We start from the raw sequence: 115,343 nt of genomic DNA, 5'->3' as shown, positions 1-115,343 counted from the left end.
TCGCTTTTTAGCTACGCATACCACAGACATGATTAAATTAAAACCCTTTTAGTAAACGTTGAATAGAAACTTTAATTTCTGGAAATGCTAACGGAGATATTTCACCTGAAGTCAAGGTTAATTCTTGGGAATAATCACCATTTATTGGCTCTCTAAACACTTTGATTTGTTGATTCTTTAAATCTACTACCCAATATTCAGGAATTGATGCAGCAGAGTATGTTTTGCGTTTTATATCTAAATCTTTACTCAGGGTAGTTTGAGAATATTCGATTAACCAAAATATATTTTCAGGATAAGGATGGTGACTGCGATAAATAGCACGCTGTGCTTCCACTATTGCTAAATCTGGTTCTGGTTCTGAATTACTTTCAGGAATAGTAATAGGTTTTGCATCTCTTACCAATGCTTTTGAACCGAGTAATTCCCGCAAATATTCAGCAGAGTCAGTATTAATTTGTGCGTGTTCTGCTCCTTCCGGTGCCATGTTGATAATTTCTCCATTTAGTAGTTCAACCTTACGACTAACTAAAAGGCCAATTTCAATCATGCGATGATAGTCGTCTAAACTCCATTTAGCAGTAGTAACTGTCATGGTGAGTTTTCCTTGCATCCAGGGTGTAATTTTCATTTTAAGCTGAAAATTCAATACAAAGATGAGATATTCTGACTACTGAATCTTGAATTCTCTTTCTTTGATGAGGAATTTACATCTAATCTTCTCAATCACACCCTCTGCTCGCCACTGTTTGTAATGCCAAAATACTAAGGAAAAATTTTTCTCTGCGTCTTGTTAAGATTAAAAGGTTGAAATGATTACATTCTTTCTAAGACTTTAATTCCTAGTAAATCTAATCCTAGTTTTAATGTTCTTGCTGTTAAATGACAAAGTATTAACCGTGATGTTTTGGTTGGTTCTTCTGATTTTAAAACCGGACAATTTTCATAGAATTTGTTGAATTTATCGCTGAGATTATATAGATAATCACACAAACGATGTGGTAATAATTCCTGTTCCACTTCACTGATGACTTCATCAAGTTGCAATAAATGTTTTGCTAAGGTAAATTCTGTTGGTTCTGTTAATAAGACTTTGGCATTTTCTCCTAAGTTATCAAAGTCTATATTTCCTTCTCTGCTAATACCTTGGGTTCTCACATAAGCATACAACATATAAGGTGCCGTATTTCCTTTCAATGCCAGCATTTGATCATAACTAAAAACATAGTCTTTTGTGCGGTTATGGCTTAAATCTGCATATTTAACCGCACTCAAACCAACTACCTCAGCTACGTTTTTGATAAATTCTTCTGTTTCTTCCCGTTCATCTTTTTCTAATCTGCTTTCTATATCCTTCCGTGCGCGAGAAATGGCTTCATCTAATAAATCTTTTAATCTAACTGTATCCCCAGAACGGGTTTTAAATTTCTTACCGTCTTCACCTAAAACTAAACCAAAGGTAACATGAATTAATTCTACCTCTTCAGGTATCCAATTAGCTTTTTCTGCGGCTTGAAAAAATTGATTAAAGTGGTTAGTTTGTCCTACATCAGTGACATATATAATCCGTTTTGCTTGATCTTCTTGAATGCGGTAACGAACAGATGCTAAATCTGTGGTTGCATAGTTATAACCACCATCTGTTTTTTGCACAATTAATGGTAAAGGATCACCTTCTCTGTTGGTAAAACCTTCCAAGAAAACACATTTTGCTCCTTGGTTTTCTTCTACTAATCCTGCTGTTTCTAAATCTTCTACTACTTTGGGTAAATAAGGGTTATAAAATGATTCTCCTCTTTCTTCTAATTTGATATCAAGTAAATCATAAATTACTTTAAATTCTTTTCTTGATTGTTCACATAATAATTTCCAAGCATGAAGTGTATCTTCTGCTCCTGCTTGTAATTTCACAACTTCTTGACGTGCGGTTTCTTGAAAGTTTTCGTCGTTATCAAATCGTTGTTTTGCTTGACGGTAAAAATTAACTAAATCACCAATATTTAAGGCGTTGGCTGTGGTAAGTGCTTCTGGGGAAACTTCCCGTAAATAAGCAATTAACATCCCAAATTGTGTACCCCAATCACCGACATGATTTAATCTTAATACTTCATGTCCGCGAAATTCTAAAATTCTGGCTATACAATCACCAATAATGGTAGAACGTAAATGTCCTACGTGCATTTCTTTGGCAATGTTAGGACTGGAAAAGTCAACTATTTCTTTTTGGGGGTTTTGGGTTTTGGGAACTCCTAAACGCTCATCTTTAATAATAGCGTTGAGTTGTGTTTCTAAATAGGATGTTTTAATTTTTAAGTTAATAAAACCAGGCCCAGCTATTTCTGGTAGTTCACAAATTTCCGATACATCTAATTTTTCTACTATAGCAGTAGCGATCGCCCTTGGTTGCATTCCCAATTGTTTACTCAGGGATAAAGCTACGTTAGCTTGAAAATCACCAAACTTAGGATTTTTTGCTGGTTCTAAAACCGGATCTACTCCCACATATTCATCACCAAAAGCACCCACTAAAGCCTGTTGTAATTTGAGTTTAAGTTGTTCTTGTGTAGCGTTCATATTCAAATATTACTGATGTCAAAAATTATCTGGGCTGCCTCAAGTTTGAATATTCCCAAATGCTTGATTATTTTAACCTGACAACCGTTAATTAGGAATTACGAATTATTTTAACTGTTTGCAGATTTTAGCACTGTCATTCCTTGGATTCGCCAAATCCCTTGTTGACGAATTAAATCATAACGAACTCGCAGTCGTTCCTGAGAAGTTTTTTTAATTTGACCACTTTCATAAAAATATGTGACTTCCCGAACTGTCGCTTCTACCACTGCATTATCAGCAACATTCGCTTTTTGGTTAACAAATTCTACCTTGACATCATGAGTATATTGACGATGACGATTATCTGCTATATCTTGCTTGACAATTAGCCGCCATTGTGGTGCTGCCGAACTTGTTAAAATTTCATCTAAACGGTCAATTTGATGATCTGGGCCCAAAGCTGCGGATTTAACGGATAACCAAGTATTAATCACGTCTTCTGCGATCGCTGTAGTCAGTTCACCCTTTCCTGGTTCTGGCTGGGTTTCAGGATTAGGAATACTAACTGGTGGTTGGTTCAACTCTATGGCTAGAGGTTCTCCCTGCAACGTAGGCCCTGGGAATAAAAAATTATTGAACCATCCCCAAGCGGTAGAAACCAATACCCAGAAAACTAATAAACCACCTAGAGATAAAAATACTAACCAAACTAAACGAGTTTTGGAATCTAATGTATTAGCCAAGTTGCGTCTGCGACGATGAGAGCTGGGGATATTTTGCCCAACACGCTCCCTCTTATTAAATAAATTTGGCTTGCGTCTTCTCCTGTTTTTAGTGGGAATGGGTTCATCTGCATAAGTGTCTACATTTCTTGAGTTGTAATAACCTGTATCTGCTTCTTCCTGTGTAGAAGACATTTCTGAAGTTTGATAACTGTTATATCTCCGAGAATGCCATTCTGAGGCAGAAGAATAGTTAGGTTCTGGGATTTGTCCACTAGCCGAGTTGTAAAACTCAGAATCATCCCTGTCCCTGTGATTATGATCAACTGCCCCATTACCAACATTGCTATGGTAACGAGAACCAGGAGCATTTATTTGTGGAGAGGAAAAAGGCTGATTGTTAATTCCTGCCCATTCACTAGCCGTCGGCGTATCATTCGATAAAGCTTCTAAATAAGCCTGTACCTGTCTATCTGCAAAATAATCTTTTAAAGAAGCTTGTTTTCTCCCCAAATCTCGAAAGTGAGGAAATACTTCTTGTTGTAACCACTGCTCACAATATAAACAAAGTCCTGGTAACAAATCTGGGGAATCTTGGGATTTTTCCCGAATCATTGCTAATGCTTCATATTCCTGACTCAGTTCTAAAACACGGGTTGCTTCTTCCGTTTGTCCTAGTAACAATGCACATAAAGACTGCTCTAAATGTACATCTTGACGTTTGCCCAAATGAATTAACATTTGTTTGGCTTGGCGAATTAACGCCGGTTGGCGTTGGACAAAGCCCCTAGCAATTAGGGCATAAACAGCTAAATAAGTTGCCACAGCAGATGGACGTTTACTTTCGGCTTCAAACAGTTTATGTTGTTCTGTAACTGTTAGATGATTGCGTAACTGTTGGATAAACCGTAAAAAATCATCTATATTTAAACCTGACTGATCATTACCAGTACCATCAATGCCACCGCGCTCTTCTAAAATATTGTGTAATAATTCCAAACCTTGACGGCGTTCGTTAGTCTTTTCTTGGGGAAGTGCCAATAACTCTAGAATTCTATATGGTCTCAGTTTACAAAGATCAGCTGCTATTTCTGCTTGTACACTAGGAAATAGACCTTCACGCATAAGTAATTCTTCCCCAGTTTCTAAGGATATGGCTGCATTTTCATAGTGACCTTGCTGCCATTGTTCTCTTCCTAGTTCTAAACAGGCTAAAGCCACTGTGAGAATAACATCTGGTAGTTCAGGTGTAGCAGAGTATTCCTCACTGGTAAAATGACTACCTACTCTGACACCTACTGCTTTGTTTCTATTCACTAGGTATGGACGACCTAGTTTCAGAACTTGCTCATATTCTCCCAACTCTTGCAGAAGTAATAAAGCACCAACTAACTCGTCTGAACCAATGTCTATGGTCAAACTTTGAATATTATGACGGCGATTGCTACCGTCGGCGTGGTTTTCTAATAGCGATTTCGCCCCAGACCGATCCGAGTTGTAGGTGTTTGCTAGGTACACCTGATCATAAATACTGCGTTCTTGGGGATTTGATAAAACCACGTAAGCTTCTTCTATGAGTTGTTTTCGAGAGGATATAGCTGTAATGGAATACTCCCGTCTCGGCAATTGAACAATGCGATCACTATATGCTTGTCGCAATTGTTCCTCACTGGCCGCTAACGGTAATCCTAAAATTCGGTAGTAATCAAGCGGAATTCGCACAGCCTACTTCCCCTGCACTGTGTTTAAGTAATATCTCTTAGAGATCAACAGAAATAATTAACCAAGAGCGTTCCAGGCTTGTAAAACCGTGCCATAATCATAGTCTTAATAATACTGTGTATCATATATAAAGACGAGTGTATATCGTAACAAATTTTTTTGTTTGTTTCTAGCACTTAATTGGTATCCCAATCATACAACTTTCAATGTCAATTTAATCCACAAAAGGTATAACACAAAAAATACTACTTTACGCAATAACCCATATAAAATAAGCTTCTTGCTATGATTCTATATGTATATTTGCTGTGATTACGAGTATAATTATGTCACGCCTCAGCAACTACAAACATTATTACCACCGATGAAACTGGTAAAAATGTTATACCCCCAGGATCTAAAAGATTAACTATTTCAGATTTATGTTTTGTTGAGGCTACTTTAACTACAATGGTGAGAACACACCATTAAACAAAATATCTCAATAACTAGTCAATGGATATTAGCACTAAATCTTACTACTATTTATTAAGTTTTGGTTAAAATTATTAATTTTTGTAGATTAAGTTAAGTAAGTCGGCAAGAAAAAACCAAGGTATTTAACAAAATGTAAAATTGCTAAAAACCTCTTCCCTCTTTCCTCTTCCCTCCTGCCTTGTCATAACGACAATTTTTAACGATCACCTACTTACATAACTACCGGAAATTCAATAGTGTCAGGAAAAATCACCAATACCAATGTGCTGGTAATTTGTGTAGTAAGCTGTTGTGTATTCATTTAATCTCTATTTTAGGATTATAAACTTTAGCTGCGTAATAGCTTAAACTTACCGGAAGTAATGGAAATTGTTAATAAATATGCAGAAAAATCACTATTTTGATTGTTAAATTAAGTAAATAGCAGTAAAGTTTTTTTGACACATAGAGGACTAAGTAAAGCAAAAAACTCAGATAATTAGGGTTTAAAGTTTTAGATTTATTCTGCAAACCCTGATGAAAGACTTACTCTTGAACATTACCTGAGTAAGCTTTTCCCCAACCATAAATTAAGATTTGATAGCCACAAGGCTGAATATCAACAACGTTGTCCGATTTCCAGCTAACATTATTAAGACCTGTAAACAGAGTCCGCACCGTCGGACTGAGTAGAAACAGGAAGCCAACTTAAATTTAACACCTTAACATTAACCTGTACGACAGGGACACTTCACAATAATGGTTCAAGAACGCACGTTACCCACATTTGATACTGCCACCGTCCAGATTACTAAAGAAGAAGGGCTGGGATTATATGAAGATATGGTTTTAGGGCGCTTTTTTGAAGATAAATGCGCCGAAATGTACTACCGAGGCAAAATGTTTGGTTTTGTCCATTTGTACAATGGTCAAGAAGCGGTTTCCAGTGGTATTATTCGGGGCGCAATGCGACCTGGTGAAGATTTCGTTTCCAGTACCTACCGTGATCACGTTCATGCTTTGAGTGCGGGAGTACCAGCACGGGAAGTAATGGCGGAACTATTTGGGAAAGCCACAGGTTGCAGTAAAGGTCGCGGTGGTTCAATGCATATGTTTTCTGCTGAACACCGTTTATTGGGTGGCTATGCTTTCGTAGCTGAAGGTATTCCTGTCGCATCTGGGGCAGCTTTTCAAACTAAATACCGTCGGGAAGTCTTGGGAGATAAGAATGCCGATCAAGTAACGGCTTGTTTCTTTGGAGATGGTGCTGCTAACAACGGTCAATTTTTTGAGACATTAAATATGGCAGCACTATGGAAACTGCCAATTATTTTTGTGGTAGAAAACAACAAGTGGGCAATTGGGATGGCTCACGATCGCGCTACATCAGATCCAGCAATTTACAAAAAAGCCAGCGTCTTTAATATGGTTGGTGTAGAAGTAGACGGCATGGATATTTTAGCAGTACGTCAAGTCGCCCAAGAAGCTGTAGCCCGCGCCCGTGCAGGAGAAGGGCCGACTTTAATTGAAGCCCTTACCTATCGCTTCCGTGGTCACTCTTTGGCAGATCCTGACGAACTCCGTAGCAAGGAAGAAAAAGAATTTTGGTTCTCTCGTGATCCAATTAAAAAGTTAGGTACTTATTTGGTAGAAAACAGCCTAGCAACACCAGAAGAACTCAAAGAGATTGAAAAGAAAATTCAGGATGTAATTAATGATGCGGTGAAATTCGCAGAAAGTAGTCCTGAACCTGATTCTAGCGAGTTGTACCGCTTTATATTTGCTGAAGATGAATAACAGGTGACAGGTGATAGGTGACAGGTGACAGTAAGAAGGAAATAGGGAATAGGTAAATTTCTTCTAGAAATCCTGACTCTAATTACCAATCACCAATCACCAATCACCAATCACTAATTACTAATTACTAATCACTAATCACTAATCACTAATTATGATATTTACTATCACAGAAGAACAACGACAATACAAAACCTACGTTCTTTCTGATACTGCTGCTGGTTCTCAACTAGAGGTAGTACCAGAAAAAGGCGGTATTATCACCCGTTGGCGTGTTAAAGGTGAAGAAATTCTCTATTTAGATGTGGAAAGGTTTACTAACCCAGAGTTGAGTGTTCGTGGTGGTGTACCAATTTTGTTTCCTATCTGCGGGAATTTACCAGATAATACTTACACTTATAACGGCAAACAATACACTCTTAAACAACATGGTTTTGGTCGAGATTTACCTTGGCAAGTTGCAGAAAAAGTAACAGAAGGTAAAGCAAGTTTAAGTGTTGTACTTAAAAGTAATGAACTGACAAGGGCTGTTTATCCTTTTGATTTTCAGCTAACTTTTACTTATACGCTGCAAGGTAATTATTTAGTAATTGACCAAGTTTATCAAAATCTTTCTGCTGTGCCTATGCCTTTTTCGGCTGGGTTTCATCCCTATTTTCAATGTGCTGATAAGTCTCAGTTAGAGTTTGATATTCCTTCTGGACAGTATCTAGACCAGAAAACGAAGGAAATGCACCCGTTTAACGGTAATTTCGATTTTGAGCGGGATGAGATGGATTTTGCGTTTGGTCATTTGCGGAGTCAGTCCGCTGCTGTGACGGATCATAGCCGCAAGTTAAAATTGACCCTTGATTATGATGATGTTTATGCTATGCTGGTGTTCTGGACGTTAAAGGGTAAAGATTTTTATTGTCTTGAACCTTGGACGGCTGGTCGCAACTCCCTCAATACTGGCGAAAATCTGACTTTGTTAGAGCCAGGAGCAAGCAAAACTACCTCGGTGAAATTAACTGCGGATTTTTTCTAAATAACAGTTGACAAGCTAGAAAGATTTTGCTATATTAAGAAAGTTGCGAAACGCAAAAGGGTCGCTAACTCAACGGTAGAGTACTCGGCTTTTAACCGATTTGTTCCGAGTTCGAATCTCGGGCGACCCATAAAAAGCTAGGAATAAGTGAGGTGACCAGGACTAATTCAGTTCTGGTTTTTAAATTTATTTATTTTGTGTATGATCATTTTTTGTTTACTTAACAGCAAACTCTAAATGATGAAAAGCGTAGAAATTAATGCTTCGCTGGATACTGTACAGCAAAAAAGAAAAGGGTAAGGTTTTTACCCATTTCCTATTTTAATTATCTAGCTTTCATTGGATGGCTGATTGATTTGATAGATGTAATAGGTTGCCATGGGAATAACAGTGGCAGCAATTAATAAACCTACTACCCAAGCTGTGGAATTATCCTTGTTTTTGCTGGTATCTTCAGCGGTGCTAAATGTACCTTCCACCTGTACAGTTGGCTTTTCTTCTGGTGGACCGGGATCAGGTTGACCGGAAAGAACTGCTACTAGGCGATCGCGGACATCCAAAAATCCCTGATTATATTTATTACCATTGCGTAATGCCGCACCTAGTGTTCCTTCTGTAACACTCTCAGCAATTTCATCTGTTAACAAAGATTTGACTTGATCACCACTCGTAATTGTTGCACCATTGGTAACAGTGTCAATTACTAACAGAACTTGGTTTGCTTGTGCTTCTGGGGTGGGAAACCATTTTTCAAATAGTCCTTTTGCAAAGCTTTCTGGTGTTTCCCCATAGTCCAAACGACGAATGGTGACTATTCTGACTTCATTACCTGTTTTTTCAGCTAAGTCTTGGAAAGAACCGCTAATTTGACCTTCATTAAAACGACTGAGAATATCACCTTCATCTAAAACCCAAGTGTCTGCTGTCAGGTTAGGTATTTGATAAACTCCTGTAGCAAAAGCTGGTGTCGCAAAAATGGAAATAGCCATCATCATTGTCACCATTGCAGGTACAATAAGACGGCTTAGGTATTTGAAACTACTAAATAATTGCTTGAGTAGCTGTTTCATGAAATGAATCCTAAAATACTCTTGCAATCAAAATACTACATAAGCTAGATCAAAAGCATCTGATCTGGGGATAATTGTTAGTAATTTCAGGGAAAATTTACTGAATAACAATGACGATAATTTTAACTAATGATGATGGTATAGACGCACCTGGTATTCAGGCTTTACTGAAAGCTGTGAATGACAAAGATGTAATTATCGCTGCACCAGCAGAACATCAGTCTGGTTGTGGACATCAAGTTACTACAACTGAATCTATTAAATTACAACGTCGTTCTGATTTTGAGTATGCTATTTTTGGGACTCCCGCTGATTGTGTGAGAATTGCGACTACACACATTTGTCAAGATACCAGGTTTGTGTTATCGGGTATTAATGCTGGTGGTAATTTGGGAGTTGATGCGTATATTTCTGGGACTGTTGCAGCTGTAAGAGAAGCAGCGATGCAGGGTATTCCAGGAATTGCTATTTCTCAATATCGCAAAGGTAAACTCAATTATGATTGGGATTTAGCGGCTAAATGGACATCGGCAATATTAGTAGAATTACTGAAACGTCCTTTAGAAACTGGTAGCTTTTGGAATGTGAATTTACCCCATCTACAACCAGGAGAGGCTGAACCTGAAGTGGTTTTTTGTCAACCTTGTACCAAACCGTTACCTGTAAATTATCGGATAGAAGGTGATAATTTTTATTATGTCGGTGAATATGGTAAACGAGGACGCACTCCTGGTAGTGATGTAGATATATGTTTTGCTGGCAATATTGCAATTACGCAGTTAAAGGTTTAAAAATGCTAATTTTAAGTTTTAAATTGTGAATTGTTTATGTTTGTTCATCTACACTTTGCAGCAACAACACGATTTTATCTACAGTTTTGGTCAACTGATTAATTTCTTTTAATGAGTCTTTTTGAGTATCTGCTAAACTTTGCACAGCATCACACAAAGCGAAAATTTGATACCCTTGTTGCTGTACTTGTTGTCCCTGAGATTCTACTTGTTCGCTGAGAGCATCTACTCTTTGAGCTAGACGTTCAATAGTATCAGTAGTCGAGAGTACAGCTTCACCGATTTGCTCAACAATAGATTCTAATCGGTTGATTCTAGTTTCTATTCCTGCTGCAATCATTTCTTGAGCGCCCCAATTTTGAGAAATCATCATAGTAATATTGCTAGTATTCATCCAATAATTTCCTAATCAGCACTAAACTGTGCTAAGTAAGATTTAATAATCAAAAAAATGCTATTTGTAGCAATTTTATTTGATTTGTAAATCCAAAATAGTTAAGAATTCTTCTAGTCTAGTGTTTATGATTACATGATAGTAATCTTAACTGTATGGGTGAGGATTCAGGGTTCAGGATGTGAGAGTTAAAATATTTGATACATTAGTATGCTATCAAATAATAATCTTGAAGTTAACGTCTAACTGCTGATACCTGAATACTTACCTTGATGCTAATAATTTTTAGGGTGTTGAGTAAAATTTTTCTAAGTAAATATTTGCTGCTCACGGTTGTATTTTTTGCAGTCAATGTTTAACTTAAAGATATTTCTGATTGTTCAACTACCCTAAAAATATTCTCTTGCTCCTAGATTACTGCATTACCAAGAAATACGATACCTATTGCACAAAAAGTTAACCCAACCCAGCGAATAGTTCTAGGTAATATTTGGTTAATGGTGTTTTTGCAGATTATTGTACTGATTTGTCTTACAGACATGATAATTACAGCTTGAGTGAGGGTGACACCGATGAGATATGTAATTGTGGTCACCATATCTGCACTGAGGATGGCTTGACTATCAGCATAACCTTGGGATAAACCAGCTAAAATAGCCAGGATAGTACAAGCTAACCAACCTATTTGGGTAGGTAATACAAGAATGACACCAAAGATAATAGTACAGATAGCAATAGTTACTTCTGCACCTGATAGATTTAGTGAAGATAAATGTATTATTTGCCCAATAAATGTAGCTAATACAAATGCTACACTGATCCAAACACCACGTAAATATCTAGCAGAGAGCAAACCTACAGCAATAATAGCTGCTAATCTGTCTAAACTAATAACTGGTTCTGCAATACCCCAAATAAACCCTTCCCAAGAATTGGAAATCGTATGTTCAATGGGTGATCCACCTGAGGATGTCAATAAACTGATCATGACTAAAGCTGCGATCGCTACCATGAGACGATAGTGCTTAGAGGTGGATAATTTCCCGCTAGGATCGGACGCTGAGGATGTAATTTTGAACATAGGAATTATAGATCAAATTATTCTTTTCGGTAATTTATATTACTCTAATCCTTAAAAAAATTAATGTGAGTACATCATATTTATCAGTATGGTGCTTTTAGCTAAATAGACTAACAAGTTATGTACTGGAGAGAATCTATCGGTAGAAGTAAGTAATTGGTTAAAATGAAGGAATAAAATCAATTTGAGTCCTCGACCTCAGTAAAACCTGTATTTTTTGCTACTTCTGTAAACGTTGATTTTCCGTGAGTTAGTCGGAATAAAATTATATGTCCTCCTCTAAATCGAAATCTGACAAACGCGTTGTTTACCAAGAATTTGGTAATGATAACTCAGCAGCGGTTGAGCGTCCAGTACAAGAACTACCTGCAAACCAACAGAATGTGAGAGTACAAGCTACCCGTGCAGGAAAGAAGGGAAAGACTGTCACGGTCATTACTGGTTTTCAATCTAAACCGGAAACTTTAACAGCTTTGCTAAAACAGTTAAAAACCCAATGTGGGACAGGGGGAACTTTAAAAGATAACGTAATTGAAATCCAGGGAGATCATAAACAGAAGATTTTAGAGATTTTAATCAAGCTTGGTTATAAAGCGAAAATCAGCGGTGGTTGATGTAGGGGTTTAGCAATGCTAAACTCTTACTTTCAGTTCGGTTTACCGTATCATTTCGGGAATTAAATTAACTGCTAATGATGTTAATTGTAGAGATGTGGAGAATTGACAGGAGGCTAAAATGGATATTGTCAGAATTTTATGCGCGATTTTTCTGCCACCTCTAGGAGTATTTTTGCAAGTAGGGTTTGGTTGGGATTTTTGGATTAATATTGTCTTGACTTTGTTTGGTTATATTCCTGGGATTATTCATGCAGTTTGGGTAATTGCGAAGAAGTAATTATTTAAGAGAGGTAGTTTGAGTTTTTCTATCTCTCTTTTTATTTCACTAATTTTTATTGACTGGAATTAAGTAGACATTTTCATTTGCAAACGAGGTATTTTTATGAACTACAAAGCGATCACAATAGCAGCAATTTTGGGAATTTCTACGCCTGCAATTGTTAATGTTGCTATGACTCAACCTGTACTAGCAGCAACATATAATTTTCCTACAGGAATGTTTGCGGATAAAGATTGGCGAGTAAGTTTATCATTTAGTAATAATGTCTATTACTATTATGGAGAAAATCGCAATACTAATTCCAATATTAGTCTTTCTGGTGCGGTAGCTTCAGGAAGTAATGACCGTCAAGTTTACACTTGGAATAATAATGGGATGAAATATCGAGTCAGTTGGCGGCCAAGTGATCCTAGTTTTATTCGTGTTCAGGTAATAAATCCTAGTGGTAAGGAGATTTTAAATCGGTTGTTAATGGCTACGGGAGATTAAATAAATAGATTTTTTGGTAATAGGTAATGGGTAATTGGTGGCAACTGATTACCTGTTTTTGATAGATACTAGCATTTGGGATGATGCAAAAGAAGGGATATTATTAACCACAAATAGAGCAATTTGGAAAAGTGCATGGTCAAGCCCTAATTATATCAACTACCATGATATAAATGATGAAACAAAAGAGATTCCGGGATTATCTCAGGTGCGTGACAGTGTTAAGCTATATCTCTTATTACAAGAAATAGGAGAAAAATATACTGAATTTACAATCTAGATTTTGTTAATTTACAAATAACTAATGTGGGCATTTGCCCACTTTTTAATAGCTGTTGATTAGTTTTTGCCAATAATTCAACTTGCTAAGTAAACTTCCAAACTTGCATCATTTGTGTTTCTGTGAGAAAATTCATCAAATAATTGAAAGAATTTATGAAAAGATTCTTTTTCATCATTAGAGGTTGATTTAAAGAATATGCTATAATCTACCTATATAAAATCAACATCACAAAACTATGAAGAAAATAGAAATTGAACTTGATCAAGTAACTTACGACAAAATAGAAAAATTGACACAAACTCATCATTGCCAAGTTTCAGATTTAATCAAAGCTATGATTGAACAACTAACTAAACCAGAAATTATCAATAATTCATTTATTGGTGAATGGTCAAATGATGCTGAGTTAGTAGATCAAATGATTGAAGATATTTTACAACACAGAAGTTCATAAAAAGCAAGAATTGAGTAGTGAGAAAATCTCTAATTGATACAGATATCACATCAGAAATTCGTAAAGGTAGAAATCCTCAAATAAATGCCAATGCTCTTGCTTATAAAGCTATATGGAAAAATTACACAATTTCTGTAATTACCGTTTCTGAAATTATTAAAAGTTGGAGAAAACTAAATCGTAATGATCGCATTCAAGAATTTTTAGCGGATTTATCTGAAATGGAAATTCTACCTTTAGATCAAAAAAGTTCAGAACTTTCAGGATTGATTTCTGCTGATTTAGAAAGCAGTGGACAACCAATAGGATTAGCAGATGTATTAATAGCTTCTATCGCTATCCAAAACAATTTAATTTTAGTTACAGGTAACACTAAGCATTATCAAAAAATCCAAGCATTAGGTTATCCTTTAGTAATAGATAATTGGCGTAAATAAACATTTGTTATTAATGATAAAAGGTAACAGGTAAAAACCCATTACCCATTACCAATTACCTCTTAGCTAAATATTGATACATATCCCATCTTGCATCAACTTCAGCTTGAGCTTGTAACAATAATTGTTTAGCAATTTCCGGTTTACTCTTAATCAACATCTTAAACCGATTCTCCTGATACATGGATTTTTCCACTGACTCAGAAGGTGCTTTCATATCCAATTGCAGAGGATTTTTACCCTGTTCTTGTAATGCCGGATTATAACGATATAACAACCATCTACCGGAGTCAACTAAGGCTTTTTGTTGTTGTAAACCTTTGGTCATATCAATACCATGAGCAATACAATGACTGTAGGCAATAATTAAGGATGGCCCATCATAAGCTTCCGCTTCTAAAAAGGCTTTTAATGTGTGTTCATCCTTCGCACCTAAAGCAATACTAGCCACATAAACATTACCGTAAGTCATGGCCATTAAACCTAAATCTTTCTTCGCTGCGGGTTTACCACTTGCGGCAAATTTAGCGACTGCTGCGGTAGGTGTGGCTTTAGAAGATTGACCACCTGTGTTAGAATAAACTTCTGTATCCATAACCAGGATATTGACATTTTTACCACTGGCTAAAACGTGATCAATACCGTGGAAATCAATGTCATAAGCCCAACCGTCACCACCTACTATCCACACACTTTTCTTGACTAAATAATCAGCTAAAGATTTAAGATTTTGGATTTTGGATTTTTGTAGAGACGTTCCATGGAACGTCTCTACATTGTGCAATATCTCATCAAGTTTTTGTTGGAGAAGTACGACATTTTCCCGTTGTTCCCAAATATCTGCTTCGTCTTTTTGGGTATTTGTGAGGATATTATCTACTAAATTATCCCCAACTTCACTACTTAATTGTTGTAGTAATTCCGCTGCAAATTCCGCTTGTTTGTCAATAGATAAACGATATCCAAAACCAAATTCCGCGTTATCTTCAAATAAACTATTAGACCATGTTGGGCCTCTTCCCTCTGCGTTTTGTGTCCAAGGTGTGGTGGGGAGGTTTCCACCGTAAATGGAAGAACAACCGGTGGCGTTAGCGATGAGTGTGCGATCGCCAAATAATTGTGTTAATAATTTAAGATATGGGGTTTCTCCACATCCCGCACAAGCACCGGAAAATTCAAACAATGGTTCTTGCAGTTGTTGTTGACGAATTTGGTTTAATTTCAACTTCCTGCGGTCAGGATTTGGTAAACTCAAAAAGAAATCCCAGTTTTCCCGTTCCTGTTCTCTAATGGGTAACTGCGGACTCATGTTGATGGCTTTTTTGGTTGGTTCTGCTTTATCTTTTGCAGGACAAATATTCACGCAAATAGTACAACCTGTACAGTCTTCTGGTGCAACTTGAATCGTAAATTTCTGACCAGCAAAACTTTTATCCTTTGCATCTGTTGACTTAAAAGTTGCCGGTGCATTTGCTAATTTATCCGCTTCATAAGCTTTTGCACGAATAGCAGCATGGGGACAAACCATCACACATTTACCGCACTGAACGCAGATATCTTCTTCCCAAACTGGTATTTCTTCGGCAACGTTGCGTTTTTCCCATTTTGCGGTTGCAGTGGGGAAAGTTCCATCTGCGGGTAAAGCGCTTACGGGTAAGTCGTCACCTTCCCAAACCATAATTTTACCCAAAACTTTATCTACAAATTCAGGGATGTTGGGTTGTAGAGATTTAGTTTTTTCTGGGATAGATTTTACTTTTCCTACTTTGACGGGGTACAGATTTTCTAAGGTGTTGTCCACAGCTTTTAAATTCATGTTGACAACATCTGCACCTTTTTTACCATAGGTTTTTTCAATCGCTTGTTTAATTTTAGCGATCGCCTCTGTTTCTGGCAATACTCCCGCTAATTTGAAGAAACACACCTGCATAATAGTGTTAATTCTTCTTCCCATTCCGCTATTTTTAGCCACCTGACCAGCATTAATAGCATAAACTTTCAGATTCTTATCAATAATTTGCTGTTGTACTTTTAGCGGTAAATTTTTCCAAACTTCATCTACGGAATAGGGACTATTTAATAAAAAAGTTCCTCCTGATACAGCATTTTTTAAGATATCAATGTTTTCAATGAAACCCCAATGATGACAACCGATAAAATTAGCCTGGGTGATCAAATAAGTTGAACGAATTTTCTCAGCCCCAAAACGCAAATGAGAGACCGTCATTGAACCAGATTTTTTAGAATCATACACAAAATAACCTTGAGCGTTATTTTCTGTCCCTTCTCCAATAATTTTAATTGAGTTCTTATTTGCACCGACTGTACCATCAGAACCCAAACCATAAAACATTGCTCTGACAACACTATCTGGTTCTGTCGAAAAACTAGGATCAAAATTCAAAGAAGTGAAAGTTACATCATCATTAATCCCAATCGTAAAATGATTTTTGGGTTTAGGTTTAGCAAGATTTTCAAAAACACCTTTTACCATTGCTGGGGTAAATTCTTTAGAAGATAACCCATATCTTCCCCCGACAATTGTCGGGAAAGTAATTTTTTTCCATCCTTCATGGATAGCTGTGACTACATCTAAATATAAAGGTTCTCCGGCACTTCCTGGTTCTTTAGTTCTATCCAAAACCGCAATTGCCTTAACACTATTAGGTAGAGATTCGATAAATCTTCCTACATCAAAAGGTTGAAAAAGCCTAACCTTTAAAACCCCAACTTTTTCCCCTTGTTGAGTTAAATAATCTACGGTTTCATGAACTGTTTCACAACCAGAACCCATAAGAATAATTACCCGTTCTGCTTTGGGATCTCCATGATATTCATATAATTTGTAATATCGTCCTGTTTTCTCCCCAAACTTATCCATAATCCGTTGCACAATTTCTGGACAAGCATTGTAATAAGGGTTTGCACTTTCGCGGGATTGAAAGTAAACATCGGGGTTTTGTGCTGTTCCTCTTAATACTGGTTTATCAGGAGTTAGACAGCGCTGACGGTGAGCGGATACTAATTCTAAAGGTACTAATTCCTGGATAATTTCATCAGGTATAACTTCAATTTTCTGCACTTCATGGGAAGTTCTAAACCCATCAAAAAAGTGCATAAATGGCACTCTTGCTTCTAAAGTTGCAGCATGAGAAATGAGGGCAAAATCATGACTTTCCTGTACAGAAGCAGAACATAAAAATGCAAAACCTGTACTTCTAGCAGCCATTACATCACTATGATCACCAAAAATAGATAAAGCGTGAGTAGCTAAAGAACGTGCGGAAACATGAACTACTGTACTGGTTAATTCTCCCGCAATTTTGAATAAATTGGGAATCATTAATAACAAACCTTGGGAAGCGGTGAAAGTTGTACTTAAAGCACCTGTTTGTAATGCACCATGTACCGCAGCAGCAGCACCACCTTCACTTTGCATTTGGGTAACATGAGGAATTGTACCCCAGATGTTGGGTTTATTTTCCGCCATCCAAGCATCAGCCCATTCTCCCATATTTGATGATGGTGTGATGGGATAAATTGCAATTACTTCGTTGACTTTGTATGCTACTCTTGCTACCGCTTCGTTACCATCAATTGCAGCAAATGATTTAGCCATGATGTTTCTTCCTGTGTCTGTTGTGGTTATTTCAAATTTATGCAGAGAAACCAATAATATAAGACTTGAAAGTTGCTAAACGCAGGAAGTAATTTTGTGATTTTTTCTACTTTTTTATTTTGGTAATGTTTCACGCAAAGACGCTAAGGTGCAAAGGAAGAAAGGAAGAGTTTGGTAAAATATTTAAAATTAAAAATTTATGTACTTGGGATTTACAGATTACGAATTACGAATTATTTTATCAGCTAGTTAAGATTATATCTATTTCTATATTAATGATGTACTCAGAAATGAAAAGCTTTAATTTGTTAAAGTTTGCTGATTTTTTAGGGGTAGAGGTGCAGGATTTTTTTTAGATGATAGTTTACATTATTATGTTTGTTGGCAGTATAATTAGATTTGACTAAAGAAATGATGATGACTATTACTGATGAAGACGTTTAAATAAAAAATCTTATGCTATAATAAGAGACTATCTATTCTAAAAACAAAAGAGGTGAAAAATATATTTAACCTTAGTCTCCCATGACTCCGACTTATCAAGAATCACAGCTTTAAAATTAGAAGATTGGTTATAGAAATTATTAATTACCTTGAGATTATCCAAGTTGCAGGTTTGATGTCAAGCAAAACCTAAAACCTATAAAACCCCCTTGGATTATACATAAAAATATTATAAACACAGAACAACAAAATAATCAATCCCCAAACCCCAGAAATTCGTAAATTATTGACACCATTCTCAATAGTATTCTCAATAACTGCCTAACTATTGCGAAAAATGGATAGAATGAACTTTTTTCCCAAAAATCATATTAGTAAAAATTATCATTGAAAATAAATCTGGTTGTTTGCAACATTTCCAACCGGAGAGGAACAGAAAACTAAATTCAGATAAAATAAAAGCAGAGTCGGATTTAAAAATTTAAACATCCCCATGCTGGAGAATCTACAAACCCAAATTTATCAACTTGAACAATTGGCAAACACCCTAGTTGCTAACCAACTCACACACCTCAGCATCGTCAGTATTGCTATTATCTTCGCCGCTGGTTTACTCACCAGTATGACACCATGTATGCTATCTATGCTGCCAATTACTATTGGTTATATCGGCGGTTATGAAGCGAAAAGTCGTTTACAAGCTGCTGCACAATCAACCTGGTTTGCTTTAGGATTAGCTACTACATTGGCAGGTTTAGGAATAATAGCAGGTTTGGTAGGAAAAGTATATGGTCAAGTAGGAATTGGTCTACCAATTATTGTGAGTATTCTTGCCATTATTATGGGGTTGAATTTATTAGAAGCACTCCCTCTACAATTTCCCTCTTTAGGTGAAACAAAATGGATTTCTAATGATTTACCTGGCGGTGTTCGTTCCTATTCTATCGGTTTAACTTTTGGTTTGGTTGCTTCTCCCTGTAGCACCCCAGTTTTAGCTAGTTTATTAGGTTGGGTTGCTAATACTCAAGATTTGCTTTTAGGTGCGGTTTTACTACTTGCTTATACCGCTGGTTATGTCACACCACTAATTTTAGCAGGTACGTTTACAGCTTCCATTAAAAAAATATTAGAATTACGGCGGTGGTCTGGTTGGATAAATCCTGTTAGCGGTGCTTTATTAGTTGGTTTTGGTGTGTTTTCTTTACTTTCTCGTCTTCCTATTTCTGGTTCATAAAAGGAAATTTCAATCTTATTCCCTGTTCCCTTCCATAAACAATGACTGTAGATAACTCAACATCCCCAAAGGTTAATTTTTTTTCACTTCCTGTTCGCTTCCTGAAACGAGAAGTTTTACCAATTCTCACTAATTTAAGGTTAGCAATTATTCTGTTATTAATTATTGCTTTATTTAGTGTCAGTGGTACGGTAATTGAACAAGGTCAATCCCCTGCTTTTTACCAAGCTAATTATCCTGAACATCCGGCTTTATTTGGTTTCCTAACTTGGAAAGTTATTCAAGTTGTAGGTTTAGATCATGTTTATAGAACTTGGTGGTTTTTAGCTTTGTTGGTTTTGTTTGGTACGAGCTTAACAGCTTGTACTTTTACCAGGCAATTACCGGCTTTAAAAGCTGCTCAGAAATGGCAATATTATGACAAGCCAAGTAAGTTTAAAAAGTTAGCTTTGAGTGCAGAATTAGATCATATTTCTCTCAATTCTATTACTCCAATTTTAACAAAAAATCGCTATAAAATATTTCAAGAACTTGAAAATAATGATATTCTCTATGCCCGTAAAGGAATAGTAGGACGGATTGGACCGATTATTGTTCACATCGGCATTGTCATGATTTTACTAGGGGGAATATGGGGAGCAATGACGGGTTTTATGGCTCAAGAAATGATTGCTTCTGGTGATACTTTCCAGGTTCAAAATATTATTGAATCTGGTGCTTGGACTTCTCAAGATGTTTTAAAAAATTGGGCTGTCAAGGTCAATAGGTTTTGGATTGATTATACTCCCAAAGGGGGAATTGATCAGTTTTATTCTGATTTATCTGTGGTGGATAATGATGGTAAAGAAATAGATCATGAACAGATTTATGTGAATAAACCTCTGCGTTATCATGGTGTGGTTTTTTATCAAACTGATTGGGGTATTTCTGGGGTTAAAGTCAAATTAAATAATAGTCCCATTTTCCAATTACCCATGGCTCTTTTAGATACTAAAGGTCAAGGAAGAATTTGGGGAACTTGGGTTCCAACTAAACCTGATTTAAGTGCAGGTGTTTCTCTGTTAGCTAAAGATTTACAAGGCATGGTATTAATATATGATGCTAAAGGTAAATTAATTAATACTGTGCGTTCGGGAATGTCTATTCCTGTAAATGGGATAAATTTAAAAGTTGTTGATATAGTAGGTAGCACTGGCTTACAAATTAAATATGACCCTGGTATTCCTATTGTTTACACTGGGTTTGCTCTATTGATGTTAGGGGTGGTGATGAGTTATTTTTCCCATTCCCAGATTTGGGTTTTACAAGTAGGGGAAAAACTTTATTTTGGTGGTAAAACTAACCGCGCTCAAGTTACATTTGAAAGAGAGGTTTTGGGAATTTTAGATCAACTGACTCAGCAAGGACAAAAATAATTTTTTCTAGGTGGTGAATAATAGTAATTGAGTGGTGTATTTTATTGATATAATGCCGCTAATAAGGTGCGTATATCCTATGGATAAATCACACATTCAGTCACTAATTACTATTATCCACGAAGAACTGGTTCCATATTTCGTTATTGAAAGCGTCCATCCTCATCACCCAATAGAAGTACGTTCTATCCCCTCTCCTTGGGAATTGCTCGGTACAGGAAACTATGCAGCGGTGGTTTATCATCCTGAATACCCGGATGTGGTGGTGAAGATGTACGCACCTGGCCGTCCTGGGTTTGAGGAGGAATTGGCAGTTTACCAGCGATTGGGTTCTCATCCTGCTTTTTCTGAGTGTTTTTATGCTCACGATGGTTTGTTAGTTTTAAGAAGATTGTTCGGTGTTACTCTTTATGACTGTTTACACCGGGGTTTGCGTATCCCTCCCAAGATCATTAAAGATATTGATCACGCTTTGGACTATGCACGCACTCGCGGACTTTACCCTCATGATGTTCATGGTAAAAATGTGATGATGTTTGAGGGTAAAGGTTTAGTGGTTGATATTTCTGATTTTCTGCAACAGGAAAAATGCTCAAAATGGGATGATCTCAAAAGAGCTTATTATTTGATATATTTGCCGATTTTTTATCGTTTAGGTTTACGAGTACCTTATTCTTTTTTAAATAAAGTTCGTAAAAGTTACCGTTTTATTAGGTCTGTTGCTGATAATTTTTCTCAATTTATGAATAAGTTAATTAAGGGAAATTCTTGAAAACATTAACATGGGAACTTATGATTTTTGAATGAGGACTTTAGTCCTCACTACTGGGGTTTTTAAAAAATAGTTTGTTCTTCTTTTCTATGTTTTACTTCCACCACGGTATGTACGTTTCCACGGGGAGTAAAATCAGTTCTGACTGTCATTTCCAAGGGTTCACAAGCTGCAACTACGTCATCTAAAATCTGATTTGCTGTTTCTTCGTGGGAAATATAGCGATCGCGGTAACTATTAATGTATAGTTTTAAAGCTTTCAATTCCACTACCTTTTGATCAGGTACATAGGAAATATAGATAGTTGCAAAATCAGGATAACCAGAAAACGGACATTTACAGGTAAATTCGGGTAAGGTAATGTCAATATTATACTTTCTACCTATGCGGGGATTGGGAAATGTAATCAGTGTTCCTTCCTCAATTTCTCGCTCTCCATATTTCATTTCTGGGTTTTGAGTCGGTACAGTCTCAGGTAAAGAATTACTCATAGGATGATGTTTGATAAAATGCAGAGATTCCTAAATTTTAACTTTTAACTTAATTAACTGCAATCTCAAAACTCAATACCGCTATTTTCCCAGTCTGGACAACTTTCATCATCCCAACCTTGGGGGTGCATTGCACAAACTAATAAATTACCACCATAAACCTGTCCATGATAATGGCTACAACCCATACAAGCAGGATTTTGTTCCGTTGTTGCTTCTACCTGATACGGAAAACCAGGATCTACATCTGATACTATATCTTCCATATCCCAGTAAATTTCCAGCAATGGTTCAGCTAGTTCTTGTAAATACTGGTCAATGTCCGCAGCAATGTTATTCTGTACCTCAAAGGTAATTTCTTCCGTCAGTTCAAAAAATGAATCTACCATATCATTAATTCCTTGGAAGAAACGCTCTACTTCATCGGCCACGGTTTCGATAATTTCAACTAAGTCTTTTTCCCACGGTTCCATAAGCTTAACTGTCTCACTGGCTATCAACAGGACGCTTATCTTCCCTGGTTATTAGTGCTAAAACAGAGCATTAGCCATACACATTAAACCAGTTTTACACAGAGCGTCATTCCCAAAAACACCAAATTAGCTAATGTTCAGAATGAAGAATTAGCTACTGATCGCGTTTTAGTTTTTTTAATTGTTCTTGTAGTTCTTGTACTTGCTGACGGAGATCAGTTACTTTCTCCTGTGGTGGTTCTTTGACAGCGGTGTCTTCTTCTACCTCTAATATTTCGATGCGACGAGGTTCAGAAGGTGCTGTTTTTTCTGAAGTTTCACCAGATGTTTGGTTCTTTTGGGCTTGTCTCATCATATCTTCTACGAAACGACGAGCTTCTTCAGTGTTCATTTCACCCTTAGCTACCATTTCATCAGCCAGCTTTTGTACTTGCGATCGCAGTTCGGCTAATTTCCCCCCAGCTTTTTCACCAGCGTAAGAAGCCAAGCCTACACCAAGGTAAAAAGCTTTTTGAACAATATCTCCAAAACCAGGCATTGCTGCAAAGCACTCCTAAAAATAGGGCGACCCGGAGACTACGCCTACCGCAAGCATCCCGTGTTGCTGCTACCTTCCGGTCCTGACAAGATTTGGGCGTTGAGATCGCATAGATCCAGGTCTAAAAGTAATCATAACATCAAATTTCTAAAATTGTGCATTATTCGACAACAATTTTCCATTCGTGTAGCTGATAATTGACACAACCGTTGGCTACTAAGGGATCTGCGGCTACTATCGCCTTTGCTTCATCCATTGATGCGGCCTCAAATAACATCATCCCTCCCCCTTTTTCTGCCCAATAACCTGTTTTGGCTTTGTGTCCTTTGTCTATTAACTCTTTTACGTAGGCTGTATGGGCTGGTACGTACTGATCAAAGATGCGTTTATCCACCATACCCGTTTCAATTTTAACAAACCAAGGCATACTAATTAGGTAGTTTAGATTTTTCCTAAAATATCATAAAAGAAATAGGTGACAGGTGACAGTAATTTGATAACTGATAACTCAATTTATGAATCGTTTTTTTATTGCTATTCTTCCACCCCAACATATTCAGGACTACGCTAACGACATTAAACAATATTTTGTTGATAATTATGATAGTCGTGGCGCTCAAAATTCTCCTCCACATATTACCCTCCAACCACCTTTTATAATGGCAGATCGGGAAATCTCAATTTTAGAAACTTTTTTGGAAAATTTCGCCAAAAATCAAAATTATTTACCTATCGAATTGGATGGTTTTGCAGCTTTTCCACCTCGTGTTATATACATGAATGTGATTAAAAATCAAGCACTTTTAACATTACAATCAAACTTAGTTAATGATGTAGAAGGTAAATTAGGAATAGTTAGTAAAGGTAGAAATAATCATTCTTTTCATCCTCATTTAACTGTAGCGCGGAGAGATTTAAAAAAGTCTGATTTTTATACAGCTTGGGATAAATTTAAAGAACGTCAGGTATATTTTGAATTTGTGGCTGAAAATATCACTTTACTGCTGCATGACGGGAAAAAGTGGAATGTGAAATCAGAGTTTTCTTTATTTACTGATTGATGAATTAATTTAATAATGGTAAAATTCTTTGTAATTCTCCACAAGCAGTTTTCAGAGAATGAGGGGCATTTTCGTTTAAATTACCTTGATAACATTGATTGACTAATTGCTCAATGTATGGTTTACAATCTGACTGCTTTTTAAATTTTGGATATTCTGTTTCCTCATCAACATTTTCATCCTGGAGATAATGTATCCAAGTTTCAATATTTCTTTTAGGAACAAAAACTGCTATAGCTTCATCAATTTGACGCTGTGGATGAGAATTTTCTTTGAGTGCATCATTTAACTGCTTGAGTCTCTCTTCTACAGTTTTTTTATCTGCATCAATTAAAACAATTAACATTCCTGCACGCTTATTTTTTTGTCTGCGATATTCTACCACTTCTTTTGCATATTTTTCTCTAACAAACTGCTCACCCGCACCTTTAGGACAAATTTCAGTGCGGATATTCCTATCTATAATAAAACCCCGCTTTTGCAAAAAATGAATTGCAAAAACCTCCTGTTGTTTATCCTCACATAAGATCACAATTTGCACTCTTTTTTGGCTCATTTTAACCATCCTCGTGCAATTAGTTCAGAAATTTTTAATCCTGCATCATCAGCTTCTTCATTACTAATTTTTCTGACTCTCACAGGTGCATTACTCTGACGTTCAAACCAATAACCAATTGGTGAAGCTAACAGGTAATTAATACATTCAGGATGATGGGAAATTAATAAAGATTGTAGTTTTTCCTCATCACAAAAATCATATAGTTGTCTTAACCAAGGTTGAATTTCTGGAAGTGCTAAAAAGTTTTCTGGTTCATCAATGCAAAGGGTATAATCTTCTGATTTAGTGCAATAGATAAGAGTATACAGAGCAATCAAAATTCTTTGTCCATCTGATAATTCACCAAATCCATATTCAATTATGTTTTTTCGATCTGAATCATTGGCGAATCTTAATTTCAGAAATGTATATTTATCTCCAGATTGTTCAAATTTAAAACTCACAAAACCATTTAAGATTTGTTTAAGTACCTGTATTAATTCTGCTACTTTGCCCTGATCTTGTGAAATGTAACGATACCAAGAGACATAATTATCCATAGCAGGATTTAATAATATTTGTTCTTGTTCACTGATTGGAGACATTATAGAGGGAATAATCCTGACGATAATAAATCGCTCCATTCTTTTTTTGAACCATGTTAACTTTGTATTATCATGCCTTGGAAGGAAGAAAGGTAATATAGATTGTGACCAATCAAAAGGATATTTTGGTCCTGCTGTATAATCATCATTAAATGTTTGTACTTCTCCCATTTCAAAATTCAATAATATTTGATTATTAAAGCTTAAATTTTCATGCCTAACATAGCTCTGTTCTTGATTGTGTTCAATTGATAATTCATATTTGTAAGTACCTCCATTACCATCAATTTCTATCTCAAACCTCTGAATTGGTAAAGTCTGCCAACGAGTGCGTGTGAAACCTTGAAAAACTCCCTCTACTTTAGATAAACCAAGGATAAAAAATTGCAACCTCCATAAAACATCAAACACAGTTGACTTACCTGAACCATTACCACCAAGAAATAAATTAATAGAATCAAAATTCAATTCAAAATTTACCAAGCACTGAAAATTATCAATATAAATACGCTTTAACATAAAAATTACCTCCTAATCAATCCCTATCATACAACGCCAATTAATGCTGATATCCCTAAGAAGTCCCATATCTTGTTCACCACAGCCTAATCACAAGGTAAACTGATGGAATTGACTGATCAACATTAGTGACCTTATGACTGCATTTTTATTAGAAGTTGGTACAGAAGAACTACCCGCAAGTTTTCTGAGTAATGCCATATTACAATGGCGATCGCGCATTCCTCAAACTCTGGAAGCTAACAGTTTACAAGCGGAAACCGTAGAAGTTTATGGAACTCCCCGACGGTTAGCGGTTCTCATCACCGGTTTACCATCCCAACAACCAGACAAAGAAGAAGAAATTAAAGGACCACCTGCACAAGCAGCATTTAAAGATGGTCAACCCACAAAAGCAGCAGAAGGTTTCGCTAAAAAACAAGGTGTAGAACTGTCAGCTTTAGAAATTCGTGCTACGGATAAAGGTGATTTTGTCTTTGTTCAGAAAAAGACACCAGGACGGCCAGTTGCAGACATTTTGACAGAACTTGTACCCCAGTGGGTTTGGAGTTTGGAAGGAAAGCGGTTAATGCGGTGGGGAAGCGGTGATGGTAGGTTTTCCCGTCCTATTCGCTGGTTAGTTGCTTTGTTAGATGGGGACGTTTTACCCTTAGAATTAAACAACGGTGAAAAGATAGTTAAGAGTGATAGAATTTCTCAAGCACATCGCGTTTTACATCCCGAATCAATCACTATTTCCCACGCAACCGAATATGTAGATAACCTCCGTTCTGGTTATGTAATTGTGAAACCAGAAGAACGGGAAAAAATTATTACAGACCAAGTTAAAACCACAGTCCAAATATTAGGCGGTTTCACAGAAATTTACCCAGACTTATTAACAGAAACTACTAATTTAGTAGAATATCCTACAGCAGTAGTTGGTAAATTTGAAGAAGAATTTCTCAAATTACCCACCGAAGTTTCGACTACAGTTATGGTGACACATCAGCGTTACTTTCCCGTTTTTAAAACTTCCCAAAATAAAGACCTGTTACCATTTTTTGTCACAGTTTCTAACGGAGATCCCACAAAATCAGATGTCATTGCTGTCGGAAATGCCAGAGTAATTAAAGCGCGGTTAGCAGATGGGAGATTTTTCTATGATGCTGATTTAGCTAAACCCTTAGAAAGCTTTTTACCCCAATTAGAAAAAGTCACATTTCAAGAAGATTTAGGTTCAGTTCGTGCCAAAGTTGAGAGAGTAGTTAATATTGCTAATCTCATCTCTCAACAACTGCAATTAGGAAATAGTGAAAGTCAAAAAATCCAACGTGCAGCTTTATTATGTAAAGCCGATTTAGTCACCCAAATGGTCTATGAATTTCCAGAATTACAAGGAATAATGGGTGAAAAATACGCACTAGCAAGTGGTGAAGATGCAGAAGTAGCAAGAGCGATTTTTGAACATTATTTACCTAGAAATGCTGATGACATTTTTCCCCAAACATTAACAGGACAAATAGTAGGTTTAGCAGATAGACTAGATACATTAATTAGTATCTTTGGTTTAGGTTTAATTCCCACAGGTTCATCAGATCCCTTTGCATTACGTCGCGCTGCTAATGCAATTATTAATATTACCTGGTTTGCGAATTTACAGATTAATTTAGAACAGCTATTAACCCAAATAGCGACAAACTTTGCATCTACATTTAACAAAAATGCCAAATCTTTGATTTCCACATTACAAGAATTTTTCTTACAAAGGATTCGCACCTTATTACAAGAAGAAAAACAGATAGATTATGACTTGGTAAATGCGGTTTTAGGAGAAAATGATCCAGAATACACAGAACGCGCATTACAGGATTTATTAGATGTACGCGATCGCGCAATTTATTTACAACAAATCCGCAACGATGGTACATTAGATAAAATCTACGAAACCGTTAACCGTTCTACCCGTTTAGCTGCACAAGGAGATTTAGACTATCAACAATTAGCACCAAAAACATTAATTAATTCCGAATTATTCCAAAAATCATCTGAATCTGCATTTTACAACGCCTTAGTAGAATTAGTCCCCCAAACCCAAACCGCACAACAAACACGCAACTATCAACTATTAATAGCCGCACTAGAAAAAATTGCCCCTACAGTCAGCAAATTCTTTGATGGTGAAGATAGCGTGTTAGTCATGGATTCCAACCCAGATATTAAGCGAAATCGTTTAAATTTGCTGGGATTATTGCGAAATCATGCCCGTGTTTTAGCCGACTTTGGGGCAATTGTCAAAAATCTGTAGCCAAAAGCAACAAAAACAGGTGTAATTTTTGCCAATAAACGTTAGGATAAAGTAGCTTAACCAGGGATACTACACAGTCTATGCCAGAAGCCTTTGTGATTGGATTGGGAAAGTCCGGTATTGCTGCGGCAAGATTGTTGAAACAGGAAGGTTGGGAGGTAGAAATAAGCGATAGTAGCACCTCCCCAAACCTCCTGGAACAACAACAACAACTTGCACAGGAACAAATTACCGTCAACTTAGGACACACACCAGACCTTGAAAATTCAGATTTACCGAAATTAATAGTTGTCAGTCCTGGTGTACCTTGGGATATTCCCATCTTACGCAAAGCAAGAGATTTAGGAATAGAAACTATCGGGGAAATGGAATTTGCATGGAGACATTTGCAAAACATTCCTTGGGTAGCAATTACAGGTACAAACGGTAAAACCACCACCACAGCTTTAACTGCTGCCATATTCCAATCTGCGGGATTTAATGCCCCTGCCTGTGGTAACATCGGTTACGCTGCTTGTGAAGTAGCTTTAGCAGCAGAAAAACCAGATTGGGTAATTGGTGAACTGAGTAGTTATCAAATAGAATCTTCAGTAACTCTTGCACCGAGAATTGGTATTTGGACAACTTTTACCCCAGATCATTTAGCCCGTCATCAAACATTAGAAAATTACTATAATATTAAAGCTAAACTGTTAAATAATTCCCAGTTGCAAATATTTAATGGTGACGATATTTATTTACACAAAATTGGTTTAAATCATTGGCCAGATGCTTATTGGACAAGTGTGAAAGGGGCAGAATTTTTAATAGGTGAAAAAGGCTTTTACATAGAAAATGGTTGGGTGATAGAAAAACTATCTGCAAATTCACAAACTCAGCAAATTGTCAAAGTTTCCGCTTTAAAAATGGTAGGAGAACATAACCTCCAAAATTTATTAGTATCAGTAGGTGCAGCAAGGTTAGCAGGAATTGAGATTGAAGCTATTTGTCGTGCAGTCAGTGAATTTCCTGGTGTTCCCCATCGCTTAGAACATATTTGTACATGGTCAGGAATTGACTTTATTAATGATAGTAAAGCCACAAATTATGATGCAGCAGAAGTTGGTTTAGCATCGGTACAAAGTCCGGCGATTTTAATAGCTGGTGGAGAAGCAAAAGCCGGAGATGATACAGCTTGGTTAAATAAAATCAAAGATAAAACTGCTGCTGTTTTGCTTATTGGTAATGCTGCAAATGCTTTTGCTCAAAGGTTAGAAGCAGTGGGATATGGTAATTTTGAAATTGTGGAAACAATGGATAAAGCTGTAATTAAGTCCGTAGAATTAGCGAAAAAATATCAAGCTTCGGTGGTGTTATTATCTCCAGCTTGTGCTAGTTTTGATCAGTATCCTAATTTTGAAATTAGGGGTGAGCATTTTCGGGAATTGTGTTTAAAGTTGATGAGGAAGAAAAGGGAGAACTAAACGCAGATACACGCAGATGGACGCAGATAAAAAAGATAAGTTAACTCTGAAGATAGATAAATTATCAATATCATTAGTGATTAAATTTGGTAGAGTCTTTCACTTCTGTAACCAAGGTTTGGTAAAAAAACCAAGCCTTTTTTATTAACGAACCGCAGAGGCGCAGAGAACGCAGAGAAGAGGATATGATTTTATTTAAAGATATTCGTTTACGGACTTTTAGTTTTTTGATTATTACTTTAATTACTGGACTTTTATACAGTAAATATCGTTATTCTGTTTCCTGGTTAAATCAAGAATTAGGAGGTATTTTTTATGTGATATTCTGGTGTTTATTTGCTTTTTTGTTTATTCCTAGTCGTCGCACAGTTTGGCAAATTCCCTTATGGGTTTTGACAATTACTTGTTTATTAGAATTTCTGCAATTATGGAAAACACCATTTTTAGATTATTTACGTTCATTTTGGTGGGGAAAAATGGTATTAGGAAACGTCTTTAATTGGGCAGACTTTCCCTATTATTTTATTGGTAGTGGTTTAGGATGGCTAGGGTTAAAAATGATATGGAATGTAAAAGATAAACATAAAAATAAGCCAGGGAATGAATTCCCTGTCTAAAAGCTAAAGTCGGTTAAAACCGACTCATAAAACATATTTCTTTCTCTGCGTTCTCTGCGTCTCTGCGTGAAAACAATCCAAATTCCTAACCCAAAAACAACTTATAAGCAGGATTTTGACTTTCATCCCAATAACGATAACCCAAAGAATCTAGAAATTCCTGCCATTCTTCCATTTCATCAGGTGGAACTTGCATTCCTACCACAATTCGTCCGTAATCTGCGCCATTATTACGATAATGAAATAAACTAATATTCCAATCAGGAGACATAGAACCGACAAATTTCATCAACGCACCAGGACGTTCAGGAAATTCAAACCGATATAATAATTCATGGTCAGCAAGTTGAGAATGTCCTCCTACCATGTGCCGTAAATGTAATTTTGTTAATTCATCATCGGTTAAATCAATTGTTTTTAAACCGTTAGTTTCAAATTTTTCAACTATTTTTGCAGCATCGGCGCGGTTTTCGATTTGCATACCGACAAAGATATGAGCTTCTTTATTATCAGCAATACGATAATTAAATTCCGTTAAATTCCTGTTACCAATACATTCACAAAATTTACGCAGACTTCCTGGTTTTTCGGGAATATTCACCGCAAAAATGGCTTCCCGACGTTCTCCAAATTCTGCTCTTTCGGCCACGAAACGCAAGCGGTCAAAGTTCATGTTAGCACCGCAAGCTACTGCAACCAGGGTTTCATCTTTGATTTTTTCTCTTTCTGCGTAGACTTTCGCACCAGCTACAGCCAATGCTCCCGCAGGTTCTAAAATAGAACGGGTATCTTCAAATACATCTTTGATGGCTGCACAGGTAGCATCGGTATCCACCAAAATAATCTCATCTACGTATTCTTGACACAAGCGGAAGGTTTCTTCCCCCACTTCTCGCACTGCTACCCCATCTGCAAACAAACCCACCTGGGATAAACGCACTCGTTGACCGGCTTTGAGAGACTGAGACATAGCATCAGAGTCTACAGGTTCAACACCAATAATTTTGATTTCTGGACGTAAGCGTTTGACGTAAGCAGCGATACCGGAAATTAAACCACCCCCACCAATAGCGACAAATATGGCGTGGATGGGTTGTTGATATTGACGGAGAATTTCCATCCCAATAGTTCCCTGTCCAGCGATGACATCCGGGTCATCAAAGGGATGTATAAATGTTAACCCTTTTTCTGCTGCTAATTTACGGGCGTGGGCATAAGCGTCATCATAGGCATTTCCATATAAAATCACTTCTCCCCCTCTGGCTTTGACGGCGTTGATTTTTACCTGGGGTGTAATTACGGGCATAACAATAATGGCTTTTGTTCCCAATCGGCTGGCTGCTAAGGCTACACCTTGGGCATGATTTCCCGCTGAGGAGGCGATGACACCTTGTTTGAGTAAGTCTGGGGGTAGGTTGACCATTTTGTTATATGCACCCCGCAGTTTGAAGGAGAAGACTGACTGCATATCTTCCCGTTTGAGGAGGAGTTTGTTTTTGATGCGGTGGGAGAGGTTGGGGGCGTATTCCAGTGGTGTTTCTTGGGCTACATCATAAACGCGGGCTGTAAGGATTTGTACCAGGTAGTCGCAAAACATGGGCTATAGATGCAATGTTGGGTTGGATTGTTAATTTTACCGTTTGTTGGGTGTTTGGTAGCGATCGCACTGCATCTAATTTTGAGACCATGCTATTATTGAACGGGTCGTTAAAACTATTGACTGTAAAAGTTAAAATCACAGGTTTAATGCACGTCATCAGTCGGAAAAAGCTCAGAAAATATTGTCAACAACACGCAGATAGTTGTGAAGCTCTTGATGACTGGTATTTTACTGCTAGTAAAGCTGAGTGGGCTAATTTAATAGAGGTACAGTCTGTTTATCCCAAAGCTGAAGCTGTTGGTAATTTTACAGTTTTCAATATTAAAGGCAATAAATACCGTTTAATTGCTAGTATTAACTATGAGAGCCAAGTAATCTATATTAAATATGTCTTAACTCATGCAGAATATGACAAAAACTACTGGAAAAATGACCCTCACTTTTGATTCAGAAGTTTATAGTAAATTACTGTCTCAGTATCAACCGCGAGTTATTAAAACTGAGGAAGAAAACGAGCATTTTTTAGCAGTGGTGGAAGATTTACTTTCTCGCTCTGATTTGACACCAGAAGAAAAGACACTTTTAGAATTATTGGTAAGACTAATTGAAGATTTTGAAAATCAACATTATCAGATAAATGCTTCTACTCCTCATTCTAGGATTTTGCATTTATTGGAAGCGCAGGATTTAGAATTAGGTGATTTAGTTCCTATTTTTGGTTCGAGTGAGTTGGTTTCTCAGGTAATTAATGGTGAGATGGAAGTGACAAGAGAACAAGCTGAGATGTTAGGTAAATTTTTTCATGTTGATGCAAGTTTGTTTTTTGCTGGTTAGGGGAATTGCTTTTTAGTGGCTATAAGGAGTTAAAGAGACACTACTCCTAGATATGCCATCTGTTCTTTATACATATTTTGTAATGTACTTATTTTATTCATCTCGGATTGAACTCCTTCAAGTGCTTCTATAAAAGATTGTAAGCCTTGGTTATTAAATTTAGTTTTCACCATATCCATTGAACTAAGCAAATCCTTTTGTTGCTCTTTAAGCGAGTTGTATGCTTGATCAAGTTCTCGCAATTTTATTTGCAAATTTTCTTTTTGTAATCTTGTTTGATATGCTTGAGCAAAGTTTTGGTAAGCTATCAATGACTCAGATTCTAAATTCTGTTCTCTAATTTCTCTAGCTTCCTCAATTACTTCTGGTTGTTCTGTAAGTTCCAAAAACTTCTGAGCATAATCTAAAAATCTATCAGCAGAATACATATAGAATTTCACTCCAGCTTCAGTTAGCATTTCTTGTACTAACTCTGGTCTGGGACTGATAATTTTTCTGTTATTTTTTAGCCACCAATCTTCCTTCTCTTCATCTGTAACAAAAATAATTGGTTTTTTCTCAGATTTTGCATAGTCAATTAATTGCAACCAAAGTATAGCATCACCATAAATATCTGGCACTGATTTATTCTTGTCATCTTTATCTTTATATCCTGGCGGTATTAAGTATTGAAATCTTTCTTCAGCCAACTTATAAATATCTAATGGATTGGGGTATGGATTACCAATTCTACCATCTAAGATTTTATCTAAAAATATATCCTCTTTGAAAAGATCAGGATGCTTATCTCTCAAATCCTTTACATCATCTTTAACAGATTCAATTATTTCTTTTATTGACTCTTTAATTTTAGTTTTAATATCTACTGATATTTTATTTACTTCAATAGTAGAATGTTTTCTATAATTTTGCTCAAAGTTATCAATGTCTTTATTTAAATTACCTATTTTTTCTATTTTTAAATTATCTTCCAAGATTTTGACTATTTTGTCATAAGCACTTGACTGACTAGATATAACAGTTTCGCGGTTTTTATGAAACTCATAACCAACTTGATGGGGTATCCAAATTCTTTCCTGAAGTTTTTTCAGAATATCAAATAATCTCTCTCTGCTTTTAGGGGAGTAACGATAGATATGTAGTAAAACATTCGTATCAAAGGAAAAAATACACTCTTTCCATAGTTCATTAAACTCTTGATCTGTGGGTTGATAATAGCCAGGGAATAAATCACGCATATTCATTTTTTGTTAAATTCCTCAGAGGTGATGAAAGTTTTGTGATAATCCATACAAGGATAACACACAAGATATTTATTTTCCATCCTCCAAATCCTTAAATCCTGGATATCCTGATATACGCCACGCTACGCTATCAGACAAGCATCAAATAAATAATCAATCAATTTATATAAAAAAAGAGAGATAGAACACTCTACCTCTCCCAAGAATAAATTATTTAACCAAATTTAGATATTAGTATCTGCTGGGTTTGTGAACGATGAAGCTTAAAACTTGGCACTGTTTGATGTTGTCAAAACCAACAACACGGATGTAGCAGTTGCTGTACTGAGAACGGCAAGATTGAACTTCACTTAAAACTTCTTGAGTAGACTTAGCACCAAACAAAGGTAGCTTCCACATTGTCCAGAACAACTCAGTAGGTTCAGAAGTTTCATTGAACTCAACTGCTGGAATGTAACCTTGACTCAGAATGTACTGAACTTGTTTAGCGATTTGCGCGTCAGATAAGGGGGGAAGGTAAGAGAGGGTTTCGTAACGACGCTCTTTTGGTAAAGTTTGCATGGCTGTTTAGTAAGTGGTTATTTTTTACTACTTGGTTTCCGGCAGTTACGCCTATCCTAACTAGATAAATTATCTAAATCAGGATCTGAGATAGTCTGCTGTTCAGTGTTTGGGCTGGGACTGGATAAATTTAATTGCGTAATACGTTCAAGATGCTGGCGACGCTGTTCCATATTTGCCTGCTGAATGCCAGTACGCACCATTTCCGGTAAAAATTCTGTCACCTCTACCGCAATATGTTCCCTGACAGTCATAATCCGTAAAGCCAAATCTGACTTGACTAGAAACAGTTCCTCTATATATGCTTCTCCGTCTTGGATTTTTCCAGCAGAAAAGTTTTGCAACCAATGTGCTAAAGGAGGATTCGTTTCGCCTAGCTGTGCTAAAACAGTTATAAGTGCCTGATAAGTCAGATAACTTTGCAAAGTTCTAGCTGTATCTTTCGCAATTTGCTTTATGTTCATGCCCGACCCCAGCCCTCACTAAGTTAAAAGTCAAAAGTTAAAATTAAGAAAATTTATTTCCTTTTATCTTTCAACTTTTAACTTCTAACTCATCATCAGACGGTATCCATTGCTTCAAACTCGAACTTGATTTCTTTCCACAGTTCGCAAGCAACAGCCAACTCAGGAGACCACTTAGCCGCTTCGCGGATAATGTCGTTACCTTCACGAGCCAAGTTGCGGCCTTCGTTACGAGCTTGAACACAAGCTTCTAGAGCTACACGGTTAGCGGTTGCACCAGGAGCGTTACCCCAGGGGTGACCAAGTGTACCACCACCAAACTGTAGTACGGAGTCATCACCAAAGATTTCTAGAAGTGCGGGCATATGCCATACGTGGATACCACCAGAAGCAACTGCCATTACACCAGGCATAGAAGCCCAATCTTGGGTGAAGTAGATACCGCGAGACTTGTCTTGCTCAACGTAGTTTTCACGTAACAAGTCAACGAAGCCCATGGTGATACCGCGTTCACCTTCTAATTTACCTACAACTGTACCAGTGTGAATGTGGTCACCACCAGACATACGGAGGGTTTTAGCTAATACACGGAAGTGAATACCGTGGTTCTTCTGACGGTCAATAACGGCGTGCATAGCACGGTGAATGTGTAGCAAAATACCGTTCTTACGACACCAATGAGCCAAAGTGGTGTTAGCTGTGAAACCTGCGGTCAGGTAGTCGTGCATGATGATGGGCATTTTGAGTTCTTTAGCGTACTCAGCCCTTTCCAGCATTTGTTCACAGGTAGGCGCGGTTACGTTTAAGTAGTGACCTTTGATTTCGCCGGTTTCTGCTTGTGCTTTGTGGATTGCTTCTGCTACGAACAAGAAGCGATCGCGCCATCTTTGGAATGGTGCAGAGTTGATGTTTTCGTCGTCTTTGGTGAAGTCCAAACCACCACGTAAACATTCGTAAACAGCACGTCCGTAGTTTTTAGCAGATAGACCTAATTTGGGCTTAATTGTACAACCCAACAAAGGACGACCATACTTGTTCAATTTGTCGCGCTCAACTTGAATACCGTGAGGAGGTCCTTGGAAGGTTTTCAAGTAAGCTACGGGAATCCGTAAATCTTCTAAACGTAATGCACGTAAAGCTTTGAAACCGAATACGTTACCTACAATAGAGGTCAACATATTGGTTACAGAACCTTCCTCAAACAAGTCCAGAGGATAAGCCACGTAGCAAATATATTGGTTATCTTCACCAGCAACTTGCTCGATGTCATAACAACGACCTTTGTAGCGGTCTAGGTCGGTCAACAAGTCTGTCCATACAGTTGTCCAAGTACCTGTAGAAGACTCAGCAGCTACAGCAGCACCAGCTTCTTCGGGTGGAACTCCAGGCTGAGGAGTCATCCGGAATGCGGCAAGAATATCTGTATCTTTAGGTGTGTAATCAGGTGTGTAATAAGTAAGTCTGTAATCTTTAACCCCAGCTTGATACCCAGATTTGCTCTGAGTCGAAGTTTGCGCGTAAGACATATTTTCCTTCCAAGAAGTCACTCGTTCTACTATCAAATCACGTTATGTGCAACTTCTTACCAACCTTTTTCTTTCTCATTTTCTCATCAAAAGTATAAGAAAAACTTATGTCAAGAGGCGGGCTTAGGTAGAGGTGGCTTTGTCAGTGCATAAGAATTTATGTTGTAGCAATAATTTACTACACCATATTTTTCTATATAAAGGCGCACTGTGAGGCGCGTTTTTTTATTCTCTGTTCCCGAATACAAAGTATTTTCTATCTCTTATGCTGACCCTAGTAAACCTGATTATTTTGAGGTAGACTTCAGAATTTATAAGTATTCTAGAAAGTTAACCCTTAAAATCGGAACAATATGGGCTTTTAGGCTATCTAGCTTATTTCCCCTTACTTAATCTCCCCGATATCTTGCCCCAACTAGAGAAAAATATATGGAAGAATTTTCCTTTACTGCGGTTTAGCTCCAAGGTAAGCGTCGGATAAAAAATCGCACATAACGCAATTTGTAACTTGTCTCACAATATATCAATATTTGGATAAGTTATCCTTTGAAAGTTTTTAACTTTTATATTTGAATTTCTTATTAAAGAAAGATTTTAACTTTTTGTGAAGATAGCTTTACAAACTGTATAAATCATGTATTTAAACTATCTGGGAAAATACTAATACTTATGGGTGAAAGGGAAAGGAAAAAGGGAATCATAAACCTTAACAATCAATTGATATACTAATCTCTTTAGCTACTGCTATAAATGTAAACATTAATCGTGGCAATAAAAAAATACCTACTCAGGGAGCAGCTTTCAGCTAATAGCAGTCAGCAGTCACCAGTAAAACCCTTTTGGTGTCAGGATTTGTGATTGAGATTTATACCTCATTTACCTGCATACAATATGCCGTAATTAATCTCTAGCCATTGTGGTTAAAAGTTCTTAGTTAATGGAAAGGATATAAAACAGTGGTAATATTTCGGACACGCATTCGTTTATTCATCATATCTATTCTACTGGGGTTAATAGCTGTACCCAGTCTGCAAACATCCACATTAGGGCAAAATAGCTCCACTCAAAAATCAACAGCGACTTACCCAGTTGCACCACCTCCTAATAGAGTAGATCCCCTACCAGATGACAGAGATGTATTAGAAAGACAAGCCGAAACCGATTATAGAATTAGTAACTTATTAAAAGACTTCACTGGTAACTTATGGGTAGCATCTTGGCGGGGTTTATCCCGTATTGACCCCAACACAGGTAATATTATTGCCCGTGTCAGTTTACCAAATTTGAAAATAGACGCATTAGCTCAAGATAAAGTTGGTCGTTTATGGGTAGGAAACTATCAAGGTCTAACTAGAGTAGATCCACGGACGAATGAAATTACTGCCCAGAATCTATTACTACCTTCTAAAAGAGTATTATCACTGTTAATAGATAAAAGAGGTTATTTGTGGACAGGTACTGATGCGGGTTTAGTTTTAGTCAGTCCCGATGAAGGATTGATTATGACCACTGTTAAAAATTTACCTGGTGTCAGTGGTAACGCCATGACTTTAGATGCAGATGGTCATTTATGGGTAGGGACTTTAGATGGACTGGTGAGGGTAAATACTGCCAGTGCATTAGTTATAAAGAGGATAGATAATTTACCAGGGGGAACAGTACAGGCTTTAGCTATTAGCCCCGAAGGATTAATATGGGCAGGAATGCCGAATCAATTATTGGTAGTGAACCCGAAAACTGGAATTGTCATGCGTTCTGTAACTCCCTTACGTGGTAAAAATGTCACTTCTGTCAGTTTCGCTGAAGATGGTAGTGTTTGGGTTGGTACTAGCAATGGTTTGTTAAGATTAAATCCCAGCACAGGAGCTTTATTAGATCAAGTTGCAGGTTTACCTTCTAGTCGGGTACTAACTATTGCTCCAGATGTGGGTAATAAATTATGGGTGGGAACTAGCGAAGGTTTAGCTTGGTTAATGCCTACAATGGATCAAGCAAGACCTCATTTTGGTTTTGGTCGCAGTGTAAAGTAGGGAATAGGTGACTGGTGATTGGTGACTGGTGACTGGTGATTGGGAAAATACAAATAATTTCTCCCTGCATCCTCTACCTTCTTGAACTCCTAGAACTCCTAGAACTCCTTCTAAAATTCCTTATGGCAATTACTACCCAGCAATTAATACAATGGAAACAGCAGGGGAAGCCGATTGTGGCTTTGACTGGTTGGGATTATGCGATCGCTCAACTTTTAGATACTGCTGGTGTAGATTTAATTTTAGTTGGTGATTCTTTGGCGGTTGTACTGGGATATGAGACGACTTTACCAATTACTTTAGATGAAATGGTTCATCATGCCAAAGCGGTGCGTCGTGGTGTAAGTAGGGCTTTGGTGGTGGTAGATTTACCGTTTTTATCCTATCAAGAGAGTATTTCCCAAGCGATGCACTCAGCTGGAAGAATTCTTAAAGAAACGGGCGCACAGGCGGTAAAATTGGAAGGTGGTTATCCGGCAATGATTGAAACGGTATCTCGGTTGGTGCAAGCGGGTATTCCGGTTATGGGTCATGTGGGTTTAACACCGCAGTCAATTCATCAACTGGGTTTAAGACAACAGGGGAAAACGCAGGTAGATCAACAGAGAATTTTAAATGAGGCGATCGCCTTAGAACAAGCAGGTGTATTTTCTCTGGTTTTAGAACATATACCTGCTAATTTGGCATCAGAAATTACTCACAAGTTGCGTATTCCTACTATTGGTATTGGTGCAGGTTCAGAGTGCGATGGTCAGGTTTTAGTTACTTCTGATATTTTGGGGCTATCGGAGAAACAGCCGCCGTTTGCTAAGGTTTATACTAATTTACGAGAACAAATTACTAAAGCAGTACAGAGTTACAGTTTAGATGTGCGTGAAGGTAAGTTTCTGTAACTGCCCAGGTAGGAATGTGAAGAATGTTCCCATCAGGGAAGAAATATCGTAGTGTTCAAGAATGAGTCCAGAAGAAAAAGATCAAAAAATAGAGCGGCTAGAGCAAGAAAATCAAGCAGTTTTCCAGAATCTGTCACAGCACCAGTACAGTATGGAGCAAGAATTAGAGCAGTTACAGCTTATCCCGCTTCTGTCACTTTCCGAGTATCATGAATAAAAGAATCAGAACATAAAACTCTACAAAGCAGGTGGAGCAATGGATGTAGAACTACAAATCCTGAAACATTTAGCAAGAGATGCCCAGCCCACAGTGGCAATAATAGATGAATATTGTGCCAATTATAAAGACCTGTTTAAAGAAGTAAGAAATTATGAGTGCTTCAAATATTTGCACTTGGGAATAATTTCACCAATCAAAAGAAAATCATTACCAGAAATAGCGAAAGTCGTGAGTATAAACTCGGCACAATCATTACATCATTTTATTGCTAATTCAGATTGGTCAGTAAATAAATTAAAGAGCCGAAGATTAAATAAAATTAAGAAAGTATTGGATGGAAAAGCAATTACAGTAGTGATAGATGAAACAGGAGACAGAAAAAAAGGAAAGAAGACAGATTATGTCGCTAGACAATATCTAGGAAGTGTGGGAAAAGTAGATCATGGGATAGTTTCAATTAATGCTTATGGAGTTTATTCTCATATAACCTTTCCATTAATTGTCAAAGTATTCAAACCTCAAGGAACGCTAAAAGAAGAAGATAAATATCAAACTAAAATAGAATTGGCATCAGCAATCATGATAGAATTAATTGAAGAAGGCTTTAATATTGAATTGGTATTGGCAGATAGTTTATATGGTGAAAGTAGTGAATTTATTAGAAAATTAGATGAACATAAATTAGCGTATGTTGTGGCAATTAGAAATAATCATGGAGCCTGGTTGCCTTCAGAACAAAGGGTTAGGGCGAATAAGTGGTGTAAATTTGAAAGAACATTTAGTAATCAAAAATCAGAAACCAGATATATTAGGGAAATAATTTATAGTAAAAAAAGAGCGATAACTTACTGGGAAATAACAACTGACCCAGAAACAATGCTTGATAATTCTACCTCCTTTTTGATGACAAATCTTCAAGGGAATCTGAAAAAAACTTTAGGTGACCTCTATGGATTAAGAACATGGGTAGAATATGGTTTTCGCCAGTGTAAACAGGAATTAGGTTGGACAGATTATCGGTTTACTAATTTTAAGGATATTGAGAGGTGGTGGGAAATTATTTTTTGTGTTTACACAATGATTAGTTTAAATGCTCCGGCTTTCTTGTCCTTAGACCAATCTCGTCAAACTCAACCTAATGTACAACAAAGTAATTCCGTTGATTTTTCTAAACATCAACAATGGAATCATGAAAGTGGATGGAAGAATGTTCTCAATAATCTGCGCTTAATTGTTCAACCTCTCTTACTATTTTGGTTGATTTATCCGTGGCTTGATATTTTTCCCAATTCCGATTTATTGCTTGGATTCAATCATCTTCATTGATGCAATGAATGGATTTAAACCCTTTTATGCTTCTGGGTAAAAAAGTTTATTTACTACTTTATTCATCTGGAAAGTGACAAAACAGGGATAAGCAGAAGATTTTTTTGTTAGCATCTAATTAAATATTCTTGCCAATACCCAATCAAAAAAGCTGCTACCCCATTTCTGAATAAATATCATCGGCTTCGCAAATTTGCCGCCAAAGTAAAGGGTTTTGGAACGTTTGCACGGATAGCTTTAATAATCAAAATTAGGCTGTTTTTGTCCGTAGAATAAATATTGATTCTAGAAACTCTATTCAATTTTTCGGCTTTTGTTAATATCAAACCTTCCAAATCAAACCTTCCAAAAACTTCGTGAAAGCCCTTGAGAGAGTATTGTAAAACTGAGCCGACTATTATTATAAAAAACTAGGTAGAAAGCATATTCTCACTACCTACCAATTTTTTAATTTTTAGACGTTTGATGGGGGTGGGGGGACTTGAACCCCCACGACTGTTTAAGGTCAACGGATTTTCATTCTCCTGTAGTTTTCACTACTACCTAGTTGTATCTACAACTTTAGGTTTTAAGAATTGGACTCTCCCTTTACCCTCGTCTTTACGTTAGGGTAGCTCCCGTCGAGTCTCTGCACCTTCCCTGATTATACGGTTTGCGATGATTAATCTCGGTTTCAGAACCAAAATCAAATTCCCAAACCTAAATCTCTGGGCTTGGCTCAGGATTGCCATATCTGTTTTTTTAAATTACAGATTTAGGTTTCCCTGAGTTTGAGAGCTTCCACTTGAAAGATTTCTCGATCAAGGCTCAACTTTTTAAGTCCGTAGCGTCTACCATTCCGCCACACCCCCAGAGGGTTTTGATGTTTAGAGATTCAGAAAATCTCTTTCGTCACCTTACCATTAAGTGCGTAAGTTTTGCAAGTAGTTTTGAACGTTTTTCTTTGATAAGATTTTGTTCTCAACTGCTACTTTTTCACGCCAGAATCCATAATAGCTGTTTTTTAAAATTTTGCCAAGTATCTTGGAAAATTTTTTTTCTTTCCGGCTAAAAACCTTGATCATAGCGAAGACACAGCTAATCACTGAGAACAACTAAAGTAATTCCTTATTTCCTAATACTTTTCTTAGTTGACGGGTTGAGCCTATTATGGAAGATAGATGCACCAAATAGTCTTCTCAAATTCAACAAAGAATTATGGTTGTAGCACTACTGTATTTAAGTTTAGCCGGAGCTTATCTCCTGGTCATACCAATGGTTGTGATGCTTTATATGAAATTGCGGTGGTATTCAGCTAGTTCTATAGAGCGTGGGTTCATGTACTTTTTGGTGTTCTTCTTCTTTCCGGGTTTGTTGCTGCTCTCCCCAATAGCAAATCTGAGACCTCGACCCAGAAAGATTGTTTAGTTGATATATTGGTAGGTCATAATTCTCATGCGACGCATTGATGCACTCGGAATTGCTTTGGGCATTTTTTTGGCTGGTGGTTTGGCTTATCTAGGATTACAGCTAGTTGGTTTAAACAGTCAAGATGCTGGAATTTGGAGTCAGTTTTTACTGGTTGTTGGTTTAATAGGTTGGTTAGCCACATATCTTTTCCGTGCAGGGAATAAAAAAATGACCTACCACCAACAACGGGAAGAATACGAAAAAGCTTTTCTACAAAAGCGACTAGATGAACTAAGTCCTGAAGAATTAGCGAAAATACAAGCTGAAATTGAATCCGAAAATTAGGTGATAGGTGATAGGTGACAGCAAGAAGTTTACCAATTACCAATTACCAGTTACCAATTACCAATTACCTGATAACTGACTAATGACTGCAATTTCTCGTTGTTTTGAAATTTTACGACGGAATCATGAGTGCGCTCTGATTCCGTTTATTACTGCTGGTGATCCTGATTTAGAAACTACAGCTAAGGCTTTACAAGTTCTAGATCGTTCTGGTGCGGATATTATTGAACTTGGTGTTCCCTATTCTGACCCTCTGGCTGATGGGCCTGTGATTCAAGCTGCTGCTACCCGTGCTTTACAAAGGGGTACAACCTTGGATCAGGTTTTGGCAATGGTAAAAGATATTACTCCAACTTTAAAAGCCCCAATAATTTTGTTTACTTATTACAACCCCATTATGCACAGGGGGATAGATAAGTTTTTGGGGCAAATTAAAGATGCTGGTGTGGCTGGGTTAGTAGTGCCTGATTTGCCTTTAGAAGAGGCAGCAGGGTTGTTAAAACCAGCCAGTGAGATGGGTATTGATTTAGTGCTATTAGTAGCACCAACCAGTTCTGCGGAGCGAATAGAGGCGATCGCCAGAGCTTCCCAAGGATTTATCTATTTAGTGAGTGTGACCGGTGTGACAGGAATGCGATCGCAAATGGAAAGTCGTGTTTCCGATTTACTCACACAAATTCGTAGCGTCACAGATAAACCCATTGGCGTTGGCTTTGGTATTGCCGATCTCCAGCAAGCACGACAAGTAAAAGAATGGGGCGCGGATGCAGCAATTGTCGGTAGTGCCATTGTTAAGCGTTTAGCAGAAGGAACACCAGAACAAGGACTCTCGGCGATCGCCCAATTTTGCCAAAATCTCAAAGAAACAATCAAAACACCCTCTTGATGATTTGGGAAAATTAGATTAAAAAGTATAACAGCGTAGTTTTTTTATCATTCAATAGTGGACAATTGGACTGATATAGTCTTGAATAGGGACAGCACATACCAGGCCATAGTCAACTAAAAAAACTACCTGATATATTTGCTTATAGTTTTAGTCTTATGAAAATTAAAATTGGGCGACAAATTATGAGTGTGAGAGTAAGTGTGAAATTGCGCCGATCAAAATTAAGTAAAGCTTCAGTCCTAGTTGAGGGGTAAAAGATTATGAGTGAAAGTATGGCATTTATCGGTGGAGTTGCGGTAGCTGGTCTGGCTGCTCTTCTTTTGTTAAAAGGAACAAACACAGCCGTACAACAACCTAACTTTGCGGTTGCCCCACAAATGCCAGGTACGGTTGTAGCACCCCAGGTAATGCAGCCATCAATGCAATACCCTCCTAACTATGGGCAACCAGTATATTCTAATGTTCAACCAATTGCACCTAATAACGACCAAGCTTTGCAAATGCAAAAGTTTGAGATGGAGATGCAGAAGTTGAAAACAGATAATGAACAATTGCGCTTGCAAAACCAACAACTCCAAGGTCAAATGCAAAATATTGCCACTCAAAAGCAGTGGGAATTAGCCCAAGTACAAAACCAACAAAAATTAGCACCAGCACCATTAGAGCAAAAATCCTGGTTGGATTCACCTATACTTTGGGCTGTAGGTGGTGCAACATTAACCATCGGTGGTGGTGTAGTTGTAGCTGGAGTTTTATCTTTATTTGCTCCCAAACAACGTCCTACCCGTACCGTACAGGTAATTCATCCTTATAACGGACAAACACCGCCTTTAGCGACAATGCGAAGAGCAGAATTTTTACCTTCCTCTCGCTCAGAAGCTAGACGAGTAGAAACAGCAGAATACGACGAACTACGGTAATGGGTAATTGGTAATGGGAAAGAAAGTATTTCCATTACCTTGTTTTTAGTTGTTACTATCATCTTTTTCTGTCTGGGTAGATGCTTTAGTAGTTGTAGGTTGGTCTGGAGCAGTTTTTGGATCTTCTTTAGGTAGAACCTGTTTAGAAGCATTTTTAGCAGCTTCTTGAAACAAAGGCTGTAACTTATCTTGCCAATATTTAATATCAGGTAATTTTTCAGGTTGATCTCGATAGGCTAAAACCTGATCCCATTGACCATTATCAATAGCTTTATTAATCTCATTAGCTAATGCTTCCGCTTTTTCCCAATCTGCTTGCCATTGGTTCACAATTTCCACCGTTTCTTTGATCCCAGAAGCAGCATTTTTAGGAATAGTTCTTAACTGAGCGATCGCCCCTGGTAAATCTCCTGATTCAAATTTCTGACGTGCTTTTTCGACAATTTTCTGCTGATCTTCATTTACAGATTCAGCCGTAGATGGCTCAGACTTTTCCGGTTGAGGAGTAACAGCAATAGGTGTTGGTTTAGGAACAGGACGAGAAGCTATTAAAGAACCGTCATCTACAGTTTGGATAGAAACTCCTTGATTTCGTAAACAAGAAATCCATTGTTGATTATTGGTAATTACATCAGAATGGGCCCAAGCAGAACGTCCCGATTTAAGTTTTAATCCTACCCAACCTCTTTTTGTGCGCTGACCAGTAACTTGAAAATCACTAGCATCACCCAGAGTTTTGAGAATACTATCAGAATTAATCGCACTTGGTTCAGAACGAATATTAGAATTAGGTGCTACTATTGCCGCACAAGCCTTCGCTGAAGTACGATCTTTCCCCATCCAATTAGCGGTTAAATTCTTAAAATTGGGATATAAATTGGTAACTAAAGCTGCTGCACCACCAGCCAAAAATAAACCAATAATCAAAGGTAAAGGATCTGATTTACTCTGATTGTGATTTCTTTGAGTAGGCCGATTAACCACAGGATTAGCAGGTGCTACGGCTACAGTAGGCTGTGATAAAAATTGAGAAGTAGTTTTGGGTGGCTTGTAGCCGACTTGTTGAGGAGATTGGGGCGCAACAGAAAAAGTAGAATTCATATTTACAAACTCTCTACAAGTCTGTAGTGCTTCCGTCGCTGTTTGATAACGATCTTTAAAATGATAACGTACCATCTTAGTCAGAATTTCTGCCAAGTGGTTATTGACAGGTTTAAAATGTTGCCAGAGAATTTCTCCCGTGTTGGGATCTTCGGGAAATTGACTAGCAGATATTCCTGTTAAAGCTTGAATAGCAATAATTCCCAGAGAATAAATATCGCTGTTGGGACGGGGTTTACCTTGTCCTTGTTCTGTTGGCATATAGCCCGGAGTACCAATAGCCACAGTAGCGGTAGGATGTGCGCCTACAGATACCAGAGGCGATCTTAATTGTTTGACAGCCCCAAAATCTACCAAAACTAACTTATAATCAGCAGTACGACGGATAATATTATCTGGTTTAATATCGCGGTGAATGACACCTTGTTGATGGACAAACTCTAAAACACCTAGCACTTCCAGCAACAACTGCATAACTTGGTTTTGACTCCAAGGCTGGCCAGGGATGAGTTCTTCACTAATAGTGTGTCCGTCAATGTATTCTTGAACTAGGAAAAATTCTTGATTTTCGTCAAAATAAGCCAATAGTCTAGGTACTTGGTCATGATTACCCAATCTTTCTAGAGTTTCCGCTTCATTATTGAATAGACGTTTAGCAGTTTCAAAGATTTTTGGATCAGTGCTGACGGGTTTGAGATGCTTGACAACACAAATGGGATTACCAGGCCGCCTAGTATCTTCAGCAATATAAGTTTGACCAAATCCTCCCGTTGCCAAAACTCTGATAACTTGATATCGGTGATCTAGTAGTTTGCCTATCATGTTCTCTCCCCAGTTTTAACACTTACTTTTTTTAGATAGTAGTCAATATCTCCAAATTTTCTTCCCAGAAATCCGCTATCTTGAGAAAAGATTTAGACTAAAAATGCAGTTTTTTAATAAAACCAACAAATTTTTAAGTTTTGTTTAGTATTCCTGTTAACTAACAATGCCACCTAAGATAACAAATCCCGCTATATGGCAACAAGCTGAGATCCTCATGCAGCCAGCTTTTATTCGCGTTGTGGATAATATCCGTAAACATTTAGATGTATCTGATTGGCAAGGAACTTACCATGATGTACTAATTTGGCCAGCCTGTACAACTGATGAAACAAAAGGTATGGTGACACAGTTACTGGCAGAAATGGAAACTGCTACACCAACACAGCTACAAGAGATTAAGGAAAATCTTGCTCTTTTGCCGATGCCCCATCCAGGATACCATCTGCGCTTGCAACGTCAAGAACAGCAAGTAAACGTGGATTTATGGGATCTGTGTTATCAAGTGTGTTTTTTTAATTACACTCCAGAGAATATGGAAGTTGATATTGATACCAGTTTAATAGACGAATCAGGAGAAGTAGAGTGGCAACTTTTGGAAAATAAAACTAAGCAGTTAGTTCAACAGGTATTTGACAGTTTACCAGAGGGTTAATGTCTGGGGGGTGTGGGGTTTGGGGTGTTGTGGGGGATTATACAGGTTATCAGGGGTATGAGAAGTAGGGAGAGCTTTCGCTTGAGCGATACGTTTTTCCATAACTTGTGTGTAAGTCCTATTCATAAAAATGGGTTATTTTTGAATATCAAAATTACAGCATATTGCGGGGTAAATGAAGTACAAAAATTAATCACAAATCTTTGGATTCAAAGGTTTTTATTACTGAATACTGATAGTAGCTGAGTGTTTATGTAGTTAGTTGTACATTTAGTCATTATTTAGTCATTTTTTAGGTAATTTGTACTTTTATTTAATCAAACTAAATTTGATATTTGAACATGATTAAAATATCAGGTTACTAATTTTAAAAAAACGAAATAACAAAAACAATAACTAGATGTCAATTTACAAATATTTTGATTGTGTAAAGATTTCTAGTAAGATAGATTAATGGACTTGACATGGACTGTAACGGTAGTAGAATCTTTACATTGATCTACACAAAAGAGAAATCAAACCAACCAAATACATACCAGTGTATAATACTACCTAAAAAGAGTATTGTTTCTGTAAGGCTATCATATTCACCCATAATAGGGTAGGATGATAAACTAACGATTGCTTGGTAAAATTTTCATATTGAGTTTTTAAGAGTTTATGGACAAAAGTCCACCAGATGGCAGTAGTATCCTCCCCTAAGCTGGCGATTTAGTCTCCCAGCGAGGGGGAGACATTAGGAGGAATTTATTATGCTGACACAGGAAGTTCGCAATTCATTGGATGTTGCCGACCTCAATCAGTTAAAGTTGGATTTGAACCATTTGCAACCAGTGGATGTGGGAGAATATATTGCCCAATTACCTCAAAAACAAAGGGCGATCGCCTTTCGTTTACTAAATAAAGGTCGAGCGATAGATGTATTTGAATATTTACCGACAGAAGTACAAGAAGAACTTTTAAATTCTCTCCAAGATTTACAAGTTGTGAATCTGGTAGAAGAAATGAGTCCTGATGAAAGGGCATATTTATTTGATGAACTGCCAGCGGGAGTGGTAAAAAGATTAATTCAACAACTTAGCCCAGAAGAAAGACAAGCTACTGCAACTATTTTAGGTTATCCAGAAGGAACTGCTGGACGGGTAATGACTACTGAATATGTGCGGTTACAAGAAGGTTTAACTATTGGTGAAGCGTTAAATAAAATCCGTTTACAAGATGAAGATAAAGAGACAATTTACTACGCTTATGTCACAGACAATAATCGTAAATTAGTTAGTGTTGTTTCTTTGCGTCAATTATTATTTACTTTTCCCGATGTCTTAATTAAAGATATTGCCAGTTCTCATGTGGTGAAAGTGAAAACTGAAACCCTACAGGAAGAAGTTGCTAGAGTCATGCAACGTTATGATTTAATTGCTATTCCTGTAGTTGATAGAGAGGAAAGATTAGTAGGAATTATCACCATTGATGATGTCATTGATATTTTAGAAGAAGAAGCTACAGAGGACATCCAAAAATTAGGAGGTGTCAGTGGTGATGAAGAAGCTTTGTCCCCTGCTCATGTGACTATTAGAAAACGCTTACCTTGGTTATTGGGGATTATGGGATTGTATATTGGCGCTGCTAGTGCGATCGCTCCCTTTCAACAGGTAATTGCTGCTGTCCCGGTTTTAGCGGTGATTATGCCTATTTTTTCCAACACTGGGGGGACGGTAGGTATTCAAGCTTTAACAGTCACAATTCGTGGTTTAGGGGTAGGTGAAGTTACACCCAAGGACACGGGGAAAATTCTCCGTAAAGAACTACTCGCCGGTTTTGGTACTGCTGTTGTTTTATGTGTAACCATGATGTTACTTTCTCTAATTTGGGCTAAACCGGAAGAGAGATGGGTGGCTGTAGTAGCAGGTGTGGTGATGGCTACAAATACAATGATTGCTGTGAGCTTAGGTACTCTGTTACCAATAGGATTACAACGACTCAAGTTAGACCCTGCATTGATGAGTGGTCCGTTAGTAACTACCCTGTTGGATACTATTGGTTTTTTAACTTTTTTAAGTATTGTTTCTATTTCTTTAAATGTGTTCCATTTAACTCCTTAAAGGAGGCCGGGGGAGCAGTAGGAGATGAATAAACCAATACCCAACTCTCCATCTCCTGCTATACTTTGTAAAGAAATGTAAACAAAATTAAAACACAGTTATGCAGGATAAGGTTATTGTCATCGTTGGTGCTAGTGGTGGAATTGGTTCAGCTTTGACTCGTAAATTGGCAAATGTAGGGGCTAAATTAGTATTGGCTGCTAGGGATGGCATTAATTTAGCCACATTAGCAAATGAGTTATCGGGACGAGTGTTGACAGTTCCCACGGATATCACTCAACCTGAACAAGTAGAAGCATTAATACAAACAACTCTGGCACATTTTGGTCAAATTGATATTTTAGTCAATGCTGCTGGTTTAGGTATTCTTAAAGGATATAACAACATAGAACCAGCAGAATTAGAGAGAATTTTGGATCTGAATTTAAAAGGTAGCTTTTACACTTCTCAAGCAGCTGCCAAAGAAATGCAAAAACGCAAATCTGGTCATATCTGCAATATCGTGGGAATTTTGGGTAAACATTCCATGCCGATGGCTGCGGCTTATTCTGCTTCTAAATTTGGGGTTGTGGGTTTTAGTAAGTGTATGGCAGAAGAACTAAAACGCTTTGGTGTTAAGTTTACTCTCTTCTATTTTGGTGGTGTAGATTCTCCATTTTGGAATAACGTCAGTTTAAAAGTAGACAGAAGTAAAATGCTTAGTTGTGACACTGCGGCTGAGGCAATTTTCTATGCTTTATCTGCTGCACCTGAAGCTGTACCCATGGAAATTAATATTCAACCAGATAGTCATTTGTTCTTTTAACTACACAATATTCAAGGTGAATCTGCTACTGTGGATTCACAATTTTCAATCAGTACAAGTAAGTAAATTTATCAAATCAGGAAAAATTTGCAAATTGCACTGATAATAAAGCTGTTGCTCTGGAATTTCAGAAAATATGCTGCAAATTGATCACGTCCACTTCTATGTAGAAGATGCCCAAGGATGGCGCAATTGGTTTGTTAAATGTCTGGGTTTTCAAGCAGTAGTTAATTCCTCTTTCCCTACTTTTGGAAATCAGGAAAAGTCTTTTCACACTTGTACAGAAGTGGTAAAAAATGGCAATGTCTATTTCTTGCTATCTTCACCATTATTATCTACTAGCCCAGTGGCGGAGTTTTTGCGTCATCAACCTCCCGGTGTGGCGGATATAGCGTTTATGGTGACGGATGTGGAAGCAGCAACGGCAAAGGCTAAAGCTAATGGTGCAAAGATTTTACAACCTGTGAGGAATAGTGTATTTTGTAAATATTCCAAGGTTGCCGCTTGGGGTAGATTGACTCATTCTTTGATCGAAAGAAGTATTGATAATCGTCAGTTATCATGGAGAGATGAGGATAGTTTTACGGCTATAGATCATGTGGTTTTGAATGTACCTGCGGGTGATTTACAATCTGCTGTCAATTGGTACAGTTTGATTTTTGATTTTCAACCTCAGCAAAGTTTTAATATTCATACTGAACGTTCTGGTTTGCATAGTCAGGTGATGATTTCGGCTAATGGTAATGTACAATTGCCTATTAATGAACCATCTTCTCCTAATTCTCAAATTCAGGAATTTTTAGATGTAAATTGTGGTTCTGGTGTTCAACATATTGCTTTACGAACTCCAAATATAGTGAAGGCGATCGCTCATTTCCGGTCTGCTGGTTTATCTTTTCTTTCTGTCCCCGAAAGTTATTATTTACAATTACAACAGCGGTTAGAATTGCCTTTATCACATTCTGAATTACAAGCGATCGCTCAACAAGAAATTTTAGTTGACTCCCAGGAAGATGCACCTTTAGAAGCTTTACTATTACAGATTTTCACCCAACCGATTTTTAATGAACCTACATTTTTCTTTGAGTTTATAGAACGTCGTTCTCAAGCTGCTGGTTTTGGTGAAGGCAATTTTCGGGCTTTATTTACAGCTATTGAAAATGAACAGGTAAAACGGGGTTTTGTGAGGGAAGAGGTGACAGGTGACAGGTGACAGGTGACAGGTGAGAGTAAAGAAGTTTCTCATAATTTTCAGATCCCTATTTACTGAGATAATGAAAAAAAATTAACATTATCAACTAATGCTGAGACTAATTACTGATTTTGATGGTCCAATTATGGATGTTTCCGAGAGGTATTATCAAGTTTATCAATTGTGTTTGCAGAAAACCAAATATCCTGATCAAGAAGTGATAAAACTTTCTAAACCGGAATTTTGGCAACTCAAGCGATCGCACACTCCTGAAAAACAAATTGCTTTAAAATCAGGTTTGGATGCAAAACAAGCTGAGGAATTTACTAAAATTCGCAAGCAAACTGTACACACCCAACCATATTTTCAATATGATATTCCTGTTCCCGGTGCGATAGATGCTTTGTCTAAAGTACAACAAGCAGGAATTGATTTAGTGGTGATGACGATGCGTCGAGTCAGAGAATTAGACTATGCTGTTGATAAATATAATTTAGGGGAATTTTTCCCAGAAAACCGTCGTTATTGTTTGAGTAATGACTATGTAAAAACCCGTGATATTGAAGATAAACCATTGTTAATGGCCAAAGCTGTCAAAGAACTTCCTCCAGCTACTCAAACTTGGATGGTGGGAGACACAGAAGCAGATATTACAGCAGCTAAAAAACACGGTGTGAAAATGATAGCTGTAGAAAGTGGAATACGCGATCGCACACAATTAGAAATGTATCAACCTGATTTAATTCTTCCCGATTTAAAATCTGCTGTAGATTTAATTCTTTCTAAATAGCAGACATTAATCTATTTCCCAGTCTCAGACTGGGAATAATATTATCTACTGTATTTCCAAAAATAACCTAATTGTAGAGAATTTCTGCGCCAGATCATCATCACTAAATTAGTTAGTAAACAAGTAGTTGCTAAACCTAATAAAATATAGGTTGGTAGCATCACCACACCGATCACAAACCAAGTGTAAACGTGCAGCAACATTATACTAGCAAACATACTAGCAAACCCTACCGCTGGTAAGATTGGTAATGTGGGGCGGTTTAACACAGCGAGGATGATAGTTAACAATGTGGCTAGGATGTTTGCAGGTACAAGAAAAGTACAAATACCAGCACAATTAGCGCGGGAAAATTCAAATAAAGCAGTGAAATCAAGCATTAATTTTTGATGATAAGATTAGCTTATGATTATGAGTTTAACATTTATTTATTTACCTATATTTATCTTATCGTAATAGTGAGTAATCACATTGATTATTTTACATAATTTAAAGAATTCACTGCATTCAATCAACTAAAATCATCACATAAATAATTCAGAGATGGTGGACAAAGCCCACCATTGCTAAATTAACCCATTAAAATTACCGTATCAATTACGTGAATTATGCCATTATCAGCATCAATATCTGCTGCTAAAACTGTGGCATTTTTCACTTCAAAACCATCATCACAATTAATTTTAATCGGAGAACCTTCTACAGAAGTCACTGTACCCAATTTAGCCAAATCATCCTTGGTCAGCTTTCCTGGAACAACATGATAGGTTAAAATTCTGGTTAGCTGAGGAATATTCTGTAGCAAAGTTGTAATTGTACCAGGTGGTAACTTCGCAAAAGCATCATCCGTAGGTGCAAAGACTGTAAAAGGCCCTGGACTTTTCAAGGTTTCTACTAAACCAGCAGCTTGTACCGCAGCTACCAGAGTGTTAAACGAATCATTACTAACTGCAATATCAACAATATCAGCCATTAATGTCACCTCATATCTACCAATAGTTCTAAAGAATAGTAAATCATGTTTAAGTTTTATAAACTTCAAATCCTGGTAAAATAACAATTTATGACTTTATTAAGATTCATTAATAGATAAAATGGGCAATTTAAGTTATGCAATTCTAGGAACTGGCGCGTTAGGCGGTTTTTATGGTGCTAAACTGCAAAAAGCTGGTAATGAAGTTCACTTTTTACTGAACAGTGATTATCAACAAGTTAGTCAAAATGGTTTAATAGTCGAATCAAAAGATGGTGACTTTCTACTTCCGCAAGTCAACGCATACAACAATGTAAATAAAATGCCAAGCTGTGATGTGGTAGTAGTGGCATTGAAAACAACACAAAACCATTTATTAACGCAAATTGTACCACCAGTTGTCAAGAATAATGGCATAGTATTAGTATTACAAAATGGTTTAGGAATAGAAACAGAAGTAGTCCAAATTGTTAATAATGTCACAGTCATAGGTGGTTTATGTTTTCTTTGTTCTAACAAAGTTGGCGCAGGACATATTCATCATTTAGACTATGGAAAAATTACGTTGGGTGAATATGCTTTAAATTATCATCCCGTGGGAATTACAGCAAGAATGAGGGCAATTGCGAAAGATTTTGAAAATGCTGGTATTGAAATAGAATTAACAGAAGATTTATTATTAGGACGTTGGAAAAAACTGGTTTGGAATATTCCTTACAATGGTTTATCTGTAATTCTGGATGCGACAACAGATGAATTAATGACAAATTTGTACACGCGGACATTAGTTGAACAATTGATGTTTGAAGTACAATTAGGGGCAAAAAGTACAGGGAGGATACTTCCTGATAGTTTTATTCACACCATGCTGGAATACACTGTAAACATGAAACCCTATCGCACCAGCATGAAAATAGATTTTGATGAAAACCGCCCTTTAGAAGTAGAAGCAATAGTTGGCAACCCACTAAGAATAGCAGCAGCAAATGATTTCAGTTTACCCTTAATTCGTTGTTTATATCAACAGTTGAAATTTTTAGATAGAAGAAATAGTTTGTAGTTGAGCTTTAGTTCAAAATTAACTAAAAATTGGGAATTATTTACCTCCTAATATTTGAGAAATAGCATTAATAACATCTAAATAAAAGTTACCTTGGATGGTGCGAAATAACTGAAAATCAGTACCAGGTGAACCAAAGAAAGGACGCAAAAACCATCCTAATTGCACACCAACAAAACCATAAAGAAATAACCAGGATCTTAAAATTGTGGTTCTGGTTTTTTTACCAACTTCATCATTTTTAGTAGTTAATTTTTTCGGCTGATGTGGTTTATTCTCAGGAATTAACTTGAGTTCATTTTCATAGACTAACTGTATTTCTTGATTTCCATATTCATTGTCAGTATCATATTCTTCATTTTTAGGAAGTAGTTGCATTTCTCTATTTTTATAATCTTCTGAAAGTAACTGTATTTCTTGATTTTCATATTCATTGTCAGTATCATATTCTTCATTTTTAGGAAGTAACTGCATTCCTCTATCTTTATAATCTTCTGAAAGTAACTGCATTCCTTCATAGAGAAACTTAACTCCAAAAACACCTGTAATTCCAAAGATTACAACATTTAATAATTTAAAAAACTGATAAGAATTAGGTGCTGTGATCATAAATAAAAGTGTCACAGGTGCTAAACTAAACAACAACACACTAATTACAGAAACCGCTGTCAGCAAGATGACAAAATGCTGTTTAGCTGTACTCCGAGAACCAAACAAAATATTAAAAAAGAACAGAGTTGGAAAGCAAATAATGAGGGTTAATAAGTAAAAAATTGGGAGTTTAATGATTGAAGATAAAGATTGCATCCAACTGTGAGATGCACCAATAATTCCCCCATAAATAGCGAAAAATATGGAACTGGTGACAAACAAAGAACTGATTTTACTTTGTAATCTAACTTCTTGACGAATTTCCTCTAAAAAACCTTGACGGTCGCGTAACAAACTCATCAAAACACTAAAGTGCTGCTGGACATAATTTTGCTGGTTAATCATTGTTATTACCCCTGATTATTTAACGAAATCCTAAAATATAACCGATAGATTGTAAAATACTTAAATAAAAGCTTCCTTCCCTTTCTCTAAACAATTGAAACACCGAATCTGGCACACCAAAAAAAGGTCTTAGTGTCCATCCTAGTTGACTACCAACAAAAGCATAAAGAAATAACCAACCCCTAATAATTCTAGTTCTAAGATCACTACCTTGGTTATCTTGTTCTAAAATGATCTTACTAGCATTATATAAAGAATAAACACCAATGAATCCGGTTAAGCCAAAAATGACTACATTTAACAAAATCAAAAATTGATAATTATTAATTGTAATCAGAAAAAATAGTGTAATTGGGGCAAAGCTAAATAACAGAACACTGGTGACAGAAACTGCTGTTAAAACTAAAGCAAAATGCTGTCCAAAAGTACGTCGAGAACCAAAAATGATATTAAAAAAATACAAAGTTGGTAGACATATTAGTAAGGTAATTAAATAAAGTCCAGGTAATTTCACCGCTGAAGATATAGCTTGCATCCAGCTATGATAAGCACCAATAATTCCGCCATAAATGGCAATAAATATGGAACTACAAACCAATAATGAAATAATTTTATGAGGTAATCTTACCCCTTGGCGGATTTCTTCCAGAAATATTTCCCGGTCTTGGAGTAAAGTAATTAGTACCCGAAAGTATTTTACCCTGATAGATTTATTTTCAATCATTACTATCCTCTGATTTTATTAATATTTTATTCTTTGTAATCCTTTCCTGAACCGAATTTCCAGCCATCTAGGCAACGATGCCAATAATATTGTTGATCTGTGGGCAGATTTTTTATTATTGGTTCTAACATAGAAACAACAGAAAATAAAAGAGTGAAAACAAATAAATTTACATAATTTAATGTCCAATCAATTAAATTCAACAAACCAACTTGGGGAATAATGTTAGCGACTAAGATAGGATGAGAAAAACCAGTTTTTAATAAAGTTTTGGTTAAAGCTGAAAACTGGACAATATCTTGTAAAAAAGGTTTTAAAACCGGAGTTCCTAATTTTTGCATTTCCTCAAATACAGCAGAGAGAAGTTGGTTAATTTGATCAGGGGGAATTTGTTGATTAGTTCCCACACTCATGGCTTTTTGAAATAACCAAGTTACACTCAAACTAGGTTGATAAGGTTGCAGAAGTGCTAAAGAGGAAAATGATAATTGATCAGTTTTTAATGCTTCTTCAATACCAAAAGTCAACCTTTCTAAATGACGAATCATTGCCCCAAAACCACCAAAACTTAAAGGTGATTGATTACCGCTACTATCTCCCAGTGCTAAAATATGATCCCAGGGAGTTTGTAGAGGACTTTGACGATAACTAGGAAAGAAACCAAACAACCCTCGTTTAAAATTTAATTGACTAATTTCTACACCTTGATACTCTGGTAACAGGTGCAAATATTCCTCAAATAAATCTTCTAAACTTAAACGCTGGGGTGCTGCATCCATATAGGTAAATAAATAAGTGGTTCTCCCATCCTTAGCAGGGAAAGCTTCCCAAAAATATTGACATTGATTTTTTAAAGCAGTGAAAGATAACAACAAATCCCCAGATTCATTTTCCGGAAAACCTTCGGCACAAGTTCCCACTACTAAACACAGTGCATCTGGTTTTTTCCCTTGACGTGCTTGTTTGCTAATGGGTGAAAAATGCCCCATTGCATCAAGTAATAATCTAGCTTTAAATTGATTATTAACTATGACTCCGTTGGGATGTATTACTACTTCCTGAAAAGGTGTGTTTTCCAATAACTTTCCTCCCGCAGCAAGAAAGCGAGTTTTTAAAGTCTCTAATAGATAAATCGGGTCTACTCCGATATTTAAAACATCTTTTACCCAAACTTCTGTACCACCAGTAAAACTAACTCGTGCAGGGTTATATTCTGTGACTATGGTGGTTTGTAGTTCGGTTTCTGTGAGTAGGTTGAGTTCAGTTAATACGGATAATTCTTGACGAGAAATATTCCATTCCTGTTCTCTTCCTCTTAAAATTCCTCTTTCTAATAGTGCTACTTTGACACCTCTAACGGCTAAAGCGCAACCAATCAAAATTCCCAATGTTCCACCGCAGATAATTACATCCCAGTCTACAGTGGTTAAAGGTTCAGGGTTTTGTTGGACTACTTCTGGGATAGTTTGATTATCTGTTCGCAGAGATGTTAAAATTTCGTCTGTGCGACGTAGGCTATTTAATACATTTCCAGGGAGTTGGGAAAGAATTTCTTCTGTTAAAGACATAATGATTAATTTGTGATAGTGTCATCTTAATTTTAAAAGAATATCTTCACCGTTTTTTATCTTGTTAGCAATACTTGGTAAAACCTACATATCATCGGAACTTTTCTGAAAATGTGTAACGGCTTTGCTGAATCCTGGGATGATTTCACTCAATTTAGAACGACTTTTCAATGCTTTTAATCGCCAATTCAGCCCGCATTTATGCAACGATAAATCTTTGTATTCTTTTTTTATACTTTCAAATTTAATTGGTCATGGTAGCCCATTCACTAACCTTTCTAAATTCACGTTTTTAATTGACTGTAAGATGTTCACCAAAACGAAAATTTTGAAGAACAGATATTCTGCTAGACTCAATTGACTTTTTAAGTGCTTTTGATAAAATAAAGGTAACATTTTCATTCTTATTGCTCTTATTGACAATAGCTGACCTATCTTTTTTTACCATAAATCGTCACATTCTTTACACTGTCTTGTTATAGTAAATAAACCTCAAAGTAAATAAACCTCAAAGCATGAAACAAGATTTACCAAAAATATTAAATAGTAATCAGATAGTCTGGTCTGATCTGAATTTTCTGCAAAGAATTATCTTAACCAATGATGGCACATTAACAAGTGTATTAGAACAGTATTTAGGAGAAAGAATACAATTAGTTAAAATTTCTGAATCAATTAATACTAATAATCAAAATCTCCCAGATTTAGAATTAGAAATAGGCAGCGAAATAATTGATCGATCAATTCTTTTACAAGGTACAAATAGCCAGAAAAATTTTGTTTATGCAGAATCTAAAATTATTCTAGAAAGGCTAGACGAAAATTTTAGAACCCAATTATTAACCTCTAAAACAACCATAGGTAGACTGTGGATAGAATTCCGGTTAGAAACCTTTAAAGAAATAATTTCTATTGGCAAAGAACCAGCCCAAGAACTATCAGATTATTTTGTAGATACTACTCCAGACACCCCATTACTTTTTAGGACTTATCGAGTTTTTGCTAATCGCCAACCCATTATGATCATTACAGAAAAATTTCCAGAAAAATATTTTCTACTCAATTGATATCTACAGTACATGAATAAAAAATAAAATAAAAATTATTGGCTTTTCGGTAGTTCTTATACTGAACTTTTAAATAAAAAAAACAATTTAATCAACATCTAATTCGGAAATTTTCAAAGTTTCTAAATCCATACCCAAAACCTTTAATCAGCTTCAGCTTATTATTAATTCCTTCAACAGTACCAACGGTTGTCCTGGTTTCCCATTCCATATAGAGTTGGCTGGATTATTTCTTGTGTTCGTCCGCTTAAAATTGCAATTGGCTTACGTAGTCAACAGTAATTTAACCAACTTTATTTATGTCAGGCTGGTTTTTTATTTTTTAAGCAGAATTTGGCTAGTTAGTAGTTTTAATCCCCTTGCGGGGAAGAGAGATGGGATAGGAATTAATGTAATTAATTATCCAGCATCTCACGGATTGGTTTATCCGTCTCCTGATGGAGTTTATATGGTAACAGTAGTGGACTGTTAGTCAGTATATAACGGATGTTAGTTTCCGTCCCCTTGCGAGGATTTTAATATCTCAGATACCTAATATTTCCCTAATTTGCTGTACTCTTTGAAAAGATTCTCTAACCTTAAATTTATCCTGAGTGTAATATACTTTTGCATTAGTAGTCAGATTTTGGAGATATCTGGCTTTCCGGCTCTCATCCTCTAAATCTTGATAAACTTTCCTTAAGTTGCGATTTTTTAGTTGGCTTGCTAGTCCTATCACATAATTGCGACGACGCTCATGAGGAGATTTTCCAGGATATTCCTGTTCTATATCAGATCCTCTAACACAAGCATAGTATTCTACACAGTGCAGTGCTGCGTAAAAACATATAGTTACAGCCCAGTCTGGAAAAGTATTTTCAAGGCTTTTTGCTGCCTGTTCATTGCTTTTAGCTTGTTGAAGGTAGTGATCACAAGTCATTTTTATATAAACACTTGATTAGAGATAATTAACTCACAACTAGGTTGAGATGAAAGCTGGCAAAACTTTTTAAGTGATAGGAATCATTAACTATCTTTGAAGCATCTCGAATGAGTGAAAGCTTATCAACTACTACAGCATGAAAGTACCAGTCTTCAGTAGATTTATCCCTTAACATCCATTCACAATCAATTACCATATCTTGCACTTTATCCCAGGCTTCAGATGATAACTGAGTATCTGGATATAACTGTAATTCAAACTCAATCCAATGTTTATCTGGATAGTTTGGAGCTATAGCTTGTACTCTTTTTACATGGGTTACTTTAGATAATTTTCTTACCAAGTCATTGATTTCAGAAACGGCATCATGACTTTTTTGGCTAATTAAGTTTAGGTCAGATGAACGAAATTTACTCCAAGCAGTAGGTTGAAAAATTTTTATTGCGTGATTGCGTTTAGATGTTGAATTAGTCATTCTTCTTCCTTCAGGAATTCATTTAGACGATTTCTTAAAAAAGCAGCTTGTTGTCGAGTAAATGCAAAGTTAGCTATTGGGTTTACCGAGGAATCAGATTCTTGATTCTCTATAAATGGATTATCTGAAAGTATTCCTGCTATTAAAATACCATCTTCACTGTCGATTGCGATTCTCATACCTGTGACTAAATATACTTTATTTTTTGTTTGTTCACTCATAATTTGCTCTTTCACTCAATGTTGGTTGTTTTAAAAAAGGGAGAGAAAACATAGTTAGTAAAGACTAGTTTTAGCAACTCCCTTTATTTTAGGCAAGTTTCTAGTTTTTAGTAGAACTTGACTAAAAAATAAATAAAATAAGTAGGTTAACAGAAAAATTTAAAGGTATGTAAAGAAAAGTTAACCTAATTGGCTTTGTTAAATTTAGTACGTTCTGTCCGGTGTTTTCCTTTTTTACCTCTGGTTTCAACACCATCCATAACTGCATACGCTAGTTCTAATTCATCCTCAAACATTTTTCCAGCAATTTCATCTCGTTTAAGATGTTGCCATTCTAATTCAATTGGATTCATTTCCGAGCAATATTTAGGAAGGAAAAACATATATAAACCCATTTGTTCCCACTTTGTCCATAATGCCTGAACTTCTTTACAACAATGTATTCGTCCATTATCTTGAACTATGACTCTCATTCGTTTACTTTCAGATGCTTCTTGCGCCTCTTGTTCCATCATTTTGATGTAAGAACTGCGCTTAACTCCTCCAATTACTAGACCATAAATAAAGCTAATTAATGGCTGAAATAGCCCAATAATACTGATTCTGCGTCCACGTCTTTTTGTTTGTTCGAGCTTTTTTTGTTCTCCTTTTTGATAGTATGTATAACCTGAATCACTCCAAGCTGAAAATCCTGATTCATCCAAATATTTTAGGTCTATTTCTCCACTAGCCGCAGCCAGTTCTAACATATCCATATCTGCTTGTTTATTTGCACGAGTCACTGGATCTTGTTTTGCTTGATGACTTATTCTTATCCGCTTCCAAATCACCCCTTTTTTTTTAGTCCCCGTCTGATTGTGTTGGTACTTACTTTTATCCCACGCTCTTTATCCAGTTTTTCTGCTAATTGCTTACTGTTATAAGTTTGTGCTTCTTCTTTCAAGCATTTTTCTAAATATTCAATGTCAGCTTCCACCAATTTTGGCTTTCTCCCTCGACCTGGTAACTCATGGAGTCCTTCTATTCCTTCTTTTTCCCACTTATTCAACACGACTCTTACTGTTTGCTCTCCCCAATCAAAGTGAGCCGCTATTTTTTCCACATACCAACCATCTGCATTTAATCTGATTACTTCAGCTCTATCTTTTACTTTCTGCGGTACTTTCGCTGTTCTCAGGTCAAACAACTCTCTATCTTGTTTTTTTGTCAGGAATATCCTTAACCTTGACCCCATATTTACATCACCCTAATATATGTTTTTCCGTATTTACTTATCTTTACACACCTTTAATTTTTTTTGTTTACCTACTTACTATATTGCATAGTATTTTAAATCTGAATATCTATTCTCATCGTAAAAGAAATGATACTTATTGAAATAACTGGACTGGCTTTGGTAAGTATATTTGCACACTGGTTCTGAGCATATACTGACTATTAGTCGACTACTGTTGGTCTTAAGATAGACCTTCTTTGATTCATTCATAAAGTATGATCCTCTCTATAATTTGATTTCTACTATGCAATTTTAGCACTTTTAAAGTAGAAAAAACAACTATATCAGTCCTAAGTAGGGTCATATAGCAAACATTTGATAACGACTACTAATCATTGGTTTAATCAATCAACCTAACCTTTTTGATACTTCCATCATCTTTAAGTTCTAAAATCTCCACCCGTACCACCTGTCCCTCATTTAAAGAAGCTGCTTTTTTCGGTTCTTTCTGAGTCAACTTAATAGTTCCCAAAATCTCATAAGTGACCCTATTTCCCTTAATTGCAGTTATTGTAGCTTCTATAACTTGATCAATTTCAAACTTATTGTTACTAATAACTTCGGCAATTTCCGCTTGACGTTCAGAAATTTCTGCAACCTCAGAAACAGAGATTTCCTCAATCGGACTAACTTTGTAATATCGCATCAAACGCATAGCCCAACCTAGTATTTTTAACATAGTTTGGCTGTTATTTTGTTGATTTTGTAGATATTGATTACAGGCATTTTCTATACTGCGATAGAAACCTGCGGTGCGGCCACTGTGTCCAATTTGTCTACCATGATTTACAAGAGTTTTCAGGTAACTAAAAAATCTCTTTCCTGCATCAGGTTCATTAATAATACTCCGCAGATATGCAATTACTTTTCCGACTTCGTTAACATCAGTTTCCTCTTTAACCAAAGTTATGGCTAAATTATGTGCAAGCTGGGATTCTGTTTCTGTTAAAGATTCTGTGGTTGACATTAATACATTCCTTCTGGTGATTCTCTGTCAGTTGGGTAACGTAAAACTTCTGCAAGTTGTTGGAGTTGGGGAGTTTGTATAAGTTGAGAATGTGCAGTTTTGATTTGGGTTTGGATGAATTTTTTTAGGGTTTCTCCGTTGAGAAAATGATCCTGATTAGGAGTATAATTAGAATAGTGCGATCGCAAATCATCAATATTTTGTAATATCTTAGCTTGGGAAATTTCTACAGTCATTGTTCCCATCCCAATCGGTTTACCACCACCAATTTTTAAAGCTATGGGATAATTAGCATCTTGTCCCAGAATAATAAATAATGTTCCTAATTCTTCGGGTTTGAGGTTTTTAAATTGCAATTGAGTTGTAAAAGTGTATTCTTTTGCAGCTTGTTGAACTGGAGTTCCTTGATTTTCTCCTTTTTCAATAGCGCGAATTGTATGATAATAAAATTTGCGTCCAGCTACTTTTCCTCTGGTGTTAAAATACGCGCTTCCGGGTTCAGGTCGGGGACGATACAAGGATGGCATAAATCCTGTATTAAAACCGATATTTTCACATTTAGCGTCATTAAATTCAATTAATCCTTGCCAATTTAAAGCACCAAATACTTGACTAGCGGGACATAATTCTTGTTTATTTTTACAAGGTAATCTTTCGTTGGGTATTTTATCTCGATATCTTGAAGTAACTACCGCAAGAGTGCTATTTGTAATCGCTTCATACACAGAACGAATACAACCTTTAAGAGAACTTCCTTGAATTAAAAGATGTTTATCAATTCCTTGTACCATTGTTTTAATTAAAGGTACACGAGCTGCAATATCACTACCAAGGGAAGTTACACCAGTAGAAATATGCAGTGAAGTTTTAACTTTTAGAGTTAAAAATAAAATCCCATGCAAAAGATTTTTATCAAATTTATCATGTCCAACTGGATTTTTTAAATTTGGTCTTTCCTGTGGAAAGGAAACAAACTGATAAGGTTTAGATGTACTATTTATATTTTCATCATTAGGGATAGGAGATTGAGCAGGTAGTGGTTTTCTGGGTTTAGGTTTTGGTGTATTTGTCATTTTATTTAACTGTTAATGCGACAAAATGAATAGTTGCTGTATCAGCATTTTGGAAATATCTTTGTTTGATTTCTATATCTTTGGGATTGAGAGATTCATCATTCTCATCTTTAAAAATGAAACCTTTGGGAAACCTTGGTTCTTCTGGATTATACCAAACAGCATTTCTATCACAAATTTTCCACTTACCTGTTAATTGTTCAAAATTTTCTAAATTCAATTCCTGTTTACTCAAAACTAAGACTTCATAACCAGATTTAATTTTTTTCCATCGCATTTCACAGATAGAATTAAAAACCTGTCCTTCTATTTCTTCTATCTTATCAGGTGATTTTTGACAAATTCCACTCACGCAATGAGAATAGCGTAGAAAATAATAACTTGGAGATTGAGAAACGTAAGTAATTAAAGTCTTGAGGTTTTCAGGTAATACCAATTTTCTATGATAGACATACCCTGGTTTTAGTTCTTGAGTCATGCTTTCAAAACCTCACCCCAAACATTAACAGCACGTTCAAATAAATCTTTTACACCTGAATTAGTATTATTTCCCCATGTCAATTTGACACCAATATTGAATTCCATTGACTCAGCAAAACCTTCGGAATCTTTTTTGTCTGGTTTTTTAAAACCATATTTTTTAGCTTCATCATCTGTTAAAAATTCACCAACACCCAAAAGAGAATTAGTATCCCATTCTTGTGAATTTCCTAGTTGATGAATTTTGCTATTTTCAGTATCGAGTTGACATCCTGGATACTGGACAACTGCTTGATTTAAGTTTACTTTTACAGTTCCTAAACCGCGAGATTTAGCAAAACCTAAACCAAACCAACCATCATTTAAATCACGTAACACCAAACCAATTAAACCTAATTGTGCAAGGGTGAAATTTTTTAAATGTATTTTGGTTTTAAATTCTCCCGCAGTACAGACTTGATAATTGAAGGGTCCGACAGCAACAGAACCAAATACTCTATCTATTGCGACACCATTTCTTTCTTCTAATCTTACTTTTTGGATATCTACGGGATAAGCATCTTCTATTCTCATTCTACTAGCAATTGATGTATTACCAAAGATTTGATCTGTAAATGATGATTGTTTATATATTTCGTGATTTGATAATTTTTCAGGTAAATAATTACCTTTCATTGGGTCACTTGCCCAAATTTTGTTAGTATTATTATCACTACCTACGGTTCTAACAATACGTTCAGCATGAGCGCGAATTGCACCTTTTAAACTGCTTCCTGGTAAGTAAATTGACCATCCATTCTTATGAAATGTTTCAACAAATGCCATATCGGGATTTGTGGGGTCTGCACCTTCTTTTCCAGATTTTATAAGTATCGGTCCATTGGGAATAATGCTTAAATCTATGGTGCAATGATTGACAAGTTTTTTGTGCATAATTTTAATTAATTCAGGTAAAGTTAAGCAGCAGATAAAACTAAATTATTCAACTGTAATTCAGATTGTTGAAATACAAAATTAACAGCAGCAAACAATTTAGCTAATTCATAGATAGTAAAAGGAGTCATATTTTTAGTGAATTGATTATCTTCTAGTTTTCCAAACTGCCATGTTGCACCATTAGAAACAATACCAAAAATAATGATTTGATATTCGCTGTTTAATCTTTGAGCAGCAATCATTTCCGCTAAACATTGTGACCAACCTCCCTCAAAATTATCCTGTTTTGCTTCTACTAAAATAAAGTAGGGTTTGTCAAAAACAACTTTACCTAAAGGAGAACGTTTAGCTAAAATATATTCAGGAAATCCTGATAATTTTTCATCATAATTTAATGATTGGTGACTCCATAAAATAAAATGTTGACGGTAGATTTTCCAAACTTCTTTGAGAACAGGATAAATGAGATTTTCACAGATGGCAAATTCTGAATTATCTACGACAGCATCGCGCATCATTAATTCTAAATCTTCACGGAAATAGTCAGAAATATTAAAAGCAATTTCGCTAATAAAATTAGCTTCTGTGTAGGTAACTTGGAAAGCTTTGAGGACTTCACCAATGGTTTTGTAATTACTGAAAGCCATTTTCCACCTCTTCACTATTGTGCTTGGGTTGCGGTTGTAGAATTATTGGATATATTATCTGTCAAGTGCTTGATGAGTTCTTGAGTCCAAATATCTTTGAAACCTTTACCTTCTTGATAAGTAGGTAATTGATCTCCTACTTTACTATTAACTAATTCTTGTAAATATGTTAACAATTTTTCAGGATCATTCTCAACATCAAGCCACCACATTTTATCTACTTCTAGTTTAACAACTCCCAAACCGCGAGAACGTCCACCACCAAGAGGAATTTGTTCGGTTTCAAATTGATGTAACCCAATCATCAATAGTCCCAGTTCGCAACTTTTGGCATTTTCAACTACTGCACGGAATTCAAATTGTGTTCCTGCTGGTACTACTTGAAAATCATAGAGTTTGCCGTCTGCTGCTGTTTCTGTATCTCGGTCAATTGATACTCCATCCCGTTCTTGATATTGTCCAAACCAGCTATTATCTACTACGGTTAAGTCGCGGACTTGGAACTTACTTGCTATCCAAGGTGAACCGAAAAGACGAGAGATTAAATCTGTTTTTTTGATAATTTCTTCTGTAAGTCTCTCATCAGCTTTAATATTTTTTTGTTCATCATTTTTTAGTTCATCTTCAATTTCTTGTTTGATAGTATCTAACCCTTTCTTAATAATGTTTCCTTGTTTGTCTTTTATTGTTTTAGATGGAATAGACCATTCTTCCTCAATTGCTGGGTTAGCTGCAAATTTATCATCAATTCCTCTGAGGAAACTTTCAAGACGGGATCTTAATGCACCTTTAAAACTTGAACCAGGGATTAATGGTTGTCCTAATGCGTCTTTGATGACGGGTAAATCTGTACCGATAGGTTCGGTTGAACGTCCTTGACTAATTCTTAATGCGGTGATTGTTGTTAGTTTTCCTGTGATTTCTAGGCGGTTTTTGAATGTGTCAAACATGGGTGATTTCGTAATATATTCTGATGCTTTTTAATCAAGTGATAACTATGAAAGACGTAATAATATATTCATTTTTTATTTAACGTCTAGGATATGTAGGATTTTGCATTTCATCTGTCAAAATTTTATTTATATCAGTCAATTGATTACCTGATACAAGAACGATTCTATTATTTTTTGCTTGGTTGACAAACTTTTCATCTAATTCACATTCACTAGTAATAAATAATTTTATACAATAATTTCCTCCTAATTTTTCCGCTTTTGAATTAAGAATGGATAAATCATCAGAATCTAGCTTTTGACCAGTTTTGCATTCACAAATCATTGCGTTAGCATTGTTTACACAAAATACATCTACTTCACCTCTATAGTTGTCAAGTTCAACCCCCATTTCAACAGAATCAAATTTACACTGTTTAGCTGAATAGTATGTAAATATTTCTAACCAGTTACCTTTTAAAAAGGCATAATTCTCTTTCGTTTCGAGTTTAAAATTAATATTTTTGCTAGATATTTGAAGATTATTAATTATTTTAAATTCTTCTAATTTTTTTAGAAATAATTCTAGTTTTTCACTAGATAACTCTAATTTTGATAATTCCTTTTCAGATATTTTTACTCCCTTTGGAGGTCTAATATCTTCACCTGCAATACGACGAATTAAAGAAAGTATTTGAACTGAATATTCGATATGATCTACAATATATTCTAGTAATGCTTCTAAATTATTATTATTTTCATATTTCTTGTTTTTTTTGAAAATGTTAAACCCATACATAGCAATATAGTTTTCTACAGTTAATCGCTTGTTAAAAGGTAAAGTTTGACTACCAAAAACTAATGGTATAATCTGCGATTTGTCAGTATTAACACTAAATACTAATATATCTTTATATTTTTTCTGAACATAACTATAGACTGAAATAGCCATAGTTTGAGGAACTGATGTTAAATTTACATATTTTATCTCTACTACATCTTGACAAAGCTTTTCGACAGTAAGATATACTTGATCAAAGTTATTTGGATCAACGCTTTTTAGATCATTTTCATTATTATAAAATAAATCTTGACGTTCTTGTTTTATAACAGTTTCTACATTTTTTTGATACTGTAAATATTGCTCTCCCTCACACAGTAAAAATTTTATTTTATCAACATCATTAAGAAACTGAAGGACTCCTGTAATTGCTGGAACAGCACTACGTCCTCCAATTAATACTAGCATTACTTTTTCTGACATATCTCAACACCCTAATTTATTGAATTTGATTATTAATTGAAAAGTTGACAGCAATTTAAGCTGCATTTCCATCTTTCTTATATTTCAAATAACGCGCACCATAACCTAAATAACGACGGATTAAGTCTAACCAAATAGGTTTAAAATCAGCTTCACAACATTCACCAATGATTTTAGCAGCTTTCTTGATGTTATGATCAATATCATCAATTATTTGAGCAGCTAAAGAACCTTCACCTCTTCCCCATTTCTTATCTCGTCCCACTTGATAATTAAGAAAGTTTTTAATTACTTCTGCACTATCTGTAGTGTCAGCAACACGCACTAAATTACGAAATTGCGATGGTTCTAAATCTTCATATGTTGTCTTATCTAAAGCATCTTGAATCCAAATAACTAAATCATCTTCTGCTTGACGAATACCTTTTTGAATTTTTAATTGTTTGTGTTGTTCTGAAAAATCGTTCATACTGCTTCCTCTCTCATTACTAAATGAAACTCATTACAAATTTGCACCTGTCCAAAACCTTCAGAAGTTCTTTCACCAACTCCTGTTAATTCTAATTTATCTAAAGCTGAATACCATTTTTCCCGATGTGAGGTACTAAATAAGTAAACACCACCTTTATCAGTTACTAATTCTATATCTTTCATTAACCCCCAAGCAGCATTCCAACCAGAACGATAGTCATAACTACTGTAAGCAGCATGAAGTTCTAAAGATGAATCATCTACTCCTGTAAATTGTTGTAGCATAGCTGGAGAAATTACCGTTGTGCGTCGCCAATTTTCAGTTAATATTGCATCTGCTTGTAAATCTAATGTAAAATAAGTTCTTTGCGGGAACTCTTTAATTGCATTACCAAAAATTGACCATTGTTTCCAACGTTTACACAATTTAGAGTTAAATAATTCTATTTTTTCTTGAATATTGTTTGTAAACTCTCCTATTTCCGCATTAATTTCTACTTTTCCTAAACCTCGTGAAGTTGAACCTCCTAAACGAAAATTAAATGAATTTCTATCAATAAACTCCCAGAGTAAATGTGATAAATTATCTGGAACAATTATAGAGGATATATAACTAACAGGTTTAGGCTTTTTCCCTTTTGATTCTGACTCATTCAAAACTTCAATGCTATACAAAATTTCTTCTTCTGATGTTGCACGTCTTCTATTTATTCCTACCTTAGTTAATAAACGTTTTTGAGATGAAATTTTATAGTATTTATCATTAAATACACTATAAAAAGTAATTCCTGGTGAATCTACTCTACCTCCATCATTAGGACAATTTGTTTCGTATGCGAAACCATACAAATCTGCACAAAATCTATCAATAATAGTGTCAAAAACTCCTTTTTCATTTCCATTTTCTTCAGTTTTGAAACCTGGGTTGGTCTTTGAACTTAAAGCAGTAGTTGGTAATATTTTTACTTCTTCTTCTGATTTAAAATCATCTTTTTGATGTTTACTTTTAACTTTGCGAATATTAGGATAAGCATTTTGAAAAATAGCAGGTTCATCACCTAAAAATAAAGCCTGAAAATCACCACCATTTTCACTTAAATCACTAAACTGTTGACCTGACTGCTTTAAAATTTCACCCGCAACCGCACCACGAATTACACTACCAGGAATATAATCTTCACATTCACTAATAGAACCACCTGGTTTTTGTCGAGAAATTGCTAAAGGAGATAAGGCTTTAATTTGTAATTCAATTCTTTTCATTTTATCTCACCCCTTCCTAAAAACTGCAAAATTTCTGTTAAATTCATATTTTTAACTTCATTTTCTAACTCGTCTAATTGCCAATGTAACCAACCTAAACCAGCAGATTTACTACCACCTAAAGCATAAATTTGTTTCAAACCTATCAAAATTAAAACCTTTGCATAATCTGGTATTTCTGGTTTCCAACTCCGTTGAATATGTATCTGTCCCTGAAATTTAAGTTTTGCATTTGCTGGTGAAGTCTCTAAAAAATAAAGTTTCTTTTCTTCTCCAGTCCAACGACGACGGTTGATAGTTACACCAGGACGGATAACTTCTGGTAAATTTTCTGGTTCTTCTGTATATATCAAATCATCAAAAATCACCCTTGATGGTAAAATAGGATCACCAAAAATCTGACTAATTAAACAATGATATGTGTTGTCATATCCCGGTATTTCATATTCAGAACGTTTAAATTTATCAGGTGCATTATCTCTCCTAATTACCATTCTTCCCGCATTAGGAGATTCAGAAACTCCCCAATTTAAACCTCTTAGTATTTTTTCGCATTCATGACGCACTCTTCCTTTAATTTGTGAACCAGGAATTAATAAATTACTTTCTGAATTACGGACAATAGGTTTATCTGCTAAAGAACCTGATGAACCTCCCGCACCTACACATAAAGCTGAATCAATTATGGCAGTAATTGTGTAAGTTTTAATTTGCCTATTATTATTTTCTATTAATGTTTGAAGTTGTATCATGGTTTAGTTTCCTGTTCTAATTTTTCTAGAGATTTAGTATCTGCAAATTTGATTAAACCAAATAAATCTACCATTTCTCTCCAGATAGTTTCATATTTACTTTCTTCCTTTGAATCTTCTTTAATATCACACATCCAAGGTGCAATATTACCGTTATTAGTTTTTGCAGGACACCATAAATCTTCAAAGTTTTCTTTAAGTAAATGTCCTTTGTTTAACCGATAACGAAAATAATAATAATTTAAACTTGCTGTTCGTCTACCCTGTGCTAAAAAACTCCGAATTTGATAAAGTTGAGATTTGGGAAACTCTGTTTTTTGCAATGCTTGAATAGATTGAAAAAATCTCTCTAACTCAGGTAATGTGTAAGGTGCAGCATATAATTTAAGTTTAAGTTTATCAAAAGTTAAAGCTTTTTTACGAAATTCTTCTATACTTGAGGAAATCATAGTTACTGATTTCATGGTGAAAAAATCAACTGTACCACCATAAAAACCCTTTTCTTTTAAGGATTTTGCATATTTTTTAGCAGATTTCATTAATTGTTCTGTCAAATCTTCTGCATAATAAATTGGTGTATTGTAAGCAGTAATTAAAACACCGCTAGACATACTCAAACTACATTGTTTATTTCCTGAAATTTGTTTAGCAAAGCGATGAATTTTATTAGTTTCAGATATTTTACCCTTGACTTCGTAACCATCTTTTATTTCAACCTCTGGTATTTGAATTTCACGCAAAAGTATTTTTTCAAAACTTTCACCAATCATTTTGGCAATTTGTAAAGCTTTGTCAGCAGGGACTATTAATAAAATATCATCTCCACCAATTGTAAGAATTTCAAAGGGATGTATGAAATCGCCATTTTTTAATTTTGATTTTGATTCATCAATTCCTTGTAATTGACGCGGGTGTAAATTTTCAGCTAATGTGAGAAAAACTGCATATCTGGTTGCATTATCTACGTCTTGACTAAAATTCTGGTATTTTTGAGGAGTGCGAATTTTTTGAATTGCACCACCCATGTTATTACCATCTGCATAAATATAAGCAATATATCCATTACTTACTTTACCCAAATGTGTTAAAGATTCAGCTATTTTAACGTTTTCTAAATTAGAACCATCAGTATATTTTTGTTCCCTATAATCATCGTTTTTTAAAAATTTCTCAAATCTTTGTATCCAACCATCATCTATGGGATTTTCTCCCTCTTTATACCAATCACTTTCTTGAGATTCTCGGTTTTTCATTCTATCACTAAATTTACGCTTAATGGCAGAGGATTCAGAATAATATGGTTTTCCAGGAATATCATTTGCTTGAGTAATTGCAGAGCGTTTTTCTGTTTCGTCTCTCCTTAAATAAGGATGTGTTTCAAACATGGGGGGATAACGACGAGTAGGACGATTTCTTATATCGTTACCGCTACGACGTTGATTAAATAAAATAGCTAGTTTTGTTGTTAATTCATTAAAACTTTTGCGGTTTTTAAAGTTCTCTTCTATGTTTGAACTTTCCTCAAGTTTACCAAAATATGATTCTACTAATTCATCTTTATAAGTTTCTTGATACTGTTCCAACCAAAAAGTATCTTCTATGTTATCTCTGAGTAATCCAAATTTAATTTCTAGTAATCTAAATGTTTCACCAACTGCACAGGAGTTAGCTGTTAATGTTCTATATGTATAACGTTTTTCGATGATATTTGCTAAGTCATCAACAAAAGCAGCAGGACAAAAAGCTAAAATATTACCACCGCAGGAATAAATTATTAATTCTGGTATTAGTGCTTCTAATAAATTTCTATCTTCCGTGTTACTTTCTAACCATTTTCTAACATCTTGATGATAAAATCTATATAGATTTGATTCTGTAGGTTTATTAAAAAATGCAGGTAAATCAATTACGTTAATTTGGTCTAAAAGTCCAGAAGCACCACGAATATCAGGAAGTTTCTCAGATTCAAAAACATAGCTTTTAACCTTGGTCACACCACCATAAACCAAACCAATTTTAGTATTTTGATTCCATAAATTAGAATATTTCTGCTTTAACTCATCCAGAGTTTTTGGAAAATCATCATCTGAAATAGCTTCTAATTCCCTAACCTGTTCAACAATTTCCTTAACCGCTTCTGGTACTTCTCCCCCATTCCTCAAACCATCACACATTTGTTGCAAAATAGAAACATCAAACTGCGGTTGACGTTCACTACCCCAAGCCAAACACCATGCGATGGCAATATTAACAGAATTCATCTTATCCATGTCTAAATTCTCCTGAAACTAACCCCACCAAAACCCTAACTAAAAGATTTTAATCAATCAAGTCTCCCAGTTTATATGCAGGATTGTGTGTGATACAAATCACGTATTTACCTATTTTCGGATCAAAAAAGCCAATAGCTCCGTAAATGTGGGCTAACTTATGTGCCAACACAAAAGCCACAGGTATGGAAATCGGTCCATTAATCCTCAGTAATGGGCCTCCACTGAGTTCCCCCGATTTTGCCATTTCCTCTAACCGCGCAGCAGCATCTTTGACAATTTGATCATTTTGTGCAGGTTCACCAAAACTCACCCGCAAAATATCGTTTTTAAACTCAATATTATAAGTAGTCATCGCTTTACCTATTGTGCAACTATCACATCATACATGGTACTGGCAGCAGCCTATTCCAGATTAGTCTAATATGTACAATTAATTTTGCATGGGTACTTATCACACACGAAAAAGTTTTCAAACAACCTGTTAGATGAAATCCTGCAAAAACGATTGATATTGTCAAGGAGATAGGACTTTATCCGATTTAATTGACTAAGTTGGTCAATCTAATACTTAAATATTTGTAATACAGTAAATCTTGACAAGTAAGTTGCTAAATTTTACTCTTATATAAAGACAAATTTGGCAAACCTAGAGCGGGGTCGAAAACCCTGGGGAATCCGCCAAATCGCCAGAACCTTGACAATTCAATACTTTCAGCGTTTCATTAGTTTCGGTTGGCAGTTGACCCAAAGCCCGAAATGAAATTTTTTAAGAGGTCTGCCAAAATCGTTTCTGGATTCCGCCCCCAGACTGTGTTTCAGATGGCGGGGTTTCCACACATCTAATCCCCGCAAGGGGACTGAAACTTTAACTCGTAGGGGAACAATAGTTTTATCAGTTTGTTTCCACACATCTAATCCCCGCAAGGGGACTGAAACAGGAAAATCTATTATTCTTTCCATCCCATAATTTTGTTTCCACACATCTAATCCCCGCAAGGGGACTGAAACTTAATGCCGTCGCTACCAATTAATCGCTCTGCTTTAGTTTCCACACATCTAATCCCCGCAAGGGGACTGAAACAATTGATATAGTATATTGAGCTTTGTCTGCTCAACAGATGTTTCCACACATCTAATCCCCGCAAGGGGACTGAAACTTTGAAGTTGTGGAAGTTCTTGTAATATCTGCGCCTGTGTGTTTCCACAAATCTAATCCCCGCAAGGGGACTAAAAAGTTGTAAAATAGTAAGGATAAATAATGTAGCATCAAAGAGAAATGCCAAAAACAGCTACATCTAGCAAACGCAAAACCCCATCAAAAAATACCCCTTTAGCATGGGCAAAAAATACCGAATTAATTGGTTTAGCCTTTGACCTAGAAGTAACCAATTCCACATCTCTATACTCACAATATACCATTGGACTTCATGCTTGGTTTTTAGACCAGGTGCGGCAAATTAACCCAGACCTCTCAGCATATTTACATGATGGTGAATCAGAAAAACCCTTTAACATTTCCGCACTAGAAGGTCAACTACTTCCCACCGGAAAACAACTACAACTACAAACAAACTATACTTATCGTTGGCAGATAAACGCAATTTCTCAACCAGTAGTTGAGTTCCTGAGTCAGTGGTTAACCCAACTTCCACCCATTCTAAAATTACAGGATACTTCCTTACAAATAAAATATGTAAACATTGTTCATCCACCAACTACCTATACTCAACTACTACAATCATCCATAAAAAACCACAGAAATATTAATCTAAGTTTTATTTCTCCGACAAGTTTTCGACGCAAAGGACATCATTTCCCCCTTCCAGTTCCCATTAATCTTTTCCATAGTTATCTGAGACGCTGGAATGATTTTTCCGGAATTCCCATCGAACAGGACTCCTTTCTGAACTGGATAGATGAAAACGTCATCATTCACAAACATCATTTAAAATCCCTTAAAGTTGCTGCTGGTAAACGTGGTTCTGTCACCGGTTTTACAGGTGCAATTTCTTTAGGTTTGAATAAACAAGCTGTAGCTAATGTTGAATTTACCCAATTATTTTATGCCTTACTTCAACTTGCACCTTACAGTGGAACAGGTCACAAAACCACCTTTGGACTAGGACAAACCAGCTTAGATTGGGTAGAACCAGAATCAAAAATATCCACTGAAATTATCAATAACCTCTTACCAGAACGCATTGAAGAATTAACAGCAATATTTACAGCACAACGGAAACGCAAAGGAGGAGAACGCACCGAAAAAATTGCTACAACCTGGGCAACTATTTTAGCAAGGCGGGAAATGGGAGAATCCTTACAAGTAATAGCCCAAGATTTAGAAATACCTTACACCACTGCAAAAACCTATGTCAAATTGGCACGTCGAAAACTTAATAATACCCATTCAAATGTTTAAGGCGTAGAAATCATTCAAACACCCTCTTAACGACAGAACAACAATTAGAACAACGACCTATTTAACCTCCTTGTATCAGGATTGTTAACTTTTAGTAGTAAGATGTATATTTTTATGTTTATCTCTATCCTATCCCCCTGCTAGGGATAATAATAAACCAGTACGGGGAATAATTCAGATATTCCCCACTTTGGTTATATTGAGGAAATTATTGTGGTTGCAACTCCAGAAAAACTACAACATACTCATGAGCATCTACCCAACCAAGACCGTGTAGCTGTATTGCTAATGGGTTACGGTGAAGTCGAAAGCTATGAAGATTTTGCTAATTATAATGAGCAGGCTTTAAATCTCCTGACTGCTAAATTTGCACCTGTACCAACTTGGATTTATCCCCCTCTGGCTAAACTTTTGGCGTTATTTGATCGTCATGAATGGGGACACACACATCATGATTTTATTTCTCCCCACAACGCCATTTTTGAACAGCAACGGGCAGGAATTGAACACGAATTACAACATAAATGGGGTGATGGTGTTCAAGTTTTCAAGGCTTTTAACTTTTGCGCTCCTTTTTTACCCAATCAGGTTTTAGCTGAAATTAAAGATCAAGGTTTTGAAAAAATCTTAATTTATCCACTTTTGGTTGTAGATTCTATTTTTACAAGTGGTATTGCCATTGAGCAAGTTAATAATGGTCTAACTGAATTAGCTAATGGTAATGAACATTGGTTAAAAGGAATACGTTATATTCCTTCTTTTTACAATGAGCCAGAATATATTAATTTAATGGCGCAGTTGGTAGAAGAAAAAATTAATTCTGATTTAGCAGATGCCTATTTACCTTCACAAATTGGCATCATATTAATGAATCATGGTTGTCCACACAAAGCCAAAGGTTTTACATCAGGAATTGATGAAAGTCAGGCACTTTATGAATTAGTTAGAGAGAAGTTAATTAATCGTTATCCTTTAATTTCTGTGGGTTGGTTAAACCACGATACACCACTGATTGAATGGACTCAACCCAATGCAACCCAAGCAGCCAATAATTTGATTCAATTGGGTGCAAAAGTAATCATGTTTATGCCCATTGGTTTTGCTACCGAAAATCATGAAACCTTGTTAGATGTACATCACATTATTCATGATTTAGAAAAACAACATTCTGGTGTAGATTATTTACAAATGGCTTGTGTAAATGATGATCCTCGCTTTTTAGATATGGCTGCCGAATGGGCAAATTCTCATATTGCAGAGTTGATGCAAGCAGAAGCTAAGGAAGTTAATCGTGAGTTAGCAATACATCATCACCATCATCATTAATTAGGGCTTGCTGAATAAATCTCAAAACATTACAGGTAAACGATTTTAGCGATTTTGACTTTCAAAAAATGCAAGCTTTGATGAGGTGAGAACTGAAAAACCTTGCATTTAATTCCTGCTTCAAGGAAAAATAGTTCCCATCCAACTCTTGAAACTGTCACCTGTCACCTGTCACCTGTCACCTGTCTCCACGACAAGACTTTATCAGCAAACCCTAATTAGGTAATCGGTAATGGGTAAAAGAAGAATCACTTCTGGCCTGTTACCTTTTGCTTTTTAGTACCTGTGTTATATTTGGGTGTTAATCTGGAACTAACTACAATTGAAGATGAGCTAGTTGAATTGTCAGGTGTTTTGATAGGATTGAGAATAGTTTGCAAATCTTAGGTTGGGTATTGCAGTTAAGGAAATATTATTATCATAATTCGGGTGTACCTATGGGGGAAATTACCGTTCCCACAAAAGAAGTTAAATATTTAAATATTACTTAAAAATTAACAAATAACTGCAAAAATACTACAATAGATTTCTCTTAATTTGTTTATTCCTGCGTGCTTTGACTCTTTTGCAACTTAGCACGAAATCTTCATCAAAATGTTGTTAATTCATCCACAAATAATTCTTAATCCTCAACCATAATAGCTAATGAACATTATTATTTGCCCAGGTATTAATGAGATAGAATTAACCAATAGCTTTGTGAAAGAGTTGTCAAACTTTGATGTGGAGAGAAGTGTTGACAAGTCAATAAATATACTGGTTTTCCCTGAAAAGGGTATTCTAACTTTATCTGCATTCCATATTTTACGGTTTTTAGGCGATCGCTTAGGTAATAAACTAGAATCCCCTGTGATTTTCATTAGCTTTAGTGCTGGTGTGGTTGGGGCGATCGCCGCTGCTACAATATGGCAACTTCAAAGAGGTAACGTCACAGCCTTGATCGCCATAGATGGCTGGGGAGTACCACTAGCAGGTAGTTTTCCTATTCACCGCCTCAGTCATGATTATTTTACCCATTGGACTTCTGTTATTTTAGGTAGTGGGGGAGACAATTTTTATGCAGATCCACCAGTTGATCATTTATCAATGTGGCGATCGCCCCAAAAAGTACAAGGCTATTGGATCAACCCATTAACTCAGTTTTCCCAGCCCCAAAAATACCTAAATGCCTCTGAATTCCTGCATTTGGTATTAAAACGCTATAAATAAAAAAAATAGCTATACAAAGGAGACTGGAGGCTCGAAAATAGCGACTGGGTAAAAATTTTAACCAATCACCAATCACCAATCACCAATCACCAATCTCCGATGTTTCCCACTGAACCGACTCCTATTAATAACGGCTTTGGCGCACTGCTAAAAAACCGTAACTTTATGCTCCTGTGGATCGGGCAACTGATATCCCAACTAGCTGATAAAGTTTTATTGATCTTAATGATTGACTTGCTAGGAAAAAAATATCTACCAGCCAGTTTATCAGAAGGCACAGGACGCTTCTACCTATACATGGCATTTACCCTACCAGCAATTTTCTTTGGTTCTGCTGGCGGAGTCATTGTTGACAGAATGCCCAAAAAACTGATTATGGTTGGTTCTGATTTTGTCCGTGGACTATTAACACTGAGTATAGCTTTCTTACCCAGGCAGCTAGGCATACTACTAGCCATGAATTTTGGCATCTCCACTGTCACACAGTTTTTTGCTCCAGCAGAACAGGCTACTATTCCTCTGATGGTAAAAAAAGAATCCTTAATGGCTGCCAATGCCCTATTTAGCAGTACCATGATGGCAGCATTAATTGTTGGTTATGCCATAGGAACACCGATTTTAGATTGGGCTGAACATATTAATTTTGACTTTGGTAAAGAATTCCTAGTAGGTGGTTTTTATCTATTATCAGCAATCATCATGCTACCAATTAGGTTTAAAGAACACAGACAAACCTCAGTAGTTAACCCCATCACTGAATTTTTGCAAGGTTGGCAATATCTGAAAAAAAACCGCCTCATCTGGAATGCAATGTTGCAAATAGTGGTGTTGTACTGTGTGTTTGCTGCTCTCTTAGAATTGGCAATTAGACTAGCTGCCAGACTCAACCTAGAACAAACAGATTTTAGCTTCTTCGTTGCTGCTGCTGGGGTGGGAATGGTTTTAGGAGCAGGAATTATCGGACATTTTAGTCATAAATTACATCGTAAGCCCTTGCCCTTTATTGGTTTTATGTTTATGGCATTAGCTCTAGGATTGTTTATTGTTACTAATAGCCTGTTTCTAGTGCTGGGACTTTGCATTTTCTTAGGTTTAGGGGCAGCCTTAATTAACGTACCCATGCAAACTTTAATCCAACAAAATACACCCCCAGCCATGCACGGCAAGGTGTTTGGTTTTCAAAATCATGCCATTAATATTGCTCTTTCTGCACCTCTGTTAATCACAACTAAGCTAGTCAACGCCTTTGGTTTATCAATTGTTCTCTTTGGCATGAGTCTCACTGTGGGAGTTGTCGGTTTTTGGACTTGGCAAAATACGAGAAAAGTATTGCAAGATGTGATCTAAAACCTGTAGAATCATAATCCATCTTTATGCTGACAGATAGAGATTATTTCAGCATCTAAGGCGATTTTCTTACTAAAATGAATCCCCATTACGTAGTTATGTAAAAGCTATGGGAGGAGATTTAAAACTTGTGGCAGAATTTCCTGATAGACCTTCTGTGATTATTTCCGCATTAGGAGAATTAGAAGATGAAGATTCCATACTGAAATAATCATTTTGTCAAGTCTTAAAATATAAAATTGCTCAAAACAAATAGAGAGATTCAGAACCCTGACTTCTTTGATTAATCTTTTCGTTCACACAATTAATAATGATACAGCAGAATTCAGGAGTCAGGAGTAAAACTAGCTTGGTGTCTAGGTTTCCATTTTGATTCTGTACCTCATTGATCTGCAATCTGCTGTATATTTAGAAGTCGGGGATTTTTGACCACAAACTAAAATCCTGTACATCCTTAAATCCTGGATATCCTGATATGGCTACGCCACGCTACGCTATCAGACAATACCCCAGACAGATGAACAGGAATAACCTCAACATCTAAAATATCAAAGTCCGATTGATACCAAGGGTATGAATTCCAACTTTCATATTTGGACGCTGACACCTCCAGAAGTCTACAAGACACTAACAACAACTCCCCAAGGTATCAGCGAGACAGAAGCAAATTTAAGATTAAAAAAATTCGGTTATAACGAACTTCCCGAACCCCAAACAAGGCCTTTAATACTCCGTTTTACCGACCAATTAACCCATTTTATGGCCTTACTTTTATGGGTAGCGGGAACATTAGCTTTTATCTCTCACACAGCAGAATTAGGTTGGGCAATTTGGGCAGTAATTTGGATTAATGCTATCTTTAGTTTTTGGCAAGAATATCAAGCGGAAAAAGCCTTATCAGCCCTGAAAAAAATCTTACCTTCCCAAGCTAAAGTTTATCGAGATGGCAAGTTATCTGTAATTGCTACTCGTGAATTAGTTAGCGGCGATGTCATGCAGTTAGAAGAAGGTGATAAAATCTCCGCTGATGCCAGGCTGATTGAAAGTCAGTCTTTATATGTAGATGTCTCCATACTCACAGGGGAATCTTTACCCGTTCCCCGCATTAGCGAACCTGTCACCGCCGCTAATATCCACGCTTCCGAAGCCAGTAATTTAGTATTTGCAGGTTCTACCGTAGCTTCTGGTCGGGGACTGGCTGTAGTCTATGCCACAGGTACACATACGGAATTTGGACAAGTAGCCCATCTCACTGCCCATGTGAAACGAGAACCCAGCACTTTAGAAGTGCAGATTTCCAGGGTGGTTCACATCATTACTATCATTGCGTTGAGTATGGGGGTGGTGATATTTTTATTAACTAAGTTGTTGGTGGGAATGGAACTGAGAGAAAGTTTCATTTTTGCCATTGGCATTATTGTGGCATTTGTTCCCGAAGGTTTACTACCGACTGTGAGTTTAGCTTTAGCTATTGGTGTGAGGCGGATGGCTAAACAAAATGCTTTGGTGCGGCGTTTGTCTGCGGTGGAAAGTCTGAGTGCAACGACGGTGATTTGTACTGATAAAACTGGGACTTTGACTAAAAATGAAATGACTGCCCGCCAATTGTGGATTCCTAATACGCAGATTAATGTGACTGGGGTGGGTTATGAACCCAAGGGAGAGGTGGAAATTACCTCTAGTGAAAATCAGTCTCAGGTGCGGTTAATGTTGGCTGGTGCGGCACTTTGTAGTAATGCGCGGTTAAATCATCCCCCTAATTCTCATCAATGGCAAGCTGTGGGTGATCCTACGGAGGCGGCGTTATTGGTGGCTGCAATGAAGGCGGATTTGAAGTTGGAAGAGTTGCAGCAGCAAGCACCAAGAGTTCGGGAAATTCCTTTTGATTCACATCGGCGGATGATGACGGTTTTGTTAGCAGGAGGTTTGCCGTTAGATGATTTGGAAAATTCCCAATATTGGATTTTTACGAAGGGATCAACTTTAGATGTATTGCAACATTCGCGGTATTTATGGCATTCAGGGGAAAAGCTGGAATTGACAGAAACTCAGCGTCAGGAAGTTGTGGCGGCTAATGATCAATTGGCCAGTCAAGGTTATCGTGTGTTAGGGGTGGCGACAAGGCCAGGTGGGGAGGAGTTAAATCAGCTAGATGATAATTTGTTGGAACAGGATTTGACTTTTTTGGGATTGGTGGGGATGATTGATCCACCACGGACAGAAGTTGCCAATGCGATCGCCCTTTGTCATCGTGCCGGCATTCAAGTTACGATGATTACAGGTGATTATGGGTTAACAGCCGCTGCGATCGCCCAACGCATCGGTTTAACTAACGGTAAACCCAGAATTATCACTGGTGAACAATTAGGTCATCTTTCTGATACCCAAATACGGCAAATTCTCCACAAACACAAAACTGGCTTAGTCTTTGCCAGAGTCATCCCAGAACAAAAACTCAGGTTAGTTACAGCATATAAAAACCTTGGTCATATTGTCGCTGTCACTGGTGATGGTGTCAATGATGCCCCCGCCTTACGCGCTGCAAATATCGGTATAGCAATGGGAATTAGCGGTACAGATGTTGCCCGTGAAGCTGCGGATATTGTGCTGATAGATGATAACTTTGCAACCATCGTTTCCGCCATTGAACAGGGTAGGGCGGTTTATCAAAACATCCGCAAATTCATGACTTATATTCTCTCATCCAACATGGCGGAGTTTCTACCCTTCCTAGCAATGGTATTTCTGAAAATACCCCCAGCATTAGTAATTTTGCAGATATTAGCCATTGACTTAGGTACAGATATGTTACCTGCATTGGCATTAGGGGCAGAAAAACCAGAAGCCGGTGCCATGGAATTACCACCCCGGAAAACATCCCAAGCACTCTTAGATTTACCTTTATTACTGCGTGCTTACTGCTTTTTAGGACTGTTGGAAGGTATAGCAGGGATGGCAGGATTTTTCTTTGTTTGGTGGACAAATGGTTATAATATTCCCCAATTACAAGCACTCAGTCCCAGTATTTTATCTCACTCAGCTAATGCTGCCACAATGGCGATTTATCACCAAGCAACGACTATGACTTTAGCGGCAATTGTTGCTTGTCAAGATGGTAACGTTTTTGCCTGTCGTTCGGAACGGTTTTCTATTTTTAGGTTGGGGTTTTTTACTAACCGTTTAATTTGGTTAGGAATTGCGGTGGAATGGATTTTAATTCTTTCAATTATTTTTTCTCCTACCTTGCAAACAGTCTTTTCAACTGCACCTTTAAAATTATCTCATTGGCTGATGTTATTGTTTTGTCCACCGTTGATTTTGATGGCTGATGAATTGAGGAAAAGAGTTGTTCAGAGATTTAATCATTAAAGTTAAGTTTTTGATTAAGAGGAAGATTTTTTTCACGCAGATGCGCAGAGTTGCAGAGAGTAAGAGGTTGATTTTTTTGATTTTTCAATTTCATACTTCACATTGACTTGTGTGCAAATCCTAAATTTACTTAATATACTAAACACGAGTAGAAAATGGACTTTCACAAAACCATGAAAAACCCAGATTTGTAGGGTTTTAGCAGTGCTAAACCCCTAACTATAGAATCAAATAATTAAGCCATTTTCAGTATAAATAAACTACTCAACATCGTATTTTATCTTATCTTTTAGCCACCTTTGATAATAAAAATAAACCCACTACCAAACCGAATAAATTAGGCAACCAAGCACCGACAACAGGAGAAAGAAGTTCTGCCTGTGCTAATGCCCCAGAAACAGATAATAATAAATAGTAACTAAAAATCACAATGACACTAATCCCAAAACTTGTACCTCTTCCTGTGCGTTGGGGGATAGTTCCCATTGCTGAACCCACTAAACCAAAGATCATACAAACAAAAGGAAAAGCGATTTTTTGTTGAATACGTACCTCTAATTTCCTAATCTTTTTTTGATCACCTGCTAACTTTTCTACCTCTAATTGTTCTAAAGCTTGGGAGATATTCATTTCTCCATAGTCGCGGCTATTTTCTGCCACATTTAAAGGAGTACGCGGTAATTTTAATTGTTGATGTTCAAATTTTAAAATATTCCGATAAGAACGATCAGGTGCAACTAAATAAATTGTCCCATTATAAAAGTCCCAAACTTGATCGCCAGGATTCCATTGTGCTGATTCAGATACTAAAATTTGATTGAGTCCCTCCCGTGAACGATCAATAATAGTTAAACCTTGCATTTGTTTGCCATCAAATTGATCGGCATAAAATAACCGCGATAGAACTTTAGTTTTACTGCCATCTTCTTGTTTAATTTCTTTATATTCAGGATAGTAAATATTTTGTTGTTTAAATGAGGGTTTTTCTGATTTTAATGCCTGTTCTAAGGTGCGAGTAGCTTCATAATTTGCGGCTGGGGCAATTTGTTCATTAAATAAATAAGTCATCCCTGTGACTAAACTACTTAATAACACTGCCGTAAACACCATTCTATAAACACTTACCCCGCATCCCCGTAAAGCAATTAGTTCACTTTCACTAGATAATTTACTATAGGTCATTAAAGTCGCTAGTAAAGTAGACATGGGAAAGGAATAAACCATTACATAAGGTAATTTTAATAAAAAAACCTTGAGGGCAATTTCTAAGGGTAATCCCGATTCTACGACTTTTCTGAGTAATTCAAATAAGCTATCAATGGCTAAAACAACAGAAGTAAAAGCTCCTACTCCAAATAAAAATAAGGGTAATAATTGCATCGCCAAATAACGATCCATAATCGAAATAGGCAGCAGTGAACTCAAGCTGTAAGACGGTTTAAATTGCTTAGATACCATATCAGTTATTAGTTATTAGTTATTAGTTTTCAGGGGAAGAAAAAATTAATTCTTTATTCTTAAATTCTCCTGACTTCTCGGACTCATAAATTATTAAGCAGCAAAATTATCACCGAGATAATATTGTCTGACCAGAGGATTATTATAAAGTTCATCAGCAATACCAAAGGCGAGTATTTGACCTTCCTTCATAATGTAGGCACGATCTGTAATTGCTAGAGTTTCCCGGACATTGTGATCTGTAATTAAAATACCCATACCGCGATCGCGCAACTTAGCCACAATTTCTTGAATTTCTGAAACAGCGATGGGATCAACCCCTGCAAATGGTTCATCCAATAACAGAAATTTAGGCCCTTCCCTACCTGCTGCTAAAGCCCTAGCTAACTCGGTTCGTCGTCTTTCACCTCCAGAAAGTTGAATACCCTTACTGTGAGCAACTTTTTCCAAACGAAACTCTTTTAATAAAGTATTGAGTCTATTTGGCCATTCCCAACGAGGTACATTAGTTTGTTCCAAAACCAGCATAATATTATCTATAACGGAAAGTTGACGAAAAATGCTGGCTTCCTGAGCTAAATAACCAATACCTAATCTAGCTCGTTTGTGCATGGGCAGTTGTGTAATATCCAGATCATCCAACCACACCCTACCCTGATTGGGTTTTTCCAAGCCTGTAGCAATATAAAATGTTGTTGTTTTACCAGCACCATTCGGTCCGAGTAAACCTACCACTTCACCTTGAGCTACAGACAGATTAACACGATTAACAATTACCCGCTTACCGTAGGATTTGTGAATATTTTCTAAAAAAATCAGCATATTTAGGCTAAAAACTTTAAGTTTGTCTAGCTTTGATTATATTATCTCTAGCAAGGGTTAAGCTATCAGCAGTCAGCTAATGCCTATAAGTTGGGTGATGACAACTAAGAAGTCATACAGCAAGCTTTGCTAACAGCCGGAATTTGCACAACAGGAGATTAGGTATAATTTGTGATCTGGACTGGAAAAAGCTGAATGCTGATCTGCTGTTGTGAAACAATCAACTCCTGTCAGGAGTCAGAAATAAAAAAAGTCATCTACCATTTGAATACATAACTCAGATCAGATCCGGTTAATTACTGAAATAATGGGCTAAATGAATCAATCTTGATTTTTTAACCATTACCAATCACCTGTTTTTTAGCGTCTCATTGATGATTGTGAGTAAACTGGAATCATAGATAATATAGCAGTGGAAAAAGTTGTGAAAGCATTATTTAAAGCTAAAACATAATTATGTAAATAATTTTACCCTTTGTATTGACCCTTAACCATTACCTCTTATCTGGCCACAACAACCATTTTCAACACTAATCTACATATATGTCATCTTATGAATTTCACATTTCTGTCACCCCAGTAGGACAAAATGACTACTTGGTGAGGACAGAACAAGTAGCCCCCGGAGTACCATTAGCAGAAGAATTAGTAAGTTGGCCTGTATCTGAGTGGTTAGCAGCGGCAGGACATTTAATGAATGATCCTTTGCAAATGGTGTTACAAGGGGATGCAATAGCCAGAAACTCGGTCAACTTTGTGGCATTAGGTCAACAATTATATAATGCACTGTTCCAAGGGACTCTTAGGGATAGTTGGATTACTGCCCAAGGTATTGCCCAACATCAACAACAGGTATTACGTTTACGTTTGGGGCTAAAAGATACTAAATTAGCACGTTTACCCTGGGAAGTGATGCACGCTGGCGATCGCCCCCTAGCGACTGGGCCATATATCGCCTTTTCTCGCTACCAAACTGGTATTCCCTCCACATCCAGACTACCTACACACAAAATCTCTGCACAAGACGGCACAGGGATCAAAGTATTAATGATTATTTCTTCCCCCACAGATCAAGTTCGTCTTGATTTATTAAAGGAAGAAGCGATGAATCTTCAATCAGAACTACAACGGCAAATTCCCCACTCGACAGAAAACGGTAGTTATATCCCCGAAATTGAACTCACAGTTTTAGATCAACCAGGAAGAGAAGAACTCACCCAAGCCTTGGAACAGGGAAGATATCACGTCCTCCACTACTCCGGTCATAGTAACTTAGGTGGGAATGGAGGAGAAATTTATTTAGTTAGTAGAAGAACCGGGTTAACAGAAACCTTGAGTGGTGATGATTTAGCCGGGTTATTAGTTAATAATAATATCCAAATGGCGGTGTTTAACTCCTGTTTGGGAGCATATAGAGCTAAGTCTGATGGTGGTGGAGAAACAGGAGAGCGGAACTTAACGGAAAGTTTGGTTAAAAGGGGAATTAGTAGCGTTTTAGCTATGTCAGAACGGATTCCCGATGAAGTAGCACTGACACTCACACAACTGTTTTACCGCAATTTAAGTCAAGGTTATCCTTTAGATTTGTGTGTCAGTCGGGTGCGTCAAGGCTTAATTTCTGCCTATGGTTCTCACCAGATGTACTGGGCATTACCAATTTTATATGTTCATCAAGAATTTGAGGGTTTTCTCGCGCCACAATTGGCATTATCCCCCAGTTCTGATTTACTGAATGGATATCAACCACCACTAGAAACACCTTCCCATGGAATTTATGGGGCGACAAATGATTTAGAAATACCTTTAACGATGGAAGAAATGATGCCTTCTGGATTAGTCAGAGACCCTTCGGATCTCGATTGGCTAGAAGATGATACTTGGGGGGATTTAAGTGATGACCTAGAATACGATAGCCCCGGTTATGATGATGACTCGGCTATCGTCGCTGATTTATTTCGTCAACTTGGTAATTCCCCATCTATGGGGACAGAACCAGCCATGAAGGCAGAATTAGAAGCCAAACCAAAAGAGAATTTTCTTCAGGAACAACATCCTTCCCAGGTAGGAGGGGAGGTTGATCTTTGGGGAGATAGCACTACTCCTGCAAATTCAAATGTTGCCGATCATCTGGCAGTTTCTCCCCAAATCACATTACCACCGCCAAACAAACCCCGTCGCCGTCTCTGGCCAATTGTAGGGGCAGGGGTTGTAGCTGTAATTTTTGGTTTAGGTTGGTGGTGGAATAGTAGTAATCGTCAATCGGTGGTGACAAAAATACCGGATCTGCCGGAGCGGAAAATTCCCCAGAGTAAATTAGCACCTATTGATCTGCAAACATCGTCCACAGGGATAGTTACAGCCGAAGCTACAGAAAAATTAAGCCAAGGTGACTTAGACAAGGGTTTAGAGGCTGTAGAAGTATTACTAAACCGTGGGGCTTTTGATGCAGCCGAAACAGCTGTAAATTTAATTCCGGCTGATCAGCAAGAAAACCACTATGTAAAATTTTTATGGGGGAGATTAGCTTGGCAATCTGCCCAAACTCAAAATAAAAAATATAGTATTGATGATGCTCGTCGTTATTGGGAGACTGCTGCACAGGATCAGCCCAATTCGGTTTTGTATAAAAATGCTTTGGGATTTGCTTACTATGCGGAAGGAAATCTTGATCGGGCTAATGATGCTTGGTTTAAAGCTGTGAATTTATCAGTAATAGAACCAAATACAAACTTGACAACTGCTAACTCTGCTAATAATATCATGCCATCTGAGGTTGCTACTGCCTATGCAGGGTTAGCCTTGGGTTTATATAAATCTGCAAATAGTCAACCTGCGGATAAACAACAACAATACCTGACAAAAGCCATTAACCTACGTCAACAGGTGATTCAGGATGAACCAGTCAAATTTACTGTGGATAAATTAGCTCAAAATTGGTTATGGACAGAACAGGCGATCGCAGATTGGCGATCGCTACTTGAGGAAAAAGAATAGAGGTGAAATCAATTACATCACGTTCTCATATTAAATAAGTAAAGCTATAGTTACAGCTTTCGGCAAGGAATCTGGTTAGATATATAAACAACGCCTTAGAAGTCGGGAATTGAAAAAAATGAAAAAAGTAGAAGCTATTATCCGTCCATTTAAGCTGGATGAGGTAAAAATCGCTCTGGTTAATGCGGGAATTGTGGGAATGACTATTTCTGAAGTCCGTGGTTTTGGTCGGCAGAAAGGCCAAACTGAACGCTACCGGGGTTCGGAATATACGGTTGAATTCCTACAAAAGCTCAAAGTAGAAATTGTTGTAGAAGATAACCAAGTTGATATGGTAGTGGATAAAATTATTTCTGCTGCCCGTACTGGTGAAATTGGTGATGGTAAAATATTTATCTCCCCTGTCGAGCAAATTGTACGGATTCGGACTGGAGAAAAGAACACAGAAGCTGTATAAACTTTACATCATTTACAAACCTCAATAGCAACATTTTTGTGGTGCGGGCATCTTGCCCGCTATTTTTTATACTTTTTATAAAATGATGCCATTATACTGAAAGGCATTATCCCAGACATAATCAATCACTGCTTTAGCATCATCTAAACAAGGAACTTGACATTCTCCTTTTTGGTTATAGGTAAGTAAAGAAATCTCTGTGAAAGTATGTGCATTTTCTCTACTTTGCACCCGTCCACAAATATCTTTTAAATTTCCCACTGGGCCTTGAATATCAAAGTTAATCTTTGTTCCTAACTTATTTTTCATCCAAGTTTCAATCCGATGATCTAATTCTTCAGGTGTTAATGGTTTAGGACTGGTCAGTAAATGATAATATGCCAAAATAATCTCTTTACATTCTTCTTCTTCTCCTAATTCAATAAACATCTGAAACACACTCGCATTGTTACCCAAATTCTGAAAAAATAGGGTATCAGTGACAGTTTTTTGAAACTTGATTTTTTTACTTTTATAAGTATTGTATTGTTTAAAGGCAAATCCCCCCAAGGTAATTGCTAATGATAAAGTGGCTACGAAAATAGGCATAATATTTTTGATTTTCTCAGGATCTATACTTAATAAATCAACAATAAATTGCACATTAAAAGCTAATAAAACTGCCGCAATTAGTAATAATAAATTAGGCAGTGTTCTTAATATCAAAGGAATAGCTGCACCAATAGCAGGAATACCAAATAATAGGCGATCTTTCCATGTCATACTTGTTTTGACATTGGGGAATAGTAAGTCAATATCTAGTTTAGGAATATCTTTATAGAAGTAAACATACATTTTTCCAGGAATAAATTTTAAATCTTCTATTTTAATTTTTTTGGCTTTAAAATAGGCAGGTTCTTTAAACTTTATCAATACAACGATCCGTTCAAAAATATCTATTTTCTTTTGTTCTTCCCAAAAGTAAAACTTTTTAACAGAAATTTCTTTATAAACATCACCACGATAATAACAAATGAATTTATCAAAATCGGCAAAATCTACATCTGTTTTTAAATCAATTAAAGACTTTGTATCTAGTGCTTTTTGAATAACCGCTTCTGATAAAGGAATATAATTAGCTCGTTCGACAATATGCTCAAAGGCTTCAATTACCTTCAATTCCATATCACCATATTCTGCACAAGAAGGTGGGTTTATCGGTAAAATATCTGCATTTGGGTTAAAAGGAATATAATTTTCTTTAATAATTTCTAAGGTTTTGTGGAAGCGAAAATGATAATATGCCGTGAGAATTTGACAAAATTCTGGAAATTTTTGAGCATCAGATTCATTTAGCTGGCCATCGGCTAAACAAAGTTTGATAATATCATTGCGAGTGTGAGGAATGAAGGCTTCTAAATTTTCGTGAAAACTCATTTTAGATGATTAATCGGAAGATAATTAAAGAACAAAAAATTAGACTTGTATGACTTTTAATTTCAGGGGTTAAACCAGATTATTGACTTAATCCTGTAATTTGTTTCAGTATCTTAACATATTGAATACAAAAATACACATATTATTAGCGCAGAATACTTGCAATTTAACTTTTATGCAATTATTATGTTAATAAGTATATAAATTACTACATCCAGCAATCAACCAAATGTTAAAAATCTTATTTCTATGATTTCTCAGAAAATGTAGTTAATGAAAAGATAGCTAATTTTCTAAAAGATTACCTATTTTGCACATATTAAGTTCTCAAATATTTAGATAAAACATGAGTAAACAAAATCAATATTCATCGAAAAAAGTATCTATCTTATTTCTAAAAATCACCCAAGCTAAAATCTTACCTAGATTTGTAGGTTTTCTAATCATCTTATTTGGTAGCTTTAACTATTCAGTTGCTATTGCTCAAACATCAGAAAATGTTAATATTTCGAGAGACGTAAAACCAACAAAAGAGTGTTTAGAAACTATATCTATCAACTGGACTGATGTAGAAAAATGGGTTTGGAAGAAATTGTGTAACGGAGAAGATGCTTTATTAGATAAATATCAGACAGAGAGGGAAAGAAAAACTGGAGAAACAAGTCAAAAGGAAATATCACCTAATTTCATTAAAACTATTTTATCAGATGCTAACTTTACTAAAATATTACCCAGAAAAATATTAATACAAAATGGTGTGATTACAAAAAAATTAGATTTATCTTCCGCAAATATTGATAAAGAACTACATCTAGAAAAGTTTATCTTTGCACAAGATGTCACCTTTGCTAAGGCAAAGATTTCTGAGTCTATATATTTTGATAATTCTACTTTTAAGAAAACCTTAGCTATTAATGAAGCAGTGGTTAATGGTAATATTTTTATGAGAAAAGTTGAGTTTAGTAATTATCAAGAATCAAAGATTCCAGCTAACGAGGAGATAATATTTATTAATTTAAGAGGTACAAAAGTAGATAGTAGTATTAATTTAAAAGATGCAAAAATTTGTCATCAAGAATTCCTTAACAGAAAATTTAATTTACCTGTCTATGGTTTATCTGCTTCCAAAGCACAGGTTAATAACTCAATTGTTATGGATAATAGCAAGTTTTATTCATGTGAAGTTCAATTAGACTCGGTAAAGGTAGAACAGAGTATTGTATTTAATATCAATACTAAATTCCAACGCATGAATCTGAATAATGCTCAAATTAATACTTTACTGATTAAAATTCCTGATGATGCAAATTCTTATATCAATCAGCTAAAATTACTAGAAATATTGAAAGATGATCAAGAAACATTTAATGCTCTGCGAGAAAAAATCACTAAAATAGTTAATCAAGATGATTCTAATAATACTTATGAAATTATCAAGTTTATTTTTATTCAGAAGATAATTCTAGAAGATGTAAATGCTAAAACGTTTCAAATTGATTCTCAAAAAAGTCAAGATAAAATCCTACCGGAATTAAATCTTAAATCTCAAATGTATGCAGAAAAAAATAATTCAGAAGAACTAAAACAGTGTGAATTAGAAATAGATGGCTTTGGCTATCAAAATATTAACAATACTGCTTTAAATATTTTGGGTTTATGCTTAAATAGTATTTATGAAAATGAAATAAATAATCATAATAAAAATTCTCCAGAGAACAATAATAATCAAACAATTATTAAATTATTTCAACCTCTGGAACAAGCTGCTAAAGCATCTAGAAATTTAGGCCGTTATGATTTAGAACGGGAGTTTTTATATCAGAGGAAAAAATTAGAAATATATATTGCTCCCAATGTATGGGAAAAATATATACTCATGATGCAAGACTTTATGTATGGTTTTGGTTATCAAAGAAATAAAATACTTTATTTTTTCTTACTGATATGGTCTCCCGGTTTCTTTCTTGCATATTTTCAACTTCAACACAAGCAAAAAATGATTTTAAACAATGTTTGTAAGATTGTTGAACAGGAAAAAGAAGATGAAGAAATTCAAGCAGCTAATATAGTAGAAATTAAGAAGGTCGCAAAATATATAGATTCAGTTCAAGAAGTAATTTTTTGTGGTTCTCTTGAGAAGAGTATTGTTAATAATGATAAAATCCGAGTACCATTTGCTGTTCAAAAAGATCAAGATGCAAAAAAATTATGGCTTAATATTTTAATCATCACATTGATACCAACTAGTTCTATCTTATTTGCAACTTATATATCTTTTTATGGTTCGTTAATATGGACTATTTTACCATGTTGTTATTATGTATTATACAAGTTATTTAAATGTAATCAGAAGGTAGAAATAAAAGATGTTAAATCAGAAATATTTATTACATTTAAGGATGAAAATAATAAAGATGAGCAGTTGTTTTACACAAACAAAGTCATGGGTATTCAAAACCATGAAGATGAATATTCAATATCTGTAAAATCTCAGGATGAGAAGAATAAAAGTAAACAGTTGTTGTCTCTAAAAAAATCTCCCCAAGATGCAGATAAAAATATCTACTTTAGGTTAAATTTGACATTAGATGATCAAGATAGTTTTTTAGGTGAAAATCAAAAGGATGCGATTATAGACTTTATTGAAAGGTTAGATGTGAGAAATCCTAGAAACAGAAAAATTGGTTTTTGTGATGATCTATTTCCAGAATCTAAACTATTTCTCCTATATTTCCAGACAATTAAAACCCACAATGGGACTCAGCAAATAGTATGCTTTTATGATGCAGACAAGGATCTTTTTTATGTAGAAGATGGTAAGCGTATTTTATTATGGCGATTGTGGCAAAGTGCTATATTCAGCCTTGACATCTTACTCCCGTTAGTTGAACTAGATCCGGAATTACATAAATTTATCTTTGATGATTCAGAAGGATTAACAAGAGCATATTTCACACTGCAAAAAATATTGGCAACAATTATCGCCAGTGTTCTTTTACCAGTTCTATTCATCACTGGTTTATAACTCCTCAATCCTTAAATTTTACCAACTGCGGTACTAAAGCATTTAAAGCATTACCACGATGACTAATTGACTTTTTCAACTCCGGTGACATTTGGGCAAAGGTTAACTGTTTTTCTGGAACATAAAAAATCGGATCATAACCAAAACCACCATCTCCACGAATTTCATAGAGAATTTCACCTTGACAAATACCCTCAGATTGTAAAATTATTTCCCCTTGAGGGTTGGAAACTGCTACTGCACAAAGAAACTGTGCTTGACGATTTTCCGTATCACCCAATTCCCGTAATAACCGTGAAATGCGTTCTGTATCAGTATTACCATAACGGGCAGAATACACTCCTGGCGCACCATTGAGGACATCTACAGCTAAACCAGAGTCATCAGCGATCGCCCATTTACCTGTAGCTTTTGCAACTTCTGAGGCTTTTAAACAAGCATTTTCGACAAAGGTTGTTCCGGTTTCTTCAACATCTAAATCTGCGGGTTTTAAGATTAATTCCCATTGGGAATCAGCTAAATATGCTTGCATTTCCCGCAATTTTCCAGGGTTTCCAGTAGCGACGACGAGTGTTTTAGTCATTGGAATTAGGTGACTGGTGATTGGTGACTGGTGATTGGTGACTGGTGAAGATTAATAACCCCATTACCAATTACCAATTACCCATTACGAATTAATTTGATTCTGCCCAATTTTTAGCCCAAGTCAATGTTTGATGAACTTGTTCTAAGGTTGGTGCTTCACAATAAAGACGTAAAACTGGTTCAGTTCCACTAAATCTAATCATTAACCAACTTTGATCTTCTAGACGGAATTTGTAACCATCTATTTGATTACAATCAATGACTTTTTTACCTGCAATTTCTGTTAAAGGTTTATTTTCTAATTGTTGTAATAATTTACCTCTCACTTCCATACTTGCTAAGGGTAAATCTATCCGATCATAAGCTGAGAAAAAGTTAGTTTTTTGTTGTAGTTGTTGATAATATTCCCCTAAATCTAAACCGGATTCTACTACGGCTTCTAAGACATACAATGCTGATAATAAAGCGTCTCTTTCGGGAATATGGCTACCATAACCAATTCCGCCAGATTCTTCACCACCGAGTAATACCTCTGTATCTAACATTCTATCGGCTATGTATTTATAACCTACGGCGGTTTCAAAGACTGATAAATTTAGTGATTTTGCCACTAGGGGAATTAAATCAGAACCGCTGACGGTTTTAACAATTTCTCCTGTAAAATTGCGTCTGGTTTTGAGGTGATCTATTAAGATGGGAATTAGGATTTGGGAACTGAGGAAATTAGAGTTTTTATCTACGGCGGCGATGCGATCGCAATCTCCATCAAATACTAATCCTACTGTTAAGGGTGAGTGATTATTTTCCTCATGATTTTTTATTTCTGTAAATAATTTTGATAGATATTTTGGTAAAGGTTCAGGCGCACCACCTTCAAATAAAGGATCACGGTTACTATTAATTTCTTTAACTTTTGATCCTAATAATCTTCCTAAACCACTGGCGGCTGCACCGTGCATAACGTCGGTAAATAATGTTAATTTATCTGATGATATTGCTTGTCTAATTTTCTCAATATTTACTTTCTTTTCTAATGCTTGACAATAACTAGGCCAAGGATCAAATGTTTCCTCTTTACCCGGTGTATCTGTGGTTGGTATTTCCACTGTTAGTAGTTTTTCTATTTCTTTGGTAACTTCTGGAGGTACTGAACCACCAAATGCACTCTTGACTTTTAACCCTGAATATGAGCCAGGGTTATGACTAGCGGTAATTACTAACGCACCTAAAGCGTTAAGGTCTTTTGCTGCCCAACTAAATGCGGGAGTGGGTGCATAGCTATCACTAAATATGACATCAAAACCCACAGCTTTGACAGCATCAGCAACAACACGGGCGAAATTTTCCGCCATAAAACGGCGATCATAACCAACAATAATGGTACGGCTGCCCACTGTAGAATTATAGGTGTTGTATAATACTTGGGCGGCGATCGGGGCTACTAATGCTAGACGTTCAAAGGTGAATTCATCAGCGATTACACCTCGCCACCCATCAGTACCAAACTTGATCGGTCTAGTTAAAATTGACATGGAGATATCCTAAAATTTACTAACTCAATATTGTATTACTGTACCCTTTCTAGGATTAAAGTGAGGAGATAGGTAATTTAATTAACCAATTACCCATTACCGATATTAGCGATCGCCAAAGGTAAAATTCGATGCTCTTGCACCTGGATTCTTGCGTGTAGTGTTTCCACTGTATCATCAGGCAAAATTGGTACAGCGGCTTGCATTAAAATTGGTCCGCTATCCACTGCTAAACAGACGAGATGCACAGTACAGCCTGTGATTTTTACCCCTGCTGCCAAAGCTTGTTCAACAGCCCGGACACCCTTAAAACTGGGTAATAAACTGGGATGGATATTAATAATTCTATCAGGAAAAGCGTCAATTAATTCTTGGGTAACTAAACGCATCCAACCAGCCATAATCACAAAGTCTACATCATGTTGGCGTAGGGTTTGGACAATTTGCCGGTCTAAATCTGCGCGGGTTTTGAAATCACGATGATTTAAAAGTACAGATTTGACACCATGATTTTCTGCCCTGACTGCGGCCTTAGCTTTAGGATTATTGTAGATTAAGACTTGAATTTTAGCATTGATTTGACCATTGGCGATCGCCTGGGCAACTACTTCAAAATTACTACCATTTCCTGAAGCCATCACTCCTAATTTTATGGGTTTCGTGGTTGCTAAGTTGTGAATAGAAATGTCAGGAGAAATTAGACTAGATGTAACATCAATTTGGTATGATTGATCCATAAAATTATGAATATACTCTGAACTTATGAACTACTAAGATTACCATAAAAAAGACTATTTTGATTCTTGACTTCTGGAAATTCTAAATTCTGCAACTCTTTTAAAATTCCTTTTTTAAGAAGATTAAAATCGCCATAGCTAACAACATGAAACTATAAATTAAACCATAAATTCCATGACCAAATAATGTAATTACATCTGGTATTGCTTGCATTCCATAAACTGCATCATTTTGTAGATTTAAGCGTGATAAATCTGGAAGAATTAGATATAAAGCCTGGGTGAAACGTTCTACTGCTGGGTTTTCTGTCAAGCGTCCAAGTGCAACCAAATCTTGTGTAATATTCCCCATTAAATAAACAGCAAAAGTTAAAGCCGTAGCGATTAATGAACTGGTAAAAACTCCCAATGTAATAGCAATAGCGGTAATTAATGTTAATTGCAAAAATATAAATAATACAGCAATTAAAAAACTGGTAAAGGGATAAACAATCTTACTCAGTTGTAAAAACACTAAAGCAATTGCTGTCATTGCTAAGAGGAGTACACCCAAGACACCAGATAAACCTAAATATTTACTGGTGATAAATTCACTCCGACTGATGGGTTTAGCAATTAACATTAAGATGGTGCGTTTTTCAATTTCTTTATTAACTAATCCCGTACCGATAAATATAGCAATAATTAACCCGATTACATTCATGGCCGCTAAACAAAAATCCAAGAATATTTTATCTTGGGTGGTGGCCGCAAATTCAAAAATTGCCCGGTTAGCGATCGCCAGAATGATGGCATAAAAACCGATGATATAGAGAATGTGATCGCGGATCACTTCCTGAAAAACATTTTTAGCTAAGACAATAGTTCTGTTTGGATTCATAATTTTTGAGTGCTTGATAACTGATCAATAATTTACCGTTTTGGTGGTGGTGAACCGAGAAAAAATCTACTGTTGCGATCGCATTCAATTGTTGCAACTGATCTTTGACTTTCTGCGTTTTGCACCTGAATACGACAGGATTTTTGTAAGAAGAATCCCCGTGGGTTTTTACTTGGCCCTTGCCAAATACTGAGGATATCTAATTTGTAACCCGATGGGATATTAGATATTCTAGGTTCAATTCTCCATAGTGCTTTTTCTTCATATTCATTTAGGTTTTCATCTATCAGATTTTTACCTATATTACCAACTTGTTGATTAGCTTCTAATAACCATCTTTCTACTTCTGACCAAGTTCTGTTAGCTATTTGTGCTTCTATTTTTGGTTGAATTTTATTTAAAATCATATTACCATTTTGCGGCTTATCACTTTTTGGTTCTATTCTGACTACAAAGCTACTATTCTGAAAATTATCAGCGGATAAACTAGGATATTCTTTGAACCATTTATCTATAACAAAATAAAACTGAATCCAGCAACTAATCAACATAGACCAAGCCAGTAAAATAATAATTTTTTGCCGGACTTCTAGTTTAGGAATAGTAGTTTTTGCTAATGTACCTGTACCTGTAAAAAATTCTGGTATTCCTGTGATTATCGCTGCTAATGTTGGCCAGAGAACAATCGTTCTAGGTGTGACTACACTCTCCTGATCTCCGAATGCAAAGACGCTAACCAAAAACCCTGTAATTAATGCTCCCACTGGCATAAAAGTTCCCGGAACTCTCACCGGATCATCGGTAGTGTACCAAGCTGTACCAGCAATTAAAAATGCCCAACCCATGAAGGCAATTATAGCTTTTATTGGTCCGGTGGCGAAATATGAACTACCCCAGGAAAACACACTTAAATAGATAAATGTCTGCCAAGAAAAAGCTTTAGGAGGCATTAATATTTTTTGCACTCCTGAAAATAAATCTTGAATAAACTTAAATAACTGAAATACTTCTTTAAACAATGATGAATTCATATTTAACCTACTATTGAGTGAATATGATTTAGATTATCCTGAAAAAATCAAATAATACCAAAACATTTACCTTGTACGTATAGCAAAATCACGAATTAATATAATAATAGTGATAGCACTATAACTTAAAGAATTGGCAATTAATGTACTGGTGATTAAGTTGGCATTTTGCAGCCTGATTCTTTCATGTTTTAATATTTTATGCCGTTGGGATGTTTCTATGATTTCTTCATTTTTACCGAGTTCATCCAAAGATACAATTAGTAATTTAAGACAGAAAAATTTCATTAAAAATGTAGCTAAGAAGATGACAAAACTCATCATAATTATATAATTTTGAGTTCTGGGATTTTTGAAATAGTTAAAAAATACATAGCTAATTAATTCTGATTTAATTTCTACAGGTAATATCGGCTCAAACAGAAAGAATATATTCCAACCAATGACGCTAGAAAAAACATTCATAGCTATGGCGTAGAAAATGCTGGTTTTTTTATCAAATTTTAGGTTTTTATGGAGAATATACCCTTCTATGGGAATAGCAACCAGTAAAAATAAAGTTTCAAACACAATTGCCCCAATGGGTAAGATTCTTGGTAATGATAATTCGTCAGGCATAAAACATCAATAAATTAAGGATTGGGTATTTTTGTTAATAGTACACAAAGGTCGAACTGTGCAAAGTATAACTGAGATCATGGTGATGATGGTGGAAATTATCTCATTTTTTTTACCATTTTAGATGTTGGTGTACCAGTATATTTAGGTAAGCAGTCAGCTATGGAGTCAGGCAAAAGTGAAGTGCTTGTGATTGCTAAGTTTTATTCATGGCGATATCCTACACCCTGACTAAGTCAAAATCTTACTCCTATTTAGGCAGGAGGTTGGGTAAGATAAGAAACTGCGACGTTACGGCTTTGCCAAAGATGACAAGAAATGGGATCGGTATCCGCACAGCACAGGTGCGTTCAGAACGGCTGACTGGTCAAATTCACGTCTATGATGGTCTTGGGAAAGGTAAGTCCCAAGCAGCTTTAGGGGTGGTTTTGCGTTCTATTGGTCTAGGTATTAACGCTGGTGAAAATTATCATCGGGTGTTACTTTTGCGGTTTTTGAAGGGGCCAGAACGGGATTATGATGAAGATGGGGCAATTATGGCTTTACAGCGTGGTTTTCCCCATTTAATTGATCAGGTGCGTACGGGGAGGGCCGAATTTTTTGGCCCTGATGAAATTATTTCCTTTGACAAAACGGAAGCTGCACGGGGTTGGGATGTGGCTAAGGGGGCGATCGCTTCTGGGTTATATTCTGTAGTGGTTTTAGATGAAATTAACCCGGTGTTAGATTTGGGTTTGTTACCTGTGGATGAGGTGGTCAATACTTTAAAATCTAAACCCCAGGAATTGGAAATTATTACGACTGGACGCGCTGCACCACAACAGTTACTAGATATTGCGGATTTACATTCAGAGATGAAACCCCAACACCACCCCACAGCCGCAGAATTGTTAATTGAAGGTATAGAAATTTATACTGGTGCGGGCAAAGGTAAATCTACCAGTGCCTTGGGTAAGGCTTTACAGGCAATAGGTAGGGGGATTAATCATCCTGGTTCTACCCGTGTATTAATTATGCAGTGGTTAAAGGGTGGTAGTGGATATACGGAGGATGCAGCGATCGCCGCTTTGCAACAGTCTTATCCTGAAGTAGTGGATCATTTACGTTGTGGTAGAGATGCCATTGTTTGGCGTAATTCTCGTCAAGAATTAGACTATATAGAAGCAGAAAGAGGTTGGGAAATTGCCAAAACTGCCATCGCATCAGGTGTATATAAAACCATCATTCTCGATGAACTTAACCCCACCGTTGACTTAGAATTGTTACCCGTTGATCCGATTGTACAGGCTTTATTGCGTAAACCTAGAGATACAGAAGTAATTATTACTGGGCGCTGTCAAAATCAACCTGCATACTTTGATTTAGCCAGTATCCATTCTGAGGTTTACTGTCATAAACACTACGCAAATCAAGGAGTAGAATTAAAGCGGGGAGTAGATTTTTAAATGTATGGGCGGGTTTTTCCCGTCCCATTATGACCCAAACAGCAACTTAAGATATTATAAAATGTTGAGTTAAAAAAGAACAGGTCAACACCAATACTCAAGGAACTGGGTACATGAATAGATTCTCAAAAATTATCAGGTTTACCAGCGGTGCTGGTCAGGATGAGGGTAGCATTGACATACCTCCTCGTCCTAAAGGAGCGAGGATTCCTTGACACTTCGCTGGGATGCGCCACAAGTGGTCTTACCGTCCCTCCATGTCCGTTTAGAGTCTCCCAATGCCCTATGGCGACTATACCTAAATTTTACCATAAAGCCGTCCTAGAAGGACGGGGCTTGTATCCCATTCTTTTGGTCAAGGGTGTCAAGTTGCTGTTTCCCATGCTGGTAAAAATGTTAGACTGAAGTTCTAAATACAGAAATACAGAATCTAAGGGTTAAGTTTAGTTATATTTTGAGGTTAACCGTGCGCTCCCCTTCTCAAATCAGTCCCCCACAATCGGAAAATCAAAAATCTGCTGCTATTTCAACCGCGTCAGATGTCACTCCCAAACGGGCTTCTGGCGGTTTTGCTTTGATGGATAGTTTACTGCGTCATGGTGTCGAGTATATTTTCGGCTATCCCGGCGGGGCAATTCTACCCATATACGATGATCTATATAAAGTAAAAGCAACAAGACCTATTGAACACATTCTTGTTAGACATGAACAGGGTGCTTCCCATGCTGCGGATGGTTATGCCCGTGCAACTGGCAAAGTAGGTATCTGTTTTGGTACTTCCGGTCCAGGGGCAACTAATCTAGTTACAGGTATTGCGACAGCTTACATGGATTCAATTCCCATGATTGTTGTCACAGGACAAGTACCACGTCCAGCTATTGGTACAGATGCTTTTCAAGAAACTGATATCTACGGAATTACTCTACCTATTGTTAAGCATTCTTACGTAGTTCGTGACCCTAAAGATATGGCGCGAATTGTGGCCGAGGCATTCCACATTGCCAGTACAGGTAGACCAGGCCCTGTTTTGATAGATGTGCCTAAAGATGTCGCCTTAGAAGAATTTAACTATGTACCTGTAGAACCAGGTTCAGTTAAGTTACCTGGATATCGTCCCACCGTAAAGGGCAACCCCAGACAAATTAACGCAGCTATACAGTTAATGCGTGAAAGTCGCCGTCCCTTATTGTATGTGGGTGGGGGTGCGATCGCTGCCAATGCCCATGTAGAAGTTCAACAACTGGCAGAATTATTTAATATTCCCGTCACTACGACTTTAATGGGGATCGGTGCATTTGATGAACATCACCCCCTATCTGTGGGAATGTTGGGAATGCACGGTACTGCTTACGCTAACTTTGCAGTCACAGATTGTGATTTACTAATTTGCGTCGGTGCGAGATTTGATGACCGAGTAACAGGTAAATTAGATGAATTTGCCTCCCACGCTAAAGTCATTCACATTGATATTGATCCAGCAGAAGTAGGTAAAAACCGAGTTCCTGAAGTGCCAATTGTTGGTGATGTTAAAACCGTTTTGAAAGACTTATTACGGCGATGTCAACAGACAAACGGTAACACTATACCCAACCGCAATCAAGAATGGTTAAATCTAATTAACCGTTGGAAACAAGATTATCCTTTAGTTGTACCTCATTACGCTGACAGCATTTCTCCCCAAGAGGTAATAGTCGAAGTTGGCAACCAAGCCCCTAACGCATTTTATACCACTGATGTTGGTCAACATCAAATGTGGGCGGCTCAGTTTCTGAAGAATGGCCCCAGACGCTGGATCTCCAGTGCAGGTTTAGGCACAATGGGTTTTGGTGTACCTGCGGCTATGGGTGCAAAAGTTGCTTTCCCTGATGAAGAGGTAATTTGTATTAGCGGTGACGCTAGTTTTCAAATGTGCTTGCAGGAGTTAGGGACATTATCACAGTATGGTATTAATGTCAAGACTGTAATTTTAAATAACGGTTGGCAGGGAATGGTACGCCAATGGCAAGAAGCTTTTTATGGTGAGCGTTATTCCTGCTCTAACATGGAAGTAGGAATGCCAGATATTGAACTCTTGGCACAGGCTTACGGAATTAAAGGCATGATAATTAACAGCCGGGATGAATTGGCTGATAAAATTGCCGAAATGCTGGCACATAATGGCCCTGTAATTGTAGATGTCCGCGTTACCAGAAACGAAAACTGCTATCCAATGGTAGCCCCTGGTAAGAGTAATGCACAGATGTTTGGTTTACCCAAACCAGTTCCTACAACCGCAGTCGAGCCAGTTTACTGCAACCATTGTGGCACAAAAAACCCACCTAACCATAATTTCTGTGCTGAGTGTGGGAATAAGTTGTAGGTAGAAACTTGTGTCGGTTGGGTTAAAAGAGGCAAGGGAGCAGGGAGCAGGGGGAAAGATACCAGACGAGCTTGTACTCCACCCCAGTTCATTTTCCTCTGTTAACCTAATTTACTGAGTTATTTAAAATACCACTTTTTGTAAAATGTATGAAAAAATTTAACCGTCTCTGTAATTTTCTGCAATGATTTAGAAATCTAAGAAATTAGCTAAATCAAAAGGATGATCATGTCTAAAAGCGAGTTGGTTAAAAGCAAAATCAAAACTCCAGTTAAGCTAACACCAAAAGAGGCGATCGCTATCCTGGGGTTGTTTTCTGCCTCTACTGAGGCTGAAGGGATTATTCCTACTGAAGAATTTCCCTTAATAGAAATGTTAGAAGGTATAAGTCCGTTTGAGGAAGACTCAGAGGAGGACTTTAACGCATTGACAACCAAAGTTAACACGATCAGAGATGAAAATGAAGTAGAGACTTTAATACCTAGTGCCATCGCCTCCTTAACTAAAAAGCAAGATCGGGAATCAGCTTACATCATTTCTGCTATTTTGATATTAGGCATGGATGAAGACATACCAGAATCAGAAGAAGAATATTTGTTTGAGCTTCAAGAAGCATTAAAAATTTCCGATGAACGTGCAGAAGAACTGATAGACGAAGTTTTCGAAGAATTAGAAGAAGAGGAGGAAGAAGAAGAGGAGTAAAAAATTTTTGTCTATCTGAATTTTAGATATTAGCAAATGTGGAAAAAGTTTTTGCTTTTGCAATTCTTAAATAAATAAATTTTTTAGCTCATGACCAGCAAACTATAGGCTATCATGAGCTTCTTATATTTTATCCCACATTCCGTACTTCAAAATGTAGTAAAAACTAAGTATCATAAGCAGCAGACATGGTTAAATATAAATACGTAATTTTAACAGTAAAAATATAAACATTAATTTCAATTAAACTACTATAGTCATTTAACTTTAAATTGAGACATCAAGCTAAACAACAACCACGGAAATTTAATCTTCTAAACATTTGTACCGCCTTGGTTATCCTACAATCATTATCTACAGAAATTATCACTTTTTGTCTCATTCTTAAGTTAAACAACTATAGTAACAAAATGAAGATATGTCTGTAAGAACAGACACACCCATAGAGGAAGATAAAAAAGCACAACCAATTCTCATATAATCGGTATAGATTTTTTTTTACACAACTAAAGGAGTTCCGCCAAGCTGCATACCAATGTTTATGTCTGGCAAAAAACGCAATATTTGAAATGATGGATGCAATATTATTGACACGCAACACGCCTATACTCTGGCAGACATATCACTGTGTCTAGTATTTAGGCGTAAGTGGTCAAGTATTTATTTTCTTTGTTTACCTAATAGTTAAATAATAGTTGTCATAGAGTAAAATTATACATTTACAAATAAAGCTTATTTTCCCTTGATACATAAGCTGTAGCTTATATGAGGTATATAATATTTATTTAACATTTCTGGTTCAGAGTGACCTTTTTTGAGAAAAAAGGCTGTATGATATCTTTAACGAAACGGTTGAAAAAAGTTTTGGTTTTTGATTTGAATTGCATACGGTGATGATGAGCGTGATCCCTAAAGGTCATAGCATAAATTTGAGCATAGCTTAAATTTACACTTCACATAATTAATTCATTTTAATGATAGCACCAAGAACATATTATTATTCGGCCAATTTGGCTGAAGCTAAACACAGAGTTAAGCACTACTTTATAGGTAAAACAAAGATGTTGATAGTACCCATTTAAAACCACAATATATGTCACATAAAGAACATCAAGGCTGTTAATAAAAACTTGTTTTCACTTTTCCAGCCTCAATGCTGATGAAAAAAATGACTGGTATCAGCAGTAATTAGCCAACATTCATACTTCCAACTAATAGTTAGGTAGAGCAATTATCGGTTTCTACCGTAGCCTTTTCTTGCTAAAAAAACATGATTAAATCCTTAAAATCTACGTTGTTGAAAGTTGAAGAAAAGTTGGCAGTTTAGCTGAAAAATTGTGTTTTATTTAGCAGACCAAAATTATTGGTGTTGCATCTCTGCGGGATGATCTGAAGGTTACTCTAAGTGCGAATAAATGCTTAAAGCATCTATGAAGTTATTACTTCATTACCTTCAATATGTTGTCAGGGTCAAATGCTGAACCTTACTTTCGTCAACTTTTCAATGCTCATTTAACGCTCATTTATTACAGTAATCATTCCTCGTTAGAGGAAGTTGAAGGAGGTATTTATGGATTTTTTGTCTGATTTCTTCACGAAATTCGGGGCGCAGTTGCAGTCCCCGACGCTCGGCTTTCTGATTGGTGGTATAGTCATTGCCGCCTTCGGTAGCCAACTGCAAATTCCAGATGCGATCTATAAGTTTATCGTCTTCATGCTGCTCATCAAAGTTGGTCTGAGCGGCGGTATTGCAATCCGCAATTCCAATCTGACAGAGATGCTGTTGCCCGCACTATTTGCCGTGGTAATGGGGATTCTGATTGTGTTTATCGGGCGCTACACGTTGGCTAAAATGCCGAACGTCAAAACCGTGGATGCCATTGCGACTGCGGGCTTATTCGGTGCCGTGAGTGGCTCTACCCTCGCAGCTGGCATAACGGTATTGGAAGCGCAAGGTATCGAATACGAAGCCTGGGCTGGCGCACTCTATCCCTTCATGGACATCCCAGCACTCGTGACGGCGATTGTCGTGGCCAGCATTCATACCAGCAAAAAACGCGACAAGTATTTCAGCGAGGAGGAGTATCTCAGCAAGCAGCCTGTTGCCGCAGGGGAGTATCCCAGCGGGCAGGAGTATCCCACCACCAGACAGGAGTATCTCAGCCAGCAACGCGGTACCGCAAATAAGGTAGAGATATGGCCTATCGTGCAGGAAAGCCTCCAGGGATCTGCCCTATCAGCATTGCTGCTCGGCCTCGCTCTAGGCATACTAACTCGTCCGGAAAGTGTATTTGAAAGCTTTTACGAACCCCTCTTCCGCGGACTGCTTTCAATACTGATGCTGGTAATGGGTATGGAGGCATGGTCAAGGATTGGCGAGCTACGCAAGGTAGGCCAGTGGTACGCTATATATGCCTTTTTTGCACCGCTGCTGCATGGGTTTATAGCCTTCGGTCTCGGCATGATTGCCCACTACGTTACTAATTTTAGTGCTGGCGGTGTCGCGCTCCTAGCCATCATTGCTGCCTCCAGTTCAGACATCTCAGGCCCGCCTACTTTACGCGCTGGTATCCCATCGGCTAATCCCTCTGCGTACATCGGAGCGTCCACAGCAGTCGGTACGCCAGTTGCGATCGCCTTGGGAATACCTCTCTACATCGGGCTTGCCCAGGCGCTGATGGGCGGCTGATACGAGACTGGTCGCAGTCTGTCAGCGTTCCCTTGACCCGGCAGACCAAGCAACTCAATATATAATATCAATCTATCTAGGGAAGGAGGTAACCAACATGGCCAAGCAAGCCAAAAAGCTCGTCATCGTCACGGAAAAGATTCTGCTAAAAAAGATCGCCAATATCATCGCTGAATGCGGAGCGACTGGTTATACGGTGGTGGAAACTGGCGGTAAAGGCAGTCGCAACGTGCGCTCTTCGGGACAACCTAACGTTTCCGACACCCAGGCAAATATAAAGTTCGAGGTGATCACCGAAAATCGGGATATGGCCCAGAATATTGCGGATAAGATCGCAGTGAACTTTTTCAACGATTATGCGGGCATTGCTTATATCTGTGATGCGGAGGTACTGTACGCGCACACTTTCTGCGGTCCAGACGGCTGTTGAATCGAAACGACGCAGACCTAAAAATCCGGGGCATGACCCCCGCTTTTTGGTAGTCGTTACTCAAAACGTTAGTTGATTTAGATGATGTCCAAGGGGAGAAACTGATGATGATTCAAGATAATCTCAACACCTATTTGCCCACGTCACTTACTGACAACTAAGCTTGTCTCGATCCAGGCAACCGCATCTAAAGCATAACTATCTTTGATAGGTTGCCTTTTTCATAAGTAGTCATACAAAATAAATTTTATAGTTAGGATAGGGAACAGCGTACAGATAAGAACTATATAGGTTCTTGTTTGGTTTGAAAATGTTAAATTAATTTTGCTTAGGTATTTAGTATTATCAGTCTTGACAATGAGACTAGAAGGCTCAACAAGTTTTAAAATATCCGGCAATACACGAAGAGTGGTAAAGCAGATACTGGTATAGTAGTAGTATTTAAATATTACATTCAGAAATTAGTATTTTGAGTGCTAAAGGCTGTATGCTATTTTTATTGAAATTCCTTCTAGAGTAAGTTCTGGTCTTTTGTTACTAGGATATACTCTGTTGCCTTTGTTGTCGTTAACTTACATAAATACACACAATTTAAGCACAACCAAGTAACAGGGTTTCTCCGTAACCCAAGAATATTTTTACCTAGTTTCACCCGACATAACACTTAATATTCAACTGACCAAAATGCAAATGCCCAAAAATGATAAAATCAAATTTCTTTAAAAAATCATTTTGCTAAATCTCATAGATATCTAAAATATATCTAGTCAGTTGCAAGTTTTATGCCAATTTTAGCAAACATACACACTATCAATTCAGATAGAACTCAGTTCTTTAAGGTGAGTGAAAAGGTAGCTTAGAAATTCCCCATATTTCAGAAAATGGGAATTATAAAAGCCACCCAAAAATTATCACTGTAAATAAAATATAACATAATTACATTTTTCCTCACTATTTGAGTTTCTACTAGATGAGTGTAGATGTTTTTCTATGGCTAAAATTGTGAATTTAATTAGACAGAAAAAACTTGTCTAAACCGTACAATTTTGTTGTCATTGAGCATCCACTAATGCAAATAACTAATACTATTCATTTCCGCAATTTACGCGGTGACATCTTCGGTGGTGTTACCGCTGCCATTATTTCTTTACCACTGGCTTTAGCTTTCGGTGTTGCTTCCGGTGCTGGGCCTGTTGCTGGTCTGTATGGTGCTGTCTGCGTCGGCTTTTTTGCTGCTTTATTTGGTGGTACACCAACCCTAATTTCTGAACCTACTGGTCCGATGACAGTGGTCATTACTGGTATTATTGCTTCCCTGAATGTAAGTCACCCAGAAACCGGTATGGCTATGGCTTTTACTGTAGTCATGTTAGCAGGGGTATTTCAGATAATCTTTGGTGTCTTTAAGCTTGGTAAATATATTACCCTCATGCCCTATAGTGTAATTTCTGGCTTTATGTCAGGAATTGGGGTGATTTTAATATTCCTGCAAATTGCGCCTTTCTTGGGACAGTCTAGCCCTAAAGGTGGGGTATTGGGAGTAGTAAAAAACCTGCCTAACTTATTAGAAAATATCAACCCGAATGCTTTAATTTTGGGTGTAATGACGGTGGCAATTATTTATTTAACGCCATCACAGATTAAGCGTTTTGTTCCTCCTCAATTAATTGCATTAGTAGGAGTGACTATAGTTTCTGTCATATTTTTCGGTGATGCTGATATCCAACGTATTGGTGAGATTAAAACTGGTTTACCCAAAATTCAACTGCCAACTTTCTCATTATCAGACATGACTCTGATGTTAGTTGATGCGGTGATGTTGGCAATGTTGGGATGTATTGATACCCTATTAACTGCGGTAGTTGCTGATAGTTTAACCCGCACTGAACATAAATCTGATAAAGAATTAATTGGTCAAGGTATTGCTAACATCGTATCTGGTTTGTGTGGTGGTTTGCCTGGTGCTGGGGCAACAATGGGAACTGTGGTTAATATCCAAACTGGGGCGCGGACTGCGGTATCTGGTCTTACCCGTGCGTTGATTTTATTGGTTCTAGTTTTGGGTGCTGCTGGTGTAACTGAAAGCATTCCCATGGCTGTATTAGCTGGTATTGCCCTGAAAGTAGGTATTGATATTCTGGACTGGAGTTTCTTAAAGCGCTCTCATAAAGTATCTCTCAAGGGTTCACTCATCATGTATGGTGTTTTGCTCTTGACTGTGTTTGTTGACTTAATTGTGGCTGTAGGTGTGGGTGTATTTATTGCTAACATCCTGACAATTGAACGTCTTTCTAATATGCAGTCTCAGACAGTTAAAGCTATTAGTGATGCAGATGATGACATTGATTTAACTCCAGCGGAAAAGAGTTTATTGGATGAAGGTAATGGCCGGATATTACTATTTTACTTGAGTGGTGCAATGATATTTGGTGTATCTAAGGCGATTTCTCGTGAACATAACGCCATTAAAGATTGTGATGTCGTCGTTCTTGATTTGAGTGATGTACCAATGATGGGTGTGACAGCTTCCTTAACTATTGAGAGTGCAATTAGAGAAGCTTGTGAAGTAGGTCGTCAAGTGATCATTGTGGGTGCAACTGGTAAGATTAAAAAACGGTTAGAAAATCTGGGTGTTTTGAGTTTGTTACCTCCTCATCATTTAATGGTAGACCGGAAGGAAGCTCTTGAGCAAGCAGTACAAATAGTTAATAATTTTCCTCAAGATATAAGTGCAACTGTTTAGTAATTTCAGATAAATTAGGACTTACGCACAAGTCACTGAAGAATAAACCGCAGAGGACGCAGAGGACACAGAGAAATAAGAGTTTGAGAAATTTTTTGCGTAAGTCCTATAAATAAAAGTTTCCTCGGCATTTTAAAAAAGTCCATTTTAAAAAGTCGGGGAATTTTTATGTTTCAATTATCGAAAAATACAATTAGTTCCCCCCCACAGTTCAGTAATCACACCATCAGGTGCATTTTTAGAGAGAAGTCCAGACATCTGTCCGACATTAAACTCTACTCCTAAAGAGCTATCAAAGACTTTAATGTTGTAAGCTGCCTGTAAATCTTTGACAGTTGAACCAATGCCAATATTACTCATTGTAGTTAGTTTGGCACTTTCGGTTTGAGGACGAACACTCCAACCTACAAATTTATTTTCAGCAGCATTGATGGCAAAACCATTAGGCCAGGTGATGGTAGTTAATTTACCTGCTGGACATTCGGCATTTTCAGAGGTTTCTTTGGGTTGACCTAAAATAGCTGTCACCACATTTTTAGTAATTGCCAAATCAGAATCAAATGTAAAATTTCTAGTTGAGCCAGTCTGGGCATTCACGGTCATGATACCATCGTTAGATAAGGCAAGATTAGATTTAGCAGTTTGGTTTTGATTCTGTTTTTCTGAAGTTTCTGTAGCAGATAGACTTGGTGAAAACGTTGTTGAAGGATTAGAGTTATCAGGATTATTTGTACAACCAGAGATAGTTAAAATAAATATACTTAAACAAGCTAAGTTTTGAAAATTAAACATTATTTAATCGTTTATATTGGTTGACGTAAAGGGGGCTTAAAACCGGCTACAGCGTTGCGAGAAGCGCAGATTGAGATGTGGCAAGATGAGAAGTTTTCTAAAGCTGATTTTTGGGCTGCTTTTACTGTACAGGGTGAGTGGAGGTGACGGGTAGGAGTTCATACTATCAATAATCTTGATTTTGTTGGTACAGTAACAATAAATAAAAGTTATCGTAACCATAGATATGATTTACTCAATGATGACCATTCATTTATCAATGTCGTTACATATTTTCCAACAGCGTTAAGTGTAAAATTCACGCAAGGTTAGATGACGTGAAAAATTATTTATCTAAGCTAGAAAGGATATTACCCATAAGTCCTAAAGCACTGTTGTTAGTCAATCCCCATGCTCGTAAAGGACAAAAATTTTTATCTACAGCAGTTGATTGTCTAAACACACTTGGATTTCATGTAATTCAAGCATCTACAGAAAATCCCCAACAATTGGGAGATGTCATCCGACACTATCAACAGCAAATTGATTTAGTAATTGTCGGTGGTGGTGATGGCACTCTTAATGCTGCCGTAGATGCTATTGTTGAAACTCAATTACCTCTGGGTATTTTGCCTTTGGGAACTGCTAATGATTTAGCTAGAACCTTGGGAATTCCTAATTCTTTACCAGAAGCTTGTCAAATTATCGCTGCTGGACAGTTACGGCGGATTGATTTAGGTTGTGTGAATGGTAAGTATTTTTTTAATGTTGCTAGTCTGGGATTAAGTGTAAATATTACTCAAAAATTAACCAAGGAAGTAAAACGCCGTTGGGGAGTCTTTGCCTATGCTGCTGCTGCATTTCAAGTAATTTGGAAATCTCGCCCTTTTCAAGCAGAAATTCGTACACCTGGGCAATCATTTCATGTCAAAACCGTGCAAATCGCTGTGGGTAATGGCCGGTATTATGGTGGTGGTATGGCTGTTTTCCATGATGCTAGAATAGATGATCAAAGGCTGGATCTTTATAGTTTAGAAGTTCACCATTGGTGGCAAATGATTCCTTTGCTGCCAGCTATACGCCAAGGTAAACATATACACTGGCGTGGTGTACGGGCTATTCAAGGAAGGGAAATCCAGATTTATACTCGTAAACCTTATCCTATTAATACAGATGGAGAAATTACAACTTACACTCCGGCTGTATTTAGTCTCATGCCCAAGGGTATAGGTGTTTTTGTGCCACTACTGTAATCAGTATGCAAGATGCTAAGTCCCATAACTCCTAAAACAATGCACTTGAGATTTTCCCAAGATATCAAATCTTTACTGCAACGTTTAACCGAGAAACCACTGACTTTGGGTGATATTTTGGCGGAAACTTCAGAACGGGGTTTTAGCTTGGTAATTGCATTATTAGTTTTACCGTTTTTGTTTCCCATGCCACCAGGTTTAACTGGACCTTTTGGTTTTGCTTGTTTGTTGCTATCTTTACAAATGCTTTTAGGTAGGCGATCGCCTTGGCTACCTAGAAAAATTGCTACCTATAAATTTCCACGTAGTTTTGCTGAAATTATCCTCAAAAATCTCCGTCGAGTCACTAAGTTATTGGAAAAAATTGCTCGTCCCCGTTTGACTAAGATAGCTTCTAATGGTCTTGCTTGGCGATTTAATGGGCTATGTATCTCTTGGTTGACTATATTACTTATTTCACCTGTTCCTTTTACTAACCCTATCCCCACAGTAGGTATTTTACTTTTTGCTGTTGCTAGTATTGAATCTGATGGGCTGTTAATGTGTATCTGCTATGTACTGACAGTCTTGATTACTATATTATTTGGTATGATTGGTTATGCAGTTTGGTTAGCTCCAAATTTACTGTAATTAATAAGTAGTCGTGCAAAATAAATTTCATATTTAGGGAAGGTGACAGGTGACAGTTTCAAGAGTTAGATGGGAACGATTTTTCCTTGGAGTAGGAATTAAATGCAAGGTTTTTAAGTTTCCACCTCGTAAAAGCTTGCACTTTTTTTACCTTAAGACGGCTCAAATCCTTTCCCTGTAATGTTTTCACATTTATTCACCAAGTCCTATTTTAGGCAGTGAAAAAGGCTCAAGTAGAAATACTCAAGCCTCGACTACATCAAATTAATTTGTTGAACTAACAGATTAGTTCAAATCACTGAACCTGTTAAACTTAATAACGGTTACGTCCAGCAGAACCTCTATCTTCTCTGGGTTTAGCCTTATTTACTTTCAAATCTCTTCCCATCCACTCTGCACCATCAAGTGCTTCAATAGCAGATGTTTCTTCCGCATCTGTACCCATTTCCACAAAACCAAAGCCGCGTAAACGACCTGTTTCACGATCTGTAGGTAGTTGAACCCGTTTAACAGAACCATATTCTGCAAACACGGCATTAAGAGTATCTTCTGTAACTTCGTAAGAAAGATTGCCTACATAAACTGACATAAATTGTCTCCGAAAATATAAATGTGTAGAGGTTTCGGAGAAAAGTTTGTAAATGCCAAAAACAAAAAACTTGTCAAAACTAAAAACAAATGCTGTTAACCGAAATTCCTATCTCCCATAATGACACAGAAAACCATTTTGCGGGGGGAAAAATAAAAACTGTTACATAAAGTAATATGAGCAATTGCTCAATTTAAATCTCAAAAAACAGATTCACAAAGAATTTATGAAAAAGATGATCTTGAGAAATTTTACATTTTAAGACTTGACAAGACGCAAAATGTTCATTATTTACTTCAAATTCTAGGTATTCTTCAGGTGAGTAGTAGCGTGTTTCTTGTGCAAGAGTCATGATATTTATATCCTCAATTGCAGGTTGTTGATTTATTTAATTTGTGTATCTGGATTCTGTGTATCTGGATTCATCGGCTTGTTCTCTTTCTATTTTGGTAATTGATATAAGTATTTGATTGATATTATTGATCTGACTATTTGAATTAATAGATGCTAAGAGAAGATTTAATCGTATTGAGTAATGGCTGTATAAATATCTCTGCTATTGGCTTTGCAAAAACAAGTAAAAGCGAAATAGCAATAGTAAATGTGATAGCCTGTTTAATAGAATAATTCTCTACTTTTTTCTCTAGTTCATCCAAACGTGTTTTTAAATAAGGAAGAGAAGAAACTAAATCAGGACTATTCATTAAATCAGTGGGAATTGAATCATAGTCATTTTTATTTCTCGATTTTTCATCTTCTTGATCTAAATCAGCATACCATATAGTGAAAATCCTCTCACCTCTTGCTACATGAAGGTGAAGAGGCCCAGCATTATAAACAGCAAAAATTAGTTTACCACAATAACCAGGATCTACATGAAAACCTGAAACATTAATCAGTCCATGTGATTTAAATTTAAATTTTATTGAAATAAATGCAAGTGAATTTTTTGGAACTTTAATTATTTCAGAAGTTATTAGGAATGCAAATTGTCCTGGCGGTATGCAAACAGTTTCTTTTTCACTAAGGAAAACTTTTTTCCGTTCTTTTAAAGGTGTATCAGGAAGGGGTGAAATATAAACTTCTTCTCCTAAACACAATTGGTATGATGCAGACTCAATTTGATTTTCATTAAATGGTTCAATTAAATTAGGAAGACGAGAACGCAAGGTTTGTGATGACCAAAAACTCATTTTTTCCTTGTATTATTTTTTTAATTAAATGTTTGTTTACTAGAAAAACCAAATGTTGATTAGACTTTTTTATTTAATCTAACTGACTCCTATTTGATAAGTTATTGAACGTCTATCAAGATCAACAATTACTGTTCCTCCTCTGTTTTTCTCTACTTGTCTCCAAACATCATAACCCATTAAAATCGCCTTTTCCCAATCTCCTAACGAACAACGAGAAACTTCTAAATGAGATGTCATATTTTTGATAGTTTTCAATAGTTGATAATCTAATGTTGAAACACCTTTTAAAAAACCGTGATCTTTAGCATAGCTAAATACAAGTGCTGCTATCCCTTCTTCAATAGCTACTGCACGACCTCCATCTTCAACTTCGTCAATAAGAGGATTACTTTTACGCTTACGTTTAAGAATACTTCTAGTAACTACAGACCAACCTAAAACAGCAGCATAAGCAAAATGAAAAATATCATGAAAGCGGTAGCCATCACTTTGATAAGAATTATCAGTTAGGTCACTTCCTATCTGTTCTTGGTTAATAAATGCTTTCATCTTCACGGAATTATCTTTGCTAACTTCTGTAATTTCTACTGCAAATTTCCGTGGTAAACTTTCATTTTCCGGGAAGTCATTATCAAAGATGTAAATGGTATTTTTCTCATCTATTGGTGATGAATTTCTCCATCCCCAACGGTCATTACACTTGCTCAGATTATTTTCGGCTATTTCTTCTAAATTTAGGTTAGATTTAGTGGCTATATTGGCAATATACCAAAGCATATCTCCTAATTCTTCCGCAATTCCTTCTTCAAATAATTTGTGTGCATCACCATCTCTTAGATGTTTTTTATATTCGGTCATCAATGAACCAACTTCACCTACTAAACCTAGTAAGGGTATGATTAATTCAGTACCTTCAACAGTAGGTATTTGATCTGTGTTTAGTGCTTGTTTCTGATATTCTGCAAAATTCATAATGTTATTCCTTAAATTTCAAAGTTGTTGTTGATTTTTATAAATGCAAAATAAAAACTTGATGACACTGAAAAAGGATAACTATTATAATTTCAAATATAGCTATTCTCTTGTCGGAAAAATAATTGGGTTTATATTTTTTGGGAGATACACTGGATGGTTTGGATATCCATTTTTTGTTATTCTTAGGCAGTAAAGAGGTTTTTTATCATTAATTAATGTTAAAACTTCTTTGTCACGATGTTTAATTATGGGGTACTTGCTAATACTCACATCATCAAGCCATGCTCCCCACCCCAAAATAATTTTTTCAGCGCGTTCTATCGCTGACAGAATATATTGGTTATTTTTTGAACCAACGGGTTCAATATCTTTAGACTTAAGTTTATTAGGTTTTGTAGCACGATACGCGAATAGATTAACTACTTCAAGAGAACCATAACCCCAAGATTTAGCAAAGTTAATACATTTACGAAGTGTTTGATCATCTTTTTCGTGGTCAGCGGTACTTGGGTTCAGCATTACAAAAGTAACTTGCTGCAAATTTACATCCCATTTACGTCCTAGTAAGTAGCGATAATTTCCATCAATCTTGGCATACTTTTCCATTCCACCATACTTTCCTTTGAATTACTGTTGATTTATAAATAGTATAAGATATCAAAACAGACACAACTGTTGAGATTTTTCTGTATCTGCATTTTGCACAGCTTTTGATTTTTGCTTCTGAGTATTCTGCTGAGATTTTTTATGCAATTTTGATAAATTATCCGATATCTTAGATGTAGTGTTGACAAAAGTATCTAATTCTAAAGATAACTGTTGACAATTATCTTGTACATCAAAAATTTCTAATGGTGGTAATCTCTGGGCTAAAGTTTCTTGAACCTGATTATTGATACCCCATTTAGGAGGATAAAAATAATCAATTGGTTGAGGAGTAGGAGTAAACTTAGCTTTTATCTTTTTACGATTACTTTTTAAATCAGGAAATGCTGCTCTACAATACTTGTCAGTTTCACAGAAAAGATTTTGACAGTCTATAGCTTGTAACGGACGACCCCAGAGAGATTGAAAATTTAAACCCAAACGTTGAAATTCATTTTCTTGATTTTCTGTCATCCAGTGAATGACATCAGCATAACCTTTTCCCTCGGTATCAATAAAACATTTATTAATCCCCCGTTCTGCTCCTGGCCCTGCTATAGTAAAACTGTTTTCATCAAAATTTATGACTTCACTATAATTAATATCTGTCGCTAACTGGTAAGCCATAAACTTACCTAAGAGTGGATATGATTCAATAATATTAAAAACTTCTTCTAAACTTTTAGCTTTGACTATGGGATTAATCACCCTATCTTTTACAAGCATTTTATCAATTAATGCCAAATGATTTTGGTGTTTTTTATCATAACCAAATTCTTTACTAGCACAGGACATATAAGCACTTGTATAAATCACATATCCCAAATCCATAGCTTCTTGTAAGATATTTGAATATACGTCTAAATCAAAATTAGAGAGTGTAATATAATCTTCTATTTTGTTTTCTAAATATTCCCAAGTTTCTATTTTATTAAAAATTTTAAATAGTAAAATTCTGAATAAAACTTCTTCTTCATTTTGACTTCTATTATCATCATAAATGACATTCTTAATCAGATATTGAGAAACACGATCACTTACGCGATAAGCATTGCAAAATTTATAAGTATTAAGAATAGCATCACTCGTCCAAGGTGGGGGTACATTTTTAAGTTTGTTAAAAAACACTTCCTGACGCATAGCAGCAAATCGCCAGTAGGTATCAAAAATTTCTTGTCTTACTTGCATCCACCCTTCTCCTTGCTGCTTATCATTAATAATGGTGTAATAAGGTTTAGTTAAGCATAAAAATCAACATTATCACACCATTTTTTAACTTAACTTTACCATACGCAAAGACACAAAAAACCCTTTGCGCCTTTGCGTCTTTGCGTGAGCTTATCCTAAACTAAGCACCCTCCCGCAACTTATCCAAAACACTCCGATCCTCC

General features: G+C 36.5%; 106 protein-coding genes, 1 tRNA gene, 1 other RNA gene, 2 pseudogenes and 1 CRISPR repeat array (1 of these 111 only partly in view). Of the genes and pseudogenes, 51 read left to right on the top strand and 59 right to left on the bottom strand.

The annotated features are described in order from the left end of the window. Positions 1-37: 37 nt before the first annotated feature. The 3 genes from WJM97_RS18670 to WJM97_RS18660 form a co-directional block, all read right to left on the bottom strand. Positions 38-631, bottom strand: coding sequence for a Uma2 family endonuclease (locus WJM97_RS18670; RefSeq protein WP_353930278.1), 594 nt, complete (start codon positions 629-631; stop codon positions 38-40). A 185-nt stretch (positions 632-816) separates the two neighbouring features. After that, positions 817-2,574: an arginine--tRNA ligase gene (gene argS, locus WJM97_RS18665; protein WP_353930277.1), complete on the bottom strand. Its 1,758-nt coding sequence runs from the start codon at positions 2,572-2,574 to the stop codon at positions 817-819. A gap of 110 nt (positions 2,575-2,684) precedes the next feature. Next, a complete protein-coding gene (locus WJM97_RS18660) occupies positions 2,685-5,000 on the bottom strand; it encodes an IMS domain-containing protein (RefSeq protein WP_353930276.1) in 2,316 nt (771 codons plus the stop codon). 1,215 nt (positions 5,001-6,215) lie between these two features. Here WJM97_RS18660 and pdhA point away from each other — a divergent pair. From pdhA to WJM97_RS18645, 3 genes are all read left to right on the top strand, one after another. Further along, positions 6,216-7,253, top strand: a complete 1,038-nt coding sequence (pdhA, locus tag WJM97_RS18655; RefSeq protein ID WP_353930275.1) for a pyruvate dehydrogenase (acetyl-transferring) E1 component subunit alpha — start codon at positions 6,216-6,218, stop codon at positions 7,251-7,253. A 157-nt stretch (positions 7,254-7,410) separates the two neighbouring features. After that, positions 7,411-8,280 carry an aldose epimerase gene (locus WJM97_RS18650; RefSeq protein WP_353933209.1) on the top strand — a complete coding sequence of 290 codons (870 nt, stop codon included), beginning with the start codon at positions 7,411-7,413 and terminating at the stop codon, positions 8,278-8,280. A 58-nt stretch (positions 8,281-8,338) separates the two neighbouring features. Next, positions 8,339-8,410, top strand: a tRNA-Lys gene (locus tag WJM97_RS18645). A gap of 199 nt (positions 8,411-8,609) precedes the next feature. Here the strand turns inward: WJM97_RS18645 and WJM97_RS18640 are convergent. Further along, the gene (locus WJM97_RS18640; protein ID WP_353930274.1) at positions 8,610-9,350 is read right to left on the bottom strand and encodes a TPM domain-containing protein; all 741 of its coding nucleotides are present in this window, start codon (positions 9,348-9,350) and stop codon (positions 8,610-8,612) included. Positions 9,351-9,460: 110 nt separating this feature from the next. On the opposite strand from WJM97_RS18640, the gene surE reads away from it, so the two are divergent. Beyond that, positions 9,461-10,141: a 5'/3'-nucleotidase SurE gene (surE, locus tag WJM97_RS18635; RefSeq protein ID WP_353930273.1), complete on the top strand. Its 681-nt coding sequence runs from the start codon at positions 9,461-9,463 to the stop codon at positions 10,139-10,141. Positions 10,142-10,175: 34 nt separating this feature from the next. On the opposite strand, the gene WJM97_RS18630 is transcribed toward surE, so the two are convergent. Together WJM97_RS18630 and WJM97_RS18625 are read right to left on the bottom strand one after the other, a co-directional pair. After that, complete coding sequence (locus tag WJM97_RS18630) at positions 10,176-10,535, bottom strand: hypothetical protein (protein WP_353930272.1); 360 nt, start codon at positions 10,533-10,535, stop codon at positions 10,176-10,178. A 409-nt stretch (positions 10,536-10,944) separates the two neighbouring features. Next, entirely contained in the window at positions 10,945-11,616 is a 672-nt protein-coding gene (locus WJM97_RS18625) for a HupE/UreJ family protein (protein WP_353930271.1), read from the bottom strand. Between the two features lie 269 nt (positions 11,617-11,885). Here WJM97_RS18625 and WJM97_RS18620 point away from each other — a divergent pair, with 269 nt between their 5' ends. From WJM97_RS18620 to WJM97_RS18595, 6 genes are all read left to right on the top strand, one after another. Continuing rightward, positions 11,886-12,230 carry a translation initiation factor gene (locus WJM97_RS18620; protein ID WP_353930270.1) on the top strand — a complete coding sequence of 115 codons (345 nt, stop codon included), beginning with the start codon at positions 11,886-11,888 and terminating at the stop codon, positions 12,228-12,230. A 121-nt stretch (positions 12,231-12,351) separates the two neighbouring features. After that, on the top strand, positions 12,352-12,510 hold the full coding sequence (locus WJM97_RS18615) for a YqaE/Pmp3 family membrane protein (protein ID WP_353930269.1): 159 nt from the start codon (positions 12,352-12,354) through the stop codon (positions 12,508-12,510). Between the two features lie 105 nt (positions 12,511-12,615). Beyond that, entirely contained in the window at positions 12,616-13,002 is a 387-nt protein-coding gene (locus WJM97_RS18610; protein ID WP_353930268.1) for a hypothetical protein, read from the top strand. 37 nt (positions 13,003-13,039) lie between these two features. Then, on the top strand, positions 13,040-13,282 hold the full coding sequence (locus tag WJM97_RS18605) for a hypothetical protein (protein ID WP_353930267.1): 243 nt from the start codon (positions 13,040-13,042) through the stop codon (positions 13,280-13,282). A 238-nt stretch (positions 13,283-13,520) separates the two neighbouring features. Then, a complete protein-coding gene (locus tag WJM97_RS18600) occupies positions 13,521-13,739 on the top strand; it encodes a hypothetical protein (protein WP_353930266.1) in 219 nt (72 codons plus the stop codon). A 17-nt stretch (positions 13,740-13,756) separates the two neighbouring features. Next, a complete protein-coding gene (locus WJM97_RS18595; protein WP_353930265.1) occupies positions 13,757-14,176 on the top strand; it encodes a PIN domain-containing protein in 420 nt (139 codons plus the stop codon). A 55-nt stretch (positions 14,177-14,231) separates the two neighbouring features. On the opposite strand, the gene nifJ is transcribed toward WJM97_RS18595, so the two are convergent. After that, positions 14,232-17,795, bottom strand: a complete 3,564-nt coding sequence (gene nifJ / locus WJM97_RS18590) for a pyruvate:ferredoxin (flavodoxin) oxidoreductase (protein ID WP_353930264.1) — start codon at positions 17,793-17,795, stop codon at positions 14,232-14,234. Positions 17,796-18,732: 937 nt separating this feature from the next. On the opposite strand from nifJ, the gene WJM97_RS18585 reads away from it, so the two are divergent. The 3 genes from WJM97_RS18585 to WJM97_RS18575 all read left to right on the top strand — a co-directional run bounded on the left by WJM97_RS18585 (position 18,733) and on the right by WJM97_RS18575 (position 21,660). Further along, positions 18,733-19,473 (top strand): cytochrome c biogenesis protein CcdA, encoded by a 741-nt coding sequence (locus WJM97_RS18585; RefSeq protein WP_353930263.1) that lies wholly within the window; start codon positions 18,733-18,735, stop codon positions 19,471-19,473. Between the two features lie 41 nt (positions 19,474-19,514). Further along, positions 19,515-20,888 carry a cytochrome c biogenesis protein gene (locus WJM97_RS18580; protein ID WP_353930262.1) on the top strand — a complete coding sequence of 458 codons (1,374 nt, stop codon included), beginning with the start codon at positions 19,515-19,517 and terminating at the stop codon, positions 20,886-20,888. 79 nt (positions 20,889-20,967) lie between these two features. After that, a complete protein-coding gene (locus tag WJM97_RS18575) occupies positions 20,968-21,660 on the top strand; it encodes a serine/threonine protein kinase (protein WP_353930261.1) in 693 nt (230 codons plus the stop codon). A gap of 62 nt (positions 21,661-21,722) precedes the next feature. On the opposite strand, the gene queF is transcribed toward WJM97_RS18575, so the two are convergent. The 5 genes from queF to WJM97_RS18550 form a co-directional block, all read right to left on the bottom strand. After that, entirely contained in the window at positions 21,723-22,151 is a 429-nt protein-coding gene (queF, locus tag WJM97_RS18570; protein WP_353930260.1) for a preQ(1) synthase, read from the bottom strand. 65 nt (positions 22,152-22,216) lie between these two features. Continuing rightward, positions 22,217-22,624: a hypothetical protein gene (locus tag WJM97_RS18565; RefSeq protein WP_353930259.1), complete on the bottom strand. Its 408-nt coding sequence runs from the start codon at positions 22,622-22,624 to the stop codon at positions 22,217-22,219. Between the two features lie 154 nt (positions 22,625-22,778). Next, entirely contained in the window at positions 22,779-23,162 is a 384-nt protein-coding gene (locus WJM97_RS18560; protein WP_353930258.1) for a hypothetical protein, read from the bottom strand. A 25-nt stretch (positions 23,163-23,187) separates the two neighbouring features. Next, positions 23,188-23,284, bottom strand: an RNA gene (gene ffs / locus WJM97_RS18555) — signal recognition particle sRNA small type. A 38-nt stretch (positions 23,285-23,322) separates the two neighbouring features. Then, positions 23,323-23,589: a YciI family protein gene (locus WJM97_RS18550; RefSeq protein ID WP_353930257.1), complete on the bottom strand. Its 267-nt coding sequence runs from the start codon at positions 23,587-23,589 to the stop codon at positions 23,323-23,325. Between the two features lie 88 nt (positions 23,590-23,677). Between WJM97_RS18550 and WJM97_RS18545 the strand changes: the two genes are divergently transcribed. Further along, complete coding sequence (locus tag WJM97_RS18545; RefSeq protein WP_353930256.1) at positions 23,678-24,223, top strand: 2'-5' RNA ligase family protein; 546 nt, start codon at positions 23,678-23,680, stop codon at positions 24,221-24,223. Positions 24,224-24,227: 4 nt separating this feature from the next. Here WJM97_RS18545 and WJM97_RS18540 read toward each other — a convergent pair whose 3' ends face one another. Both WJM97_RS18540 and WJM97_RS18535 read right to left on the bottom strand, forming a co-directional pair. Further along, a complete protein-coding gene (locus tag WJM97_RS18540; RefSeq protein WP_353930255.1) occupies positions 24,228-24,779 on the bottom strand; it encodes a hypothetical protein in 552 nt (183 codons plus the stop codon). Then, a complete protein-coding gene (locus WJM97_RS18535) occupies positions 24,776-25,885 on the bottom strand; it encodes an ATP-binding protein (protein ID WP_353930254.1) in 1,110 nt (369 codons plus the stop codon). Before WJM97_RS18535 ends, WJM97_RS18540 begins: the two co-directional genes overlap by 4 nt. A 136-nt stretch (positions 25,886-26,021) precedes the next feature. On the opposite strand from WJM97_RS18535, the gene glyS reads away from it, so the two are divergent. From glyS to WJM97_RS18520, 3 genes are all read left to right on the top strand, one after another. After that, on the top strand, positions 26,022-28,172 hold the full coding sequence (gene glyS, locus WJM97_RS18530) for a glycine--tRNA ligase subunit beta (RefSeq protein WP_353930253.1): 2,151 nt from the start codon (positions 26,022-26,024) through the stop codon (positions 28,170-28,172). 80 nt (positions 28,173-28,252) lie between these two features. Next, on the top strand, positions 28,253-29,635 hold the full coding sequence (gene murD / locus WJM97_RS18525; protein ID WP_353930252.1) for a UDP-N-acetylmuramoyl-L-alanine--D-glutamate ligase: 1,383 nt from the start codon (positions 28,253-28,255) through the stop codon (positions 29,633-29,635). Positions 29,636-29,820: 185 nt separating this feature from the next. Continuing rightward, positions 29,821-30,252 (top strand): DUF2809 domain-containing protein, encoded by a 432-nt coding sequence (locus WJM97_RS18520; RefSeq protein WP_353930251.1) that lies wholly within the window; start codon positions 29,821-29,823, stop codon positions 30,250-30,252. An 85-nt stretch (positions 30,253-30,337) separates the two neighbouring features. On the opposite strand, the gene ilvA is transcribed toward WJM97_RS18520, so the two are convergent. Further along, entirely contained in the window at positions 30,338-31,849 is a 1,512-nt protein-coding gene (gene ilvA, locus WJM97_RS18515; protein ID WP_353930250.1) for a threonine ammonia-lyase, biosynthetic, read from the bottom strand. 149 nt (positions 31,850-31,998) lie between these two features. Between ilvA and WJM97_RS18510 the strand changes: the two genes are divergently transcribed. Continuing rightward, entirely contained in the window at positions 31,999-32,298 is a 300-nt protein-coding gene (locus tag WJM97_RS18510) for a type II toxin-antitoxin system HigB family toxin (RefSeq protein WP_353933208.1), read from the top strand. Then, complete coding sequence (locus WJM97_RS18505) at positions 32,282-32,686, top strand: transcriptional regulator (protein ID WP_353930249.1); 405 nt, start codon at positions 32,282-32,284, stop codon at positions 32,684-32,686. Before WJM97_RS18510 ends, WJM97_RS18505 begins: the two co-directional genes overlap by 17 nt. 29 nt (positions 32,687-32,715) lie before the next feature. Here WJM97_RS18505 and WJM97_RS18500 read toward each other — a convergent pair whose 3' ends face one another. The 4 genes from WJM97_RS18500 to WJM97_RS18485 all read right to left on the bottom strand — a co-directional run bounded on the left by WJM97_RS18500 (position 32,716) and on the right by WJM97_RS18485 (position 36,481). Further along, positions 32,716-33,930, bottom strand: a complete 1,215-nt coding sequence (locus WJM97_RS18500) for a PIN domain-containing protein (RefSeq protein WP_353930248.1) — start codon at positions 33,928-33,930, stop codon at positions 32,716-32,718. Positions 33,931-34,161: 231 nt separating this feature from the next. Next, entirely contained in the window at positions 34,162-34,491 is a 330-nt protein-coding gene (locus WJM97_RS18495) for a ribulose bisphosphate carboxylase small subunit (protein WP_353930247.1), read from the bottom strand. A gap of 56 nt (positions 34,492-34,547) precedes the next feature. Continuing rightward, positions 34,548-34,955, bottom strand: coding sequence for a chaperonin family protein RbcX (locus WJM97_RS18490; RefSeq protein WP_353930246.1), 408 nt, complete (start codon positions 34,953-34,955; stop codon positions 34,548-34,550). 95 nt (positions 34,956-35,050) lie between these two features. Beyond that, on the bottom strand, positions 35,051-36,481 hold the full coding sequence (locus tag WJM97_RS18485) for a form I ribulose bisphosphate carboxylase large subunit (protein WP_353930245.1): 1,431 nt from the start codon (positions 36,479-36,481) through the stop codon (positions 35,051-35,053). Positions 36,482-37,437: 956 nt separating this feature from the next. Between WJM97_RS18485 and WJM97_RS18480 the strand changes: the two genes are divergently transcribed. From WJM97_RS18480 to WJM97_RS18445, 8 genes and pseudogenes are all read left to right on the top strand, one after another. Continuing rightward, a complete protein-coding gene (locus WJM97_RS18480; protein ID WP_353930244.1) occupies positions 37,438-38,511 on the top strand; it encodes a two-component regulator propeller domain-containing protein in 1,074 nt (357 codons plus the stop codon). A 122-nt stretch (positions 38,512-38,633) separates the two neighbouring features. Beyond that, positions 38,634-39,404, top strand: coding sequence for a 3-methyl-2-oxobutanoate hydroxymethyltransferase (panB, locus tag WJM97_RS18475; protein ID WP_353930243.1), 771 nt, complete (start codon positions 38,634-38,636; stop codon positions 39,402-39,404). A gap of 61 nt (positions 39,405-39,465) precedes the next feature. After that, positions 39,466-39,621, top strand: a complete 156-nt coding sequence (locus tag WJM97_RS18470; protein WP_353930242.1) for a hypothetical protein — start codon at positions 39,466-39,468, stop codon at positions 39,619-39,621. Positions 39,622-39,660: 39 nt separating this feature from the next. Beyond that, a pseudogene (locus WJM97_RS18465) lies at positions 39,661-40,990 on the top strand (IS701 family transposase). Positions 40,991-42,147: 1,157 nt separating this feature from the next. Continuing rightward, positions 42,148-42,357: an NAD(P)H-quinone oxidoreductase subunit L gene (gene ndhL, locus WJM97_RS18460; RefSeq protein ID WP_353930241.1), complete on the top strand. Its 210-nt coding sequence runs from the start codon at positions 42,148-42,150 to the stop codon at positions 42,355-42,357. Between the two features lie 27 nt (positions 42,358-42,384). Then, positions 42,385-42,684: a DUF3007 family protein gene (locus tag WJM97_RS18455; protein WP_353930240.1), complete on the top strand. Its 300-nt coding sequence runs from the start codon at positions 42,385-42,387 to the stop codon at positions 42,682-42,684. A gap of 82 nt (positions 42,685-42,766) precedes the next feature. Beyond that, on the top strand, positions 42,767-43,570 hold the full coding sequence (gene trpA, locus WJM97_RS18450; protein WP_353930239.1) for a tryptophan synthase subunit alpha: 804 nt from the start codon (positions 42,767-42,769) through the stop codon (positions 43,568-43,570). 263 nt (positions 43,571-43,833) lie between these two features. Next, positions 43,834-44,493, top strand: coding sequence for a heterocyst differentiation related protein (locus WJM97_RS18445; RefSeq protein WP_353930238.1), 660 nt, complete (start codon positions 43,834-43,836; stop codon positions 44,491-44,493). Between the two features lie 45 nt (positions 44,494-44,538). On the opposite strand, the gene WJM97_RS18440 is transcribed toward WJM97_RS18445, so the two are convergent. After that, positions 44,539-46,416, bottom strand: coding sequence for a protein kinase (locus WJM97_RS18440; protein ID WP_353930237.1), 1,878 nt, complete (start codon positions 46,414-46,416; stop codon positions 44,539-44,541). Positions 46,417-46,582: 166 nt separating this feature from the next. On the opposite strand from WJM97_RS18440, the gene WJM97_RS18435 reads away from it, so the two are divergent. From WJM97_RS18435 to WJM97_RS18415, 5 genes are all read left to right on the top strand, one after another. Beyond that, positions 46,583-47,071, top strand: a complete 489-nt coding sequence (locus WJM97_RS18435; protein ID WP_353930236.1) for a hypothetical protein — start codon at positions 46,583-46,585, stop codon at positions 47,069-47,071. Between the two features lie 752 nt (positions 47,072-47,823). Next, on the top strand, positions 47,824-49,173 hold the full coding sequence (gene mgtE, locus WJM97_RS18430) for a magnesium transporter (protein WP_353930235.1): 1,350 nt from the start codon (positions 47,824-47,826) through the stop codon (positions 49,171-49,173). 100 nt (positions 49,174-49,273) lie between these two features. Then, on the top strand, positions 49,274-49,978 hold the full coding sequence (locus WJM97_RS18425; RefSeq protein WP_353930234.1) for an SDR family oxidoreductase: 705 nt from the start codon (positions 49,274-49,276) through the stop codon (positions 49,976-49,978). Between the two features lie 136 nt (positions 49,979-50,114). After that, on the top strand, positions 50,115-51,191 hold the full coding sequence (hppD, locus tag WJM97_RS18420) for a 4-hydroxyphenylpyruvate dioxygenase (RefSeq protein WP_353930233.1): 1,077 nt from the start codon (positions 50,115-50,117) through the stop codon (positions 51,189-51,191). Between the two features lie 88 nt (positions 51,192-51,279). After that, positions 51,280-51,960 (top strand): HAD family hydrolase, encoded by a 681-nt coding sequence (locus tag WJM97_RS18415; protein WP_353930232.1) that lies wholly within the window; start codon positions 51,280-51,282, stop codon positions 51,958-51,960. 41 nt (positions 51,961-52,001) lie between these two features. On the opposite strand, the gene WJM97_RS18410 is transcribed toward WJM97_RS18415, so the two are convergent. Further along, positions 52,002-52,340 carry a hypothetical protein gene (locus tag WJM97_RS18410; RefSeq protein WP_353930231.1) on the bottom strand — a complete coding sequence of 113 codons (339 nt, stop codon included), beginning with the start codon at positions 52,338-52,340 and terminating at the stop codon, positions 52,002-52,004. A 191-nt stretch (positions 52,341-52,531) separates the two neighbouring features. Then, positions 52,532-52,933, bottom strand: coding sequence for a fasciclin domain-containing protein (locus tag WJM97_RS18405; protein WP_353930230.1), 402 nt, complete (start codon positions 52,931-52,933; stop codon positions 52,532-52,534). A 121-nt stretch (positions 52,934-53,054) separates the two neighbouring features. Between WJM97_RS18405 and WJM97_RS18400 the strand changes: the two genes are divergently transcribed. Continuing rightward, a complete protein-coding gene (locus WJM97_RS18400) occupies positions 53,055-53,993 on the top strand; it encodes a putative 2-dehydropantoate 2-reductase (RefSeq protein ID WP_353930229.1) in 939 nt (312 codons plus the stop codon). Between the two features lie 36 nt (positions 53,994-54,029). Here the strand turns inward: WJM97_RS18400 and WJM97_RS18395 are convergent, their stop codons facing one another. Genes WJM97_RS18395 through WJM97_RS18385 form a run of 3 tightly spaced genes read right to left on the bottom strand, consistent with a single transcriptional unit; the run spans position 54,030 to position 57,281 of the window. Beyond that, entirely contained in the window at positions 54,030-54,989 is a 960-nt protein-coding gene (locus WJM97_RS18395; protein WP_353930228.1) for a hypothetical protein, read from the bottom strand. Between the two features lie 19 nt (positions 54,990-55,008). Continuing rightward, positions 55,009-55,713 (bottom strand): actin-binding WH2 domain-containing protein, encoded by a 705-nt coding sequence (locus WJM97_RS18390; RefSeq protein ID WP_353930227.1) that lies wholly within the window; start codon positions 55,711-55,713, stop codon positions 55,009-55,011. Positions 55,714-55,739: 26 nt separating this feature from the next. After that, positions 55,740-57,281, bottom strand: a complete 1,542-nt coding sequence (locus tag WJM97_RS18385) for an FAD-dependent oxidoreductase (RefSeq protein WP_353930226.1) — start codon at positions 57,279-57,281, stop codon at positions 55,740-55,742. A 515-nt stretch (positions 57,282-57,796) separates the two neighbouring features. On the opposite strand from WJM97_RS18385, the gene WJM97_RS18380 reads away from it, so the two are divergent. After that, positions 57,797-58,348, top strand: coding sequence for a chorismate pyruvate-lyase family protein (locus tag WJM97_RS18380; RefSeq protein WP_353930225.1), 552 nt, complete (start codon positions 57,797-57,799; stop codon positions 58,346-58,348). A 91-nt stretch (positions 58,349-58,439) separates the two neighbouring features. Here WJM97_RS18380 and WJM97_RS18375 read toward each other — a convergent pair. From WJM97_RS18375 to WJM97_RS18295, 17 genes and pseudogenes are all read right to left on the bottom strand, one after another. After that, positions 58,440-58,550 (bottom strand): annotated as a pseudogene (locus tag WJM97_RS18375) (transposase); the annotation flags it as partial. Between the two features lie 321 nt (positions 58,551-58,871). Next, positions 58,872-59,267, bottom strand: a complete 396-nt coding sequence (locus WJM97_RS18370) for a hypothetical protein (RefSeq protein WP_353930224.1) — start codon at positions 59,265-59,267, stop codon at positions 58,872-58,874. A gap of 28 nt (positions 59,268-59,295) precedes the next feature. Then, on the bottom strand, positions 59,296-59,745 hold the full coding sequence (locus WJM97_RS18365) for a hypothetical protein (protein ID WP_353930223.1): 450 nt from the start codon (positions 59,743-59,745) through the stop codon (positions 59,296-59,298). Continuing rightward, positions 59,742-59,966, bottom strand: a complete 225-nt coding sequence (locus WJM97_RS18360; RefSeq protein ID WP_353930222.1) for a hypothetical protein — start codon at positions 59,964-59,966, stop codon at positions 59,742-59,744. The genes WJM97_RS18365 and WJM97_RS18360 overlap by 4 nt, the downstream gene beginning before the upstream one ends. 185 nt (positions 59,967-60,151) lie before the next feature. Further along, positions 60,152-61,200, bottom strand: a protein-coding gene (locus tag WJM97_RS18355) for an IS630 family transposase (protein ID WP_353930221.1) whose coding sequence is annotated in 2 segments (ribosomal slippage) — positions 60,152-60,805 and positions 60,808-61,200 — 1,047 coding nt in all. Because the reading frame shifts where the segments join, the coding sequence is not laid out codon by codon here. Positions 61,201-61,582: 382 nt separating this feature from the next. Then, entirely contained in the window at positions 61,583-62,209 is a 627-nt protein-coding gene (locus tag WJM97_RS18350) for a hypothetical protein (protein WP_353930220.1), read from the bottom strand. Next, entirely contained in the window at positions 62,209-63,282 is a 1,074-nt protein-coding gene (locus WJM97_RS18345) for an RAMP superfamily CRISPR-associated protein (protein ID WP_353930219.1), read from the bottom strand. Before WJM97_RS18345 ends, WJM97_RS18350 begins: the two co-directional genes overlap by 1 nt. 1 nt (position 63,283) lies before the next feature. Further along, a complete protein-coding gene (locus WJM97_RS18340; RefSeq protein ID WP_353930218.1) occupies positions 63,284-63,760 on the bottom strand; it encodes a hypothetical protein in 477 nt (158 codons plus the stop codon). Next, the gene (locus WJM97_RS18335; protein WP_353930217.1) at positions 63,757-64,695 is read right to left on the bottom strand and encodes an RAMP superfamily CRISPR-associated protein; all 939 of its coding nucleotides are present in this window, start codon (positions 64,693-64,695) and stop codon (positions 63,757-63,759) included. The genes WJM97_RS18340 and WJM97_RS18335 overlap by 4 nt, the downstream gene beginning before the upstream one ends. A 23-nt stretch (positions 64,696-64,718) precedes the next feature. Beyond that, a complete protein-coding gene (locus WJM97_RS18330) occupies positions 64,719-65,345 on the bottom strand; it encodes a hypothetical protein (protein ID WP_353930216.1) in 627 nt (208 codons plus the stop codon). A gap of 14 nt (positions 65,346-65,359) precedes the next feature. Next, positions 65,360-66,295 carry a CRISPR-associated RAMP protein Csx7 gene (gene csx7 / locus WJM97_RS18325; protein ID WP_353930215.1) on the bottom strand — a complete coding sequence of 312 codons (936 nt, stop codon included), beginning with the start codon at positions 66,293-66,295 and terminating at the stop codon, positions 65,360-65,362. Positions 66,296-66,374: 79 nt separating this feature from the next. Then, positions 66,375-67,541 carry a DUF1887 family CARF protein gene (locus tag WJM97_RS18320; protein WP_353930214.1) on the bottom strand — a complete coding sequence of 389 codons (1,167 nt, stop codon included), beginning with the start codon at positions 67,539-67,541 and terminating at the stop codon, positions 66,375-66,377. Positions 67,542-67,596: 55 nt separating this feature from the next. Continuing rightward, the gene (locus WJM97_RS18315) at positions 67,597-68,010 is read right to left on the bottom strand and encodes a hypothetical protein (RefSeq protein WP_353930213.1); all 414 of its coding nucleotides are present in this window, start codon (positions 68,008-68,010) and stop codon (positions 67,597-67,599) included. Continuing rightward, positions 68,007-69,275: a CRISPR-associated RAMP protein Csx10 gene (gene csx10 / locus WJM97_RS18310; protein WP_353930212.1), complete on the bottom strand. Its 1,269-nt coding sequence runs from the start codon at positions 69,273-69,275 to the stop codon at positions 68,007-68,009. The genes WJM97_RS18315 and csx10 overlap by 4 nt, the downstream gene beginning before the upstream one ends. After that, the gene (locus tag WJM97_RS18305) at positions 69,272-70,027 is read right to left on the bottom strand and encodes an RAMP superfamily CRISPR-associated protein (RefSeq protein WP_353930211.1); all 756 of its coding nucleotides are present in this window, start codon (positions 70,025-70,027) and stop codon (positions 69,272-69,274) included. Before WJM97_RS18305 ends, csx10 begins: the two co-directional genes overlap by 4 nt. Then, a complete protein-coding gene (gene cas10, locus WJM97_RS18300; protein WP_353930210.1) occupies positions 70,024-72,297 on the bottom strand; it encodes a type III-B CRISPR-associated protein Cas10/Cmr2 in 2,274 nt (757 codons plus the stop codon). The genes WJM97_RS18305 and cas10 overlap by 4 nt, the downstream gene beginning before the upstream one ends. A gap of 49 nt (positions 72,298-72,346) precedes the next feature. Beyond that, positions 72,347-72,652, bottom strand: a complete 306-nt coding sequence (locus WJM97_RS18295; protein WP_353930209.1) for a CRISPR-associated protein Csx3 — start codon at positions 72,650-72,652, stop codon at positions 72,347-72,349. A 475-nt stretch (positions 72,653-73,127) separates the two neighbouring features. Further along, a CRISPR array of direct repeats spans positions 73,128-73,534; the repeat unit is 37 nt; unit sequence GTTTCCACACATCTAATCCCCGCAAGGGGACTGAAAC. A 42-nt stretch (positions 73,535-73,576) separates the two neighbouring features. Between WJM97_RS18295 and cas6 the strand changes: the two genes are divergently transcribed. The 5 genes from cas6 (at position 73,577) to WJM97_RS18270 (ending at position 81,970) form a co-directional block, all read left to right on the top strand. Next, positions 73,577-74,719 carry a CRISPR-associated endoribonuclease Cas6 gene (gene cas6, locus WJM97_RS18290; protein ID WP_353930208.1) on the top strand — a complete coding sequence of 381 codons (1,143 nt, stop codon included), beginning with the start codon at positions 73,577-73,579 and terminating at the stop codon, positions 74,717-74,719. 213 nt (positions 74,720-74,932) lie between these two features. Then, complete coding sequence (locus WJM97_RS18285; protein ID WP_353930207.1) at positions 74,933-76,045, top strand: ferrochelatase; 1,113 nt, start codon at positions 74,933-74,935, stop codon at positions 76,043-76,045. 645 nt (positions 76,046-76,690) lie between these two features. Beyond that, positions 76,691-77,254, top strand: coding sequence for a hypothetical protein (locus WJM97_RS18280; protein ID WP_353930206.1), 564 nt, complete (start codon positions 76,691-76,693; stop codon positions 77,252-77,254). A 99-nt stretch (positions 77,255-77,353) separates the two neighbouring features. Continuing rightward, positions 77,354-78,601, top strand: a complete 1,248-nt coding sequence (locus tag WJM97_RS18275) for an MFS transporter (protein WP_353930205.1) — start codon at positions 77,354-77,356, stop codon at positions 78,599-78,601. Positions 78,602-79,174: 573 nt separating this feature from the next. Next, positions 79,175-81,970: a cation-transporting P-type ATPase gene (locus WJM97_RS18270; RefSeq protein WP_353930204.1), complete on the top strand. Its 2,796-nt coding sequence runs from the start codon at positions 79,175-79,177 to the stop codon at positions 81,968-81,970. A gap of 282 nt (positions 81,971-82,252) precedes the next feature. Here WJM97_RS18270 and WJM97_RS18265 read toward each other — a convergent pair whose 3' ends face one another. Further along, complete coding sequence (locus WJM97_RS18265; protein ID WP_353930203.1) at positions 82,253-83,428, bottom strand: LptF/LptG family permease; 1,176 nt, start codon at positions 83,426-83,428, stop codon at positions 82,253-82,255. A 93-nt stretch (positions 83,429-83,521) separates the two neighbouring features. Continuing rightward, positions 83,522-84,250: an LPS export ABC transporter ATP-binding protein gene (gene lptB, locus WJM97_RS18260; protein WP_353930202.1), complete on the bottom strand. Its 729-nt coding sequence runs from the start codon at positions 84,248-84,250 to the stop codon at positions 83,522-83,524. Between the two features lie 543 nt (positions 84,251-84,793). Here lptB and hetF point away from each other — a divergent pair. Further along, a complete protein-coding gene (gene hetF, locus WJM97_RS18255; RefSeq protein ID WP_353930201.1) occupies positions 84,794-87,244 on the top strand; it encodes a cell division protein HetF in 2,451 nt (816 codons plus the stop codon). 118 nt (positions 87,245-87,362) lie between these two features. After that, the gene (locus tag WJM97_RS18250) at positions 87,363-87,701 is read left to right on the top strand and encodes a P-II family nitrogen regulator (RefSeq protein WP_353930200.1); all 339 of its coding nucleotides are present in this window, start codon (positions 87,363-87,365) and stop codon (positions 87,699-87,701) included. A gap of 75 nt (positions 87,702-87,776) precedes the next feature. On the opposite strand, the gene WJM97_RS18245 is transcribed toward WJM97_RS18250, so the two are convergent. Then, the gene (locus WJM97_RS18245; protein WP_353930199.1) at positions 87,777-89,117 is read right to left on the bottom strand and encodes a TMEM143 family protein; all 1,341 of its coding nucleotides are present in this window, start codon (positions 89,115-89,117) and stop codon (positions 87,777-87,779) included. Positions 89,118-89,463: 346 nt separating this feature from the next. On the opposite strand from WJM97_RS18245, the gene WJM97_RS18240 reads away from it, so the two are divergent. Continuing rightward, positions 89,464-92,142 (top strand): hypothetical protein, encoded by a 2,679-nt coding sequence (locus WJM97_RS18240; protein WP_353930198.1) that lies wholly within the window; start codon positions 89,464-89,466, stop codon positions 92,140-92,142. A gap of 4 nt (positions 92,143-92,146) precedes the next feature. Here the strand turns inward: WJM97_RS18240 and rdgB are convergent, their stop codons facing one another. The 6 genes from rdgB to fraC form a co-directional block, all read right to left on the bottom strand. After that, the gene (rdgB, locus tag WJM97_RS18235) at positions 92,147-92,725 is read right to left on the bottom strand and encodes an RdgB/HAM1 family non-canonical purine NTP pyrophosphatase (RefSeq protein ID WP_353930197.1); all 579 of its coding nucleotides are present in this window, start codon (positions 92,723-92,725) and stop codon (positions 92,147-92,149) included. A gap of 91 nt (positions 92,726-92,816) precedes the next feature. Then, the gene (locus WJM97_RS18230) at positions 92,817-94,259 is read right to left on the bottom strand and encodes a phosphoglucomutase/phosphomannomutase family protein (RefSeq protein WP_353930196.1); all 1,443 of its coding nucleotides are present in this window, start codon (positions 94,257-94,259) and stop codon (positions 92,817-92,819) included. Positions 94,260-94,348: 89 nt separating this feature from the next. Continuing rightward, complete coding sequence (purN, locus tag WJM97_RS18225) at positions 94,349-94,996, bottom strand: phosphoribosylglycinamide formyltransferase (protein ID WP_353930195.1); 648 nt, start codon at positions 94,994-94,996, stop codon at positions 94,349-94,351. 100 nt (positions 94,997-95,096) lie between these two features. Continuing rightward, positions 95,097-95,876 (bottom strand): ABC transporter permease subunit, encoded by a 780-nt coding sequence (locus tag WJM97_RS18220; RefSeq protein ID WP_353930194.1) that lies wholly within the window; start codon positions 95,874-95,876, stop codon positions 95,097-95,099. 32 nt (positions 95,877-95,908) lie between these two features. Continuing rightward, entirely contained in the window at positions 95,909-96,907 is a 999-nt protein-coding gene (gene fraD, locus WJM97_RS18215) for a septal junction protein FraD (RefSeq protein ID WP_353930193.1), read from the bottom strand. A gap of 66 nt (positions 96,908-96,973) precedes the next feature. Beyond that, the gene (gene fraC / locus WJM97_RS18210) at positions 96,974-97,525 is read right to left on the bottom strand and encodes a filament integrity protein FraC (protein ID WP_353930192.1); all 552 of its coding nucleotides are present in this window, start codon (positions 97,523-97,525) and stop codon (positions 96,974-96,976) included. A gap of 308 nt (positions 97,526-97,833) precedes the next feature. On the opposite strand from fraC, the gene WJM97_RS18205 reads away from it, so the two are divergent. From WJM97_RS18205 to WJM97_RS18180, 6 genes are all read left to right on the top strand, one after another. Then, positions 97,834-98,970 (top strand): cob(I)yrinic acid a,c-diamide adenosyltransferase, encoded by a 1,137-nt coding sequence (locus WJM97_RS18205; protein ID WP_353930191.1) that lies wholly within the window; start codon positions 97,834-97,836, stop codon positions 98,968-98,970. Positions 98,971-99,436: 466 nt separating this feature from the next. Continuing rightward, positions 99,437-101,329 carry a biosynthetic-type acetolactate synthase large subunit gene (ilvB, locus tag WJM97_RS18200; protein ID WP_353930190.1) on the top strand — a complete coding sequence of 631 codons (1,893 nt, stop codon included), beginning with the start codon at positions 99,437-99,439 and terminating at the stop codon, positions 101,327-101,329. 228 nt (positions 101,330-101,557) lie between these two features. Next, positions 101,558-102,031: a hypothetical protein gene (locus WJM97_RS18195; protein ID WP_353930189.1), complete on the top strand. Its 474-nt coding sequence runs from the start codon at positions 101,558-101,560 to the stop codon at positions 102,029-102,031. A 1,570-nt stretch (positions 102,032-103,601) separates the two neighbouring features. Continuing rightward, positions 103,602-104,720, top strand: a complete 1,119-nt coding sequence (locus tag WJM97_RS18190) for a sodium-dependent bicarbonate transport family permease (RefSeq protein WP_353930188.1) — start codon at positions 103,602-103,604, stop codon at positions 104,718-104,720. 97 nt (positions 104,721-104,817) lie between these two features. Continuing rightward, positions 104,818-105,150, top strand: coding sequence for a hypothetical protein (locus tag WJM97_RS18185; protein WP_353930187.1), 333 nt, complete (start codon positions 104,818-104,820; stop codon positions 105,148-105,150). Between the two features lie 1,069 nt (positions 105,151-106,219). After that, positions 106,220-107,893, top strand: coding sequence for a SulP family inorganic anion transporter (locus WJM97_RS18180; RefSeq protein WP_353930186.1), 1,674 nt, complete (start codon positions 106,220-106,222; stop codon positions 107,891-107,893). Between the two features lie 177 nt (positions 107,894-108,070). Here WJM97_RS18180 and WJM97_RS18175 read toward each other — a convergent pair whose 3' ends face one another. Beyond that, positions 108,071-108,685: a hypothetical protein gene (locus WJM97_RS18175; protein WP_353930185.1), complete on the bottom strand. Its 615-nt coding sequence runs from the start codon at positions 108,683-108,685 to the stop codon at positions 108,071-108,073. 75 nt (positions 108,686-108,760) lie between these two features. Here WJM97_RS18175 and WJM97_RS18170 point away from each other — a divergent pair, with 75 nt between their 5' ends. The 3 genes from WJM97_RS18170 to WJM97_RS18160 all read left to right on the top strand — a co-directional run bounded on the left by WJM97_RS18170 (position 108,761) and on the right by WJM97_RS18160 (position 110,547). Next, positions 108,761-108,832, top strand: a complete 72-nt coding sequence (locus WJM97_RS18170; protein WP_353933207.1) for a hypothetical protein — start codon at positions 108,761-108,763, stop codon at positions 108,830-108,832. Between the two features lie 209 nt (positions 108,833-109,041). Next, positions 109,042-109,917, top strand: a complete 876-nt coding sequence (locus WJM97_RS18165) for a lipid kinase (protein ID WP_353933206.1) — start codon at positions 109,042-109,044, stop codon at positions 109,915-109,917. 39 nt (positions 109,918-109,956) lie between these two features. Further along, complete coding sequence (locus WJM97_RS18160; RefSeq protein WP_353933205.1) at positions 109,957-110,547, top strand: exopolysaccharide biosynthesis protein; 591 nt, start codon at positions 109,957-109,959, stop codon at positions 110,545-110,547. A 313-nt stretch (positions 110,548-110,860) separates the two neighbouring features. Here the strand turns inward: WJM97_RS18160 and WJM97_RS18155 are convergent, their stop codons facing one another. The 7 genes from WJM97_RS18155 to acs all read right to left on the bottom strand — a co-directional run. Further along, positions 110,861-111,136, bottom strand: a complete 276-nt coding sequence (locus tag WJM97_RS18155) for an RNA-binding protein (RefSeq protein WP_353930184.1) — start codon at positions 111,134-111,136, stop codon at positions 110,861-110,863. A 193-nt stretch (positions 111,137-111,329) separates the two neighbouring features. Then, positions 111,330-111,488: a hypothetical protein gene (locus WJM97_RS18150; protein WP_353930183.1), complete on the bottom strand. Its 159-nt coding sequence runs from the start codon at positions 111,486-111,488 to the stop codon at positions 111,330-111,332. A gap of 145 nt (positions 111,489-111,633) precedes the next feature. Beyond that, complete coding sequence (locus tag WJM97_RS18145; RefSeq protein ID WP_353930182.1) at positions 111,634-112,329, bottom strand: hypothetical protein; 696 nt, start codon at positions 112,327-112,329, stop codon at positions 111,634-111,636. A gap of 78 nt (positions 112,330-112,407) precedes the next feature. Further along, a complete protein-coding gene (locus WJM97_RS18140; protein ID WP_353930181.1) occupies positions 112,408-113,304 on the bottom strand; it encodes a nucleoside triphosphate pyrophosphohydrolase family protein in 897 nt (298 codons plus the stop codon). Between the two features lie 102 nt (positions 113,305-113,406). Beyond that, positions 113,407-113,913, bottom strand: a complete 507-nt coding sequence (locus WJM97_RS18135; protein ID WP_353930180.1) for a DUF1643 domain-containing protein — start codon at positions 113,911-113,913, stop codon at positions 113,407-113,409. Positions 113,914-113,964: 51 nt separating this feature from the next. After that, positions 113,965-115,140, bottom strand: coding sequence for a nucleotide kinase domain-containing protein (locus WJM97_RS18130; RefSeq protein ID WP_353930179.1), 1,176 nt, complete (start codon positions 115,138-115,140; stop codon positions 113,965-113,967). Positions 115,141-115,300: 160 nt separating this feature from the next. After that, positions 115,301-115,343: the 3' end of an acetate--CoA ligase gene (acs, locus tag WJM97_RS18125; RefSeq protein WP_353930178.1), read on the bottom strand. Its footprint extends 1,928 nt past the window's final position; the window shows 43 of its 1,971 coding nt (coding positions 1,929-1,971); its start codon lies beyond the right edge, outside the window — the gene reads right to left on this strand; its stop codon occupies positions 115,301-115,303.

It is taken from the genome of Okeanomitos corallinicola TIOX110, from assembly GCF_038050375.1.
Taxonomy (GTDB): domain Bacteria; phylum Cyanobacteriota; class Cyanobacteriia; order Cyanobacteriales; family Nostocaceae; genus Okeanomitos; species Okeanomitos corallinicola.
The sequence above is the reverse complement of the archived record's forward strand: the minus strand, read 5'-3'. Positions and strand labels throughout refer to the sequence as shown.

Coding starts and splice junctions, on each gene's coding strand:
- WJM97_RS18265 (WP_353930203.1), bottom strand. CDS start 83,428: ATGGTATCTAAGCAATTTAAACCGTCTTACAGCTTGAGTTCACTGCTG.
- hppD (WP_353930233.1), top strand. CDS start 50,115: ATGCTGCAAATTGATCACGTCCACTTCTATGTAGAAGATGCCCAAGGA.
- panB (WP_353930243.1), top strand. CDS start 38,634: ATGGCAATTACTACCCAGCAATTAATACAATGGAAACAGCAGGGGAAG.
- WJM97_RS18340 (WP_353930218.1), bottom strand. CDS start 63,760: ATGACTCAAGAACTAAAACCAGGGTATGTCTATCATAGAAAATTGGTA.
- WJM97_RS18130 (WP_353930179.1), bottom strand. CDS start 115,140: ATGCAAGTAAGACAAGAAATTTTTGATACCTACTGGCGATTTGCTGCT.
- WJM97_RS18140 (WP_353930181.1), bottom strand. CDS start 113,304: ATGAATTTTGCAGAATATCAGAAACAAGCACTAAACACAGATCAAATA.
- WJM97_RS18185 (WP_353930187.1), top strand. CDS start 104,818: ATGGCCAAGCAAGCCAAAAAGCTCGTCATCGTCACGGAAAAGATTCTG.
- ilvA (WP_353930250.1), bottom strand. CDS start 31,849: ATGTTTTGCGACTACCTGGTACAAATCCTTACAGCCCGCGTTTATGAT.
- WJM97_RS18220 (WP_353930194.1), bottom strand. CDS start 95,876: ATGAATCCAAACAGAACTATTGTCTTAGCTAAAAATGTTTTTCAGGAA.
- WJM97_RS18585 (WP_353930263.1), top strand. CDS start 18,733: ATGCTGGAGAATCTACAAACCCAAATTTATCAACTTGAACAATTGGCA.
- WJM97_RS18445 (WP_353930238.1), top strand. CDS start 43,834: ATGAGTGAAAGTATGGCATTTATCGGTGGAGTTGCGGTAGCTGGTCTG.
- WJM97_RS18545 (WP_353930256.1), top strand. CDS start 23,678: ATGAATCGTTTTTTTATTGCTATTCTTCCACCCCAACATATTCAGGAC.
- WJM97_RS18580 (WP_353930262.1), top strand. CDS start 19,515: ATGACTGTAGATAACTCAACATCCCCAAAGGTTAATTTTTTTTCACTT.
- WJM97_RS18305 (WP_353930211.1), bottom strand. CDS start 70,027: ATGATACAACTTCAAACATTAATAGAAAATAATAATAGGCAAATTAAA.
- WJM97_RS18135 (WP_353930180.1), bottom strand. CDS start 113,913: ATGGAAAAGTATGCCAAGATTGATGGAAATTATCGCTACTTACTAGGA.
- WJM97_RS18400 (WP_353930229.1), top strand. CDS start 53,055: ATGGGCAATTTAAGTTATGCAATTCTAGGAACTGGCGCGTTAGGCGGT.
- WJM97_RS18160 (WP_353933205.1), top strand. CDS start 109,957: ATGCACTTGAGATTTTCCCAAGATATCAAATCTTTACTGCAACGTTTA.
- pdhA (WP_353930275.1), top strand. CDS start 6,216: ATGGTTCAAGAACGCACGTTACCCACATTTGATACTGCCACCGTCCAG.
- WJM97_RS18455 (WP_353930240.1), top strand. CDS start 42,385: ATGCGACGCATTGATGCACTCGGAATTGCTTTGGGCATTTTTTTGGCT.
- murD (WP_353930252.1), top strand. CDS start 28,253: ATGCCAGAAGCCTTTGTGATTGGATTGGGAAAGTCCGGTATTGCTGCG.
- WJM97_RS18250 (WP_353930200.1), top strand. CDS start 87,363: ATGAAAAAAGTAGAAGCTATTATCCGTCCATTTAAGCTGGATGAGGTA.
- WJM97_RS18615 (WP_353930269.1), top strand. CDS start 12,352: ATGGATATTGTCAGAATTTTATGCGCGATTTTTCTGCCACCTCTAGGA.
- WJM97_RS18395 (WP_353930228.1), bottom strand. CDS start 54,989: ATGATTAACCAGCAAAATTATGTCCAGCAGCACTTTAGTGTTTTGATG.
- WJM97_RS18145 (WP_353930182.1), bottom strand. CDS start 112,329: ATGAGTTTTTGGTCATCACAAACCTTGCGTTCTCGTCTTCCTAATTTA.
- surE (WP_353930273.1), top strand. CDS start 9,461: ATGACGATAATTTTAACTAATGATGATGGTATAGACGCACCTGGTATT.
- csx10 (WP_353930212.1), bottom strand. CDS start 69,275: ATGAAAAGAATTGAATTACAAATTAAAGCCTTATCTCCTTTAGCAATT.
- glyS (WP_353930253.1), top strand. CDS start 26,022: ATGACTGCATTTTTATTAGAAGTTGGTACAGAAGAACTACCCGCAAGT.
- WJM97_RS18600 (WP_353930266.1), top strand. CDS start 13,521: ATGAAGAAAATAGAAATTGAACTTGATCAAGTAACTTACGACAAAATA.
- WJM97_RS18520 (WP_353930251.1), top strand. CDS start 29,821: ATGATTTTATTTAAAGATATTCGTTTACGGACTTTTAGTTTTTTGATT.
- fraD (WP_353930193.1), bottom strand. CDS start 96,907: ATGAATTCATCATTGTTTAAAGAAGTATTTCAGTTATTTAAGTTTATT.
- WJM97_RS18625 (WP_353930271.1), bottom strand. CDS start 11,616: ATGTTCAAAATTACATCCTCAGCGTCCGATCCTAGCGGGAAATTATCC.
- WJM97_RS18385 (WP_353930226.1), bottom strand. CDS start 57,281: ATGTCTTTAACAGAAGAAATTCTTTCCCAACTCCCTGGAAATGTATTA.
- WJM97_RS18150 (WP_353930183.1), bottom strand. CDS start 111,488: ATGACTCTTGCACAAGAAACACGCTACTACTCACCTGAAGAATACCTA.
- WJM97_RS18380 (WP_353930225.1), top strand. CDS start 57,797: ATGAAACAAGATTTACCAAAAATATTAAATAGTAATCAGATAGTCTGG.
- WJM97_RS18155 (WP_353930184.1), bottom strand. CDS start 111,136: ATGTCAGTTTATGTAGGCAATCTTTCTTACGAAGTTACAGAAGATACT.
- WJM97_RS18505 (WP_353930249.1), top strand. CDS start 32,282: ATGACCCTCACTTTTGATTCAGAAGTTTATAGTAAATTACTGTCTCAG.
- WJM97_RS18410 (WP_353930231.1), bottom strand. CDS start 52,340: ATGCTTGATTTCACTGCTTTATTTGAATTTTCCCGCGCTAATTGTGCT.
- WJM97_RS18345 (WP_353930219.1), bottom strand. CDS start 63,282: ATGACAAATACACCAAAACCTAAACCCAGAAAACCACTACCTGCTCAA.
- fraC (WP_353930192.1), bottom strand. CDS start 97,525: ATGCCTGACGAATTATCATTACCAAGAATCTTACCCATTGGGGCAATT.
- mgtE (WP_353930235.1), top strand. CDS start 47,824: ATGCTGACACAGGAAGTTCGCAATTCATTGGATGTTGCCGACCTCAAT.
- WJM97_RS18500 (WP_353930248.1), bottom strand. CDS start 33,930: ATGAATATGCGTGATTTATTCCCTGGCTATTATCAACCCACAGATCAA.
- WJM97_RS18405 (WP_353930230.1), bottom strand. CDS start 52,933: ATGGCTGATATTGTTGATATTGCAGTTAGTAATGATTCGTTTAACACT.
- WJM97_RS18435 (WP_353930236.1), top strand. CDS start 46,583: ATGCCACCTAAGATAACAAATCCCGCTATATGGCAACAAGCTGAGATC.
- WJM97_RS18550 (WP_353930257.1), bottom strand. CDS start 23,589: ATGCCTTGGTTTGTTAAAATTGAAACGGGTATGGTGGATAAACGCATC.
- WJM97_RS18630 (WP_353930272.1), bottom strand. CDS start 10,535: ATGAATACTAGCAATATTACTATGATGATTTCTCAAAATTGGGGCGCT.
- csx7 (WP_353930215.1), bottom strand. CDS start 66,295: ATGTTTGACACATTCAAAAACCGCCTAGAAATCACAGGAAAACTAACA.
- WJM97_RS18190 (WP_353930188.1), top strand. CDS start 103,602: ATGGATTTTTTGTCTGATTTCTTCACGAAATTCGGGGCGCAGTTGCAG.
- WJM97_RS18510 (WP_353933208.1), top strand. CDS start 31,999: ATGCACGTCATCAGTCGGAAAAAGCTCAGAAAATATTGTCAACAACAC.
- WJM97_RS18280 (WP_353930206.1), top strand. CDS start 76,691: ATGAACATTATTATTTGCCCAGGTATTAATGAGATAGAATTAACCAAT.
- queF (WP_353930260.1), bottom strand. CDS start 22,151: ATGAGTAATTCTTTACCTGAGACTGTACCGACTCAAAACCCAGAAATG.
- WJM97_RS18245 (WP_353930199.1), bottom strand. CDS start 89,117: ATGAGTTTTCACGAAAATTTAGAAGCCTTCATTCCTCACACTCGCAAT.
- WJM97_RS18175 (WP_353930185.1), bottom strand. CDS start 108,685: ATGTTTAATTTTCAAAACTTAGCTTGTTTAAGTATATTTATTTTAACT.
- WJM97_RS18230 (WP_353930196.1), bottom strand. CDS start 94,259: ATGTCAATTTTAACTAGACCGATCAAGTTTGGTACTGATGGGTGGCGA.
- WJM97_RS18470 (WP_353930242.1), top strand. CDS start 39,466: ATGAGTCCAGAAGAAAAAGATCAAAAAATAGAGCGGCTAGAGCAAGAA.
- WJM97_RS18180 (WP_353930186.1), top strand. CDS start 106,220: ATGCAAATAACTAATACTATTCATTTCCGCAATTTACGCGGTGACATC.
- ndhL (WP_353930241.1), top strand. CDS start 42,148: ATGGTTGTAGCACTACTGTATTTAAGTTTAGCCGGAGCTTATCTCCTG.
- cas6 (WP_353930208.1), top strand. CDS start 73,577: ATGCCAAAAACAGCTACATCTAGCAAACGCAAAACCCCATCAAAAAAT.
- WJM97_RS18275 (WP_353930205.1), top strand. CDS start 77,354: ATGTTTCCCACTGAACCGACTCCTATTAATAACGGCTTTGGCGCACTG.
- WJM97_RS18350 (WP_353930220.1), bottom strand. CDS start 62,209: ATGTCAACCACAGAATCTTTAACAGAAACAGAATCCCAGCTTGCACAT.
- WJM97_RS18370 (WP_353930224.1), bottom strand. CDS start 59,267: ATGACTTGTGATCACTACCTTCAACAAGCTAAAAGCAATGAACAGGCA.
- WJM97_RS18670 (WP_353930278.1), bottom strand. CDS start 631: ATGAAAATTACACCCTGGATGCAAGGAAAACTCACCATGACAGTTACT.
- WJM97_RS18560 (WP_353930258.1), bottom strand. CDS start 23,162: ATGCCTGGTTTTGGAGATATTGTTCAAAAAGCTTTTTACCTTGGTGTA.
- WJM97_RS18425 (WP_353930234.1), top strand. CDS start 49,274: ATGCAGGATAAGGTTATTGTCATCGTTGGTGCTAGTGGTGGAATTGGT.
- lptB (WP_353930202.1), bottom strand. CDS start 84,250: ATGCTGATTTTTTTAGAAAATATTCACAAATCCTACGGTAAGCGGGTA.
- WJM97_RS18565 (WP_353930259.1), bottom strand. CDS start 22,624: ATGGAACCGTGGGAAAAAGACTTAGTTGAAATTATCGAAACCGTGGCC.
- WJM97_RS18415 (WP_353930232.1), top strand. CDS start 51,280: ATGCTGAGACTAATTACTGATTTTGATGGTCCAATTATGGATGTTTCC.
- purN (WP_353930195.1), bottom strand. CDS start 94,996: ATGGATCAATCATACCAAATTGATGTTACATCTAGTCTAATTTCTCCT.
- WJM97_RS18485 (WP_353930245.1), bottom strand. CDS start 36,481: ATGTCTTACGCGCAAACTTCGACTCAGAGCAAATCTGGGTATCAAGCT.
- cas10 (WP_353930210.1), bottom strand. CDS start 72,297: ATGGATAAGATGAATTCTGTTAATATTGCCATCGCATGGTGTTTGGCT.
- WJM97_RS18390 (WP_353930227.1), bottom strand. CDS start 55,713: ATGATTGAAAATAAATCTATCAGGGTAAAATACTTTCGGGTACTAATT.
- WJM97_RS18320 (WP_353930214.1), bottom strand. CDS start 67,541: ATGTCAGAAAAAGTAATGCTAGTATTAATTGGAGGACGTAGTGCTGTT.
- WJM97_RS18240 (WP_353930198.1), top strand. CDS start 89,464: ATGAGTAAACAAAATCAATATTCATCGAAAAAAGTATCTATCTTATTT.
- WJM97_RS18610 (WP_353930268.1), top strand. CDS start 12,616: ATGAACTACAAAGCGATCACAATAGCAGCAATTTTGGGAATTTCTACG.
- WJM97_RS18270 (WP_353930204.1), top strand. CDS start 79,175: ATGAATTCCAACTTTCATATTTGGACGCTGACACCTCCAGAAGTCTAC.
- argS (WP_353930277.1), bottom strand. CDS start 2,574: ATGAACGCTACACAAGAACAACTTAAACTCAAATTACAACAGGCTTTA.
- rdgB (WP_353930197.1), bottom strand. CDS start 92,725: ATGACTAAAACACTCGTCGTCGCTACTGGAAACCCTGGAAAATTGCGG.
- WJM97_RS18365 (WP_353930223.1), bottom strand. CDS start 59,745: ATGACTAATTCAACATCTAAACGCAATCACGCAATAAAAATTTTTCAA.
- WJM97_RS18205 (WP_353930191.1), top strand. CDS start 97,834: ATGACAAGAAATGGGATCGGTATCCGCACAGCACAGGTGCGTTCAGAA.
- WJM97_RS18360 (WP_353930222.1), bottom strand. CDS start 59,966: ATGAGTGAACAAACAAAAAATAAAGTATATTTAGTCACAGGTATGAGA.
- trpA (WP_353930239.1), top strand. CDS start 42,767: ATGACTGCAATTTCTCGTTGTTTTGAAATTTTACGACGGAATCATGAG.
- WJM97_RS18575 (WP_353930261.1), top strand. CDS start 20,968: ATGGATAAATCACACATTCAGTCACTAATTACTATTATCCACGAAGAA.
- WJM97_RS18440 (WP_353930237.1), bottom strand. CDS start 46,416: ATGATAGGCAAACTACTAGATCACCGATATCAAGTTATCAGAGTTTTG.
- nifJ (WP_353930264.1), bottom strand. CDS start 17,795: ATGGCTAAATCATTTGCTGCAATTGATGGTAACGAAGCGGTAGCAAGA.
- WJM97_RS18490 (WP_353930246.1), bottom strand. CDS start 34,955: ATGAACATAAAGCAAATTGCGAAAGATACAGCTAGAACTTTGCAAAGT.
- WJM97_RS18295 (WP_353930209.1), bottom strand. CDS start 72,652: ATGACTACTTATAATATTGAGTTTAAAAACGATATTTTGCGGGTGAGT.
- WJM97_RS18495 (WP_353930247.1), bottom strand. CDS start 34,491: ATGCAAACTTTACCAAAAGAGCGTCGTTACGAAACCCTCTCTTACCTT.
- WJM97_RS18640 (WP_353930274.1), bottom strand. CDS start 9,350: ATGAAACAGCTACTCAAGCAATTATTTAGTAGTTTCAAATACCTAAGC.
- WJM97_RS18195 (WP_353930189.1), top strand. CDS start 101,558: ATGTCTAAAAGCGAGTTGGTTAAAAGCAAAATCAAAACTCCAGTTAAG.
- WJM97_RS18315 (WP_353930213.1), bottom strand. CDS start 68,010: ATGAACGATTTTTCAGAACAACACAAACAATTAAAAATTCAAAAAGGT.
- hetF (WP_353930201.1), top strand. CDS start 84,794: ATGTCATCTTATGAATTTCACATTTCTGTCACCCCAGTAGGACAAAAT.
- WJM97_RS18330 (WP_353930216.1), bottom strand. CDS start 65,345: ATGGCTTTCAGTAATTACAAAACCATTGGTGAAGTCCTCAAAGCTTTC.
- WJM97_RS18535 (WP_353930254.1), bottom strand. CDS start 25,885: ATGTTAAAGCGTATTTATATTGATAATTTTCAGTGCTTGGTAAATTTT.
- WJM97_RS18540 (WP_353930255.1), bottom strand. CDS start 24,779: ATGAGCCAAAAAAGAGTGCAAATTGTGATCTTATGTGAGGATAAACAA.
- WJM97_RS18335 (WP_353930217.1), bottom strand. CDS start 64,695: ATGCACAAAAAACTTGTCAATCATTGCACCATAGATTTAAGCATTATT.
- WJM97_RS18620 (WP_353930270.1), top strand. CDS start 11,886: ATGTCCTCCTCTAAATCGAAATCTGACAAACGCGTTGTTTACCAAGAA.